Genomic DNA, 112681 nt, shown 5'->3' with positions numbered 1-112681 from the left:
GCAGACCGCCGCGCGCGAGGCACAGGATCTGGTCGAACTTCCAGCCCGATGCATGCACCTGGAGCGCAAGCAGCTCGATCAGACGATGGTATTCGTCCCAGCCTACCCACAGGTTCTTGTCGTCGTTGCGCGGATCGGTCATCAAGTCTGCCGCCGTCATCGTGATTTGCTGCGTCATGCTGAGAATTACACCTTGAACGGATGGCGAAGCAGGATCGTCTCGTCGCGATCCGGCCCCGTCGAAACCATGTCCACCGGCACGCCGGCCACTTCCTGGACACGGCTCAGGTATGCCTGAGCATTCGCCGGCAGCGCGTCCCACGTCTTGATGCCGACGGTGCTTTCCTTCCAGCCGGCGAACGTTTCGTACACGGGCTCGCAGCGCGCGACGTCGGCCGCACCGCGCGGCAGGATGTCCACGTCCTTGCCGTCGATCTTGTAGCCGACGCACAGCTTGACTTCATCGAGGCCGTCGAGCACATCGAGCTTCGTCATGCACAGGCCCGACACGCCGTTGATCTGGATCGAGCGGCGCAGTGCCGCTGCGTCGAGCCAGCCGGTGCGGCGCGGACGGCCGGTGACCGAGCCGAATTCCTTGCCGACGTTCGCCAGCGTAACGCCGATCTGGTCTTGGCGTTGCGGATTGTCCGCGTCGTACAACTCGCTCGGGAACGGGCCCGAGCCGACACGCGTGCAGTACGCCTTCGTGATGCCGAGGATGTAGTTCAGCTTCTGCGGACCGACGCCGGCGCCGGCCGATGCCGCACCCGCGACGCAGTTGCTCGACGTGACGAACGGATAGGTGCCGTGGTCGATGTCAAGCAGCGTGCCTTGCGCGCCTTCGAACAGCAGGTTCTGACCGGCGTTGTTCGCGTCGTACAGGCGGCGCGACACGTCGGCCACCATCGGCTTCAGGCGATCGGCATAGCCGAGCATCGTGTCGAGCGTGGCCTGGAAATCGACGGCCGCGCCACCCAGATACTGGGTCAGCACGAAGTTGTGGAAATCGAGATTTTCGCGCAGGCGGTCGGCGAAGGTCTTCGCGTCGAACAGGTCCTGCACGCGCAGCGCGCGGCGGCCGACCTTGTCTTCGTACGCGGGGCCGATGCCGCGACCGGTCGTACCGATCTTGCCGGCGCCCTTGCGTGCTTCGCGCGCCTGGTCGATTGCGATGTGGTACGGCAGGATCAGCGTAGTGGCTTCGGAGATGAACAGGCGATCACGCACGTTCACGCCGGCCTCTTCCAGCTCGCCGATTTCCTTGAACAGTGCCTCGGGGGACAGGACGACGCCGTTACCGATGTAGCAGGCGACGCCTTCACGCATGATGCCCGACGGAATGAGGCGCAAGATGGTTTTCTTGCCGCCGATGATGAGGGTGTGGCCGGCGTTGTGACCGCCCTGGAAACGCACGACGCCCTGAGCGTGGTCCGTCAGCCAGTCGACGATCTTGCCCTTGCCTTCATCACCCCATTGCGTTCCCACGACGACGACATTGCGCCCGGGAGTCACGTTCACTGCGCTGGCAGACATGTTGATTCGTTAGCTGGTTAAAAACGTATTCTACCTATGTTCGCGGGCGATTCCGAATTTTTCCGTTTCGCTTCAACGATATGCACGTCGAACGACGGCCCGCGAACCTCTGTTTAACGGGGTTCGACCACCCATGCGCCGTTACGCTCGACAAGCGAACGGTCGCAGGCGAACTCGTCGAGCACGTGGTCATGCCCCGGCAACGCCTGGATCACGACCTCGCCCGCATCGCGCAGCGCCGCAACGGCCGCGCTCAGCGCGTCGTCCTGCGCCCACGGCGCGAGAATCGCGGTACCGCGCGCCTCGATCGGCGAAATCCGCGCAAGCTCGCGCAGGTCGAGCGAGAAGCCCGTCGCAGGGCGGGCGCGACCGTATGCCTGGCCCACGTGGTCGTAACGGCCGCCGCGCGCGATCGCGTTCGGCACGCCGTCGATGTACGCCGTGAACATCGCGCCGCTGTGGTACGCGTAGCCACGCAGGTCGGCGAGATCGATCGCCACCTCGACACCCTTCGCCTGCGCCGCGAGCTGCGCGAGATCGTCGAGCGCGCGCGTGATCTCGGGCAGCACCGGCAGGCGTGCACGTGCCTCGTCGAGCACGCTCGCGTCGCCGTACAGATGCGGCAGCGTCCGCAGCGCCGCGCGCGTATCGGCGCCGAGATCGTCGGTGAGTTCGTTAAGCAGCGGCACGTCCTTGCCCGACAGCGCGTCGTACAGCGCCTCGCCGCGCTCGGCGGCCTGCGCGTCGCGTGCGAGCAGCGCCGCGAGCACGCCCGCGTGGCACAGATCCAGACGGATCCGCGACAGCCCCGCGAGGTGCAGCGCGTCGAGCATCAGCTGCTGGATCTCGAGATCGGCTTCCAGTCCGGCATGTCCGTAGATTTCGGCGCCGATCTGGATCTGCTCGCGCGTCGCATGCAGGCCGCGCGGACGCGTATGCATCACGTGGCCCGCATAACAGAGACGCGTCACGCCCTGGCGGTTCAGCAGGTGCGCGTCGATACGCGCAACCTGCGGCGTGATGTCCGCGCGCAGGCCGAGCGTGCGGCCCGACAGCTGATCGACCAGCTTGAAGGTGCGCAGGCGCAGGTCGGCGCCGCCGCTCGTCAGCAGCGACTCGAGATATTCGAGCAGCGGCGGCATCACCATTTCGTAGCCGTACGAACGGAAGCGATCGAGCAGCCTGCGGCGCAGCTCCTCGATCTTGCGCGCTTCCGACGGCAGTACGTCGGCGATATTCTCGGGAAGTAACCAGGTCGACATCGTTACGGTCCTACGACAGGAAACAGGGCGCGACACGCGCGCCGCGAGATGAATCGGAAATCGGAAATCGGGCGGAACGAACGGCGGGTGCGCCGTCCGGATCAGGTGGCGAGCAGCAGCAGGACGAGCCCGAGCGCCATCACGATGAGCCCGCCGATCCGGATATGATGCGGCGGCCGCTCCGCTATTCTACGAAACGTGTCGCGCCAGGCGACGGGAAACACGAAGGGGAACGCCCCCTCGATGATCAGCATCAGTGCTACCGCGAGCAACAACGAGCCAGCCAAATCCATGCGAGCGACGGCGCCGCTCGACGCGGCGCCCCAAGGTCAGTGTTTGCGGGGAGCGGGTGCCGCCGGTGCGGCACCGCCCGTCGGGCTGCGCATGAAACGGAAAAACTCGCTGTCGGGGTCGACGACGATGATGTCGTTGCGCTTGAAGGTATTCCGGTAAGCCTGCAGGCTCGCGTAGAACTGGTAGAACTGCGGATCGCGGCCGAACGCATCGGCGGCGATCGACGCGGCCTTCGCGTCGCCCTCGCCCTTGATCGTCTGCGCGGACTTGTACGCATTTGCGAGCACCGCCTGCTGTTCGCGTTCCGCGTCGGCCTTGATCTGCTCGACATCGGCGGCGCCATCCGCGCGCACCCGTGCGGCCTGGTCGCGCAGCGCGGCAATCATCCGCTGATAGACGGCATCCGTCTGCGCAGCCGGCAAGTCGACGCGCGTCAACTGCACGTCGACCACGTCGACGCCGAAGCCCGACGCCTTCGCGCGCACCGCCTCGCGCGCCGCATTGGCGATGTCGCGCTGGCCGCCGAGCGCGTCGTCGAGCGCGCGCTTGCCGAACGCGTCGCCGAGTGCGCTCTTCAGCGCGCCGGCCAGACGCTCGGTGGCGGCCGCCGGATCGCCGCCCGTCGCCGTGAAATACTTCATCGGATCGCTGATCCGGTACTTGACCGCATACGCGACGAGCAGGTCGTGCTTGTCTTCGGTCGCCAGTTGCAGCGGATCCGACGACTCGAGCGATTGCAGGCGCGTGTCGATCAGCGTCGCCGTTTGCAGCGGCGGCGGCAGCTTGAAATGGATGCCGGGGCCCGCGAGTTCGGGTTGCGCGCCGTCGCGGCCCGACAGCACGGCAGTGTGGCGCGGGTCGACGGTCAGAACGGTCGACGACGCCGCGAAGGCGGCGATCACGATTGCGACGACGAGCGCAATGATTCGGTTCATGTTCTGCGCTCTCCGTTACTTCGTATCGTCTTCACGCGAGCGGCTGCGGAACGCTTCGCGCGACCGCAGCACGTCGCTGCCCGGTGCGGGCGCCGCTGCGCCCGAAGCCGCGCTCGCGGGTGCGCTCGACGCAGCGGCGGCCGGGGCCGACGCTGCGACGGGCGCGGATGCACCGGCAGGCGTCGCGGCATTCGCGGCATCTTGTCGCCCCTGCTCGACAAGCTTGTCGAGCGGCAGATACACGACGCTGTTGCCACCCTTGTTGCCGACGAACACTTTCGTCGCGTTCGAATAGATTTCCTGCATCGTCTCGAGGTACATCCGCTCGCGGATCACCGCGGGCGCCTTCGAATACTGTGCATAGACCTGCTTGAACCGGTCGGCGTCGCCCTCTGCCTCCGTGACCACGCGATCGGCATACGCCTTCGCTTCGTCGGCGAGTTTCGCGGCATTGCCCTGCGCCTTCGGCAGCAGGTCGTTCGCATAGGCCTGCGCAGCACGCTTCGCGGCCTCGCGATCTTCGCGCGCCTTCGCGACTTCGGCGTACGCGGCCTGCGTCTGCTCGGGCGCCGCGACGCTCTGCATCGTGACGGCCGTGATCTCAAGGCCCGACTGGTAGCGATCGAGATCGCGCTGGATCGCGGCGGACAATTGCTCGCGCAGTGCATCGCGATCCTGGTTCAGCATGTCGGCCGCGCTGCGCGTGCCGACGATCGCGCGCACCGCGGCCTGGGCGGCCTGCGACACACTGCGCTCCGGATCGACGCTGCGGAACAGGTAGTCGGTTGCCGAACGAATCCGATACTGGACGATGAAACGCACGTCGACGATGTCGGCGTCGCGCGTCAGCATCGCCGCTTCCTTCACGTTCGCGAGACGCACGACGTTGTTGCGGCCGATCTCGATCGAACGGACCTGCGACGTGTCGACGATCTCGTGCGACGCGAACGGATACGGTGCGCGCCAGTGCACGCCCTGGCCAACCGTGCCGGACAGCTTGCCGAACTGCAGCACGACGCCCGTCTGGCCGTCCTGCACGACAAACAGCCCGCTGCCCGCGTAGACTGCGACCAGCACGCCGATCACGATGCCGACGCCGACGCGCGCGGCCCGGCCATTGTCGGGCCGGAAGCCGTTGCCGCCCTTGCCGCCGAACAGGCCGCTCAGACGCCGGTTGAAGTTGCGCCACATCTCGTCGAGATCGGGCGGACCGTCACCGTCGCCACCGGGCGGACGCTTCGATTCATTCGCACGCGGACGGGATCCGTCGTTGCCCTTGCCGTCGCCGCGCCCCCAGCGGGGATCGTTGATCGACAGCAAGGCGCGCATCCGCCGCCAGGTACTCCGCTCGTTGTATTCGTTCACCAGAGTTTGTTCACCAGATTAGACGCCGGCGAACCGGCCGGGACCGGTTAGCGCCCGTGTTCGGAAATCGTGTGGTCTTCGTGTGGTTCAGCGGGTGCGCCGTCGAGCGCGCCGTTGGGTAACGTCGCGCCGGAAAGGTGTTCCGCGGAGGCGATCTCGGCGATGGCGGCACGCAACGCATCAAGACCCTGACCGGTGCGTGCGCTCAAAAAGACGCGCGAAATATTACCATACTCGTCCCGCTCGACCGCGTCGCCGCGGGCCGCCAGTTCGGGCACGGCGTCGATCTTGTTGAACACCAGCACCTGTCGGATCGTGTCCGCACCGATCTCGTGCAGCACGCCGTTCACCTGCTCGATCTGTTCGAGCCGCACCGCGCTCGACGCGTCGACGACGTGCAGCAGCAGATCCGCATGAATCGTTTCCTCGAGGGTCGCGCGAAACGCGGCAACCAACTGGTGAGGCAATTCGCGAATGAACCCGACCGTATCGGATACGACAATTTGACCCGCCTCGTCGCCGAGATACACGCGCCGCGACGTCGTATCGAGCGTGGCGAACAGCTGGTCGGCCGCGTAGGCTTGCGCTTTCGTCAGCGCATTGAACAGCGTCGACTTGCCCGCGTTCGTATAGCCGACGAGCGACACCGACATCGTGCCGCTGCGCGCGCGCTGACGACGCTGCGTGCTGTGCTGTCGGCGCAGCCGGTCGAGCCGCGACTTCAGCATCTTGATGCGCTCGCCGATCAACCGGCGGTCGGTTTCGAGCTGGGTTTCCCCGGGGCCGCGCAGGCCAATACCGCCCTTTTGCCGCTCCAGGTGGGTCCACGCGCGAATCAGGCGGGTCGACAGGTATTGCAGCTGCGCGAGTTCGACCTGCAGCTTGCCTTCATGACTGCGGGCACGCTGCGCGAAGATATCGAGGATGAGGCTCGTGCGATCGACCACCCGCCTGTTAAGCGCCTGCTCCAGATTGCGTTGCTGGGCCGGTGCCAGTGCGTGGTTGAAGATGACGATTTCGACGTTGTGCGCGTCGCAGGCAAGCCGCAATTCTTCGGCTTTGCCGCTGCCGATGAACATCTTGGCATCGGGACTGGCGCGACGACCCGTGAGGGTGACGGCGGGACGGGCCCCCGCACTGGAGGCGAGAAGACTGAGTTCTTCGAGGCTGGCTTCGAAATCGGTCTTGCCGAAGTCGATGCCGACGAGCGCTGCGTTGATCAAATTATCGGGTGTCAAGATAAGGCGGCTGGCATCGGTCGCTCGCGGCGACCGGACGCCGGCCGCTGCGATGGGTTAGGACGAGGCTTCCGCGTCCGGGTGGAAATTCACCGGGCGCGCCGGCACGACCGTCGAGATGGCGTGCTTGTAGACCATCTGGGTCACCGTATTACGGAGCAACACGACGTACTGGTCGAACGATTCAATGTTCCCTTGCAGCTTGATGCCGTTGACGAGATAGATCGAAACGGGAACGTGCTCTTTGCGCAGTGCGTTCAAAAACGGGTCTTGTAACAATTGCCCTTTGTTGCTCATGGCGTACTCCATCTTTTTTTGCAGGTTGATCTGGATTGGCGACGAAGAAAAAGAGATCCGGCGCCAATCGCTACACTATAGCCGATTTTGCATGCCCCGCCCGGGCGTAGGCCATGCGGCCTATCCCTTGCAGGACATGCTTCAGCCCTTGTCCGCGTACGGGTTGTTCGACGAACGGAACTCTATGCGCAATGGAGTCCCGGTCAGTGAGAAAGTTTCGCGGAATCGGTTTTCGAGGTAACGCTTGTAGGTTTCCGTCACGGCGTCGAGCGCGTTGCCGTGGATGACGATCAGCGGCGGATTCTGGCCGCCCTGGTGCGCGTAGCGCAGCTTCGGACGCACCGGACCGCGACGTCGCGGCTGCTGGAACTCGACCGCCTCGATCAGCGCGCGCGTGAGCTTCGGCGTCGGCAGTTTCGCCATCGCCGCCGCGTACGCGTCGTCGACCGAGCGCATCAGCGCGCCGATGCCGGTCTTCTTCGTGGCCGAAATGTAGTGCGATTTCGCGAAGTCGAGGAATTTCAGCTTGCGGGTCAAATCCGCTTTCGCGCGATCGCGTGCGTGATCGTCGAGACCGTCCCACTTGTTGACGCCGATCACCAGCGCGCGGCCCTGTTCGACGACGAAGCCGGCGATGTGCGCGTCCTGGTCGGAAATGTCCTGCTGCGCATCCAGCAGAAGAATGACGACGTTCGCGTCCGAGATCGATTGCAGCGTCTTCACGACCGAGAATTTCTCGATCGCCTCGAACACCTTGCCGCGGCGTCGCAGGCCCGCTGTGTCGATCAACGTATATTTCTTGCCGTTGCGTTCGAAGTCGACGTAGATCGAATCGCGCGTCGTGCCCGGCATGTCGAACGCGATCACGCGGTCCTCGCCGATCAGCGCGTTCACGAGCGTCGACTTGCCGACGTTCGGCCGGCCGACGATCGCGATCTTGATGCCGCGCGACGGATCGTCCTCGTCCGCTTCCTCGGGCTGGCCCGCGTATGCGACTTCCAGCGCCTCGTTGATCATGTCGGTCACGCCGTCGCCGTGCGCGGCCGAGATCGCGCGCGGATCGCCGAGCCCGAGCTCGTAGAAGTCCGTCGCGACCGCCGTGTACTTCATCCCCTCGGCCTTGTTGACGACCAGGAAGATCGGCCGGCCGGTCTTGCGCAGGTAGTCGGCGATCGACTTGTCCTGCGGCGCGAGGCCGTTACGGCCGTCGACGATGAACACGACGACGTCGGCTTCCTCGACGGCCTGCCGCGTCTGACGTGCCATCTCGTGCAGGATGCCGTCCTTCGCGACGGGCTCGAAGCCGCCGGTATCGACGACCAGATACGGCCGTGCGCCGACCCGCCCTTCGCCATAATGGCGATCGCGCGTCAGGCCCGGCAAGTCGGCGACCAGCGCATCGCGCGAACGCGTGAGCCGGTTGAACAGCGTGGATTTCCCCACATTGGGGCGCCCAACGAGGGCAATGACCGGTTTCATCTGTGTTTTCTACGGTGATGCGCAGCAGCGGGAGGCCCGCTGCTGCGGGCGGCTGCGCTGAATGAAAATATCACGAATTCGCGCCGCGCCGGATGCGCGCGCCGGGCGCGCGTTGCGCGCCGTCGTCTTTCGTTTCGAACTGCCTTTCAAATACCGAGCGGCCGGGGACACCGGCCGCCTTCATGTCGCGCGACCGCGGCGCGCGGGACGAGCCCGCCGCGCCGCGTTCGCGCCTGTTACGTGCGCGTCAGCGCGGACGGAACCCGTACAGGCCGCCGTCCTTCGTCTGCACGACGAGCGTATTGCCCGCCAGGACCGGCGCCGCGGTAATCGCGCTGCCGTCGGTCTTCATTCGGGCGATGAAACTGCCGTCCTCGCGCGACAGGAAGTGCACGAAGCCCTGGTAGTCGCCCACCACGACCGCATGACCAAGCAGGTAGGGCACGCCGACGTCGCGGCTCTTCAGCTTGTCGTTACGCCAGAGCTGATTGCCGCTCGCCGCGTCGTAAGCCGTCACGACCGACCAGTCGTCGCCGCCGGCGACGACCGAATCATCCTGCGCGAGACCGCTGCGGCTCGAGAACGCCTTTTCCCACAGCGGACGGCCCGAGTTCGCGTCGAAGCAGCCGAGCTGGCCCTGGAACGTGACCGCGCACGCTTCGGCACCCACGAGCGTCGGCGGACCGCTGACGTCGTTGATGCGCTCCACTTCGGTCACACCCTTCGGGAACGACACGGGCGTCTGCCAGAACGGCTCGCCCGTCTGCAGGTTAATCGCGACGAGACCGCCGCCGGGGAAGCCCGCCAGCACGGCCGCATCGCCCGCGAACGTCATGCCGGCCGACACGCGCAGGTTCAGCGGCACCGCGCGGTTGCGGTAGTTCCACTTCTGTTCGCCCGTCTGCGCGTTGAACGCGATCACTTGGCCGTCGATCGTGCGCACGATCACGAGACCGTTGCCGACCAGCGGCGGCGAGAAGATCTCGCCCTGCACGCTCGTCTTCCACAGCTGCTTGCCGTCGGGGCCCAGCACGAACACGCCGCCCTTCAACGCACCAACCGCGGTCAGGTTGCCATCACTGCCGACCCCGGCCGACAGGTCCGAACCGACCTTCGCGCGCCACAGCGTCTGGCCCGTCTTCGCGTCGATCTTCTCGACCGAACCGTTCTCGCCCGCCGCGTAGACGGCGTCGCCAACGGCCACCGGCGAGAACAGATAGCGCCCGCCCTTGCCGACGCTCGCCTTCCAGACCTGTTGCACGTCCATGACGGGCTTGAACTCGGTGAGCGGCGTCGGCACGCGGCGCGCGTCCTTCGACGACGAGCAGGCCGCCAATGCCAGGACAGCCGCCGCGCAGGCTACGGGCACAGCGTAACGTTTCAGCAAATTCATCGGTTAGCGAAGCAGAGTTAAGAGGTTGAGGGGGCCGGGATCAGCCGCCGAGCGCATCTAGCTTGAACTGCACGAGCTGACGCGCGGACTGGTCGTCCTGCGACAGGCCGGCGAGCGCGAGCTTGTACGCGGCGCGCGCATCGTCGGTCTTGCCTTGCGCCGCAAGCAGATCGCCACGGCGATCGGCCACGAGGCCCTTGAATGCATCGACCGGTGTGCCGGACAGCAGCGCGAGGCCCGCATCGTACGCCTTCTCGTCGAGCAGCAGCGATGCGAGACGCAGTTTCGCGATCTGCTTGTACTCGTCGTCCTTGGCGTGATCGACGGCCCATTGCAGCTGCGCCTTCGCGCCTGCGGCGTCGCCGGCCGCGTACAACGTCTTCGCCGCCGACAGTGCGGTCATCTGCGCATACGGCGTGCTGCCGAACTTGCTTTCCATGTCGGCGGCCGCGCGGGCCATCGTCGCCTTGTCATTCGCGGCGGCGGCCTTCTGCACCTGCTCGTACAACCCGGAAGCCTCGGCGGCCTGACGGCGCTGCCAGTAATTCCAGCCGTTGAAACCGGCCGCGACGACCAGCGCCGCGAGCACGATCCACGTGGTGAGGTTGCCCCAGCGGGCCCACCACGCCTTGAGACTTTCAATCGATTCTTGTTCGTCGTGATAACTCATCGGCGAGCGATTCCTTCCTTTTCAGGCTTTTCTTGTCGAGCGAATGCCAGCGCGATCAGTCGTCGCCGTCTTCGGCGGATGCAACCATCGCATTGATTAGGAATTCGGTCAAGCTTTCGACCGGTACGGTCTGCTGAACGTTCTTTTCCCCGTCCTCGCCCGCACCGCGCAACGCTTTCACGCCGACCGTGCCGTTCGCGACCTCTTCTTCGCCGAAGATCACCGCGAACGCGGCACCGCTCGCATCGGCCCGCTTCATCTGCGACTTGAAGCTTGCCGGGCCGCCATCGGCGCTGCAGTGGAAAATCACGTCGAGGCCCGTATCGCGCAGACGCTCGGCCGCGATGAACGCCTGTTCGCGCGCCGTCTCGCCCTGGTGCACCATGTACACGTCGACACCCTCCTGCTCGGGCGCGAGATCCTCTTCCTTCAGCAGCTCGAGAATGCGCTCGATGCCCATCGCCCAGCCGCACGCGGCGGTCGGCTTGCCGCCGAGCTGCTCGATCAGCGGATCGTAGCGGCCGCCGGCCGCGACCGTGCCCTGCGCACCGAGCTTGTCGGTCACCCACTCGAACACGGTCAGATTGTAGTAGTCGAGGCCGCGCACGAGACGCGGGTTGATCTTGAACGGGATGTTGTTCGCGAGCAGCAGGCGCTGCAGCCCTTCGAAGTGGGCACGCGACTCGTCGCCCAGGAAGTCGATCAGCTTCGGCGCGTTCTGCGCGATTTCCTGCAGCGCGGGGTTCTTCGTGTCGAGCACGCGCAACGGGTTCGTATACAGGCGACGCTTCGCGTCCTCGTCCAGGACATCGGCGAACTGCTCGAGATACTTGATCAGTTCGACGCGGTGCGCGGCACGCTCTTCGGCGAGGCCGAGCGAATTGATCTCGAGCTTGATGCCGGTCAGGCCGAGGTCGTCCCACAGGCGCTGGCACATCATGATGATCTCGGCATCTGCATCCGGGCCAGCGAAGCCGAGCGCCTCGACGCCGACCTGGTGGAACTGGCGGTAGCGGCCGCGCTGCGGACGCTCGTGACGGAACATCGGGCCGATGTACCACAGGCGCTTCGGGCCGTCATACAGCATGTTGTGCTCGATCGACGCGCGCACGACGGCCGCGGTGTTTTCCGGGCGCATCGTCAGGTTCTCGCCGTTCAGCGCGTCGGTGAAGCTGTACATCTCCTTCTCGACGATGTCCGTGACTTCGCCGATGCCGCGCGTGAAGAGCTGCGTATGTTCGACGATCGGCGTGCGGATGTTCTGATAGCCGTACGCGCGCAGCAGCGATTTCACGGTAGCTTCGAAGAACTCCCAGAGGCCGGCATCCTGCGGGAGGATGTCGTTCATGCCCTTGACGCCGGTGAGCTTCTCGATCTTGCGTTTCTGTTCAGTCATCGTTCGTGTGTGTGGACGAATTTAGTTCAGGGCCTCGGTGCGGCCGTAATTGCGTGCGACATAGTCGCTGACGATCTGCTGGAATTCCTCGGCGATCCGCTCACCGCGCAGCGTCTTGACCTTCTCGCCGTCGATGAAGACGGGCGCGGCCGGGTTTTCGCCCGAACCCGGCAGGCTGATGCCGATGTTCGCGTGCTTCGACTCGCCCGGGCCGTTGACGATGCAGCCCATCACCGCGACGTTCATCTTCTCGACACCCGGATATTCCTTGCGCCAGACCGGCATCTGCTCGCGCAGATAGGTCTGGATCTGCATCGCGAGTTCCTGGAACAGCGTGCTCGTCGTGCGGCCGCAGCCCGGGCACGCGATCACCATCGGCGCGAACGAGCGCAGGCCCATCGTCTGCAGGATTTCCTGGCCGACGATCACTTCGCCCGTGCGCGACGCGCCCGGCTCCGGCGTCAGCGAAATGCGGATCGTGTCGCCGATCCCTTCCTGCAGCAGCACGCCGAGCGCGGCCGTCGAAGCGACGATGCCCTTCGAGCCCATGCCGGCTTCGGTCAGACCGAGGTGCAGCGCGAAGCCGCAGCGGCGGCCGAGCTCACGGTACACGGCGATCAGGTCCTGCACGCCGCTGACCTTGCACGACAGCACGATGCGGTCGCGGCCGAGACCCAGCTCGACCGCGCGCTCGGCCGAGCCGATCGCCGACTGGATCAGCGCTTCGTACATCACGCTCTGCGCATCCCATGGCTGCGAACGCGCACCGTTCTCGTCCATCATGCGCGCGAGCAGATCCTGGTCGAGGCTGCCCCAGTTCACGCCGATCCGCACCGGCTTGTCGTACTTCGCCGCGGCTTCGATCATCTGCGCGAACTGCGTGTCGCGCTTCGCGCCCTGACCGACGTTACCCGGGTTGATCCGGTACTTCGACAGCGACTCCGCGCAGCCCGGATAGTCGCGCAGCAGCAGGTGGCCGTTGTAGTGGAAATCCCCGACGAGCGGGACGGTCACACCCATCCGGTCGAGCTGTTCGCGAATCGCCGGCACGGCGGCCGCGGCCTCCGGCGTATTGACCGTGATGCGCACCAGTTCGGAGCCCGCGTTCGCAAGCTCCTTGATCTGGATCGCCGTGCCGATTGCGTCGGCCGTGTCGGTATTCGTCATCGACTGCACGCGCACCGGCGCATCGCCGCCGATCGTCACGAGCTGCCCGCCCCAACGAACATCCACCGCATGCGACACGCGACGCGGCTGATGCCCGCCGAACACCGGCTCGGTTGAACAAATCTGACTGCTGCGTGGGGATTGAGCTTCGGATTGCATCGATAGATCCATTTACGCGGAATGCGCCGCGAGGCGGCGCATGAATTGAAAAAGCGCCGTGCCCTTGCGGCCTGTCCAGGACAGACCTGCGTCACGGCGCTTGACGTCAGGGCAGCGTGAACCGCGCCACGTTACCCCGCGCTGCCGAATATTTCGCCGGATCGACAGGTTTTCCGTCGAACGCGACCGTATCAAGACCTGCCTTGTTGCCGATCGTCACCTTGAACGGCCCGTCGCCGGCAACCTGCTTCGTCTCGCCGGCCCGCACCAGCGCCGAGAACAGCTCCTTGCCGCTCTTGTCACGCACGCTGAACCAGCAATCCTGCTTGACCTTCAGTTCGACCATCGACTGGCCTGCCGCCACCACGACGCTCGCGGGCTGCACCGGCACGGCCGCGCTGCTCGCCGCTGCCGTCGCGACGATCGGTTGCGACGCAGGCACGACGGCCGTCGGCGCTGAAGCAACCGGAGCAGCCGACGCAACGACCTGCGGTGCCGCGGTGGATGCTGCAACCTGGGCCGGGACGTCGTTGCCGACTGCCGCCGGCGCGCTCGCCGCCGACGCATGTTCGGTGTCGCCGCCGCCCTTGAAGCGCGCGAGCCAGCTCGACGAATCGCCGCCAGTGTGCCACATGAGCACCGCGATCACCGCGACGACAACGATCGCCGTTCCCCACAGCCACGGATGATGGCGCGAAGAGCCGCCGAGCGGAATCGACACGCGACCACGCGGCAGATCCGTCCCCGACGACGCAGGCATCGACAGATCGACCTCCGGCACGCCCCGCTCGCGGCGCAATGCCTGTGCAAACGGCTCGGGATCGACGCCAAGCATTTTCGCGTAGCTGCGCACGACGCCGAGCGCGAACGTCACGCCGGGCAAATGGCTGATGTCGCCTGCCTCGAGCGCACGCAGCTTCTGCGGGGCGACCTTGAGCCGCGCCGACACGTCATCGACCGTCCAACCCTTGGCTTCCCGGAGCTGCGCCAGCCGGCTGCCGACGGCTGCCAGCGTTTCAAGCCCTGCCTGCGCCGGCTTCGCGGCATTCGTCTCTGCGCCGTTTGTCGGCTGCGGCTCACTCATCCTTGTCCTCGCGTCGATTCTTCTTCACTGGCGGGCGCCGCCGGCCCCCGCAACCGTCCATATCATGCGCGGCGCCGAGGCGCCGCGACCGATCGCTATTCGCGTGTTGTACCGCCAAAAAGGTTCGGGCATCCCCGTCAAACCGCCCGAACTTCGATGATTTTTGCTGCTGCGCCCGTTCGCTCCGCGAGTCGCGTGCGATCCTTCACGGCGCCGGCCAGCTGGCCGCACGCGGCGTCAATGTCGTCGCCGCGCGTCTTGCGCACGGTCGTGACGACACCCGCGTCGATGAGGACCTGTGCGAAACGCTTGATCTGCTCCGGCTTCGAGCGGATGAGGCCCGATTCCGGAAACGGATTGAACGGGATCAGATTGAACTTGCAGGGCACGTCGCGCGTGACGGCCAGCAGTTCGCGCGCATGCGCTTCGGTGTCGTTGACGCCGTCGAGCATGCAGTATTCGAAAGTAATGAAGTCGCGTGGCGCAACTTTCAGATAACGCTGGCACGCGGCCATCAGCTCGCGAAGCGGATGCTTCTTGTTGAGCGGCACCAGCTCGTCGCGCAGCGCGTCGTTCGGCGCGTGCAGCGAAACGGCGAGCGCGACCGGCAGTTCGGCGCCGAGGCGGTCCATCATCGGCACCACGCCGGACGTCGACAACGTGACGCGGCGGCGCGACAGGCCGTAAGCGTTGTCGTCGAGCATCAGCCGCATCGCGGGCACGACCGCGCTGTAGTTCAGCAGCGGCTCGCCCATGCCCATCATCACCACGTTGGTGACGACCCGTTCGGCCTTGCCGTTCGAACCGGGCGCGCGACCAAGCGACGCACGCAATGCAAATTCGGCCATCCGGAGCTGGCCGATGATTTCGGCTGTCGACAGATTGCGGGAGAAACCCTGCTTGCCCGTCGAGCAGAAGCGGCAGTTGACCGCACACCCGGCCTGCGACGACACACACAGCGTGCCGCGCGTCTCTTCCGGGATGAAAACGGTTTCGACCGCATTGCCGTTTCCGACGTCGATCAGCCACTTGCGCGTGCCGTCGGTGGAAACGTGATCGCTGACGATATCGGGCATCACAATCGACGCGCGGCCCTTGAGCTTTTCTCTCAGGGACTTCGCGAGGTCGGTCATGCCGTCGAAATCGCCGGCGTTGTACTGATGGATCCAGCGCTGCAACTGCTTGGCGCGGAACGGCTTCTCGCCGAGGCTGCCGCAGTACGCGACAAGACCCTCGGCATCGAAGTCGAGAAGATTGACGGAAGTTTCGCTCGTCATGATGTGCTGCCTTGCCGCGTGCGCTGAATCCTGCCTACTTATTGCCAGCCAGGGCTTAGCGCGAGTAGACGTTCATTTCCGGGAAGAAGAACGCGATTTCGACCGCAGCCGTTTCGGCAGCGTCCGAGCCGTGCACGGCGTTCGCGTCGATGCTGTCGGCGAAGTCGGCGCGGATCGTGCCCTTTTCCGCCTTCTTCGGATCCGTCGCGCCCATCAGGTCGCGGTTCTTCAGGATCGCGCCTTCACCTTCCAGAACCTGGATCATCACCGGGCCCGAGATCATGAAATCGACGAGATCCTTGAAGAACGGACGTGCTGCGTGAACTGCGTAGAACTTCTCTGCGTCCGCACGCGACAGGTGTGCCATGCGCGATGCGACGATCTTCAGGCCGGCGCCTTCGAAACGGCTGTAGATCTGGCCGATCACGTTCTTTGCCACCGCATCCGGCTTGATGATCGACAGGGTGCGCTCGATTGCCATAAAAACTCCAAGAAATTAAGAAGTTACAGGTTCAAATGAATCCGCTATTGTAGCACGATCCCGTGTATCATTGCGATTGAACCCTTACACGAGTGAAAGGTTCAGAATCCATATGTTTTTGCGCCGCCCGGCCATTGAAACCTCGCGGCGCGGAACGTATCTTAGCCATAGCTGCTCCGGTTTGCTGCGCCGCACACCGCGTGCGCCGAACCGGCCCGGGACGCCCACGCGTTCAATGTTAGGAGAAACCATGAACGACTATCCGTACAATTTCGGCCGCGGCGGCTCCGTCAGCACCGCGGAGGTTCGCAATCGCGTGCTGCGGAACACATACTGGCTGCTCGCGCTGTCGATGGTGCCGACGGTGCTGGGCGCATGGGTCGGCGTCGCGACGGGCTTCTCGCTGTTCGCGGCCACGAGCCCGATGATGAGCCTGCTCGCGTTCTTCGCGATCGCGTTCGGCTTCATGTTCGCGATCGAGCGGACGAAAAACAGCGCGGCCGGCGTGTTCGTGCTGCTCGGCTTCACGTTCTTCATGGGCCTGATGCTGTCGCGCCTGCTGAGCTTCATCCTCGGCTTCTCGAACGGCCCGTCGCTGATCATGCTCGCGTTCGGCGGCACCGGCATCATCTTCGCCGCGATGGCGACGATCGCCACGGTCAGCAAGCGTGACTTCTCGGGGCTCGGCAAGTGGCTGTTCATGGGCGTGATCGTGATCCTGCTTGCCTCGGTCGCGAACATCTTCCTGCAACTGCCGGCGCTGATGCTCACCGTGTCCGTGCTCGCGATCGCGATCTTCTCGGCCTACATGCTGTTCGACGTCCAGCGCGTCGTGAACGGTGGCGAGACGAACTACATCTCGGCTACGCTTGCGATCTACCTCGATCTGTACAACGTGTTCACGAACCTGCTCGCGCTGCTGGGCATCTTCGGCGGCAACCGCAACTGACGGTCGCTGTACACCATAAAAAAACCGGCCCTCGAGGCCGGTTTTTTACGTCCGCCGCCCGCCCGCTCAATCGCGCTCGAACAACGCGATCGATTCGACGTGCGACGTATTCGGGAACATGTTCACGACCCCGGCACCCTTCAGCCGATAGCCGGCCTCGTGCACGAGCAGGCCCGCGTCGCGCGCGAGCGTCGACGGGTTGCACGACACGTAGACGATGCGCTTCGGCAGCGGGCCTTCGCCGCTCTGCGCGATTTCGGCCAGCGCCTTCGACACCGCGAGAGCGCCTTCGCGCGGCGGATCGATCAGGAACTTGTCGAACGCGCCGAGCGCACGGAGGTCGTCGCCCGTGACCTCGAACAGGTTCCGGCACGCGAACGTCGTGTGGCCGTCGACACCGTTCTCGCGCGCATTCGCCAGCGCACGCGTCGTCAGCGTCTCGCTGCCTTCGATGCCCATCACCTCGCGCGACAGCCGCGCCAGCGGCAGCGTGAAGTTGCCGATCCCGCAGAACAGGTCGAGCACGCGATCGTCGCGCGACGGCGCAAGCAGGCGCAGTGCGCGGCCCACCAGCACGCGGTTGATCTGATGGTTGACCTGCGTGAAGTCGGTCGGCTTGAACGGCATGCGGATACCGAACTCCGGCAGCGTGTAGTCGAGCGGCACGTCGAGCGGATAGAACGGCGTGACCGTGTCCGGGCCCTTCGGCTGAAGCCAGAACTGCACCTTGTGCTCATCCGCGAACGCGCGCAGCAGCGCTTCGTCATCCGCATTGATCGGCTCCAGCACGCGCAGCACCAGCGCCGTGACTTGCGAACCGACCGCGAGCTCGATCTGCGGCATCCGGTCACGGATCGACAGTCCCTCCACCAGCCGACGCAGCGGCACGAGCATCGCCGACACGTGCGGCGGCAACACTTCGCAACTCGTCATGTCGGCGACATAGCTGCTCTTCTTTTCATGGAATCCAACCAGCACGCCGCCCTTCTTCGCGACGTTGCGCACGGTCAGGCGCGCACGGTAGCGGTAGCCCCACGACGGACCGTGGATCGGCGCGAACACCGTCTCGGCGCGCAGCTTCGACAGGTGCCACAGGTTGTCCTCGAGCACGCGCTGCTTGATCGCCACCTGCGCACGCATGTCGAGGTGCTGCATCGAGCAGCCGCCGCAGGTGCCGAAGAATTTGCACTTCGGCTGCGTGCGCAGCACGCTCGGGCGCAGAATATCGACAACGGTCGCCTGCTCGTAGCTCGGCTTGCGACGATAGCTCGAATAGGTCACGCGCTCGCCGGGCAACGCGCCCTCGACGAAGATGACCTTGCCCGGCGAGCCGTCTTCGGTCGTCGTGCGGCCGACACCGCGCGCTTCCATGTCGAGCGATTCGATCTCGAGAACCGGGGCAGGCCCGGGCGCGACGGGCGCATTTTTCGATTTGCGCGCAGAAGTGGGGACGGCTTCGGACACCAGCTTTTCCTGACAAAACGTTGAAGAAGGCGAGATTGTAGACGACGAAAGCCCGCATCGCCTGCTTTCGTGGCGCAAGCGTCGAGATGGATGCGTCTACCGCGCCGCGTCATGCAGGAACGGTCTGCCGGCGGCCCGCATGCGCCGCGTCTCGCCCCAGGCCACGAGCGGCACAGGTTCTGCGCGCGGAAGACTCAGGAGACTCGACCATGCGACTGATCGACTGGAACGTTCAATGGGGTCGGGACGCGGACGGCGTCGTCGACCTCCCCCGCACCATCGCCGCCGCCCGCGGGCTCGTCGACTTCGACGTGTTCTGTCTGCAGGAAGTGACGCGCGGCTTCGGCGCCCTGCCCGGCCGGCCAGGCCCCGACCAGTTCGCCGAGCTGGCGGCGTTGCTGCCCGGCTATACGATCGTCGACGCGATCGGCGCCGACTTGCCGGCGCTCGAACCCGGCGCGCCGCGCCGCCAGTTCGGCAATGCGATCGCGTCCCGGCTACCCGTCCGGCGCGTGCTGCGCCACCTGCTGCCGTGGCCGGCCGACGCGGGCGCGCCGTCAATGCCGCGTGTCGCGCTGGACGTCGAGCTGGTGACCCGGTCGGGCCCGCTGCGGGTCGTCACGACGCACCTCGAATTCTATTCGGCACGCCAGCGACTCACGCAGGTCGATGCGTTGCGTGATAGGCATCGCGAGGCCTGCGGCCACGCGGACCGGCCCGCGCCGGCAGAAAATGCGACGGGGCCGTTCAGCGCGACCGGCCAGCCGCGCGACGCGATCATCTGCGGCGATTTCAACAGCGCGTTCGACAGCGATGCGTACCGGCGCATGCTGGCGCCGATCGCCGACGCGCCGCCGTTCGTCGATGCGTGGATTGCCCGCCACCCGGGCTGCACGCCGCCACCGACTGCCGGCGTCTATGACACGGCACAATGGTCGGAAGGACCGCTCGCATGTGATTTCGTGTTCGTGACCGATACGCTGCTGCCACGCGTCACGCGCTGCGAGATCAACGGTGACCTGCGCGCGTCGGATCATCAACCGGTCGTGCTCGAACTCGATTGATCGCTGCCGCGGCGCGAGCCGCCCGCATCACACGTCGAAACCGGCTAGGTATTCGGTCCAATGCGACGCGGGCTCCTGTGCCAGCGCGTTCTTCACGAGCAGGATCTCGTCAGCATATTCGCTCGGCGTCAGGCCGCCGCGCATCAGCTGGAACCGGCAATACAGCAGGTAAGTATTGACGACGTCGGTTTCGCAATAGTTGCGGATTTCCTCGATCCGGCCGTCCTGGAACGCGGGCCACACTTGGCTGCCGTCCATCCCGAGCTTGCCCGGAAAACCGCACAGCTTCGCGAGCGCGTCGAGCGGCGCGTTCGCGCGCGCCTGATACATCGCGAGCACGTCCATCAGATCGGTGTGTCGCGAGTGATAGCGCGAGATGTAGTTGTTCCACTTGAAGTCGCGGTCATCCTCGCCCAGATCCCAGTAGCGCGTCGCGGGGATCCCGTGCACGAGCGCACGGTAATGGAGCACCGGCAGATCGAAGCCGCCGCCGTTCCACGACACGAGCTGCGGCGTGTATTTCTCGATCACGCGGTAGAACGACTGGACCAGCGTCGCCTCGTTGTCCTGGGGCGTGCCCAGCGAGCGCACGCGAAAACCGTTGTTGTCGCGGAACACGCAGGAAATCGCCGCGATGCGCTGCAGGTGATGCGGCAGGAAATCGCTGCCGGTCTTCTCGCGACGCGCGGCGAATGCATGTTCGGCCACCGCGGCATCGTCGAGCGTCGCGGGCAGGTCTTCCAGACGGCGAATGCCGTCGACATCGGGAATGGTCTCGATGTCAAAAACGAGAATCGGAGTCATCGGTTACAGAACGGCGTCCTTGCGCACGCCGTTGGAGGCAAAGAACCGCTTGAGGCGCACCAGCGCTTCCTGCTGGATCTGCCGCACGCGCTCGCGCGTGAGCCCCATCTCGTCGGCCAGCTCCTCGAGCGTGGCCGGTTCGATGTGGTTCAGGCCGAAGCGGCGCTCGATCACGTGCCGATGCTTGTCGGACAGCCGCGACAGCCACGCACGCGTCAGCGTCTCGAGTTCGCGGTGCTGCACCTCGGCGTCGGGCGACTGGCTCTGGTCGTCGGGCAGCAGGTCGAGCAGGCTGCTCGCGGGATCGAGATCGAGCGGTGCGTCGAGCGACGCGGTGTGCTCGTTGAGCGCGAGGATGTCGGTGACTTCCTCGGCGGTCTTGCCGGTGAGATAGGCGATGTCGTCGATGCTGGCTTCGCGGCGCTCGGCCGCCTCGCCCGTCGACATCGAATTCTTTTCGAGGTGGCGTTTCGCACGGAGCACCTGGTTCAGTTCGCGGATCACGTGCACGGGCAGGCGCACGGTGCGAGCCTGGTTCATGATCGCACGTTCGATGCTCTGGCGGATCCACCACGTCGCGTAGGTCGAGAAACGAAAGCCGCGCGTCGGGTCGAATTTCTCGATCGCGTGCATCAGGCCGAGGTTGCCTTCCTCGATCAGGTCGAGCAACGGCACGCCGCGGTTCAGGTAACCCTTCGCGATGCTGACGACGAGACGCAGGTTGCGCTCGATCATCACCTGCCGGGCCTCGAATTCGCCAGCCTTCGCAAGACGCGAATAGCGCTGCTCCTCCTCGACGGTCAGGAGCGGCTTCACGCTGATGCGATTCAGGTAATGCTGGATCGTGTCGGCCGTGAGTTCGGCCTGCAGCAATGCGCGGAAATCGTCGACGTCGGGCGCGGCTTCCGCACGGCCTTCGCGCTCGTCGTCGCCGTCCGCTTCGGCGTCGCGCGCCTCGAGATCACGTTCGTTTTCCGCGACGTCGTCTTCGTCGTCCGTCGAAGCGCCAGCTCGCTCCGCCGATGCTTGCGTGGCACGACTGATCTTCTCAGACTCGGCTTGCGGCTCGTGGCGCTTCAATTTCGGCATGGTCGTCTCGGTTATTGAGGCGGCAAATACTTCAGCGGATCGACAGGTTTACCCTGCCGGCGAACCTCGAAATGCAGCATCACGCGGTCGGCATCGCTGTTACCCATCTCGGCGATCTTTTGCCCCTTCGTCACCGCGTCCCCCTCTTTTACCATCAAAGCGCGATTGTGTGCATACGCTGTGAGGTAAGTTGCATCGTGCTTGATGATAATGAGGTTGCCGTAACCACGCAGGCCGTTGCCCGAGTAGACGACGCGGCCGTCGGCCGCGGCCTTCACGGCCTCGCCAGACGTGCCGCCGATATTGACGCCCTTGTTCTTCGCGTCGTCGAAACCGTTCAGCACCGGGCCGCGCACGGGCCATGCAAACGTCACGGGGCCGCTGGGCGCTGCGGCCGTATCGCTCGATGCGGCGGCAGCCGGCGGCGTGCTCGCGGACGACGAGCCCGCGGCCGGCGTCGCGGGACCGCTGCTGAGCGGTGCGGTCGCGACGGCAGCGCCGGCGATCGGCGCGGCAGCCGGCGAGCCGGCAACCGCGGCACCGCCCGGCGGCGCGACGCGCAGCAATTGGTCGACTTCGATCTGGTTCGGGTTCGCCAGGTTGTTCCACGTGGCGATGTCGCGATAATTCTGCCCGTTTTCGAGTGCGATCCGGTACAGCGTATCGCCCGGTTTCACACGGTAGAAGCCGGGCGGCGGCGGGCCGAGCGGCACCGCCGGCTGCGCGGCGGCGGCCGTGCCGAGCGTTCCGGAGCGGTCGACGACGGGCGCGTTGTCGAGCCGCGTCGCACAGGCGGCCAGTAGCGTGGAGAACGCAGCCACACAGATCGCGCGCTGGGCGAACGTGAGCGGTTCCCTGGTTCGGTTGTTTTGCATCGCGCGCAACATACTCATCGGTTTCAAATCACTCCGGATTTTAAAGGGACAAAGAAAACGCGATCAAGCCGCGACTCCCGCCATTGCGCGTGCGCGACGCGCTCGACGAGCGTGAGCACCTGGGGCTGCCCGCTCTGCGCGCCGACCGGCGCGACGAGCCGCCCGCCGATCGCGAGTTGCTCGAGCAGCGCCTGCGGCACGTCGAGCCCCGCCGCCGCGATCACGATCGCGTCGAACGGGCCCGCAGCCGGCAGGCCGACACGCCCGTCGCCGTAATGCAGACGGATGTTCGGCACGCGCAGCGGCCGCAGGTTCAGCTTCGCGCGCTCGTAGAGCGGCTTGATGCGTTCAATCGAATACACGTCGCGCGCCACGTGACTCAGCACCGCGGCCTGGTAGCCGCAACCGGTGCCGATCTCGAGGACGCGCTCGAGCGTGCGGCCGGCCATCGCGAGCTCGATCATGCGCGCGACGACCGACGGCTTTGAAATCGTTTGCTGGTGGCCGATCGGCAGCGCGGCATCCTCATAGGCCTGCGTCGCGAGCCCCGGATCCACGAACATGTGGCGCGGCACCGCGGCCATCGCATCCAGCACGCGCGCATCGGTCACGCCGTTCGCGCGCAGGCGTTCGACCATGCGCTCGCGCACACGTTCCGACGTCAGCGCGAACGCACCGGCCGGCGCGACGCTCGGCGCAGCCGGCTTGGGCATCGCGGGCTTCGGCACGGTCGGTTTCGGCGCGGTCGCCGGCTTCGCGGCGGTCGTGCCGTGCACCGGGCGGGCGACGCCCGTCTTCACCGCCACCGGCTTCAGCACCGCGGCGGACTTGTCGACGGCCTTCGGCACCGCGCCCGCCGCATGGCGTTCGCCGGCCCGACCTTCCGATTTGCGTGGCGCTCGCTTGAGATCTTCGAGCGCGAGCGGAAACCGCTTCGCGCGCTCGCCGCTCATGAAGCCCGCCCTCCTGCGCGCACCCACTCGCGCGTCGCAGGCAGCATTTGCGTATGCGTGAGATCGAGCTGCAGCGGCGTGATCGATACGAAACCGTTTGCGACGGCGTGGAAATCGGTGCCTTCGCTCGCGTCCAGCGCCGCACCCGCGGCACCGATCCAGTAGACCGGCTCGCCGCGCGGGTCGGTCTGGCGAATCACCGGCTGCGACGGGTGACGCTTGCCGAGGCGCGTGACCTGCCAGCCTTTCAGTTCGTCGTACGGCAGATTCGGAATATTGACGTTCAGCAGCGGCTGACCGGGCAGCGGATGCGCGAGATAGTGTTCGACGATTTCCGCGGCGACGCGCGCCGCGTCCGTCAGATGCGCCCAGCCCTTCTCGGCCAGCGAAAACGCGATGGCCGGCACGCCGAACATGATGCCTTCGGTGGCGGCCGCAACTGTCCCTGAATAGAGCGTGTCTTCGCCCATGTTCTGGCCGTTGTTGATCCCGGACACGACGAGGTCGGGCCTCGCGTCGGCCATCCCCGTCAACGCGACGTGCACCGAATCGGTCGGCGTGCCGTTTACGTAGAAGAAACCCGTATTCGTCGCGCGCTGCACCGACAGCGGCCGCGACAGCGTGAGGGAATTCGATGCGCCGCTGCAGTTCTGCTCGGGCGCGATCACCGTGAGGTCGGCCAGCGGCTGCAGCGCGTCGCTGAGCGCGGCGAGACCGGGGGCGAGATAGCCGTCGTCGTTGCTGAGTAGGATTCGCATCCGGCGATTGTAACCGAGGAAAGATGGCGCGAGAGCGACAGTCAGGCGGCTGCGGACGGGCCTGCGTGCACGGTGCGTGCGCGGTGCGGCGGCGCATTGCGCGGCGGCGTTCCGCAGGCGCGAGACAACGTTATGCCGCCGCGCGTTTTCCGCCCCGAAGGGTGCCCGTCGGGAGAGGCTGCCCTCGCGGAGGCCCGACGCGAATCGCCCGGCCTTGGGGCACTCAGATCGCGCCGGCCTCGCGCAGCGCGGCGATCGCCTGTGCGTCGTAGCCGAGCCCGCGCAGCACCTCGTCCGTATGCTCGCCGAGTTCGGGCCCGAGCCAGCGCGTTTCGCCCGGCGTGTCGGACAGCTTCGGCGTGATGTTCGGCAGCGGAATGTCGGTGCCGTCGGCCAGCTTGAAACGCTGGATCATCTGCCGCGCGACGAACTGCGGATCGGTGAACATGTCGGCGGCGCTGTAGATACGCCCGGCCGGCACGTCGGCCGCGTTGAGCACGACGAGCGCCTCGTCGATCGTGCGCGGCGCGAGCCACGCGGCGATCGCATCGTCGATCTCCTGCGTGCGCGGCACGCGTCCGTCGTTCCGTGCAAGCGCCGGATCGTCGGCGAGATCGTCGCGTTCGATCGCCTTCATCAGTCGCTTGAAGATCGGGTCGCTGTTGCCGCCGATCACGATGCTGCCGTCGCGGCACGCGTAGGTGTTCGACGGCACGATGCCCGGCAGCGACGCACCGGTGCGCTCGCGCACCATCCCGTAAACGCCGTACTCGGGCACCACGCTTTCCATCATGTTGAACACCGCTTCATACAGCGCAACGTCGACCACCTGCCCTGCGCCGCCGTTCACCTTGCGGTGATGAAGTGCCATCAGCGCGCCGATCACGCCGTGCAGCGCGGCGATCGAATCGCCGATCGAGATGCCGATGCGCGGCGGCGGCAGGTCCGGATAGCCGGTGATGTGGCGCAACCCGCCCATCGATTCGGCGATCGCGCCAAAACCGGGCCGGTCGCGGTACGGGCCCGTCTGCCCGTAGCCGGACAGGCGCACCATCACGAGACCGGGGTTGTCGGTCGACAGCACGTCGTAGCCGAGCCCGAGCTTTTCGAGCAGGCCCGGGCGGAAGTTTTCGATCACGATGTCGGCCTCGCGCGCGAGCTGCCGCGCGATCGTCTTGCCGGCATCGGATTTCAGGTTGAGGGTGACCGATTTCTTGTTGCGTGCCTGGACCGACCACCACAACGACGTGCCGCCCTGCTCCGGATGCAGCTTGCGCCACTTGCGCAGCGGGTCGCCGCCGTTCGGATCCTCGATCTTGATCACTTCCGCGCCGAATTCAGCAAAGAGGCGCGACGCGAACGGCCCCGCGATCAGCGTCCCGAATTCGAGCACTTTGACGCCCGCGAGGGGGCCCTGGCTGGTGCTCATGTGTCTCCCTGACATGAGGAACGGCGCCGCCGGCCAGCGGCGCCCGGCTTACATCGTGCGGCGGTCGAGCATCGCGCGGGCGATCGTGCCCGCGTCGACGTATTCGAGCTCGCCGCCCACCGGCACGCCGCGCGCGAGGCGCGTGACCGCGAGCCCGCGCGCCTTCAGCGTCTGGCCGAGGTAGTGCGCGGTGGCTTCGCCCTCGTTCGTGAAGTTGGTCGCGAGCACGACTTCCTTGACGATCCCGTCGGACGCGCGCCGCACGAGGCGGTCGAAATGGATTTCCTTCGGGCCGATCCCGTCGAGCGGGCTCAGCCGCCCCATCAGCACGAAATACAGCCCGCGATACGTCATCGTCTGCTCGAGCATGATCTGATCGGCCGGCGTCTCGACGACACACAGCAGCGTCGGATCACGCTCCTCGTCGCTGCACACCTCGCAGATCTGCGCTTCCGTGAACGTATTGCACTTCTCGCAGTGCTGCAGGTGCTCGGTCGCGAACAGCAGCGACCGGCCGAGCCGCTCCGCGCCCTCCCGATCGTGCTGCATCAGGTGGTACGCCATGCGCTGCGCGGATTTCGGCCCGACGCCGGGCAATACGCGCAACGCTTCGACGAGCGCGGACAGGGCGGACGGCTGTTTCATACGGCGGCTGAAAGCTGAACGGACGCTGCGCTCAGAACGGCAGCTTGAAGCCCGGGGGCAGCGGCAGGCCCGACGTCATGCCGCTCATCTTTTCCTGCGACGTCGCCTCGGCCTTGCGCACGGCATCGTTGAACGCGGCCGCGACCAGATCCTCGAGCATGTCCTTGTCGTCCGCGAGCAGGCTCGGGTCGATCGCCACGCGACGCACTTCGTTGCGGCAGGTCATCGTCACCTTGACGAGGCCGGCACCCGACTGCCCTTCGACTTCGATCTGCGCAAGCTGCTCCTGCATCTTCTTCATGTTTTCCTGCATTTGCTGCGCTTGCTTCATCAGTCCGGCGAGGTTGCCTTTCAACATGGGAATACTCCTTCTTGATCGTGTGAAAACCGGCACGCGGCGCGTGCCGGTCAATGTGTGCGGGCGTGATTGTGCCTGTCGCGGTGCGATTCGTTCAATGCAGCGTCGGGGGCGTGCCGTCCGGCGCCGAATCGGCGAGCGGCCGCACCGAGCCTTCGACGATACGCGCGCCGAAGTCACGCACGAGCTGCTGGACGAACGGATCGCCATGGATGTCCTGCTCGGCCTCGCGCTGGCGTGCCGCACGCGCAGCCGCATCCAGCGCCGCCGCGGTGCGCCGTGCGGGCCCGACCTCGACCGCGACCTCGACAGGCTTGCCGAGCGCGTCGGCCAGGGCGGCCTTCAGCTTCGCCACCTGGGCGGCGTCCGCATACTGCGGCACCGGCACGGACAGTTTCAACGTCGTCGCGTCGACGGCCATCAGCTCGCTGTTGAACGCGAGCTGATACGCGACGCCCTTCAGCGGCAGCCGTGCGGCCAGCGCCGGCCATTCGCCGTCGAAGCCGACCGGATCGAGCGCGATCGCGGGTGGCAGCGGGCGCGTGTCGACCGGCGCGGACGGACGGGCCTCCGCCGGCTTCGGCGCAATGCGCACGTCGTCGGGGCCGCTGTCGAACACCGGCACGAAGCCGTCGTCCGCCGCACCGCCGAACATCTCGTCGGCGCTGAGCGGCACGTATTCGTCCGGCGGAATGTCTTCCCACGGCGGCGGGGCCTGACGCGTGTCGGCCGGCTGCGGCGCGCGTGCCGCCGCGCGCGGCGTAGGCACCTGCACGGCAGGTCGCGATGCCGCCGATTTCTCCGGGGCCGGTTGGGCCGGCGCCGGTTTCGACGCGCCGCCCGTCCGCGAGCGTTCGGACGACACGCGCATGCCGGCATTGCGCAGCACGTCGAGTGCGGCAGCCGCCCCCCCGCGGGCCGACGGGCGCGCGGCGGACTCGGCCGGCACTGCACGCGGCGCCTGTTCGGCAGCCGGCGCCGGTTCGTCGTTGCGCTTGGCGGCAGCAGGCAATTCGGGTTCGTTGCGGACAGCGGGCAACGCATCGCTCGTCGGCGCCGCTTGCGGTGCCGCGCTCGCTTCCGGCTGCGGCGAGACCGGCGCCGCGGCCGCTGTCGGCGTCGAAACAGGCTTCACGGCAGGCGGAGTCACGGCATCGTCAGACCGGGCCGGCGACGGACGCGCAGCAGGCGCGACCGGAGCGGCCGCTTGCGGGCGTGCCGCATCCGCGGCGGCTGCCGGTACCGAAGACGGCTTGGGCGCCGCCGACGCGGCAGCAGCCACACGCGACGCGGGCGCGGATACGGCACGCGGCACGGCCGGCTGACCGCCCGGCGCACTGCCGGCGCCGACGGCCGGCTCGAACGCGAGCATTCGCAGCAACGTCATCGTGAAGCCGGCGTATTCGTCCGGCGCGAGGCCGAGCTCCGCGCGCCCGACCGTCGCGATCTGATAGAACAGTTGAACCTGCTCGGGGCTCAGCGTCTCCGCGAAGCGGCGCAGTTCGGCCGCTTCCGGCCATTCGTCGAGGACCGAGCCCGGCGCGAACTGCGCCCATGCGATCCGATGCAGCAGGCTCGCAAGATCCTGCAGCGCGGTGGAAAAGGACAGGCTGCGCAGCGACATCTCGTCGGCGATCGCGAGAATCTCCGGGCCGTTGCCGGCCGCGAGCGCATCGAGCAGGCGCACCATGTAGGTCTGGTCGAGTGCGCCGAGCATGCCCGACACGGCCGATTCGGTCACTTCGTTCGCCGAATAGGCGATCGCCTGATCGGTCAGCGACAGCGCATCGCGCATGCTGCCCTGCGCGGCACGCGCGAGCAGGCGCAGCGCCTGCTGCTCGAACGAGATGCGCTCTTCGCCGAGGATCCGTTCAAGATGCGACACGATGTGCCCGGCCGGCATCTGCTTCAGGTTGAACTGCAGGCAGCGCGACAGCACGGTGACGGGAATTTTCTGCGGATCGGTCGTCGCGAGGATGAACTTGACGTGCGGCGGCGGCTCCTCGAGCGTCTTCAGCATCGCGTTGAACGCGTGGTTCGTCAGCATGTGCACTTCGTCGATCATGTAGACCTTGAAGCGCGCATCGACGGGCGCGTACACCGCGCGCTCGAGCAGCGCGGCCATTTCGTCGACACCGCGGTTGCTCGCCGCGTCCATTTCGACGTAATCGACGAAGCGGCCTTCGTCGATCTCGCGGCACGCGCGGCACACACCGCACGGCTGCGACGTGACGCCGGTTTCGCAGTTGAGCGCCTTCGCGAAGATCCGCGACAGCGTCGTCTTGCCGACGCCGCGGGTTCCGGTAAACAGATAGGCGTGATGGAGACGCCCGCCGTCGAGCGCGTGCGTGAGCGCCCTGACGACGTGCTCCTGGCCGACGAGCGAAGCGAAATCCTTCGGACGCCACTTGCGTGCGAGAACTTGATAGGTCATCGAGAAATTGTATCAGTAACGCTGCGTTGCGCCGACACGCGAAACGGTGCGGAAAACGGGCAACACGCAGGTAAAACGGAGAATGACGCAGAAATAAAAAACGCCCGGCGAACGGGGCGAGAGGAAAGGTGACGAGCCCGACCCTCGGCACTGGCGGAAAACGATTGTGGCTGCTTCGTTCCCGACCTGACCAGGTTCACCGCCCCACCATGCGAGGAGGCCCGTCACGGCATATTCTATCACCGCTTCCCGCCGAATGCGACCGTTTGTTCGCAACAAAGCGAAAGATCGAGCAAACCGACGCGCGTACGGGCACACCGATCCAGCGCGGGCTCGCGGATATATATATCGTGACGCTTGGTGACTCTTGCATTTTGCGCGCCGGCCTCCATCTTCGGGACACAACGGTCGAACGGCGCGTCGTACCCCTACTCGCGTAGCGGCTACTATCGCTGCCCGCAGCAGATAGCAATTTAGGCTAATATGACGCCCGAACGACCCGCGAGCCGCGCCATGCAGCGCTTACGCCCTTCCCTCGGAGAGCGGAGTGACCTGCCGCAGCGGCCGGTAGCCAATAAGGCCGCCGGAGCGCCGCAACGCGCCGAGCAGGCAGTCCCCGAACCGTAAGAGGTATTGACCCAATGAGCGAACAGATCAAACACATCAGCGACGCATCGTTCGAACAGGACGTCGTCAAATCCGACAAGCCCGTGCTCGTCGACTTCTGGGCCGAATGGTGCGGCCCGTGCAAGATGATCGCCCCGATCCTCGACGAAGTCGCGAAGGATTACGGCGACAAGCTGCAGATCGCGAAGATCAACGTCGACGACAACCAGGCAACGCCCGCGAAGTTCGGCGTGCGCGGCATCCCGACGCTGATCCTGTTCAAGAACGGCGCGGCCGCCGCGCAGAAGGTCGGCGCGCTGTCGAAGTCGCAGCTCACCGCATTCCTGGACAGCCACCTGTAATACCGGCCGTTCCGCGGACGTGTTGTCAACCGACAACACGTCCGCCGTCAAGCCGCCGATCGGCCGCTCAGGCGCGAATCGGCGTATGCTAGAATTAAAAAACGTCTACAAGACGCATTAAGTCTCAGAGCGCTTCCGCTCGCCCTCCTCCCTTATTCCTTTTCGTCGCTTCTCCTCCCTGGCGGGTTCTCCGTATGCATTTATCCGAGCTCAAGTCTCTGCACGTGTCCGAACTGATCGAAATGGCCAATGGCCTGGAGATCGAAAACGCGAACCGCCTGCGCAAGCAGGAGCTGATGTTCGCCATTCTCAAAAAGCGCGCCAAGACGGGAGAGACGATCTTCGGCGACGGCACGCTCGAAGTGCTGCCGGACGGTTTCGGCTTCCTGCGCTCGCCGGAAATGTCGTACCTCGCGAGCACCGACGACATCTATATCAGCCCGTCGCAGATCCGCCGCTTCAACCTGCACACCGGCGACACCATCGAAGGTGAAGTCCGCACGCCGAAGGACGGCGAGCGCTACTTCGCGCTGGTGAAGGTCGACAAAGTCAACGGGCAGCCGCCCGAGGCCTCGAAACACAAGATCATGTTCGAGAACCTCACGCCGCTGCACCCGAACAAGCCGCTGTCGCTCGAACGCGAAATGCGCGGCGAAGAGAACGTCACGGGCCGTATCATCGACATGATCGCGCCGATCGGCAAGGGCCAGCGCGGCCTGCTCGTCGCGTCGCCGAAGTCGGGCAAGACCGTGATGCTCCAGCACATCGCACACGCGATCAAGCAGAACCATCCGGACGTCATCCTGTTCGTGCTGCTGATCGACGAGCGCCCCGAAGAAGTGACCGAAATGCAGCGCTCCGTCGCCGGCGAAGTGATCGCCTCGACGTTCGACGAACCGGCCACGCGTCACGTGCAGGTCGCCGAAATGGTGATCGAGAAGGCCAAGCGCCTCGTCGAAATGAAGCACGACGTCGTGATCCTGCTCGACTCGATCACGCGTCTCGCACGCGCATACAACACCGTGATCCCGGCGTCGGGCAAGGTGCTGACGGGCGGTGTCGACGCGAACGCGCTGCAGCGCCCGAAGCGCTTCTTCGGTGCGGCGCGCAACATCGAGGAAGGCGGCTCGCTGACGATCATCGGCACCGCGCTGATCGAAACCGGCAGCCGCATGGACGACGTGATCTACGAAGAATTCAAGGGCACCGGCAACATGGAAGTGCACCTCGAGCGTCGTCTCGCGGAAAAGCGCGTCTATCCGTCGATCAACCTGAACAAGTCGGGCACGCGCCGCGAAGAAATGCTGATCAAACCCGAGATCCTTCAAAAGATCTGGGTGCTGCGCAAGTTCATCCACGACATGGACGAAGTCGAGGCGATGGAATTCCTGCTCGACAAGATCCGCCAGACGAAGAGCAACTCCGAGTTCTTCGACCTGATGCGCCGCGGCGGCTGATCGCCCCCGCCCCGCAACGAACGGCCGCCCGCGCGTTTCGCCCGGCGGCCGTTTTTTCATGCCAACATGAACGTGAACGTACAGGTTGATCTATAATCGCGCCATTGCCCCGACCCAGGCCCCGTCATCCCGATGCCGAACGACACTTCCCCCTCGCTGCTGACCGTGAGCGACGCCGCGTCGCGGCTCGGTGTCACACCGCGCACACTGAAGTATTACGAAGAGCGCGGGCTCGTCACGCCGTCACGCAGCGGCGGCCGCTATCGCCTTTACGACGAAGCCGATCTCGAACGCTTCGCCCGCATCCTGCGGCTGCGCGCGCTCGGCTTTTCGCTACACGGCATCACCGAGATGCTCAAGCGCCCACTGGAAGAAACGGGCGACGGCCGGCGCCGTTATTCGGACGCGTCGTTGCGCGACATCCGCTCGGGGCTCGCCGGGCAAATCGACACGCTCGATCGGCGGATCGCGGCCGTCCAGCGCGAGTTGAAGGAAGCCGTCGCGCTGCGCAAGGAACTGCAGCACGACATCGACTACATCGAACGGCGCCTCGCCGGCGAAAACCCCGACACGCTGATCGCGCAGCGGCAAGCCGAAGCCGGCACGCGGCGCGCGCGCAAGGACCGGGAATGAACGTCGCGCCAGGTCGCCCGCCACTGTGGAGCCGCGCGAACCTGCGCGCGGACCTGTTCCCGTGGGCGCTCGCGCTCGTCACTGGCATCGACTACTTCGACAACGCAGCCTTCTCGTTCTTCGCGAGCTACATCGCGGGCGGCATCAACGCGTCGCCCGACGAACTCGTGTGGTCGTCGAGCGCGTATGCGGTCACGGCCGTGCTCGGCATCCTGCAGCAGCAATGGTGGGTCGACCGGCTCGGACATCGCCGCTACGTCGCCGGCTGCATGCTGATGTTCTCGGTCGGCGCGATCGCGGCCGCGCTTGCCGACACGTCGCTCGAGCTCGCGTTCGCGCGCGGCTTCCAGGGCTACTTCATCGGCCCGATGATGGGTGCATGCCGGATCCTGATCCAGATCAGCTTCAAGCCGCAGGAGCGGCCGCCCGCCACGCGCGCGTTCCTGATCATGATCCTGCTCGGCAGCGCGCTTGCACCGATCGTCGGCGGCCTGCTCGTCGCGCATTCTACGTGGCGCGCGCTGTTCGCGTGCACCGCGCCCGCGGGCATCGCGTTCGCGATTCTCGCGCTCCTCACGCTGCCCGATTCGGGCAGGACGCCCGACGACGAACGCGGCTCCGGGCATTTCTGGCCGTACGTCGTGTTCGCGCTCGCGCAAGGCGCGCTGCAGATCGTGCTGCAGCAGGTGCACTACCAGCTCTACAGCGGCTCGCCGATGCTGATCCTGCTGACGATCGCGGGCCTCGGCGCGCTCGCGTGGTTCGCGTATCACCAGTGGAACCATCCGACGCCGCTCGTGCGACTGCATGCGTTTCGCGAGCGCACGTTCCAGGTCGGGCTGCTGCTGTACATGTTCTATTACTACGAGTCGACGGGCTTCAGCTACCTGACCTCCCGCCTGCTCGAAGGCGGGCTCGGCTATCCGGTCGAGAACGCCGGGCGCCTGGTCGGCACGATGTCGCTGATCTCGGCCACCGCGCTGTTCGCCTACCTGCGCCATGCGAAGCGCGTCACGCACAAGAAATGGTTCGTCGTGCCGGGGTTCGCGATCGCGATCGTCGCCGCGCTGTGGATGACGCGAATGACGCCCCAGGTCGGCGAGGCCGCGCTGATCGTCCCGTTGCTGCTGCGCGGGCTGTTGCTGCTGTTCATCGTGCTGCCGGTCGCGAACCTGACGTTCCGCATCTTCGCGATCGACGAATACACGCATGGCTACCGGCTGAAGAACATCGTGCGGCAACTGACGATCTCGTTCGCGACGTCGTCGGTGATCATCGTCGAGCAGCACCGGCTGGCGGTACATCAGACGCGGCTCGTGGAGCGCGCGAACGTGTTCGATCCGCTGTTCCAGCAAACGGTCGACGCTCTCACGCACAGCTATGCGGCCGCCGGCCATGCACTGAACGAGGCGCACGCCCTCGCGATCGCATCGATCGCCCGGATGGTCGCGCAACAGGCGTCGTTTCTCGCGTCGCTCGACGGTTTCTATTTCCTCGCGGGCGTCGCGCTCGTTGGCGGCCTCTTCGCGGCATGGCAAAAAGAGATCGATTGAGTTAAAAGACAGGCTTTGGATTCTCCCGCGCTGCCTCCATGCTCTCGAAACTGACCCGCTGGTTCGACGACCGCCGCCGCGACCGCGCGCTGCGCAGCCATCCGATTCCCGATGCGCTGTGGCAGGACACTGTCGCACGCCTGCCGTTCCTCGACGCGCTGTCGCCCGGCGACCTGGGCCGGCTGCGCGAGCTGACGAGCCTGTTCATCGCGAAGAAATCGTTCTCGACCGCGCATGGACTCGAGCTGACCGACGAGATGATCGTCGCGATCGCCGCGCAGGCGTGCCTGCCCGTGCTGAACCTCGATCTGTCGCTGTACGACGGCTGGGTCGGCGTCGTCGTGTATCCGGGCGAATTCGTCATCCGCAAGACCGTGCAGGACGAGGACGGTGTCGTCCATGAAGTCGAGCAGGATGCGAGCGGCGAAGCGTGGGAAGGCGGCCCGGTGATCCTGTCGTGGGAAGACGCGCAGATGACGGACGGCCGCGACGCGTACAACGTCGTGATCCACGAGTTCGCGCACAAGATCGACATGGTCAACGGAGAAGCCGACGGCTATCCGCCCCTTTTTCGCCGCTGGCACGCGCCGCACCTCGACGCGCAGGCGTGGGCCGACGTGTTCGAGCATGCCTACGACCAGTTCTGCGCGCGCGTCGATGCGGTGCCGGATCGCGCGTGGGCGCGCTTCGAGCGCGACTCGCTGATCGATCCCTATGCGGCCGATCACCCGTCGGAGTTCTTCGCGGTGTGCAGCGAGGCGCTGTTCGTGCGACCGCGCGCGTTCGAGTCCGAATTTCCGGAACTCTACCGGCTGCTCGCCCGCTACTATCGGCAGGATCCGGCCCGGACGGGCGCCCTCGACGCGCGGTGAAAATTATTCGTCAACCGTCTGATTTTCTGGCATAATCGCCGTTTTTCGACCTTAGGCAAGTGGCTCGCGCCGGGCTTGACGTCGGCTGAATCGCGCAAATGCGTGCGGTCCGGCACGGCAAGCGGCGGGTTGGCTACCGCTCTCACCAAGGAACATCATGAAACCTGGCATTCACCCGGACTACCGCGAAGTCGTCTTCCAAGACATGTCGAACGGCTTCAAGTTCATCACGCGCTCGACGATCCAGACGCGTGAAACCATCGAACACGAAGGCAAGACCTACCCGCTCGCCAAGATCGAAGTGTCGTCGGAATCGCACTCGTTCTACACGGGTCAGCAAAAGATCATGGACACGGCAGGCCGTGTCGAGAAGTTCAAGAACAAGTTCGGCGCACGCGCCAGCGGCAAGGTCGCGAAGTAAGCTTCGCACCGATCCGGTGGTTGCAACGCACCGGTACCGCACGAAAGGGCAGCCCAGGCTGCCCTTTTTTGTCTCCGCTCGCCGGGAAAACACCGCACGCAGGCCGGTGCCGGGGCAATCGTCCGACGCGCAACGGCCGGCGCGTCTACAATGCCGGATGCTCGAATCCGGCGCCGTCGGCGGGCGCATGACCGCGCCGGCCGCCCGCCCATAACAAATCGCTCATCTGCATGAAGCCAGTCGTTCGTCTCACCGCCTCCGCCACGCGCGCGCTGCCGCGCTGGCTGCTGCTCACGCTCTGCCTCGTCTACGCGGCGTTCGGCCTGTTCGGCCGCGACCCGTGGAAGAACGAGGACGCGGCGGGTTTCGGCGTGATGTGGACGATGGCCACCGGCGGCTGGCACGACTGGCTGCTGCCGAATCTCGTCGGCAAGTTCATCACGACCGACGGGCCGCTCGGCTACTGGCTCGGCGCGCTGTCGATCCGCGCGCTGGCGCCGTGGGTCGACGCGAGCAACGCGTCGCGCGTCGACACGGGCGTGCTGTTCTGCGTCGCGTGCGCGTTCGTCTGGTACGCCGCCTACCTGCTCGGCCGGCGCGCCGAGGTCCAGCCGTTCAAGTACGCATTCGGCGGCGAGCCGGAGCCGCGCGACTACGGCCGCACGCTCGCCGACGGCGCGCTGCTGGTCCTCGTCGCGTGCTTCGGACTCGCGGAGCGCGGCCACGAAACGACGCCGCAGCTCGCGCAGTTCGCGTGGATCGCGATGTTCGTGTACGGCATCGTGCGCGGCATCGACAAGCCGATGCAGGGTGCGCTGTGGTGGGGCATCGCGATCGGCCTCGTCGCACTGTCCGGCAACCCGGTGCTCGTCGTCGCGCTGCTCGCCGGCACCGCCGCGCTGTGGCTCGTCACGCCGGAAATGCGTAACCTGCGCCTGCCGCTGATCGGCCTGCCGCTCGCGGCTGCGATCTTCGCGCTATGGCCGCTCGCTGCGTTCCACGCGGCACCCGACGACGCCGCGTGGTTCTTCAACCAGTGGATCCATGGCAGCCTGATGCGCTTCTCGGGCCCGCCGACCGCGGTGCTCGCCTACGCGGCGAAGAACCTGCCGCTGTTCACGTGGCCCGCGTGGCCGCTCGCGATCTGGGCCTGGTGGAGCTGGGCCGGCATGCGTCGCCGCGCGCATATCGCGATTCCGCTGTCGGTCGTGGTGCCGCTCGTCGCGCTCGTGATCCTGCAGAGCCAGCAGTCGAACCGCATGTACATGCTGCTGCTGCCGCCGCTCGCGGTGCTCGCCACCTTCGCGCTGCCGACGCTCAAGCGCGGCGCGATCAACGCATTCGACTGGTTCGCGGTGCTGAGCTTCACGATTCTCGGCACCTTCGTGTGGCTCGTATGGCTCGCTTCGCTCACCGGCTTCCCGCACCCGCTCGCGCGCAACCTCGCGCGCCTCGTGCCGGGCTACGAACCGCACTTCAAGATCCTGTCGTTCATCTGCGCGGTGATCGTCACCGTGTGCTGGTGCCTGCTGGCGCGCTGGCGCATCTCGCGCCAGCCGAAGGTGCTGTGGCGCAGCGTCGTGCTGTCGGGCGCGGGCACCACGCTGATGTGGGTGCTGCTGATGACGCTGTGGCTGCCGATCGTCAACTACGGCCGGACCTACAGCGACGTCGCGCAGCAGATCGCGTCGCATCTGCCGAAAGACTATGAATGCATCTCGCCCGTGCGGCTCGGCGATGCGCAGATCGCGACCTTCGCATACTTCGGCGACATGCACTTCGAGTTCTCGGGCGACTGCGACGTGATCCTGCGCCAGGATCGCGCGGACTTCGGCGAGCCGAGCGCGATGTCGCAATACGTGTGGCGTCTCGTGTGGGAAGGCCGCCGCGTCGCCGACCGCGACGAACGCTTCCGCCTGTACGAGCGCATCGAGCGACCGACCGCGCCTGTCAAGCGCCGCGGCGCGCGCCACCGGACGGTCGATTGACGATGTTCGCCGACATCCGCCGGATCGTCGGTCTCGCATGGCCGGTGCTCGTCGGCCAGCTCGCGATCATCGCGTTCGGCGTGATCGACACGGCAATGGTCGGCCGCTATTCGGCCATCGACCTGGCCGCACTCGGGCTCGGTTCGTCGATCTACGTGTCGGTCTACATCGGGATGACGGGCATCCTGTCCGCGCTGCAGCCGATCACCGGGCAACTGTACGGTGCGCGGCGCTACGCGGAAATCGGCGAGGAAGTCCGCCAGGCGCTGTGGCTCGCGCTGATGCTCGCGGTGCCGGGCTTCCTGCTGCTGCATTTTCCCGAACCACTGCTGCACATCGCCCACGCGCCGCCCGCGCTGCACGACCGCACGGTCGATTACCTGCGGATCCTGTCGTACGGCCTGCCGGCGAGCCTCGTGTTCCGGATCTACAACGCGCTGACCAACGCAGCCGGCAAGCCGCGCCTCGCGATGATCCTGCAGGTCGGCGCGCTGCTGCTCAAGTTTCCGCTCAACGTGTGGTTCATCTTCGGCGGCCTCGGCGTGCCGGCCCTCGGCGGCCCCGGCTGCGGGCTCGCCAGCACGCTGATCAACTGGGCGCTCGCGCTGATCGGCTTCACGCTGCTCGCGAAGCTCGACGTGTTCTCGCCGCTTTCGATCTTCTCGCGCTTTTGCTGGCCCGTCTGGGCACGCCAGAAGGCGATCCTGAAGCTCGGCGTGCCGATGGGCCTGTCGTACCTGATCGAGGTCACGTCGTACACGTGCATGGCGCTCTTCATCGCGCAATTCGGCACGACGACGCTCGCCGGCCACCAGATCGCCGGCAACATCGGCGCGGTGCTGTACATGACGCCGCTGTCGATCGGCGTCGCGGCGTCGACGCTGGTGGCGCGCGCACTCGGCGCCGGCCGCCCCGACGAGGCGCGCCTGCTCGGCCGGCACAGCGTGATGCTCGCGTGCGGAATCGCGGCCGCGTACGGCGTGCTCGTGTTCACGCTGCGTCCGCTGATTGTCGGCGGCTACACACCGAACCCGGCCGTGGCCGCCGCCGCGCTGCCGCTGGTCGCGATCGTCACCTGCTACCACTTCTTCGACGCGCTGCAGATCACGTCCGCCTTCGTGCTGCGCGCGTACAAGGTCGCGGTCGTGCCGACCGTGATCTATGCGGTCGCGCTGTGGGGCGTCGGGCTCGGCGGCGGCTACGTGCTCGGCTTCGACGTCGGCGGCATCGCACCGGCCTGGCTGACCGGCGCGCGCGGCTTCTGGTTCGCGAACACGATCAGCCTGATGCTCGCGAGCGCAGGCCTCGCGCTCTACCTGCGCCACGTCAGCCGCGCGCAACCGGCCGTCAGCGCATACAGCGCATGACGCACGGCGCGCGGCCTACGCGTCCTCCAGCACGTCGGCCGCGTGGTACGAGGACCGCACGAGCGGGCCTGCGACGACTTCCCTGAAACCGAGCGCCAACCCCTCGTCGCGCCACGCGGCGAACGCATCGGGGCTCACGTAGCGGCGCACCGGCAGATGATGCGCGGACGGCGCGAGATACTGGCCGAGCGTCAGCACGTCGACCTCGTGCGCGCGCAGGTCGCGCAGTGTGTCCCGCACCTCGTCGTCGCGCTCGCCGAGCCCGAGCATCAAGCCCGATTTCGTCACGAGCGTCGGCCGTGCGGCCTTCGCCTGCGCGAGCAGGTCGAGCGAACCGCGATAATCGGCGCCCGGCCGCGCCGCCCGATACAGCGACGGCACCGTTTCGATGTTGTGATTGAACACGTCCGGCCACGCCGACGACAACGCATCGAGCGCCCGCGCGACGCGGCCACGGAAGTCGGGCGTCAGCACCTCGACGCCGATGCCCGGCACGCTCGCGCGCACCGCCTCGATGCAGGCCGAAAAATGCGCGGCGCCGCCGTCGCGCAAGTCGTCGCGATCGACCGACGTGATCACGACGTAGCGCAGCCCGAGCGCCGCGACCGCGTCGGCGAGCCGCGCGGGCTCGTCGGGATCCAGCGGCTCGGGGCGGCCGTGCGCGACGTCGCAGAACGGGCAGCGCCGCGTGCACAGCCCGCCCATGATCATGAACGTCGCGGTGCGCTGCGCGAAGCATTCGCCGATGTTCGGGCACATCGCCTCTTCGCAGACGGAATGCAGCCGGTGATCGCGCAGCACGGCCGCCATGTCGGCGACCGCCCCGCTCATCATCGGCCGCGCCCGCAGCCACGGCGGCTTCGGCAGCGCCGCGCCGGCCGCGGGTTCGACGCGCACCGGGATGCGCGCGAGCTTGTCGCGGCTCCTCGCGCCCGGCTGGCCGAGCGCGGTGAGGCTGGGTCGTTCGAGCGCGGCGGCCATCGTCAGTCTCCGAGAAACGCGACGATCAGGCGGTTCACGTCGGCAGCCGCCTCCATCTGCACCATGTGACCGCTGCCGGCGATCACCTCGGCCCGCACGCCGTCCGGCAAGCCCTGCGCATGCTGCGCCGGAATCACCTGGTCGCGCTCGCCCCAGATCACGAGCGTGCGCGGCGCGAGCGCCCCGACGCGGTCGCGGAACACGCGCCGCTGGGACGCGCCGTCGAACGCGGCGTTCGCAATCTTCTCCAGCGCGGCCTGCACGCCTTCGAGCCGCTTGTACTTGACGAGATCCTCGACCAGTTGCCGCGTGACGAGCGCGTTGTCGGCGAACAACGCACCGAGGTGCGGCTTCAGCGTATTGCGGCTGTTGCCGGCGACGAAGCCGTCGATGTAGCCGCGGTTGATATCGACGCCGAGCCCGGCGCTCGCGATCAGCGTCAGCGAGGCAACGCGTTGCGGCGCGCGCTCCGCCGCCGCCATCGCGACCGCGCCGCCCATCGAATGCCCGATCAGGTGCGCACGCTCGATGTGCTGCGCATCGAGCAGCGCGAGCACCGCGTCGGCCAGTTCGTCGAGACTGCCGGTGTCGACCGCCTTGCCCGACTCGCCGTGCCCGGGCAGGTCGAGCGCCCATACGGGCCGATGCGCGGCGAGCTCCGCGTGGTTGAACAGCCAGTTGTTCAGGTCGCCGCCGAAGCCGTGGATCAGCACCGCTGGCGTGCCCGAACCGTCGCCGAGCTTCAGGAACCGGACCGTGCGTCCACCGATCTGCGCCTTCTCGGGTTGCGGGCCGGCCGCGTCGTCGGCGGCCGCGGTCGGCACGAAGTCGCGCTGGAATTCGGCGATCGCCGCGTCGATGTCGGCATCGCTTGCCTCGGCTGCAGCCACCACGCCGAGCAGCGCACCGACCGGCAGCGTCTCGCCTTCCTGCGCGACCTGACGGCGCAGCGTGCCGTCGAACGCGCATTCGACACCCGACGAGATCTTGTCGGTCTCGACGTCGAGCACTTCGTCGCCCTTCGTCACGCGTTCGCCGATCGCCTTCAGCCAGCCGTTGACCTGCCCCTGCTCCATCGACAGCCCCCACTTGGGCATCGTGATCATGTGAATCGACATCGTGTCAGCTCCTCGTCTTGAGTACCGCCTGCGCGATCGCGTCGGCGGACGGGATGTAAAGGTCTTCCAGCACGCCGGCGAACGGCGCGGGCGTGTGCGGTGCGGTCACGAGCTCGATCGGTGCCTTGAGCGATCGGAACGCGCGCCGTGCGACGAGCGCGGCGATGTCGGTCGCGATCGAGCAGCGCGGGTTCGCTTCATCGACCACCACCACGCGCCCGGTGCGCTCCGCGCTTTCGAGGATCGTTTCCTCGTCGAGCGGCGACGTCGTGCGCAGGTCGATCACGTCGACCTGGATGCCGTCCTTCGCGAGCTTCGCGGCCGCGTCGGTCGCGAGATGCACCATGCGTCCGTATGTGACGATCGTCGCGTCGTCGCCGTCGCGCACGACGTTCGCCTCGCCGAACGGAATCGCATAGGATTCCTCAGGCACATCGCCTTCGCGGGTGTAAAGCAGCTTGTGTTCGAGGAAGATCACGGGATCGTTGTCGCGGATCGACTGGATCAGCAGCCCCTTCGCGTCGTAAGGCGTCGACGGGCACACGACCTTCAGCCCCGGAATGTGCGTAAACAGCGACGTGAGCATCTGCGAATGCTGCGCGGCCGCGCGCAGGCCGGCGCCGTACATCGCCCGGATCACGACCGGCGTCACGGCCTTGCCGCCGAACATGTAGCGGAATTTCGCGGCCTGGTTGAAGATCTGGTCGAAGCACACGCCCATGAAATCGATGAACATCAGCTCCGCGACGGGCCGCATCCCGCACGCGGCCGCGCCGACCGCCGCGCCGATGTAGCCGCCTTCCGAGAGCGGCGTATCGAGCACGCGGCCCGGAAACTTGTGGAACAGCCCCTTCGTCACGCCGAGCACGCCGCCCCATGCGTCGTCCTCGCCCGGCGCGCCCGCGCCGCCCGCGTTGTCCTCGCCCATCACGATCACGCTGTCGTCGCGCGCCATTTCCTGCGCGAGCGCCTCGTTGATCGCCTGCGAATAAGTGATCTTCCTTGCCATGTCCGTCTCCTGGAATATTGGGTTCGCCGTGCCGGCTTCGGGCCGGCGGCCGCTGTGTCACATCGCGCTCACGGGTACGACACGTACACGTCGGTCAGCAGGTCGGCCGCGTCGGGCAGCGGCGCGGCCTTCGCCTGCGCGACCGCGTCGTCGATCAGCGCCTTCACCTGCGCATCGACCGCGCGCAGCTCGTCGGTCGTCAGCGCCTCGGCACGCACGACGCGCGCTTCGAAATGCTTCAGGCAGTCCTTCTCGTCGCGCAGCTTCTGCACTTCGCCCGGCGCGCGATAGGTCTGCGCATCGCCTTCGAAGTGACCGAAATAGCGCGTGAACTTCACTTCGACGAGCGTCGGGCCGCCACCGCTGCGTGCGCGCGCGACGGCTTCGCCGAGCGCCTCGTGCACCGCGAAGAAATCGAAACCGTCGACGATCACGCCCGGCATCCCGAAGCCGTTCGCGCGATCGGCGATGTTGTCGGTCGCGACCGACCAGCTCGACGACGTCGCTTCCGCATAACCGTTGTTTTCGGCCACGAAGATCGCCGGCAGCCGCCACACCGACGCGAGGTTCATCGATTCGAAGATCACGCCCTGGTTCGACGCGCCGTCGCCGAAGAAGCACACGCCGACGCCGCCCGTCTTCTTGTGTTTGGCCGCAAGCGCCGCGCCGCACACGAGCGGGCCGCCCGCACCGACGATCCCGTTCGCGCCGAGCATCCCCATCGACAGGTCAGCGATGTGCATCGAGCCGCCCTTGCCGTGGCAGACGCCCGTCTTCTTGCCGTAGATCTCGGCCATCATCCCGTGCACGTCGACGCCTTTCGCGATGCAGTGGCCGTGCCCGCGGTGCGTGGTGGCGACATAGTCTTCAAGTCCGAGATGCAGCATCGTGCCGACCGCGGAGGCCTCCTCGCCCGCGTACAGGTGAACGAAGCCGGGGATTTCGCCGGTCGCGAACTCAACGTGCAGGCGTTCCTCGAATTCGCGGATCGTGCGCATCAGCCGGTAGGCGTCCAGCAGCGTGTCCCTGCTGAGCTGTGTCGAAACGGTCATGTGTGTCTCCTGGGTAGGTCTGACTGCGAATGCCGCCGCGGCAACGCCCCGGCGACGGATTGCACGACGGCCCGGCCGTCGGTGAAACGTGAAGCCATCGTCAGTCGCGCCACGCGCCGGCATCGCGCAACAACTGCCGTGACGACGCGTAACGCAGCGTGCGGCCGACATCGACCGTCAACGGTCCGCGCCAGTCGAGCGCGATCTCGTAGCGGTCGCCGCGCGCGACCTCGATCTCGCGCTCGCCATCGAACGCGAGCGTGCCGTGCTCGAACGGGATCGTCTGCCACGCACCCGGCTCGAGCCGCTCGCAACTGCGCATCACGACGCGATCGACGCGCCCGGGTGCGATCGGCGCGACGAGCGGCGTGCCGTCGGTCTTGCCGTCGACCGCGAAACGCATCGCGAGCCCGTGCGGCGCGCCGCGCTCGAGTGGCGCCCACGCGCCGCCGAGCGCGGACAGGCCGATGCCGTCCGGCTCCGCGAAAGTCAGATAGAGCGTGTCGATGTCGTCGGGCCCCGAGATCGCGCGCGCGCCGATGAAGCGCTGGCGGGCCGCGCACACGTCGACGAGCGCGATCTCCTCGCGCCCCGCGTTCGCGCCCGCCGCGCAGCGCACGACGAGCCGCTTGTTGCGCGCGAACGCGACCTCGGCCGGCACGGCGCCGGTCGCGGCGAGTCCTGCCGCGACGCCCGCGACGGTCGCCTCGCGATGTTCGGGAAACGCGTTGTTGGTGCCGGTGGACAGCGCGACGAGCGGTGTCGCGCCGCAATGCGCGGCGACCGCGCGATGGGTGCCGTCGCCGCCGAGCACGACGATCAGCGCGACTTCCATCCGGTGCATGTATGCGGCGCCGGCGTGCGTGTCGGCGACGGTATCGGAGATCGGCAGATCGACGAATTCGACGTCCGGCCAGCGCTCGCGCGGCGCGACCGCGCGATGCGTGTCGAGCGCACGCATCAGCAACGTCGCGATGCCCGTCTTGTCGCGCAAGGTCAGCACGCGCTCGACGCCCATCGCGCCGAGGCCGGCGAGCAGGCGCACGACCATGTTGGCCTTTTCCGCCGTCGGGAACACGGATGCATGCGTCGTCAGGCGGCGAATGTCGCGCCCCGATGCGGGGTTCGCGATCACGCCGACGGTCACGGGCGTCGTCACGGGCTTGTCTCCATCCAGTGGACCGGCGCTCGCGCCGGCCCTGCATGTGTCGTCCGCCGTCATCGAGGGCAGCGGATCGTCGTCGCCGACGCGACCGCGCCGAGCTTGCCCGTGACATCTGCAAGCGGCGTGCCACCGTGCGTGAAACAACCGCGGAACCCGCTTGCAGACTGGCGCGGCGGCTATGCGGGCCATCGCCATTTGCGGCCGCGACGGCCCGACGCCCCGCGAAAACGTGCGTGCGTCTCACGCGGTCGATCTCCCGGTGCGCCGGTTTCAGCAACGTCATCCGGGTTGCGTTCTGCCCGGCAAGCCACGCGCATCGCGGCGCGGCGCGCAACGCCATGCTCCGGGCCGCCGTCGCACGTGGCACGCCCGCGCGTCTCAACCGCGCGAGACCGGCTGAGATACCGTTGAGACGAACGTCTCACGCCGCGCGCGTGCTGCGATGCAATGTGATCCGCGCAGACGGATGTGCTACAAGAACATCGAATTCCCCGCCGTACGGAACCGGAGCCGACCATGCCCTATGCCGTCCCCCAGGCCCAGCACGCCGACCGTGTGCTCGGCGCGCTCGCCGGACGCCTGCCCGCGCCGGCCGATTCCGCGCGTCTCGTGTCGTCGTGGCAGCGCTCGCTCGAGCGCTACGCGCTCGACCCCGCGTCGTCGATCGGCCCGCGCGTGCTGACCGCGGCCGAGCTGCGCGAGGTCCGCGACAAGGAGGAAGCCTTCCTGCGCGCATCGGGCCAGTGCCTGACGCGCCTGCACGACATGATTCGCGTCGCCGATTACTGCGTGATGCTGACCGACGCGCACGGCGTGACGATCGACTACCGGATCGACCGCGAACGCCGCAACGACTTCCGTCATGCGGGGCTGCACATCGGCTCGTGCTGGTCGGAAAGCGAGGAAGGCACCTGCGGGGTCGCGAGCGTGCTGACCGATCTCGCGCCGATCACCGTGCACAAGACCGACCACTTCCGCGCGGCGTTCACCACGCTCACCTGCAGCGCGGCCCCGATCTTCGCGCCGGGCGGCGAACTGATCGGCGTGCTCGACGCGTCGGCCGTCCAGTCGCCCGACGGCCGCGACAGCCAGCGTCTCGTGTACCAGCTCGTGCGGCAGAGCGCGGCGCTGATCGAGGACGGCTATTTCGTGCACAGCACCGCGCAGCACTGGATATTGTTCGGGCATCCGAATCGTCACTATGTCGAGGCGCAGCCCGAATGGCTGATCGCGTTCGACGAATGCGGCAACATCGTCGCCGCGAATCGGCAGGCGCGCGACGCGCTGCCGGCGCTGCGCGAACCGCGCCATATCGACGAGATCTTCGATGCGACCGAAATGCCGCTGCGCGACGCCGCGCGGCTCGACGCGATCGTCGCGCTGCGGCTGCGCGCGACCGGCGCTCCGCTCTATGCGCGGCTGCGCGCGCCGCTCCGGCGCACCGGCCGCGAAACCGGCACGGCGTCGCGCCGCCCCGGCACCGCGCAGCGCCACGTCGGCGCGCTGACGCCGTTCCTGCACAGCAGCGACGCGCGCGTCGCTCAACAGGCCGAACTCGCGCTGCGTGTCGCGAGCAAGCGGCTGCCGATTCTCGTGCTGGGCGAAACCGGTGCAGGAAAAGAAGTATTCGCCCGCGCGATCCACGATGCCGGTGCGCGACGCGCACGGCCGTTCGTCGCGGTCAACTGCGGCGCGCTGCCCGAGGCGCTGATCGAAAGCGAGCTGTTCGGCTATGCGGCCGGCGCGTTCACCGGTGCGCGCAAGCACGGCGCGCGCGGCAAGATCGCGCTCGCGGACGGCGGCACGCTATTCCTCGACGAAATCGGCGACATGCCGCTCACGCTGCAGACCCGCCTGCTGCGCGTGCTCGCCGACGGCGAGGTCGTGCCGCTCGGCAGCGATACGCCGGTGCGCGTCGATCTCGACGTGATCTGCGCGACGCACCGCGATCTCGCGCGCATGGTGGCCGACGGCACGTTCCGCGAGGATCTGTATTACCGGCTGAGCGGCGCGACGTTCGAACTGCCGCCGCTGCGCGAGCGCGCGGACGTGCGCGACGTGATCGCCGCGGTATTCGCCGAGGAAGCGCAGGCGACCGGCCACGTGCTCACGCTCGACGCGTCGCTCGCCGAGCAACTCGCCTCGTACCCGTGGCCCGGCAACGTGCGGCAGCTGCGCAACGTGCTGCGCTATGCGTGCGCGGTATGCGACGCCGCACGCGTGACGCGGCGCGACCTGCCGGCCGATCTCGCCGCGCAGCTCGGCGCCGGTCCGGCCGGCGCGCTGCCGGACGACGAACGCGGCCGCATCGTCGCGGCGCTCACCGCGCATCGCTGGCGGCCGGACGCGGCCGCGCAGGCGCTCGGCATCTCGCGCGCGACGCTCTACCGGCGGATCGCGAAACACCGGATCGTCGCGCCGCACCGCCTCTGATGCACCGGCACGCGTCGCATCACGCGGCGTGCACGACCGCTTCGGCCGTGCCGCCGTCCCGGCCAGCCGCTTCATCGCGCCGCGTGAACACCTCGTGCGCCGCGAACAACGCGTTGAGCGCAGCAGGAAACCCCGCGTAGACGGCCATCTGAATGAACACCTCGACGATCTCGTCGCGCGTGCAGCCGACGTTCAACGCGGCCTCGATATGCACCTTCAACTGCGGCTGCGCGTTGCCGAGCGCGGCCAGCGCCGCGATCGTCGCGATTTCGCGCGACTTCAGGTCGAGCTGCGGCCGGCTGTAGACGTCGCCGAACGGAAATTCGATCACCATCCGGCCGAAATCCGGCGCGATCGACGCAAGCGAGGCGATCACGCGCTCGCCCGCTTCACCGTCGATTTCCTTCAGCTTGTCCCAGCCCCGCGCATAGCGATCGTCAACGCGTTGTTCCATGGTGTCCGTCCTGTTCCGAGTGTGAATGAGTAGGATTCGCCCGTCGTTCCGTCTCGCATTCCTGTGCCTCGTAGTACGCGATCTTCTCGCCGATCGCATCAAGGCTCGCCTGCAGTTCCGCGATATGCGCGCGCACCGCGTCGCGATGCTCGGCCAGCAAGCGCCGCCGTGCACCGAACGTCGACTCGCCTTGCGCACGCAGCGCCGCGAACTGCTGCATCTGCGCGATCGGCATGCCGGTCGCCTTCAGGCGCATCACGAAGGCAAGCCAGTCAAGGTCGGCCGGCGCATAGAGCCGATGCCCGGCCGCCGTGCGCGAAATCGCACGCAGCAGGCCGGCCTGCTCGTAATACCGCAGCGTATGCGTCGACACGCCGGTCAGTTCGGCGACTTGCCCGATCGTCAGCGGACCGGCGGCGGAAGGTCTGGATACGGTTTTCGACATGGCAGGATCAAGGTTAGGAGTTAGAGTTCACTCTAAGTCAAGCGTTATCGATCAGCCAAGTACAACGATCTGAAATCACCGCCGCTGACACCGTAAAGAATGGTCAAAACCACCGCACGGCGCGGCTTTCTGTCTTTACAGCGACGCAAGCCTTCAGCAAGATTCGGTCAGCCTGTCTCAAAAAGGGCACGCATTTGTCCTATGCTTAACGGCGACGCCCGGCGAAGCCTCGCCCCGCCGTCCGTTGCAACAGCCATTCATCCGTCAGAACCAGGGAGCCTTTGCCATGCTGAAAAAGCTGCTGATGCTGTTCGTCGCGCTATCGCTGTCGCTTGCCGCCGGTCTCGCCGCGGCCGTCGAAGTCAACACGGCCGACCAGGCCGCGCTCGAATCGGTGAAGGGCCTCGGGCCCGTGAAGTCGAAGGCGATCATCGACGAACGCACCAAGAACGGCCCGTTCAAGGACGCAGACGATCTCGCGAACCGCGTGAAGGGTCTCGGCACGAAGTCGGTCGGGCATCTCGAGGAAAACGGCCTGACGATCGGCGGCTCGTCGACGCCGCCGAAGGGCGTGAAGCTGTCGAAGCCGGCCGCGACGACGTCCGCAACCCCGTCGGCCACGACGTCGGCAGGCACGGCGCCGACGACCGCAGCGCCGGCGCCGGCGCCGACCCCGGCCGCCAGCGCGCCGGAAGCGGCGTCGAAGCCGGCCAAGAGCAAGCGTGCGTCGAAGAAGGAAAAGGCGGCCGCGGCCGCGGCGGCATCCGCCGACGCGGGAGCGAGCGCGCCGGCCGCAGCGTCGTCGACCAAGGCGACGAAGGGTTCGAAGAAGAAGAGCAAGAAGGACAAGGCAGCCTCCGCCGCCGCGGCGTCGGGCGCCTGATGTGCGCCGCGCGTGCGATCGCGTGCGCGCGGCATTCGATCAACGGGCGCCGTCGTTGCGGCGCCCTTTTCAGTGAAGGTGAAGAACCATGGGTCTCCTCGACATCGTTGGCGGTCTGATCGGCGGCCAGGCCGGCGGCAACTCGCAAAGCGCGCTCATCACGACCGCACTCGAATTCATCAACAACCAGCCGGGCGGCCTGAACGGCCTGATCGAGAAGTTCAAGGCCGGCGGCGCCGGCGACATCATCGGCTCGTGGGTCGGCAACGGCGAAAACCAGCCGATCTCGGCCGACACGCTGCAGAACGTGCTCGGTTCCGACGTCGTCGGCTCGCTGGCGAGCAAGGTCGGCATCGATCCGTCCCAGGCATCGTCGATCCTCGCGCAGGTGCTGCCGCACGTCGTCAACGGCGCGACGCCGAACGGCGAAGTGCCGGCCGGCGGCCAGGTCGATACGTCGAACGTGCTCGGCACGCTCACGCAGCTCGCCGGCATGTTCGGCGGCAAGCAGGCCTGAGCCCGCACCGCGCCAGCTGACGGCCTCGACGGCGGTTTCGGCCGCCCCATATGCAAACACCCCGCCTGAGCGGGGTGTTTGTTTTTGTGCGCCCGGCGCGAACCGGGCGTGCGGCCGATCACCGGCGATCAGTGCACGACGCGGTCGAACACGAACTTGCCGTCGCTGACGTCGACCGGGATCACGTCCTTCGGACCGAAGCGGCCCGCGAGGATCAGCTTCGCGACCGGGTTCTCGATCTCCTGCTGGATCGCGCGCTTCAGCGGCCGCGCGCCGAACAGCGGATCGTAGCCGACCTTCCCGATCTGTTCGAGCGCCGCCGGCGACACGTCGAGCGCCATGTCGAGCTTCGCGAGCCGGTCGTGCAGGCGCGCGAGCTGGATCTTCGCGATCGATTCGATGTTGCTGCGATCGAGCGCGTGGAACACGACGACATCGTCGATCCGGTTCAGGAACTCGGGGCGGAAGTGCTGCTTCACTTCGAGCCACACGGCGTCCTTGATCTCTTCCTGCGGTGCTCCCGTCATTGCCTGGATCACCTGCGAGCCGAGGTTCGACGTCATCACGATCACCGTGTTCTTGAAGTCGACCGTACGCCCCTGCCCGTCGGTCATGCGGCCGTCGTCGAGCACCTGCAGCAGCACGTTGAACACGTCCGGGTGCGCCTTCTCGATCTCGTCGAGCAGGATCACGCTGTACGGCTTGCGGCGCACGGCTTCCGTCAGGTAGCCGCCTTCCTCGTAGCCGACATAGCCCGGCGGCGCGCCGATCAGCCGCGCGACGCTGTGCTTCTCCATGAACTCGCTCATGTCGATGCGGATCAGATGCTCTTCCGAATCGAACAGGAACGCCGCCAGCGCCTTGCACAGCTCGGTCTTGCCGACACCCGTCGGGCCGAGGAACAGGAACGAGCCGTACGGGCGGTTCGGATCGGCGAGACCGGCGCGCGAACGACGGATCGCATCCGCGACCGCGCCGATCGCCTCGTGCTGGCCGACCACGCGTTCGTGCAGCTTTTCCTCGATGTGCAGCAGCTTCTCGCGTTCGCCCTGCATCATCCGCGACACTGGAATCCCGGTTGCGCGCGACACGACTTCCGCGATTTCTTCCGCGCCGACCTGCGTGCGCAGCAGACGCGGACGCGTCGGGTTGTGCTGCTCCTGCTCTTCGGCCTGCGTGACCTGCTTCAGTTGCGACTCGAGTTGCGGCAGCTTGCCGTACTGCAGCTCGGCGACCTTCTCCAGCTTGCCTTCACGCTGCAGACGCGTGATGTCGGCCCGCACCTTCTCGATCTCTTCCTTGAGCTGCGCGCTGCCCTGCACCGCGGCCTTCTCGGCGGTCCAGATCTCTTCCAGGTCCGCATATTCGCGGCCGAGACGATCGATCTCTTCCTCGATCAGTTGCAGACGCTTCTGCGACGCCTCGTCCTGCTCCTTCTTCACGGCCTCGCGCTCGATCTTCAGCTGGATCAGACGGCGATCGAGCTTGTCCATCTCTTCGGGCTTCGAATCGATTTCCATCTTGATCTTCGACGCAGCCTCGTCGATCAGGTCGATCGCCTTGTCCGGCAGGAAACGATCGGTGATGTAGCGGTGCGACAGCTCGGCCGCGGCGACGATCGCCGGGTCGGTGATGTCGACGCCGTGGTGCAGTTCGTACTTCTCCTGCAGCCCGCGCAGGATCGCGATCGTCGCCTCGACGCTCGGCTCGTCGACGAGCACCTTCTGGAAGCGGCGCTCGAGCGCGGCGTCCTTCTCGATGTACTTGCGATATTCGTCGAGCGTGGTCGCGCCGATGCAGTGCAGCTCGCCGCGCGACAGCGCCGGCTTCAGCATGTTGCCCGCGTCCATCGCGCCTTCGGCCTTGCCGGCACCGACCATCGTATGGATCTCGTCGATGAACACGATCGTCTGGCCTTCGTCCTTGGCGATGTCGTTGAGCACGGCCTTCAAGCGCTCCTCGAACTCGCCGCGATACTTCGCGCCGGCGAGCAGCGCGGCCATGTCGAGCGACAGCACGCGCTTGCCCTTCAGCGTCTCGGGCACTTCACCGTTGACGATACGCTGCGCGAGCCCTTCGACGATCGCGGTCTTGCCGACGCCCGGCTCGCCGATCAGCACCGGGTTGTTCTTGGTCCGGCGCTGCAGGATCTGGATCGAACGGCGGATTTCGTCGTCACGGCCGATCACCGGATCGAGCTTGCCGGCGCGGGCGCGCTCGGTCAGGTCGACCGTGTATTTCTTCAGCGCCTCGCGCTGGCTTTCCGCGTCCTGGCTGTGCACCTGCGAGCCGCCGCGCACCGCGGCGATCGCGGCTTCGAGCGCCTTGCGCGTGAGGCCATGCTGACGAGCGAGCTTGCCGGCGTCGCCCTTGTCGTCGGACACGGCGAGCAGGAACATCTCGCTCGCGATGAACGTGTCGTTGAGCTTCTGCGCTTCCTTGTCGGCCTGGTTCAGCAGCCCGGCCAACTCGCGGCCGATCTGGATGTCGCCGCCCGTGCCCGTGACCTGCGGCAGGCGCGAAATCGCTTCGTTCAGCGCGCCTTGCAGCGCCTGCACGTGAACGCCCGCGCGCGACATCAGCGAGCGGGCGGAGCCGTCCTGCTGCGCGACCAGCGCCGCCAGCACGTGAACGGGTTCGATGTATTGATTGTCGCGGCCTGCCGCGAGGCTTTGGGCGTCCGCGAGTGCTTCCTGGAACTTGGTGGTGAGCTTGTCGATTCTCATTTGGCGAGACCTCCAATTTTCGATTAACACCAAGATGTGGATGGTTATACGGGTTTCAAGCGAAATTCGGGTTGATTCAGCGCAAAAATCGCCGGCTGGCGATGCAGCGGCCTGCGGGCCGGCCGCCGCACGGATGGCGGCGATGGCGCCGGCGCGTCAGCCGACCTTCGACGGCGAGGCGGCGGATGCCGGCGCGTCATCCCCGGACGGCTCGGCACGCACCAGCGCGATCGGACGAATGCCCAGCAGCGCCATGAGCGGCGACGCGGGCACGGTCAGTTCGCCGAGCGTGTGACGGTCGAGTTCGGCGAAGAATGCGTCGCGCGCGGCCGCCAGCACGCCCTTCAGGCGGCACTGCGGCTCGATCACGCAGCCGCGCGATTCGTCGCCGTCGGGCGCAAAGCAGCCGACCAGCGCGAAATCGTTCTCGGTCGCACGCACCACCTGGCCGACCGTCAGCTTCAGCGAATCGGGAAACAGCCGCAGCCCGCCGTTGCGGCCGCGGACGGTATCGACCCAGCCGAGCTCGCCGAGCTGCTGCACAACTTTCATCAGATGGTTCTTCGAGATGCCGTAGGCGTCCGAGATCTCCTGGATCGTCGCGAGCCCCTCGCCGCGCACGGCCAGGTAGAGCATGACGCGCAGCGAATAGTCGGTGTAGTCGGTGAGTCTCATGAGCGAATACGGAAAATGATCGATCGCGCCCCGATCAAGCGGGCCAGATCAATCGAAACGCGCGTCGGGACGGTTCTCGAGGTCCGCTTGACGGCGCCGGGTTGCCGGGACGGCCGGCGCGCAATAAGATGCATGGCACCTACGCATTTTTCAGGCATCGGTGGACGCTATTTTGCGTGAAAATTCTGTCGGCGTCCTGCGCGTTGCCCACGCTGCCGTTCCGCCGACACGACGCCGACGCCCTGATTTCCCGGCCCTTTTTGCCATGACCGCTCTGCCCGCCTCGCCCGAAACCACCCCGGCCCGCCCTCGCGACGCCGAACCGACCGAAGACAACATCCGTGACCTCGTGTACGCGTTCTACGACCGCGTGCGCGCCGATCCGCTGCTCGGCCCCGTGTTCGACGCGAAGCTGAACGGCCGCTGGGACGACCATCTGCCGAAGATGGTGAGCTTCTGGTCGAGCCTCGTGCTCGGCACCAAGGGCTATCGCGGCAACGTGCAGCAGGCGCACCAGCCTCTCGACGGGATCGAGCCCGCGCATTTCAGCCGCTGGCTGTCGCTGTTCCTGAAGACCGTCGAGGGGCGCTACACGCCGCCCGCGGCCATCCGCTTCATGGAGCCCGCGCTGCGCATCGCGCAGAGTCTGCAGTTGAGCCGCTTCGGCTGGGATTATCAGATTCCGCCCGAGCAGCAGGCGCTGCTCGACGCGATCGCGCCACGTCGTCGGGACACGGGCGACGATCCGCATGCGCTGCCGTCACGCGCCCGCGGCGAGCCGTTTCCGACGAAGATCATCGGGCGCGGAACCGATCCGGGCGCTTGACACGACGATTCGCAGCGCCGGAGCGCTTGAGTGCCTGCGGCACGTCGCCGCACGACACGAACGCCGCGCTCAACGCGGCGTGTTGCCCGATTCGACGCCCCAGCGCGCGAGCGCCGCATCGTCGGTGCTGCGGGCGTCGACCCAGCGCTCGCCGTCCGGCGTCGTTTCCTTCTTCCAGAACGGCGCCTCGGTCTTCAGGTAGTCCATCACGAACTCGCACGACGCGAACGCATCGCCGCGATGCGATGCGACCGTCGCGACCATCACGATCTGGTCGAGCGGTAGCAGCCGGCCGACGCGATGCACGATCGCGACGTCGATCCCGGGCCAGCGCCGGGCGGCCTCGGCGGCGATCTTCTCGAGCGCCTTCTCGGTCATCCCCGGATAGTGCTCGAGTTCCATCGCGGCGACCGAATCGCCTTCGTTCAGGTCGCGCACGGTGCCGACGAAGCAGGCGACCGCGCCGATCTTCGGGTTGCGCGCGCGCAGCGCCGCCACCTCGGCGTTCAGGTCGAAATCGTTAGTCTGTACTCGTACCGTAGCCATCGTCTGCCTCTGTCGACCAGAGTTAGCGCTTTAGCGCTTTACTCTGGTCCCATGCTTCGCGGTCGACCAGAGTTAGCGCTTCAGCGCTTTACTCTGGTCCCACGCAAAGCTCAACCGCCCGTCACGGGCGGAAAAAATGCGACCTCGCAACCATCGGTGAGCCGCGTATCGGGGTCGGTCATCTCGTGATTGCATGCCATGCGCAACGCGCGCCCTTCGGCGAGCGTCTCGGCCCACGCGCCGCCGCGCAGGCGCAGCCATGCGCGCACGTCGCCAACGGTCGTCACGCCGTCCGGCACGTCAGCCTGTTCGTCGGACACGCCCAGCGCCTCGCGCACGCTTGCAAAGAATTTCAGTTGAATCTTCATGGGTCAGGAAGCCGTCGCGTTACGACAGCAGTTCGGAAAACGGAATGAAACGCACGGTCTCGCCCGCGCTGATCGCGTGCTGCGGCGGATTGTCGATCAGGCCGTCGCCCCAGACCGTCGACGTCAGCACCGCCGAGCTCTGGTTCGGGAACAGGTCGAGGCCGCCGGCCGCGTTGACGCGCGCGCGCAGGAATTCGTTGCGCCGATCGCCCTTGCTTTGCGAGAAGTCCGCGCGCAGCGACAGCGCACGCGGCGCGACGTCGCGCACGCCGGACAGGCGCAGCAGGAACGGCCGCACGAACAGCAGGAACGTGACGAAGCTCGACACGGGATTGCCCGGCAGCCCGATGAAATGCGCGTCGGGACGCGCGTCGCCGCGGCGCACCGCGCCGAACGCGAGCGGCTTGCCCGGCTTCATCGCGATCTGCCACAGCGCGAGCCGCCCCTCGGCCTCGACGGCCGGCTTCACGTGATCCTCGTCGCCGACCGATACGCCGCCGCTCGTCAGGATCACGTCGTGATCGCGCGCGGCCTCGCGCAGCGTGTCGCGGGTCGCGGCGAGCGAGTCGGGCACGATCCCGAAGTCGGTCACATGGCAGCCGAGCCGCTCAAGCAGCCCGCGCAGCGTGAAGCGGTTCGAATTGTAGATCGCGCCGGGTTTCAGCGGCTCGCCCGGCATCGTCAGTTCGTCGCCGGTGAAGAACACCGCGACGCGAATCCGCCGCGCGACCGACAGCTGCGCGCAGCCGACCGACGCGGCCAGCCCGAGCGCCTGCGGCGTGAGCCGCGTCCCGGCCGGCAGGATCACCGAGCCCTGGCGGATGTCCGCGCCCTGCGCGGTGATCCATTCACCGGCCTTCGGCGTGTGGAGGATTTCGACCGCATCGCCGTCGGCCGACGTCTGCTCCTGCATCACGACGGCGTCGGCGCCGGGCGGCACCGTCGCGCCGGTGAAGATCCGCGCGGCCGTGCCCGCCGCGAGCGGCGCGGCCGGGTGGCCGGCCGGGATCCGCTGCGACACCGGCAGGCGCCGCTCGCCGTGCAGCAGGTCAGCGACGCGCACCGCATAGCCGTCCATCGCGCTCGTATGCATCGGCGGCACGTCGAGCGGCGAGCTCACGTCGGCCGCCAGCACACGGCCGAGACCGTCGAGCGTGGCGACGGTTTCGGCGCCGTGCAGCGGCTTCGCGGCTTCGAGCAGCGCGGAGAGCGCTTCGGCGGTCGACAGCATCGGCGCGCGCGGCGCCGCGGGATTCGGGTTCGACATCGATGGAATCGGGGATCGTTGGAATCAATACGTCATTGTAGCGACGCCATCGCGCCCACGCGCGATATGCCGGACATGCGGCAACTGTGATCGGCGCGATCGCGCTGCACTGGCACTTGTTTCGCGCGCCATCCGGCAACGCGCCCGCGCGCGGCCGCCACCAAGCGAAACGGCCGGAACCCCGATCCGTGCGACGAATCGGCATTCCGGCCGTCCTGAGTCGCGGAGCTTGCGACCCCGCGGCCCGGCGCTGCTCCGGGTGCTACGTTATGCGCCCGTATGCGCGGCGATGAAGTCCTTCACCTGCTGCGCATCGGCCTTCACGACCTCGAAACGCTGCGGCAGCGCCTCGAGCCCGTCGAATGCGGCCGGCCGCTCGGCCTCACGATCGAGCGCCTCGCGGATCGTCTCGCCGAACTTGATCGGCTGGGCCGTCTCGAGCACGATCATCGGCACGCCCGCGTCGAGGTGCTCGCGCGCGACCTTCACGCCGTCGGCCGTGTGCGTATCGATCATCGTGTCGTAGCGCGAGAACACGTCGCGGATCGTCGCGATGCGGTCCGTGTGGCTGCTGCGACCCGACACGAAGCCGAACTCGGCGACGCGCGCGAAGTCGCCGCTCGCCGCGAGATCGAAACCGCCCTTCTCCTCGACGTCGCGGAACAGCTGCATCACGCGTGCCGGATCGCGGCCGAGCAGGTCGAACACGAAGCGCTCGAAGTTCGACGCCTTCGAGATGTCCATGCTCGGGCTGCTCGTGTGATACGTGTTTTCCGCGCTGCGCACGCGATATGCGCCGGTGCGGAAGAACTCGTCGAGCACGTCGTTCTCGTTGGTCGCGACCACGAGCTTCGCGATCGGCAGGCCCATCATCCGCGCGATGTGACCCGCACAGACGTTGCCGAAGTTGCCCGAGGGCACCGTGAACGACACGCGCTCGTCGTTGGACGTCGTCGCCGCGAAATAGCCCTTGAAGTAGTACACGACCTGCGCGACGACACGCGCCCAGTTGATCGAGTTGACGGTGCCGATCTTCTGCTGCGCCTTGAACGCGTGATCGTTCGACACGGCCTTCACGATGTCCTGGCAGTCGTCGAACACGCCTTCGACCGCGAGGTTGAAGATGTTCGGATCCTGCAGGCTGAACATCTGGGCGGTCTGGAACGCGCTCATCTTCTTGTGCGGCGACAGCATGAACACGCGCACGCCGGCCTTGCCGCGCATCGCGTATTCGGCCGCGCTGCCCGTGTCGCCCGACGTCGCGCCGAGGATGTTCAGCGCTTCGCCGTGCTTCGCGAGCGTGTACTCGAACAGGTTGCCGAGCAGCTGCATCGCCATGTCCTTGAACGCGAGCGTCGGGCCGTTCGACAGTTCGAGCAGCGAGATCGGCGCGCCGTTCTCGCTGCCGAGCGTCTTCAGCGGCGTGATGTCGGACGCGTTCTCGCCGTGGCGCGTGTTGCTGTACACGGCGGCCGTATACGTGCGGCGCGTGATCGCGCGCAAGTCGTCGGCCGGCACGTCGTCGCAGAACTTCGACAGGATCTCGAACGCGAGATCCGCGTACGGCAGCGTGCGCCAGCGGGCCAGTTCGTCGGCCGACACCTTCGGGTACTCGGCCGGCAGGTACAGCCCGCCGTCCTTCGCGAGACCGCCGAGCAGGATGTCGGAGAACGTGTGGCGCTCGCCGATGCCGGCGCCGCGCGTGGAGATGTAGTTCATGTCGTTCCTGGTCCTCAGTTCAGCGCTTCCATGCGCAGCTTCGTCACCTTCGAGACCACCGTCGCGAGGCCTTCGATCTGCGCGATCGCCGCGTTCACGTGCTTCTCCAGCGTCTCGTGCGTGATCAGGATGATGTCGGTTTCGCCGTTCGCGTCGTCGACCTGCTCCGATTCCTTCTGCAGCAGCGCGTCGATCGAAATGCCCGTCGCGGCGAGGATGCGCGTGATGTCCGCGAGCACGCCCGTCTGGTCGGCCACGCGCAGGCGCAGGTAGTAGCCGCTCGTCACTTCCTCGATCGGCAGGATCGGCGTGTTCGACAGGCTGTCCGGCTGGAACGCGAGATGCGGGACGCGATGCTCGGGGTCGGCCGTGTGCAGGCGCGTGACGTCGACGAGATCCGCGACGACCGCCGACGCGGTCGGTTCCGCGCCCGCGCCCTTGCCGTAATACAGCGTCGTGCCGACCGCGTCGCCGTGCACGACGACCGCGTTCATCGCACCCTCGACGTTCGCGAGCAGGCGCTTCTCGGGAATCAGCGTCGGATGCACGCGCAGCTCGATGCCGTTTTCGGCGCGGCGGGTGATGCCGAGCAGCTTGATCCGGTAGCCGAGCTCTTCCGCGTAGCGGATGTCGGTCGCGTCGAGCTTGCTGATGCCTTCGACGTACGCGCGGTCGAACTGGACCGGCACGCCGAACGCGATCGCGCTCATGATGGTCGCCTTATGCGCGGCGTCGACGCCTTCGATGTCGAAGGTCGGATCGGCTTCCGCGTAACCGAGCTCCTGCGCGGCCTTCAGCGCGGTTGCGAAGTCGAGGCCGCGATCGCGCATTTCCGACAGGATGTAGTTCGTCGTGCCGTTGATGATGCCGGCGATGTACTGGATGCGGTTCGCGGTCAGGCCTTCGCGCAGCGCCTTGATGATCGGAATGCCGCCGGCGACGGCCGCCTCGAACGCGACCATCACGCCCTTTTCGCGCGCGGCCTCGAAGATCTCGGTGCCATGCACCGCGAGCAGCGCCTTGTTCGCCGTCACGACGTGCTTGCCGTTCGCGATCGCGCGCAGCACGAGCTCGCGCGCGATGCCCGTGCCGCCGATCATCTCGGCAATGATCGAAATCGACGGATCGTCGACGACCGCATTGAAATCGTCGGTGATCTGCGCGGCGCCGGCGTTACCGCCGAGCGCGGCCTGCGCCTTGGCCGGGTTGCGCACCGCGATGCGCGCGACCTCGATGCCGCGCCCCGCGCGTCGCTTGATTTCTTCCTGGTTGCGGTGCAGCACCGTGAAGGTGCCGCTGCCGACGGTGCCGAAGCCCAACAGGCCAACTTTGATCGGTTCCATGCTGCGTGTGATCGATGAGTAAGAGTGAATGAATGCCGGGGACCTTGTCCGCTCAGACCGAATGGCGCTTGCGGTAGCCGTCGAGGAAACGCGCGATCCGGTTGATCGAATCGGTCAGGTCGTCGAGGTTCGGCAGGAAGACCACGCGGAAGTGATCCGGCGCCGCCCAGTTGAAGCCCGTCCCCTGCACGAGCAGCACGCGTTCCTCGAGCAACAGGTCGAGGATGAACTGCTGGTCGTTCTGGATCGGATAAAGCTTCGGATCGAGACGCGGGAACATGTACAGCGCGGCCTGCGGCTTCACGCAGGTCACGCCCGGAATCGACGTGAGCATGTCGTACGCCAGCTCGCGCTGCTTGTACAGGCGCCCGCTCGGCACGATCAGCTCCTTGATGCTCTGGTAGCCGCCGAGCGCGGTCTGGATAGCGAACTGCCCGGGCACGTTCGCGCACAGGCGCATCGACGACAGGATCCCGAGCCCTTCCAGATAATCCTTCGCGCGCCGGCGGTTGTCACCGCCGAGGCCCGACACGGCCATCCAGCCCGCGCGATAGCCGCACGAGCGATAGCTCTTCGACAGGCTGTTGAACGTGACGGTGATCACGTCTTCCGACAGCGAGCCCAGCGCCGTGTGCTCGAGCCCGTCGTAGACGATCTTGTCGTAGACCTCGTCGGCGAACACGATCAGCCCGTGCTGGCGCGCGATCTCGAGCAGATCGCGCAGCAATTCGTCGGAATAAAGCGCGCCGGTCGGGTTGTTCGGGTTGATCACGACGATCGCCTTGGTGTTCGGCGTGATCTTGCGGCGGATGTCGTCGAGGTCGGGCATCCACGCGTTCTGCTCGTCGCACACGTAATGCACGGGCGTGCCGCCCGACAGGCTCACGGCGGCCGTCCACAGCGGGTAGTCGGGCGCCGGCAGCAGCACTTCGTCGCCGTCGTTCAGGAGCGCCTGGGTCGCCATCACGATCAGTTCGGACGCGCCGTTGCCGATGTAGATGTCGTCGAGACCGACGCCGACGACACCCTTTTGCTGCGTGTAGTGCATCACGGCCTTGCGGGCCGAGAACACGCCCTTCGAATCCGAATAGCCGGACGACGCCGGCAGGTTGCGGATCATGTCCTGGATGATTTCGTCCGGCGCGTCGAAACCGAACGGCGCGAGGTTGCCGATGTTCAGCTTGATGATGCGGTGGCCTTCTTCCTCGAGGCGCTTCGCGTGCTCGAGCACCGGGCCACGGATGTCGTAGCAGACGTTGAGCAGCTTGTTCGACTTCTGAATCGGTTTCACGACGACACGGTTCCTGGGTTGGCCTTGCGGCCGGGGGACGGGATCAAAACTGGAGAGCGGCCGGTCTGTGCGCGCTGTCTAGACTGGGGAAAATGCGGGCGGTCGGACGCGGCTTGTGGCGACGCACGATGCAAGTGGCGCCCGGGGGCGACCAAAAAGTTATAATTTAGCGGATTTTGGCCGACTTTCGCAATGCACCATGGCCGCTCCGGGCCCGCGCCGTCAGGCGTCCCGCGCGCGGCGGTCGCGAAACCGGCCGCCCGGGCCCGTGCGGCCCTTGCCAGACACTCCCTCCACGGAACCGCGGAATACCGATTTGAAACTGCACCAGGACGCGAGCGGCGCGCTCAACACCGTCACCGGCTACGGCCCCGATTATGTCGACGTCAACCTCCAACGCCACGAAGGAAGCGTCATCGTGCTGCCCGGCGCACCGGTGCGGGACTGGCCCGTGTCGTCGTTCGACGCGCTCGCGCCCGAGCATTTCGCGATGCTGCTCGACCCGGCGCCCGAGCTCGTGATCTTCGGCAGCGGCGCGCGGCTGCGCTTCCCGCACCCGCGCCTCGTGGCCGCGCTCACGGCCAAGCGGATCGGCGTCGAGACGATGGATTTCCAGGCCGCCTGCCGCACCTACAACATCCTGATGGCCGAGGGCCGCAAGGTCGCCGCCGCGCTCTTAATTGAACGTTAATCACTGTTGCGGTAAAACTCGGGCCGGCACACCGGGTCGATCCCCGGATCGTCGTCCGGGTCGATGACCGGCAAGCCGACCGCCCCGGCGCAACCCGCCGGCGGCTCTCACAACAACCAACAGGCTGAAAATCCATGAACGATACGCCGTCGAGGCTACCGCTCAACCGCATCACGCTCGTCCTCCTGCTCGTCGCGCTCGCGATCGTCTGGTTCGCGCCGCTCGGGCTGCGCCACCTGATCCCGAGCGACGAAGGCCGCTACGCGGAAATGGCGCGGGAAATGTTCGTCACCGGCGACTGGATCACGCCGCGCTACAACGGCTACAAGTACTTCGAGAAGCCGCCGCTGCAAACGTGGCTGAACGCGCTGACGTTCGCGTGGTTCGGCATCGGCGAATGGCAGGCGCGCCTCTACACGGGCCTCGCCAGCTTCGCCGGCGTGCTGCTGGTCGGCTTCACGGGCGCGCGCCTGTTCAACCCGCTGTCCGGCTTCCTCGCGGCCGTGGTGCTCGCGTGCTCGCCGTACTGGAACCTGATGGGCCACTTCAACGCGCTCGACATGGGGCTCGCGTTCTGGATGACGCTGTCGCTCTGCTCGCTGCTGCTCGCGCAGCGGCCGGGGCTGCAGGCGGGCGCGGCGCGCGGCTGGATGTGGGCATGCTGGGCCGCGATGGCGTTCGCCGTGCTGTCCAAGGGCCTCGTCGGTCTGATCCTGCCCGGCGCCGTGCTGGTGCTCTATACGCTGATCGCCCGCGACTGGGCGCTGTGGAAGCGGCTGTATCTGGTCAGCGGGCTCGTGATCTTCTTCGCGATCGTCACGCCGTGGTTCGTGCTCGTCCAGCAGCGCAACCCCGAGTTCTTCAACTTCTTCTTCATCGTCCAGCAGTTCCGCCGCTACCTGACCCCGGAACAGAACCGCCCGGGCCCGCTCTACTATTTCGTGCCGGTGCTGCTGGTCGGCTTCCTGCCGTGGCTGTCGGTCGCGTGGCAGAGCCTCCGCCATGCACTGCGCATGCCGCGTCAGCCGAACGGCTTCTCCCCGATGCTCGTGCTGCTGATCTGGAGCGCGTTCATCTTCCTGTTCTTCAGCGCATCGCATTCGAAGCTGATCTCGTACGTGCTGCCGGTCGCGCCCGCGCTCGCGCTGATGATCGGCGCGTACCTGCCGCTGATGAGCGCCGACCGATTCCGCCGTCACCTGCTCGGCTACCTCGTGTTCTTCGTCGTCGCGGCGTTCGGGATCATTTTCCTCGCGTATCAGGGCGACGCCCGCACGCCGAATGCGCTGTACCGCGCGTTCCAGCTGTGGCTGTACGCCGGCCTCGCGGTCGCGGGCGCGCTGACGCTCGCGGCCGCATGGCTGAACCGTCGCGTGGGCGTCGCCGCCGCGATCACCGCGTTCGGCGCCGCGTGGCTGGCGTTCGGCACGATCGGCGGCACCGGTCACGACGAATTCGGGCGCTACAGCTCGGGCGCGCTGCTCGCGCCCGCCGTGCGCGCCGAGCTGGCGAAGCTGCCGCCCGACACGCCGTTCTACTCGATCGAGATGCTCGATCACACGTTCCCGTTCTATATGGGCCACACGACGATCATGGTCCAGCGCCAGGACGAACTCGCATTCGGAATCTCGGTCGAGCCGAACAAGTGGATCCCGACCGTCGACCAATGGATCGAACGCTGGAAGCAGGAAACCCATGCGCTCGCGATCATGCCGCCCGGCCAGTACGACACGCTGGTCAAGCAAGGCGTGCCGATGCGCGTGATCGCGCGCGACAACCGCCGCGTGATCGTCGAGAAACCGCAATCGTAAGGACGCCCGCCGCATGAATCCCGTTTCGTTCGTCTGCATCATCACCGGCGTGATGCTCAACGCCTGTGCGCAACTCCTGCTGAAAGCCGGCGTCAACGCCGTTGGACACTTCGAATTCAGCCGTGCGAACATCATCCCGGTCGGCCTGAAGATCGCGACCCAGCTGCCGATCATCGGCGGCCTCGGCTGCTACGTGCTGAGCGTGGTCGTCTGGATTCTCGGGCTGTCGCGGGTCGACGTGTCGATCGCGTACCCGATGCTGTCGCTCGGCTACGTGGTCAACGCGTTTGCCGCCTGGTACCTGTTCGGCGAGGTGCTGTCGGTCCAGCGGCTCGTCGGCATCGGCATCATCCTGATCGGCGTGCTCGTGCTCGCGCGCAGTTGAGCGCGCCCCGGCCCGGCGGCATTAAGCGTCCGCCTACAAAAAATCACGGTACGAATCCGGCAACCGGTGTTTAATGCCGGTTTCGGGCCGGATCGCCCGACCCCTTTATTACCAGCCATTACAGGCCACAAGCGTTCATGAGCCAGACTACCGCTCCGTTCCTGCCGTTCACCCGCCCCGAGATCGACGAGGAAACCATCCAGGGTGTCGTCGAAGTGCTGCGCTCGGGCTGGATCACCACCGGCCCGCAAAGCCAGAAATTCGAGGCAGCGCTGTCCGAGTACTGCGGCGGCCGTCCGGTCCGCGCGTTCAATTCGGGCACCTGCACGCTCGAGATCGGCCTGCGCATCGCGGGCGTCGGCCCCGGCGACGAGGTGATCACGACGCCGGCGTCGTGGGTGTCGACCAGCAACGTGATTCTCGAAACGGGCGCGACGCCCATATTCGCCGACATCGACCCCGTCACGCGCAACATCGACCTCGACAAGCTCGAGCAGGCGATCACGCCGCGCACGAAGGCGATCATCCCGGTCTACCTGGCCGGCCTGCCGGTCGACATGGACCGCCTGTACGCAATCGCGCGCGCACACAACCTGCGCGTGATCGAGGACGCCGCGCAGGCGCTCGGCTCGACCTGGAAAGGCAAGCGCATCGGCGCAATCGGCGACATCGTGTCGTTCAGCTTCCACGCGAACAAGAACCTGACGACGATCGAAGGCGGCGCGCTCGTGCTGAACAACGAGGACGAGGCGACGCTCGCGCAGAAGTACCGCCTGCAGGGCATCACGCGCACCGGCTTCGACGGGATGGACTGCGACGTGCTCGGCGGCAAGTACAACCTGACCGATGTCGCCGCGCGCGTCGGCCTCGGCCAGCTGCCGCACCTCGAGCGCTTCACCGCGCAGCGCCGCGCTCTTGTGCGCGCGTACTTCGACGCGCTCGACGGCGGCCCGGCCGTGAAGCTGGGGCTCGGCCTGCCCGTCGCCGATTTCGAGAACAGCAACTGGCACATGTTCCAGGTCACGCTGCCGCTCGACCGTCTGTCGATCTCGCGCGCCGATTTCATGGCGCAGATGAAGGAACGCGGGATCGGCACGGGCGTCCACTACCCGGCCATCCATCTTTTCACGCTGTATCGTGCACGCGGCTTCAAGAAGGGCATGTTCCCCCACGCCGAACGATACGGCGCATCGACCGTCACGCTGCCGCTCTTCACCCAGATGACGGAAGACGACGTGCGTCGCGTGGCCGACGCCGTCAACCAGATTTGCGAACAATACGGAAAATAAGCGTACATGAATCACCTTGAAGCACGCGCCGGGCATCCGGGCGCCGCGAACCCGGAGGTATCGGTCATCATCCCCGTGTACAACGAGGAAGAGGGCCTGGCCGCGCTGTTCGCGCGCCTGTACCCGGCACTCGACGCACTCGGCACGTCGTACGAAGTGATCCTGATCAACGACGGCAGCCGCGACCGCTCGGCCGCGATGCTGGCGGACCAGTTCCACGTGCGCCCCGACACGACGCGCGTCGTGCTGCTCAACGGCAACTACGGCCAGCACATGGCGATCCTCGCCGGCTTCGCGCAGTCGCGCGGCGACATCGTCATCACGCTCGACGCCGACCTGCAGAACCCGCCCGAGGAAATCGGCAAGCTGATCGCGAAGATGCGCGAGGGCTACGACTACGTCGGCTCGATCCGCAAGCAGCGTCAGGACAGCCTGTGGCGACGCAAGGCATCGCAGATGATGAACCGGCTGCGCGAGCGCATCACGCGGATCAAGATGACCGACCAGGGCTGCATGCTGCGCGCGTACAGCCGCCGCATCATCGACACGATCAACGTGTGCGGCGAAGTCAACACGTTCATCCCCGCGCTGGCCTATACGTTCGCGCAAAACCCCACCGAAATCGAGGTCGCGCACGAAGAACGCTTCGCGGGCGAGTCGAAATACTCGCTGTACAGCCTGATCCGGCTGAACTTCGACCTCGTGACGGGCTTCTCGGTCGTGCCGCTGCAGTGGCTGTCGTTCATCGGCGTGATCCTGTCGCTCGGCTCCGCCGCGCTGTTCGTGCTGCTGCTCGTGCGCCGTTTCATCGTCGGCGCGGAAGTGCAAGGCGTGTTCACGCTGTTCGCGATCACGTTCTTCCTGCTCGGCGTGATCATCTTCGCGCTCGGCCTGCTCGGCGAATACGTCGGCCGCATCTACCAGCAGGTGCGTGCACGGCCGCGCTACCTGATCCAGGCCGTGCTCGAACAGCATGACGGCATGCCGGCGGTGCCGGCCGGCACGAATCGCACGGGGGTGTCGCAATGAAGCCGCGCGCCGTCGTCTTCGCGTATCACAACGTCGGCGTGCGGTGTCTGCAGGTGTTGCTGGCACGCGGCGTCGACGTCGCGCTCGTCGTCACGCACGAGGACAACCCGAACGAGAACATCTGGTTCGGCAGCGTCGCATCCGTCGCCGCCGAGCACGGGATCCCGGTCGTCACGCCGGCCGACCCCACCGATCCGGCACTGCGCCGCGCGGTAGCCGACGCGCAGCCGGACTTCATCTTCTCGTTCTACTACCGCCACATGCTGCCGGTGGACCTGCTCGCGATCGCGCCGCGCGGCGCGTACAACATGCACGGTTCGCTGCTGCCGAAATACCGGGGTCGGGTACCGACCAACTGGGTCGTGCTGAACGGCGAAACGGAAACCGGCGCGACGCTGCACGAGATGGCCGCGAAGCCCGACGCCGGCGCGATCATCGGCCAGACCGCGGTGCCGATCCTGCCGGACGATACGGCCACGCAGGTGTTCGACAAGGTGACGGTGGCCGCCGAGCAAACGCTCTGGCGCGTGCTGCCCGCGCTGCTCGCGGGCGATGCACCGCATCTGCCGAACGATCTCTCGAACGGCAGCTACTACGGCGGGCGCAAGCCGGAGGACGGCCGCGTCGACTGGTCGAAGCCGGCCGCGCAGGTCTACAACCTGGTTCGCGCGGTCGCGCCCCCGTATCCGGGCGCGTTCACCGACGTCGGCGGCACGCGGTTCGTGATCGCCCGCGCGCGCCTCGCGGCGCCCGGCAGCGCGGTCGCCGCGGCCGCGGCGGATTTGCCGCCCGGCCTGCACGTAAGCGATAATGCGCTATTCGGCGTCTGCGGCGACAGCCGCGCCCTATCCATTCTCGAGCTGTGGCAGCAGTGCGACGGCAGCGAAACCGTCGTGACGCCCGCGGAATTCGCGCAGTTCATTCATTCTTCCCGTCATTCATGAAAGCAAAAAAAGTCCTGATCCTGGGTGTGAACGGCTTCATCGGCCATCACCTGTCGAAGCGCATTCTTGAAACCACCGATTGGGAAGTGTTCGGCATGGACATGCAGACCGATCGGCTGGGCGACCTCGTCAACCACGAGCGGATGCACTTCTTCGAAGGCGACATCACGATCAACAAGGAGTGGGTCGAGTATCACGTGAAGAAGTGCGACGTGATCCTGCCGCTCGTGGCGATCGCGACGCCCGCGACCTACGTCCAGCAGCCGCTGCGCGTGTTCGAGCTCGACTTCGAGGCGAACCTGCCGATCGTGCGTTCGGCCGTCAAGTACGGCAAGCACCTCGTGTTCCCGTCGACCTCCGAGGTCTACGGCATGTGCTCGGACGAGCAGTTCGACCCGGATGCATCGGCACTCACCTACGGCCCGATCAACAAGCCGCGCTGGATCTACGCGTGCTCGAAGCAGCTGATGGACCGCGTGATCTGGGGCTACGGGATGGAAGGCCTGAACTTCACGCTGTTCCGTCCGTTCAACTGGATCGGCCCGGGCCTCGACTCGATCTACACGCCGAAGGAAGGCAGCTCGCGCGTCGTCACGCAGTTCCTCGGCCACATCGTGCGCGGCGAGAACATCAGCCTCGTCGACGGCGGCTCGCAGAAACGCGCGTTCACCGATATCGACGACGGCATCAGCGCGCTGATGAAGATCATCGAGAACAAGAACGGCGTCGCGTCGGGCAAGATCTACAACATCGGGAATCCGAAGAACAACTTCTCGGTTCGCGAGCTCGCGCACAAGATGCTCGAACTGGCCGCCGAATACCCGGAATACGCCGGCTCCGCGAAGCAGGTGCAGCTCGTCGAAACGACGTCGGGCGCCTACTACGGCAACGGCTATCAGGACGTGCAGAACCGCGTGCCGAAGATCGACAACACGATGCAGGAGCTCGCATGGGCGCCGCAATCGACATTCGACGACGCGCTGCGCAAGATCTTCGAAGCGTATCGCGGCCATGTCGCCGACGCGCGCGCGCTGGTCGAGCAGCAGAACTGACGGGACGCTCGCTTGGCTCGTATCGTCCTCAAGATCGACGTCGACACGCTGCGCGGCACGCGCGAAGGCGTGCCGAACCTCGCGCGCATCTTCGACCGCTTCAGTGCGCGCGCGACCTTCCTCTTCAGCCTCGGGCCCGATCACACGGGCTGGGCGCTGCGGCGCGTGTTCCGCCCCGGCTTCCTGAAGAAGGTGTCGCGCACGTCGGTGGTCGAGCATTACGGCGTGAAGCAGCTGATGTACGGCGTGCTGCTGCCGGGCCCCGACATCGGCCGCCGCGCGATCGCGGACATGCGCGCGATCCACGAAGCCGGCTTCGAATGCGGGATCCACACGTGGGATCACGTGTACTGGCAGGACAACGTGCGCGTGCGCGATCGTGACTGGACCGCGCGTGAAATGCAGAAGAGCCACGCGCGCTTCGTCGACGTCTTCGGCGCGCCGCCCGTCACGCACGGCGCGGCCGGCTGGCAGATGAACGACGCGGCGTTCGAGCAGATCGACGCATGGGGGATGCGCTATGCATCCGACGGTCGCGGCCATTCGCCGTACCTGCCCGTGGTCGGCGGCCGCACGCTGTCGCACGTGCAGATGCCGACCACGCTGCCGACGCTCGACGAAGTGCTCGGCATCGACGGCATCGACACGCACAACGTCGCCGCACATATCCTGAAGTTCACGGAGACCAATCCGCACGACCAGGTGTTCACGCTGCATGCGGAACTGGAAGGCCAGAAGCTCGCGCCGGTGTTCGAGCAGCTGCTCGCCGGGTGGCGTGCGCAGGGCCATACGTTTGCGACGATGGGCGATTACCACGCGACGCTGGACCGCGACTCGCTGCCATCGTACCCTGTCACGTGGGGCGAGATTCCCGGCCGCTCCGGCGAACTGATCGTCCAGCCCGACTGAGTTCGCGCGCGCCGGCGCCGCCGGCCCCGCCCTTGCGGCGTGCCGCCGCGACGTCCCGCCGTACCGCGCCGCCCGAGCGGCGCCTTTCCATAACAACAGGAGAAACACGTGTCCGTCGAAGTTGACCGTCAAGTTCCCGATTTCACCGCACCGGCTACGGGCGGCGACATTTCGCTGTCCGACCTGAAGGGCAAGAAGCTCGTCCTGTATTTCTATCCGAAGGACAACACGCCGGGCTGCACGACCGAAGGCCTGCAGTTCCGCGATCTCTATCCGAAGTTCAAGAAGGCCGGCGCCGAAGTCATCGGCGTGTCGCGCGACAGCCTGCGCTCGCATGACAACTTCAAGGCAAAGCTCGAACTGCCGTTCCCGCTGATCTCCGACGCCGACGAAGCGCTGTGCGCGCTGTTCGATGTCATCAAGATGAAGAAAATGTATGGCAAGGAAGTGCGCGGAATCGAGCGTTCGACGTTCCTGATCGACGCCGACGGCGTGCTTCGCCAGGCATGGCGCGGCATCAAGGTGCCCGGTCACGTGGACGACGTGCTAAGTGCTGTACAAGCGCTTTGAGCCGCGTTATATTGGGCCGCAATGAATGCCAGTTCGCCCCATATTTCTCGTAGCTGCACCGGTGCCCGTTGCGATGCTTTCCGGCACCTGACGCGCATTACGACGGTATCAGCCGAGCCGCATGTCCCTGTCGACGGGGCAGCGGCTTTTTTTATGGACTGCGCGCCGGCCCTCGGTCCGGCCCTCACCCCGTCAAGGAGCTGATCGACACTTAGGCGAACCGGCTAGACGATATTCCTGTGCGCCACCGCGCGCAAACTGCATGCGTGTACGTCACGCAGGATGCGATCAGCGGCGCACTTCATGCGACACGATTCCTCCCGAGGGACACCATGCCTTTGCCTACCCCCCCCAGCAAGCTCGGCAGCCTGCTGCCGCCCGACGAATACAAGGCGAAAGCGCGGCCCGCGAAAGCCGCGAAGAAATCCGCCGAAGGGGACGCATCCACAGCCGGTGACTATGGCCCGGCCAGCGTGGCCCAACCGATGACCGAAGCCGCGAACACGGCCGCGCCGCTGCGCGCCGTCGCGTCGTCCGCGCAAGAAGCCGCGAGCACACCCGCGCGCGGCCGCAAGACCAAACAGACCGCGGCGCTGCTGCAGCCGATGCAGGCGCCGGTCGAAGCAGCGCCCGCCGCGCCGGTCGAGGCACGCCACGACAAGCCCGCCGCCGGGAAACCGGCCGCAGCGCCCGCACGCGATGCCGGCGCCGCGACGAAGTCGCGCAGCCGCAAGCCGGCCGAGGCCGAACTGCAAAAGCTGTTCGTGCTCGACACCAACGTGCTGATGCACGACCCGAGCAGCCTCTTCCGCTTCGAGGAACACGACGTCTATCTGCCGATGATGACGCTCGAGGAACTCGACAACCACAAGAAGGGGATGTCGGAAGTCGCGCGCAACGCGCGCCAGGTGAGCCGCACGCTCGACGCGCTGGTCGCCGACGCGGGCCTGATCACGAACGGCATTCCGCTGTCGCGCCTCGGCAGCCGCGAGGCGCTCGGCCGCCTGCACTTCCAGACGACGCTCACCAACATTCCGCCCGTCGAAGGCCTGCCGGAAGGCAAGGCCGACAACCAGATCCTGGGCGTCGTGCGCGCGCTGCAGCGCGACCGGCCGGACCGTCAGGTCGTGCTGGTGTCGAAAGACATCAACATGCGGATCAAGGCGCACGCGCTCGGCCTGCCCGCGGAAGACTACTTCAACGACCAGGTACTCGAGGACAAGGACCTCCTCTATACCGGCGTGCGCGAACTGCCGCAGGACTTCTGGACCCGGCACGCGAAGGGCATGGAGAGCTGGCAGGACACGAAGACGGGCACCACGTATTACCGCGTGACGGGCCCGCTCGTCGCGTCGATGCTCGTCAACGAGTTCGTCTATCTCGAGCCGCAGAACGGCGAACCGACGTTCCATGCGATCGTCCGCGAGCTGAACGGGAAGACGGCGCTGCTGCAGACGCTGCGCGACTACAGCCACCACAAGAACAACGTGTGGGGCATCACCGCGCGCAACCGCGAGCAGAACTTCGCGCTGAACCTGCTGATGAACCCCGAGATCGACTTCGTCACGCTGCTCGGCCAGGCCGGCACCGGCAAGACGCTCGTCGCGCTCGCGGCCGGACTCGCGCAAGTGCTCGACGACAAGCGCTACAACGAGATCATCGTGACGCGCGCGACCGTGCCCGTCGGCGAGGACATCGGTTTCCTGCCCGGCACCGAGGAAGAGAAGATGCAGCCGTGGATGGGCGCATTCGACGACAACCTCGAAGTGCTGCAGAAAACCGACGACGCAGCCGGCGAATGGGGCCGCGCGGCGACGCAGGAGCTGATCCGTTCGCGCCTGAAGGTGAAGAGCATGAACTTCATGCGCGGGCGCACGTTCGTCGACAAGTACCTGATCATCGACGAAGCGCAGAACCTCACGCCGAAACAGATGAAGACGCTCGTCACGCGCGCGGGCCCCGGCACGAAGATCGTGTGCCTCGGCAACATCGCGCAGATCGACACGCCTTACCTGACCGAAGGCAGCTCGGGCCTGACCTACGTCGTCGACCGCTTCAAGGGTTGGGGCCATAGCGGCCACGTCACGCTCGCGCGCGGCGAACGCTCGCGGCTCGCCGACTACGCGTCGGACATCCTCTAACGCGCGACCGGCTGCCCGCCAGCCGTCAACGCCATGCGGCGCTCCGTTTCCGGAGCGCCGTTTTTATTTTTGGGGTCGGAAACGTTGGTCACGCTTCGTTACGCAACAGCCTCACTTACGCGCGAAACTTCAAGTAAATTCTCAGGAATGGTTGCCTAAGCCCCGCCGGAACGTCTACCATCGGGTCTGTCTGTTGTCATACGATTCGCGAGCGTTCCGCGCTCGTCCGCCTTGTCATGCTTCGAATCTGGGTTCCCGTCGCCGTCGTTTCACTGCTCGCGGCCTGCTCCAGCGTGCCGCCGCAGTCGGCCTCGCGCACCTCCGGCATGAAGATCACGACGCCGCGCGCGTTCCCGGCGCCCGCCAATTTCCCGAAATTCGTCGATCACAGCGTCGGTCAGGAAGAGATTTCGATCCAGGCGATGAGCCTCGTCGGCGTGCCATATCGCTGGGGCGGCAACACGCCGACGAGCGGCTTCGACTGCAGCGGGCTCGTGCGCTACGTGATCGGCCGAGCGGCCGACGTGAACCTGCCGCGCACGACCGCCGACATGAGCAGCCGCGGCGTGTCGATCGACCCCGACCAAGTCGCGCCGGGCGACCTGATCTTCTTCAATACGACCGGCCGCCCGCATTCGCACGTCGGCATTTACGTTGGCAAGCTGCGCTTCGTCAACGCGCCGTCGACCGGCGGCACCGTGCGGCTCGACTACCTGACGAACCCGTACTGGGCCAAGCGCTTCGACGGCATTCGCCGCGTCGCGCCGCCGCGCGGCACGCCGACGCCGTTCGATGCACCGACCTACGAGGCACGGCGCGATGCGCCGACGGCCGCACCGGCCCCGGTCGTTGCAGCCGCCTCGCCGCGACAGCCGGCCTACGCTTCGTCACAAGCCGGCGCGGCACCGTCGCCGGCTCCAGTCATCCAGGCAGTGCCGGTCGTATCGACCGCAGCGGTCGCCCCGGCAGCCGCCACGACCGCCGATCCGTACGAACCTCCGCCTCCGCGCGTGCCGGCAGCCCAGCAGCAGGCGGCGTCCGCGAATGGCGAGATGACCGCGATGACGGCGAACGCAGCCCCGACGGAGACCGGCACGCAGATTCCGACGACGGCACTGACGGCCGCCCAGGCGGCCGCGTTCGATGCGGAGCCTCCGCCCGCCGCCGCCGCGACGTCGCCGCGCGGCATCGAGCCCGTGCAGGTGCTGCGTGCGTCGACGCAATCTGCACCGCTCGGCCCGCGCATCGGCACTGCGGACGATCCGATCGCCCGCTTCGCGAACGGCAATTACTGACCGGCCCCATCCCGGCGGCAACCCCGCCATTCCCGGCCCATCTGCGCCTTTCCCGATCTCCAAAGAAAATGCGCCGCAACCTTTCGGTGTGCGGCGCATGTCGCGTCGTCAGTGAGCGTCGGAATCAGAAGATCTGATGCCCGACCCACCATCCGCCCGCGGCGATCAGCGCGGACGCCGGAATCGTCAGCACCCAGGCCCACACGATATTGCCGGCAACGCCCCAGCGCACGGCCGACAGCTTCTGCGTCGCGCCGACGCCGACGATCGCACCGGTGATCGTGTGCGTGGTCGACACCGGAATGCCGAGGAACGACGCGATGAACAGCGTGATCGCCCCGCCGCTTTCGGCACAGAAACCGCCGACCGGCTTGAGCTTCGTGATCTTCTGGCCCATCGTGCGGACGATGCGCCAGCCGCCGAACAGCGTGCCGAGACCCATCGACAGGTAGCACGCGCCGATCACCCACGCGGGCGGCGCGTCGGACGTCGCCGACGCATAGCCCGACGCGATCAGCAGCATCCAGATGATACCGATCGTCTTCTGGGCGTCGTTGCCGCCGTGACCGAGGCTGTACAGACCGGCCGACAGCAGCTGGAGCCGGCGGAAGCGCCGGTCGACCTTGCTGGGTGCGGTACGGAAATACAGCCACGACACGCCGAGCATGAACAGCGAACCGAGGATGAAGCCAAGCAGCGGCGAGATGAAGATGAACGCGACGGTCTTCATCAGGCCGTCGATGTTCAGCGAGCTCCAGCCGGACTTCGCGAGCGCGGAGCCGACGAGGCCGCCGATCAGCGCATGTGACGAGCTCGACGGAATCCCGTAATACCACGTGATCACGTTCCAGCCGATCGCACCGACCAGCGCGCCGAACACGACATAGTGGTCGACGATCTCGGGATCGATCGTGCCTTTACCGACCGTCTGCGCGACTTTCAGGTGGAAGATGAAATACGCGATGACGTTGAACGCGGCCGCGAACACCACGGCCTGCTGGGGTTTCAGCACCCCGGTCGACACGACGGTGGCGATCGAGTTCGCCGCGTCGTGAAAGCCGTTCATGAAATCGAATACGAGCGCGACGAGCACGAGCGTCGCGACCATCCATAGGGCGAGTTGTATCGAATGCATCGTGATCCGCTCAGGCGTTTTCCAGCACGATGCCTTCGATGATGTTCGCGACGTCCTCGCACTTGTCGGTGATCTCCTCGAGCAGTTCGTAGATCGCCTTCAGCTTGATGAGCGTCTTCACGTCGTCTTCCTCGCGGAACAGCTTCGACATTGCCGCGCGCAGCACGCGATCGGCCTCCGACTCCCAGCGGTCGATCTCCTCGCACTGCTTGAGGATCTGCGCCGACTGCTTCATGTCGGACAGCAATCCGACGGCCTGCTGCACGTGCTGCGCCGACTGCGTGACGATGTGCGCGAGCTGGCTCGCCTCGGACGTGACGGATTGCACGTCGTACAGCGATACGGCCGTCGCGACGTCCTCCATCAGGTCGAGGATGTCGTCCATCGTCGTGATCAACTTGTGGATCTCGTCGCGATCGAGCGGCGTGATGAAGGTCTTGTGCAGCAGATCGATCGCTTCATGCGTCAGCTTGTCAGCGGCCTTCTCGGCGGTCTGCACGTTTTGCTTGTGAATCTCGGCGTCGGCGAGATTGTCGATCAGCAGTTCGAGCTCGCGGCCACCGGAAACGATGTGCTTCGCGTGCGCGTTGAAGAGTTCAAAGAACTTGCCCTCGGTGGGCATGAATCGACCGAACATGGGATTCCTGAGAGATTGTCAAACGACTGTCACGAAAACGGGCGATATTGTACCGTTTTCGGTTGCGACGCGACGCGCGCATATGCGCGCGCCGGGATTGGATACAACGCTTGGTGAAATAACGGTTTACATCTGGTGAAGAAGTGTTACTCGCCGTAGAAGTTCTGCGCCCCCGCAAAGTTGTCGAACTTCGTGTATTGGCCCAGGAACGTGAGCCGAACGGGTCCGATCGGGCCGTTACGCTGCTTGCCGATGATGATTTCGGCCGTACCCTTGTCCGGGCTGTCCGGATTGTAGACCTCGTCACGATAGATGAACAGGATCACGTCCGCGTCCTGTTCGATTGCGCCCGATTCACGCAAATCGGACATCACCGGGCGCTTGTTCGGACGCTGTTCCAGCCCGCGGTTCAACTGCGACAGCGCGATCACCGGTACATCCAGCTCCTTGGCCAGACTCTTCAGCGATCGCGAGATTTCCGAGATTTCGGTCGCGCGGTTCTCGCCCTGCGACGAGCCCGACATCAGCTGCAGGTAGTCGACGATGATCAGACCGAGCTTGCCGCACTGGCGGGCCAGACGCCGCGCGCGCGAGCGCAATTCCATCGGGTTCAGGCCGCCCGTCTCGTCGATGAAGAGCTGCGCCTCGCTCATCTTCTGCACCGCGTGCGTCAGCTTCGGCCAGTCTTCGTCCGTCAGCCGGCCGGTACGCATCCGGTGCTGGTCGAGCCGGCCGATCGAACCGAGCATACGCATCACAAGCTGCGTGCCCGGCATTTCCATCGAGAACACCGCGACCGGCAACCCGTACTCGACCGCGACGTATTCGCCGATGTTCATCGAAAATGCGGTCTTACCCATCGACGGCCGCCCTGCGACGATGATCAGTTCGCCGCCGTGCATCCCGGACGTCATCCGGTCGAGGTCGACGAAGCCCGTCGGCGTGCCCGTGACGTCGCTCGGGTTCGCGGTGTGATACAGCGTGTCGATGCGCTCGACGACCTGCGTGAGCAGCGGGCCGATCTCGAGAAAGCCCTGGTTGCCGCGCGCGCCCTCTTCGGCGATCGAGAACACCTTCGATTCGGCCTCGTCGAGCAGCTGGCGAACTTCCTTGCCCTGCGGATTGAACGCGTCGGCCGAGATTTCGTCGGCGACCGACACGAGCCGACGCAGCACCGCGCGGTCGCGCACGATTTCCGCGTAGCGACGGATGTTCGCGGCGCTCGGCGTATTCTGCGCGAGTGCGTTCAGGTACGCGAGGCCGCCGACGTCGTCGGCCTTGCCGGACGTGGTCAGCGCTTCGTACACGGTCACGACGTCGGCCGGGCGCGTCGACGCGATCAACCGGCCGATGTGCTCGTAGATGATCCGATGGTCGTAGCGATAGAAGTCGCCCTGCGACAGGAAGTCGGCAATCCGGTCCCATGCCGCGTTGTCGAGCAACAGGCCGCCGAGCACCGACTGCTCGGCTTCGACCGAATGCGGCGGGACTTTCAGCGATTCGATTTGAGGATCTTGCGGCGCGTTCATGGGTTGGGATTATCGCGAATTGATCGCGGCAGCGCTACCGCTCCGGCGATCGGGCAATAAAAAAGGCAGGCCCCGGTTGCCCGGGCGCCTGCCCTTGTCCGGACGGCGGAAGCCGCCCGGAAAGCTTGCATACGCTTACGCGTGGTCGCCGATCACGTTGACCGTGACGTCGACGACGACGTCCGTGTGCAGCGCGACCTGAACGTTGTGCTCGCCGATCATCTTCAGCGGGCCTTCCGGCATACGAACTTGCAGCTTCTCGACTTCGAAACCTGCCTTCTTCAGCAGTTCCGCGACGTCGCCGTTCGTGACCGAGCCGAACAGACGGCCGTCAACGCCCGACTTCTGCGTGATTTCGAACGACTGGCCGTTCAGCTTCTCGCCGACTGCCTGCGATGCCGCCAGCTTTTCAGCGGCGATCTTTTCGAGTTCAGCGCGGCGAACTTCGAATTCGGCGATCGCTTCCTTCGTTGCACGGCGAGCCTTGCGGTTCGGGATCAGGAAGTTGCGAGCGTAACCGTCCTTGACCTTGACGATATCGCCCAGGTTGCCCAGATTGGCGACTTTTTCCAACAGAATGATTTGCATTCGAATTCTCCTTATTGCGTCGCCTGATTACGCCTTGTGCTGATCGGTGTACGGCAGCAGCGCGAGGAAACGCGCACGCTTGATTGCCGTGTCCAGCTGACGCTGATAGTGCGCCTTCGTACCCGTCAGACGAGCCGGCGTGATCTTGCCGTTTTCGCCGATGAAGTCCTTCAGCGTTTCCGTGTCCTTGTAGTCGATCTGCTCGACGCCGGCAGCCGTGAAACGGCAGAACTTCTTGCGCTTGAAGAGCGGGTTTTGTTGCTGACGACGCTTGTCGAATTTCTTACCAGTCGGGCGGGCCATGATTTCAGTCCTTTCCTATGTCCTGCAATGCAGTGATGTGAAACACCAAGGTTCTCGCGTTGCGGCTCTTCTTTGCCAGAAAGCCCGTGAACAGCGTTTCGACGCCCATCTCACGACTTTCCAGCTTGCCGCTCGCCTCACCGGCCGCCACCGCCTCGATCGTCATTTCGACCTGACGGGGAATGCCTGCTTCGACGACTTCCGTGCGGTGATGCAACGTGGCGCTTGCGATCGGAACACCTGCCGGCGTATATCGCACCGGTGCGCGTTCGACGACGCTCGCCGTCAATTGCAACCTGTTCACGTGAGTGGCGCGCTCCTTGATGGCTTAATGAGTGACGAACTTAAGCCTGCGCTTCGGTCGGCTGAGCTGCAGCCGCCTTCTTGGCTTCTTCGCGCTGAACTTCCTTCATCATCGGCGACGGGCCGGTCTCGGCCTTCTTCATCTTGACGATGAGGTGACGCAGCACGGCGTCGTTGAACTTGAACGCGTGTTCGAGTTCGTCGAGCGTCGTCTGGTCGCACTCGATGTTCATGCAGACGTAGTGAGCCTTCGCGAGTTTCTCGATCATGTAGGCCAGCTGGCGACGGCCCCAGTCTTCGACACGGTGGATCTGGCCGCCGTGCGTCGTGATCGTGGTCTTGTAACGCTCGATCATCGCGGGCACTTGCTCGCTCTGATCGGGGTGCACGATGAATACGATTTCGTAATGACGCATTACACACTCCTTGTGGATTAAAGCCACCCGGGCGTCTGAACCGGTGTGGCAAGTGAGAAGCCGAAGATTCTAACCCGGATACGGGGCGCATGCAACACCGATCGACGATTTCCGACCGGATTCGGCCATGTTTTCAAAGACTTGAACGGCGCCGGCAGCCGAAAAGGCCGTCGCCGCGCCTGTTCATGAACCGGGGACGGAGCATCGCGCACGGGATGACGTGTCCGGCGACGCGGCCTGCCGTCACTCGCTGCGCGCCCCGCCCAGCCGCGCGTCGAGCGCCGCCCTGAACGCGTCCAGCGCCGACGGCTCGGCGTCGGTCAAGGCCCACCAAGTCATCCCGGCCGCATCCCAGCGGTCGAGCGCGTAACCCTGCGACACGGCCGCATACGGCGCAGCCTGCCGCCCGACGCCGGCCGGCCACACGTACACGTCGATCACGTGCTGCCGATACCGGTAGACGAGCACTGCGACGCGGCGCCGCCCGACGTAGTCGAGCCGCCCGCCGGCCAACGGAAAACCGCTCGCCGACAGGTCCTCGACCGGCGGCGCATAGTCGAGTCGGCCGTTGAACCACGGCTTGACCGTATGCCGGTCGGTCGAGATCACGTCGATGTCGCGCGCCGACAGGCCGGCCCGAACGTGACTCGCGACCAGTTCGTCGACCGTCTGGCCGGTTTCGGCGTGGCGCGTGGACACCACCATCCCGGCGGCCGCGGCCAGCGCGATCACCAGCGCCATGCCCCAGCCGAGTCCCGGCAGCGCCGGGACACGCGGCCCCGGCCCGGCAGGCGCCGGGCGAGCCGGCTCGCCGCGCCCGGTCAGCCATGAAAACCAGCGGCGACCGTTCGGTCGAGGCCGCGGCCGCGCCGCCACGTCAGGCCCCGGTGCCGCGTGGGCCTGGCTGCGCTCTCCCGCGCCGCCCGCCGCCGGCAGCCCCGCGAGGATGCTCGCCCGCAGCGCATTCGGCGCGCGATGATAGTCGGCCTGCCGCACGATCCGCCCCAGCGCGACGATTCGTTCGCGTTCGCGGCGGCACGCGTCGCACCCTTCGACATGCCGCTGGATGCGCAATGCATCGGGCGCCGACAGCTCGCGGTCGACGTCCGCGTCCAGCAACGCTCGCGCTTCGTTACAGTCCATCGATCGCCTCCGATGCGGTTCCGCTTGCCGACGCGCGTCCCGGCGCGGGTTTGGACGTCGACGCCGGCGCCGCCGTGTCGCCCAGCAGCGCGGCGAGCCTGCGCCGGCCGCGCGCAAGCCGCGACATCACGGTGCCGACGGGCACGTCGGCGATCGCCGCGATCTCGCGGTAACTCAAATCCTCCATCTCGCGCAGCACCAGCACCTCGCGATATTCGGGCGCCAGCTTCGCGAGCGCCGCATTCACGAGCCGCACGTTCTCGCCGCGCAGCAACTGCGCGAGCGGATCCTCGGTCGCCGGCTGCCAGTCGTCGGGTACCTCCGTGTCGTCGAGCGTATCCGGCAATGCAACCTCGTGCGCGTGGGTACGGCGGCGCCATTCGGTGTACCAGGTGTGGCGCACGATCGTCAGCAGCCACGGCCGCGCGTTGTCGCCGCGGCACGAGTCGACGAAGCGCAGCGCGCGCATGCACGCGTCCTGGACGACGTCGTCCGCGTCGCCCGCATTGCCGCTCAGCCAGCGCGCGAGGTTGTACGCGGCGTCGAGATGCGGCAGCACGAGCGCGCGAAACCGCTCGCCGCGCGCGACCGCGTCGTCCTCCGTCCGTTCGTCGACCGCCTGTCCGGCTTGCCCCACATGGCCTCCCTCGTCCTGGCGGCCGAAGCCGCGCCCGTTCCGCGTCCGGTGCCCGGACAGACCGGCAGCGTGCGCACTCGATGACCTTACCGCCGCTGCGTCGAGTTTATTCCCGCATGCAGCCGACGATGCGCAAAAAAATGCCGGAACCTGCCGCGCCCGTTACGGCGTGGTGCTCCAGTAGCCTGGGCGCGCATACGCTTCGCGCAGGTAGTCGATGAAGTAGCGCACGCGCGCGGGCACGTAGCGTTGCTGCGGATAGACCGCGAGGATGTCGTAGTCCGGCAGCGCATATTCGTCGAGCACCGTCTCGAGTTCGCCCGTCTCGAGCTGCGCGGCGATTTCCCAGGTCGAGCGCCAGCCGAGCCCGAGGCCTTCCGCCACCCAGCGGTGCAGCAGCTCGCCGTCGTTGCAGTCGAGATTGCCGGCCACCCGCATCGTCACGATCTTGCCGTGGCGCTGGAAATACCAGCCGCGGTTCTGGCCCCCCTGCAGGTTGAAGGCGAGACAGTTGTGCCTGAGCAGGTCGTCGAGCGACTTCGGCCGGCCGTGGCGGCGGAAATAGTCGGGCGTGCCACACACGACACGCCGGTTCGACGCGAGCTTTACCGCGACGAAGTTCGGGTCGACCGAGCCGCCGATCCGGATCGACAGGTCGTAGCCTTCGCGCACGAGATCGACGACGCGATCGGTCAGGTTGAACGACAGCTGCATTTCCGGCTTGTCGACGAGGAAACCGGGCGCGTGCGGCGCCACGTGCTTGCGGCCGAACGCGGCCGGCGCGGACACGATCAGGTGCCCGCTGACCGCGCGGCGGCCGGCGGCCAGCTCGTTCTCGGCCTGGTCCCATTCTGACAGCAGCCCGCGGCAGCGCTCGAGGAACGCGGCGCCCTCCTCGCTCACCACCAGCCGCCGCGTCGAGCGGTACATCAGCTTCACGCCGAGGCGCTTCTCCAGCGCGTCGATGCGCCGCCCGAGCACCACCGGCGACACGCCCTCCTCGAGCGCGGCCGCCGCGAGGCTGCCCGCGTCCGCGACTCGCACGAACGTCTCGATCTGCTTGAAACGATCCATCTCCCGTCTCCGTCCCGGCTCCGACACCGGCGGGGAAATCCCGTCCGGCCGTCATTCCATACTTTTAGTTTCGAAATAAGCGACTTCGGCTGATCTTATCAAACCTTTCCTGCGTCCCTAAAGTGTTCCCAACAGACCGATTCGCAAGATCCGCACATTCAAGGAGACATTCATGGCCAAGATGAGAGCCGTCGACGCAGCCGTACTCGTGCTCGAGAAGGAAGGCATCCAGACCGCATTCGGCGTGCCGGGCGCGGCAATCAACCCGTTCTATTCCGCGATGCGCAAGTCGGGCGGCATCAGCCACGTGCTGGCCCGCCACGTCGAGGGTGCGTCGCACATGGCCGAAGGCTTCACGCGCGCCGCGCCGGGCAACATCGGCGTGTGCATCGGCACGTCGGGCCCCGCCGGCACCGACATGATCACCGGCCTCTACTCCGCATCGGCCGACTCGATTCCGATCCTCGCGATCACGGGCCAGGCACCGCGTGCGCGCCTGTACAAGGAAGACTTCCAGGCCGTCGACATCGAGTCGATCGCGAAGCCCGTCACCAAATGGGCCATCACCGTGCGCGAGCCGGCGCTGGTGCCGCGCGTGTTCCAGCAGGCGTTCCATCTGATGCGCTCGGGCCGCCCGGGCCCGGTGCTGGTCGACCTGCCGATCGACGTACAGCTCGCCGAAATCGAATTCGACATCGACACGTACGAACCGCTGCCGGTCTACAAGCCCGCGGCGACCCGCGCGCAGATCGAGAAGGCGCTCGCGATGCTCAACGACGCTGACAAGCCGCTGATCGTGTCGGGCGGCGGCGTGCTCAACGCGGCGGCCGAAGACCTGCTCGTCCAGTTCGCCGAAACGATCGGCGTGCCCGTAATCCCGACGCTGATGTCGTGGGGCGCGATTCCGGACGACCACCCGCTGATGGCTGGCATGGTCGGCCTGCAGACGTCGCACCGCTACGGCAACGCGACGATGCTCGCGTCCGACTTCGTGCTCGGCATCGGCAACCGCTGGGCGAACCGCCACACGGGCAGCGTCGAGGTCTACACGAAGGGCCGCAAGTTCGTGCACGTCGACATCGAGCCGACCCAGATCGGCCGCGTGTTCGGCCCGGATCTCGGCATCGTGTCGGATGCGAAGGCCGCGCTGGAGCTGTTCGTCGCCGTCGCGCAGGAATGGAAGGCCGCCGGCAAGCTGAAGGACCGCAGCGCGTGGGTGTCCGAGTGCCAGGAACGCAAGCGCACGCTGCAGCGCAAGACCCACTTCGACAACGTGCCGGTCAAGCCGCAGCGCGTGTACGAAGAAATGAACAAGGTGTTCGGCCGCGACACGTGCTACGTCAGCACGATCGGCCTGTCGCAGATCGCCGCCGCGCAGTTCCTGCACGTGTTCAAGGCGCGCAACTGGATCAATTGCGGCCAGGCCGGCCCGCTCGGCTGGACGATCCCCGCCGCGCTCGGCGTGCGTGCGGCCGACCCGCGCCGTCCGATCGTCGCGCTGTCGGGCGACTACGACTTCCAGTTCATGATCGAGGAGCTGGCCGCCGGCGCGCAATTCAAGCTGCCGTACGTGCACGTCGTCGTGAACAACTCGTACCTCGGCCTGATTCGCCAGGCGCAGCGTGCGTTCGACATGGACTACTGCGTGCAGCTCGCGTTCGACAACGTCAACGCACCGGAGCTGAACGGCTATGGCGTCGATCACGTGGCGGTCGCCGAAGGCCTCGGCTGCAAGGCGCTGCGCGTGTTCAAGCCGGAGGAGATCGAACCGGCGCTGAAGCAGGCGCAGGCGCTCGCGGAAGAGTTCAGCGTGCCGGTCGTCGTCGAAGTGATCCTCGAGCGCGTGACGAACATCTCGATGGGCACCGAAATCGACGCGATCAACGAGTTCGAGGAACTCGCCGAGAAGGCCGAACACGCGCCGACCGCGATCTCGATGCTCGACTGATCCGCACGACATTTTTTGACTGACCGACCGAAGAGGCTTAGCTCATGCCGAAGTTTGCTGCAAACCTGACCATGCTGTTCAACGAAGTGCCGTTCCTCGACCGCTTCAAGGCGGCCGCGGACGCGGGCTTCGACGCCGTCGAGTTCCTGTTCCCGTACCCGTACGCGAAAGAGGAGCTCGCCGAACGGCTCGAGACGCACCGCCTGCGCCTCGTGCTGCACAACCTGCCCGCCGGCAACTGGGACCAGGGCGAGCGCGGCATCGCGTGCCTGCCCGATCGCGTCGGCGAGTTCCAGGAAGGGGTTGGCCGTGCGATCGAGTACGCGAAGGCGCTGAAGGTGCCGCAGCTGAACTGCCTCGTCGGCATTCCGTCGGCGAGCACGGCGCGCGACAAGACGTTCGTCACGATCGTCGATAACCTGCGCTTCGCCGCCGACGCGCTGAAGCGCGAAGGCATCCGCCTGCTGGTCGAGCCGTGCAACAGCTTCGACATCCCCGGTTTCGCGCTGAACCGCTCGTCCGAAGGGCTCGACGTGATCCGCGCGGTCGGCTCGGACAACCTGTTCCTGCAGTACGACATCTATCACATGCAGCGCATGGAAGGCGAACTGGCCGCGACGATCGAACGCAACCTCGCATTGATCGGCCACGTCCAGCTCGCGGACAACCCGGGCCGCAACGAGCCGGGTACGGGCGAGATCAATTACGCGTTCCTGTTCGCGCTGCTCGACCGGCTCGGCTACGCCGGCTACGTCGGCTGCGAATACAAGCCCCGCACCACCACGACGGAAGGGCTCGGCTGGCTGCAAAGCGTCGCCGGCTGCGCACCGGGCTCGGCGCGTCGCGCCGCCTGAGATCCGCCCTTCCCGCGGCTTTCCCACATACGCCCCAATAGGAGACTTTCACACATGGCAACCATCGGTTTCATCGGCCTCGGCATCATGGGCGCGCACATGGCGCGCAACCTGCTCAAGGGCGATCATCAGCTCGTCGTGAACGGTGCGTTCCCGATTCCCGACGACCTGCGCGCCAGCGCGAAGGTCGTCGCGAACTCGACCGAAGTCGCGCAGAACGCCGACATCATCATCTCGATGGTGCCGGACACGCCCGACGTGCGTAACGTGCTGTTCGCCGACGACGGCGTCGCGAAGGGTCTGACGGCCGGCAAGCTCGTGATCGACATGAGCTCGATCTCGCCGCTCGACACGCAGGAATTCGCGAAGCAGATCAATGCGCTCGGCTGCGACTACCTCGACGCGCCGGTGTCCGGCGGCGAAGTCGGCGCCCGCGAAGCGACGCTGACGATCATGGTCGGCGGCCCGGAGAAAGCCTTCGAGCGCGCGAAGCCGCTGTTCGAGAAGATGGGCAAGAACATCACGCTCGTCGGCGACAACGGCGCGGGCCAGACCTGCAAGGTCGCGAACCAGATCATCGTCGCGCTGAACATCGAAGCGGTCGGCGAAGCGCTGCTGTTCGCCGCCCGCTCGGGCGCCGATCCGGAGCGCGTGCGCCAGGCGCTGATGGGCGGCTTCGCCGCGTCGCGCATCCTCGAAGTGCACGGCGCGCGCATGACGAAGCGCACGTTCGATCCGGGCTTCCGCATCGAGCTGCACCAGAAGGACCTGAACCTCGCGCTCGACGGCGCACGCAAGCTCGGCCTCGCGCTGCCGCACACGGCGAGCGCGCAGCAGCTGTTCAGCGTGTGCGCATCGCACGGCGGCAAGGCGTGGGATCACTCGGCACTCGTGCGTGCGCTCGAGATCATGTCGAACTTCGAGATCGGCCAGACGCCGGCCGCGTAACGCCGACGCAACGACGCGCGTATCGCTGCAACGGCGAACGCGTGACGCACACACGCGATCCGGCTACGGCCGGTCGCATCGATGCGCGCCTGCGCGTGCATCACGATGGGGCGCCCCGCCGCGCATTGCTGAAATGCGTGCATGGCGGGGCGAAAAACGCCGCTCTGGGCTGAGAGCGGCGTGGTGGGGTCCGCAGCGGCACCCGGCGACGCCGGGGAAGCCTTGGTCGGTCAGACGTCGTCGTCGGGTGTCCGCCTGTCGGATTTCGCGTATTACACTTCTTTACGTTCGGGCGTGCGATTTTTCATGCAATCGTCGCGATGAACGCCTACACTTTCGCCACGCCTTTCGAGAAATCCGCCGCGCCTGCGCTCACTCCGGTGATCGCGCCCAGCGCGGTGTTTTTTTCGCCACTTCACGGCGCGTTTTCTTTTCAACCACCTAGGGAGTGCAGCGATGGGTCTTCTTTCGTTTATCAAAGAGGCGGGTGAAAAACTGCTGGGTCACGCCGATGCGCAAGCAGCGGAAGATCCGAATGCCGCGAACCAGACCGCGGCCGATGCGATCAAGAACTACATCAACACGCAAGGTCTCGACACGTCGAACCTGACGGTCGCGTTCGACGGCGCATCGCGCACCGTCACGCTGTCGGGCAGCGTCGCCGACCTCGACACGAAGGCGAAGGTCAAGGTCGCGGCCGGCAACGTGCAAGGCGTCGCGGGTGTCAACGACGACGATCTGCAGCCGGACGATCCGGAAGTTCAGTACCACGACGTGAAGCCGGGCGACACGCTGTCGGCGATCGCCAAGGAAGTGTACGGCGACGCGAACAAGTACCCGGCGATCTTCGAGGCGAACAAGCCGATGCTGTCGAGCCCCGACCGGATCTATCCGGGCCAGAAGCTCGTGATTCCGCCGCAGTCCTGAGCATTCGCGCAGCACTGACGCAAAAAAGGCAGGCCATCGGCCTGCCTTTTTTTCATGCGCGCCGCCCGATCGGCGGCCAGCGGTCACAGCGTGTCGAATGCGCGTTGCAGCGCGTCGCGCCCGATCATGCCGTTCGCGAGCGCGAGCATCAGCAGCACGCGTGCCTTGAACGGGCTCAGCGACCCGGCGCTCACGAAACCGAGCGCGTCGTCGTTCGCGGCGCCGTTGCGCATCACGTGCCCCGAGCCGACGCGCGACGCACGCACCACGGCGACACCCGCTTTCGCCGCATCGGCGAGCGCCGCCTGCAGCGTCGCGTGGATCGACCCGTTGCCGGTGCCCGCGACGACGAGGCCGCGCACGCCGGCCGCGACGAGCGCGTCGACGGCCGTGCGCGTCACGCCCGCATAGCTCGCGACGACTTCGACCGGCGGCCACGTGGCCGCGATCGCCAGGTGGGCATCGCGCGAACGCGTCACGCGGCGCGCGAATTCGACGCGGCCGTCCTGCACCCAGCCGAGCGCGCCCAGTTCCGGCGACTGGAATGCGTCGACCGCGTAAGTGCTCGTCTTCACGACGTCGCGCGCGCCGTGGATCCGGTTGTTGAACGCGACGAGCACGCCCTGCCCGCGCGCGGCCGGGTGAGCGGCGACCGTCACCGCGTTCAGCAGGTTCAGCGGCCCGTCGGACGACAGCGCGGTGGCCGGCCGCATCGCGGCCGTCAGCACGACCGGCTTGTCGCCGGTCACGACCAGATGCAGCGCGTACGCGGTTTCCTCGAGCGTGTCGGTACCGTGGGTGATCACGATGCCGTCGATCGCCGGATCGGCCATCAGCGCGTCGATGCGCGCGGCGAGCGTATTCCACAGCGGCAGCGCGAGATCCTTGCTGTCGATGCTGGCGACCTGCTCGGCATCGATGCGCGCGACCGACGCGAGCGCCGGCACCGCGTCGAGCAGGAAATTGACGCCGAGCGCGCCGGCCTGATAGCCGGCCGTGCTGGCGGCGTCCGGCGCGGCGCCGGCGATCGTGCCTCCGGTGGCGAGTACGGCGATGCGCGGCAGCGCCGGCGCGGACGAAGAAGTTGCGGAGTTCGGAGTATTCATGGCCGCGATTGTAATGGCTCGCGGCGGGCATCCGGTAGGTCACGTGCGCGAGACCGGAGCCGAACGCGTCGCGTCATGGTTTGTCCCGATCGCCGGCGAGCGCACGCCGTCAACGGCCACGCCGCCCGCCGCGTTATAGGAATGCCGTTTTGGTGTTTTCACATTGATTTGCCATAATCGGAGCGCGCGGCGCGATGTGACCCTGTTCCGTTGCGCCGGGCTTCGTGACGGCGTCGATATAAAACGCAATTCACCCCATGGGAGTGTCGAAATGAAAATCCAATCGCTCGTAGCCGCAGTGCTTCTCGGCGGCATGCTGGCTTCCCCCGCTTTCGCGGCGAACAGCCAGCAGGACAAGATGAAGGCCTGTAACACCCAGGCCGCCGGCAAGACGGGCGACGAACGCAAGGCGTTCATGAAGGACTGCCTGTCGGCCAAGCCCGCGAAGAAGATGTCGCAGCAGGAAAAGATGAAGGCCTGCAACACCCAGGCCGCCGACAAGAAGGGCGACGACCGCAAGGCGTTCATGAAGAGTTGCCTGAGCAGCCAGCCGGCCGCCTGAGTTCCGGCGCTCCCGCGCGAATGCCGCGCACCGCTTCGGCGGGCGCGGCATTTTTCTTTTCGTTGCATGCGCATCGACGCGCACGATGACGCCGGATGCGTCGCCGTGCCGTCCGGCCGACGGCATCGCCGCCGTCGCCATATGCTCCACCGCCCTCCCGCCGCACTCTCCCGCGAGCCGTACGAATGCCGCCACATGGTGCGGCAATTCGCCGCGATTTCTTCTATGATGGCTGCAACGCGGCCCACCCAAGTACAAGAAGCGCCATCGGGCCGCCCTCGAGACGGACGCGCACGCCGCGTCAAACGGAGGCATGGATGGCATGGAGACAACACCGCTGGTTCCGCCGCTGGCTGATCGTGATCGTGTTCTGGGCCGTGCCCGTCGCGATCGTCGCCGTGCGCGAGATCCGCGAGGAAATGGCGTACAACAAGGCCGACCTGCAGCTCGCGCTGACCACCTGGCAGCTCACCGATGCACAGCAGGCGGCAGGCGCCGCCGCGAAGTGCCACGGCGATCCTGACGCGGCGCGCGCCGCCGGCTGCCCGGCCGACGTGCTGGCCGCCAACGCGGCACGTCAGCAGGCTGCCCGGGACGAATACGTGGTGCGCCGCAATACGCTCGCCGGTTATCTGTGGCACGCATTCGTCGGCTACTGGGTCGTGCCGGCCGCGTTCCTGTTCGCGTGCGGGGTCGTGATCGCGCTGATCCGCCGCGCGCTGCGGCGCCCGCCGATCAAGCCGCCCGCCCCGCCGGCACCGCCCGTCACGCCGCACTGACGCGCAGCAACGCCCCCTTCCCTTTTCCTGCCGTCCCCGGCCGGCCGCGCGACGTATCGCCGTACGCGCGCCGGTCCGTTCGTTGGCGCGCCGCGACACCCCAAAACGATTTGACGCCTTTTCATGCACGAATGAAAAGGGGTTGTAATCCACTGTGATATAACTGCCGACGTGATCCGCTCCTTGAGCGAGACTCACTCCGAACATCACCCGATGGAGAAGAACGATGCAAAAACGGAACCTTGTGCTGAAAGCCGCCGCTGCGCTCATCGTCGGCAGCCTTGCGCTCACCGGTTGCACCACCACCCCCGACAAGCCCGACAATGCCGCGACCAACGCGTCGAAGCGTCAGGCGATCGACTCGAGCGTCGATGCAACGCTGTCGCGCATGTATTCCACGGTCAAGGGTTCGCGCGAACTCGTCGCGAAGTCGCGCGGCGTGCTCGTGTTCCCGGACGTGATCCAGGCAGGCTTCATCGTCGGCGGCCAGACGGGCAACGGCGCGCTGCGCGTCGGCGGCAGCACGGTCGGCTACTACAACACGTCGTCGCTGTCGGTCGGCCTGCAGGCCGGCGCGCAGTCGAAGGCGATCGTGTTCCTGTTCATGACGCAGGAAGCGCTCGACGAATTCCGCGGCTCGGATGGCTGGGCAGCCGGTGCCGGTGCATCGGTCGCGCTCGTGAAGATGGGCGCGAACGGCGCGGTCGACACGACCACGGCCACCGCGCCGGTCCAGGTCATCGTGCTGACCAATGCCGGCCTGATGGGCGATGTGTCGATCAACGGCACGAAGGTCTCGAAGCTGAAGATCTGACGCCGAGGCGTCCTCGCCCGTGCGCACCGCGCGCGGGCGATGTGCAAACGGCGATGTCCTTGCGGGCATCGCCGTTTTTTTATCCGCGCGCGTGACGCGTCAGGTCGTCGAATCGATCACCTTGAAGCGCGAGCGCTTCTGCGCGCGAATCAGCGACTGGTACACGTCGACATACTGCTGCGCCATCCGCCGCGACGTGAAACGCTCCTCGAAGCGCTGCCGCACGCGTGCGCGCGGCAGCAGGTGCAGCCGGTTCACGGCGGCCACCGCGCTGATCTCGTCTTCGACGATGAAGCCCGACACGCCTTCGTCCAGCACCTCCGGCACCGCGCCGCGATTGAACGCGATCACCGGCGTGCCGCACGACATCGCCTCGATCATCACCAGCCCGAACGGCTCCGGCCAGTCGATCGGAAACAGCAGCGCATGCGCGCCCGACAGGAATTCGGCCTTCTGATGGTCGGCGATCTCGCCGATGTATTCGACGTGCGGGAGGGCGAACAGCGGCTTGATCTCGCGTTCGAAGTATTCCTGGTCCGCCGCGTCGATCTTCGCTGCGATCCGGATCGGCAGCCCGCACTGGCGTGCGATGCGGATCGCCGTGTCGACCCGCTTCTCCGGCGAGATCCGGCCGAGGAACGCGAGATAGCGCGGCTCGACGGGCTGCGGCAGGTACAGTGCGTCGGGCAGCCCGTGGTACACGGTCGTCAGCCATTTCGCCTGCGGCAGCGGCTGGCGCTGCGAATTCGAGATCGAGATCACCGGCGCGGTGTTGAACGTGTCGAACACCGGTTGCTGCTCCGGCAGGTCGAGCCGGCCGTGCAGCGTCGTCACGTACGGCGTGTCCTGCCGGTTGAAAACCGAAAACGAGTAGTAGTCCATGTGGAAATGGAGCACGTCGAAATCCTTCGCGCGGCGAGCGACCGTCTCCATCAGCAGCATGTGCGGAGCGACGCGATCGCGGATCGACGAGTCGAGCCGCAACGCGCGCGGCCACACCGGTTCGAGCTTGGCGCGGGTCGTCGAATCGCCGCTGGCGAACAGCGTCACGTCATGGCCGAGGTCGACGAGCGCCTCGGTGATGTAGGACACGACGCGTTCCGTGCCGCCGTACAGCTTCGGCGGCACGGATTCGGTCAGCGGGGCGATCTGGGCAATTCTCATGGTCCACGTCTCCTGTGTCCTCGGTCGGCCGGCACGGGGGGCAGATGCACACCGCGCTGCGTGCGGCATGCGGCCGGCATCGCGCCGGCCGAATATCCCATTATTATTCGCGATCCCGATGCCCGGAAGCATCGGGCTTTCATTTTATGGGCGTTGTTACAGACAGGATACATTCGCCCGCAGGCCGCCCATACCGCTTCGGGGTGGCCGGACCGGCGCGACGGGCATCCGGCGGCGGGCGACCGACGGCCTGTCGCCGGCGGGCCGCGCACACCGCCCCGCCCGTCAGCGCGACGGCCACTTCCACGGCGGCAGGTCGCGCGTATCCGCGTCGACGAGCACGGTCGCGCCGAGCTGCTTGTCGAGCACCAGCGACTCGCAGCCGGCCTCGCGTTCGAGCGTCGCGATGAGCCGCGCCGCGTGCGACACGACCAGCACCTGCGAACGTTGCGCGGCCTGCGCGATCAGGCGGCCGAGCGCCGGCAGCAGATCGGGGTGCAGGCTCGTCTCCGGTTCATTCAGCACCATCAGCGCGGGCGGCCGCGGCGTCAGCAGCGCGGCCGCGAGCAGCAGATAGCGCAGCGTGCCGTCCGACAGCTCGGCGGCCGACAATGGCCGAAGCAGCCCCGGCTGGCGCATCAGCACGTCGAAGCGGCCGCGGCCGCCCGGGTTGTCGATGTCGATCGAGGCGCCGGGAAACGCGTCGTCGATCGCCGCATCGAGCGCGGCGGCATCCCCGATTTCGCGAATCGTCTGCAGCGCGGCGGCCAGGTCCGCGCCGTCGTCCGCGAGCACCGGCGTGTGGGTGCCGATGTGCGACTGCCGGGCCGGCGCCTGCGCATCCGTGCGGAAATGGTCGTAGAAGCGCCACGACCGGATCCGCTCGCGCACCGCGATCATCTCCGGCGCGCCGACCGGATCGGCGAACTCGGTCATCATGCTGTCGAAGCTCGCGACCGGCTGCGGCACCGTGTGCCAGTCGCCCGACCCGGTGCGCGCGCGAATCTGCGCGCCCTGCCGGTCGACCAGCAGTGTCGACGGGCGCAGCAGCGCGCCGCCCCAGATGCATTCGCGCTTCACGACGGGATCGAGCGAGAACTGCGAACGACTCGGGACCGGCAGGCCGAGATCGATCGCATAACCGAAATCGTCGCCCGCGAAACCGAGCTTGAGGCTCACGGGCCCATTGCGCACCGTACCGGTCACTGGCATTTCGCCGCTCAGCATGGCGCGCGAAAAGCGCTCGGGGCCGGCCCACAGCGTCGACGGCAATCCGCCTTCGCGCGCGAGCGACGGAATCACGCGCCCCTGCGCCGTATCGGCGAGCAGCCGCAGCGCGCGGTACACGCTCGACTTGCCGCTACCGTTCGGCCCCGTGACGACGGTGAGCGCCGCGAGCGGCACGATCAGCTCGCGCAGCGAGCGGTAGTTGGCGATGGCGAGCGTGTTCAGCGCGGTCATGGAAAGGAAATGGCGGCGGGTATCGGCACGCGTTCAGCGGCCTTCGGTGGCCTTCGGATCGGCCGCGGTGTTGGCCGCCGTGCTGGCGGCGGGCGGCCGCGCGTGCGGCCGTTCGGGGTTCGGCTCGTCCAGCGCCGCATCGTGCGGATACAGCTCCATCCGGCTGCGCGGCAGGCATTGCGGAAAACGCGCCTGCAGGTAGGCGATCAAGCCCTCGCGCACGCGACAGCGCAGATCCCAGCACGCCGACGAGTCGGCCGCGCTGACGAGCGCGCGCAACTGCATCGTGCGCTCGGTCGCGTCGGTCACCTGCAGCACCTGCACGCGGCCGTCCCACTCGGGCGCCGCATGGACGAGCCGCGCGAGTTCCTCGCGCAGCGGTGCGAGCGGCGTGCGGTAGTCGACCGACAGGTACACCGTGCCGATGATCTCCGAGCTGCTGCGCGTCCAGTTCGTGAACGGGTTTTCGATGATCCACTGCAGCGGAACGACGAGCCGGCGCTGGTCCCACAACCGCACCGACACGAACGAGCCCGTGATTTCCTCGATGCGGCCCCACTCGCCCTGGATCACGACGACGTCGTCGAGCCGGATCGGCTGCGTGAGCGCGATCTGCAGCCCGGCGATCAGGTTGCCGAGCACCGGCCGCGCGGCGATGCCGGCAACCAGCCCCGCGACGCCGGCCGACGCCAGCAGGCTCGCCCCGACCTGGCGCACGTTCGGGAACGTCATCAGCGCGGCGCCGGTGCCGATGATCACAATCAGCACCATGACGGTTCGCACGAGCACCTTGGCCTGCGTGTGGACGCGTCGTGCGTGGAGATTGTCGGCCGCGTCCATCGGATGGGCCTGGATGATCGCGTCGCCGACGCCGGCCGCGAGCCGCACCAGCAGCCAGGTCAGCGACACGATGGAGCCGACCGCGGCCGCGGTGCGCATCCCGCCCACGAACGACATGCCTTCGTCCGCCTGGATCCACAGGAACTCGAGCGCGAGCAGCGCGAGCGTGACGAGCGACGGTTTGTCGATGTAGCGCAGGATCACGCTCATCAACGGATACGGTTGCGCGATGCGCTTGACGATGCGTGCGCCGACACGGTGCACGATCACGACGACAAGCACGACGATGACCGACACGCCCAGCGTGCCGAGCCACGCATGCAATGGCGCATCGGCGATGCGCTGCAATTCCTCGATTGAAATCATCGGCGCCCGGGATGCTTCGGTTATGAGGCGCGGCGGCCTCGTCCTGGATGCGTCGGCGACGTCCGGGCAACGCGCGCGCCCGGCCGCGGCGTCAGATCAGCTGCCGCCCCTGCACGGGAACGCCTTGCCGAGACCGAGCGACACCGCGGTGCTCGCGTTGTAGTCGGCCAGCTTTGGGTTCTCCGCGATGTACTTGCGCACCGCATCGGTCATCTGCTGCGCCCGGATGTCGGGCGGCAGGCAGAAATACTGCCCGACGCGCGGCCCCGTGGTGCCGCCGATCGCGTCGATCGTGTTGTAGACGCCATCGGCGGCGCCTTCGATGTAGGCCGCGCACGACGCCCGCGACTTGACGTCCGTCTTCGCGCACAGCCGGTCGAGATCCGCGCCCGTGAAAGCCGCCGCCGACAACGGCACGGCGAACGCCGCGGCACAAAACATAGCCCGCAACATGGTGTTCCTTATGTCAATGCGGCCCGGGGGCCGCTTGCTGCGCTGACCGGCGCGGCGGCCGGACGCACGCGGACGGCCGGATTCCGGCCGTCCGGGCGCTGCGCCACCGCGCCGAAACCGTCATTTTGCACTCTTTTGGGCATCTGCCGGCGCCGACGCACCGACGCGCACCGTCCGCTTGCTCAGGATGTCGATCGCGTCCGGCGCCTTGTAGTGCTTCGCGAACTCGAGCGCGGTGATGCCGAGCTGGTTCTTCACCTGCGGATCGGCACCCTGGTCGAGCAGCAGATTGACCGTCGTCGCGTGGTTCCCGCGCGCGGCCATCATCAGCGGCGTCGTGCCGTTCGGCGATGCGGTGTCGATATACGCGTCGTGGTCGAGCAGGATCTTGACGACCTCGTCCTGGCCGTTGGTCGCCGCGTAGTGCAGCGGCGCCCAGCCCTTCTTGCTGACTTCCGCGCCCTTGTCGATCAGCAGCTTGACGAGCCCGACGTCGCCGTTCAGCGATGCGAGCATCAGCGCGTTCTCGCCGGCCTTGTCTTCCTTCTCCAGGTCGACGTTCGGCGTCGTGGCGATCGCGGCGGCAACCTTGTCGGACTTCTCGCGCGCGGCGATCACGAGGATCGGGTCGCCGTTCGGCGCGAGCGTGTTCGGATCGAGCTTGCCGCTCTTGAGCTGCTTGCCGATGTCGGCGATGTCGTCGAACTTGACCGCCTTGACGATCGCGTCGAGCGACTCGGCATGCGCGCCGGCGGCGGCGAAGAGGCCGCTCGCGACGAGCGCGGCGGCGACGAGTGCGCGCTTGGGCAGATATGTGGTCGGCTTCGTCATTGTTGTGGGCTCCTTCCCTGGGTTGTCGGCTGGCCGCGCGTCGTTAGCGGGCGATCTTGAACAGCCGGAAAAAGTTCTGTGTCGTCGCATCGGCGAGCGCCTCGACGGCAATCCCGCGCTCGGATGCGATAAAGCGTCCGACATGGCTGACGTACGCAGGTTCATTCGGCTTGCCGCGATACGGCACCGGCGCGAGGTACGGGGAGTCGGTTTCGATCAGCAGCCGGTCGAGCGGCACGCGCCGCGCGACGTCCTGCACGTCGGTCGCATTCTTGAACGTGACGATCCCCGACAGCGAGATATGGAAGTTCTGCGCGAGCGCCTGCTCGGCAACGGGCCACGGCTCGGTGAAGCAGTGCATCACGCCGCCCGGCACGTCCGCGCGCTCCTCGGCCATGATCCGCAGCGTGTCTTCCGACGACGAGCGCGTATGGACGATCAGCGGCTTCATCGTCGCGGTCGCCGCGCGGATGTGCGTGCGAAAGCGTTCGCGCTGCCACTCCATGTCGGCGATCGAGCGGCCCTCGAGGCGATAGTAGTCGAGGCCCGTCTCGCCGATCGCGACAACCTTCGGGTGCGCGGCCAGCTCGATCAGTTCCGCGAGCGTCGGCTCCCGCGCGTCCTCGTGATCCGGGTGCACGCCGACCGAAGCGTACACGTTGTCGTGCGCCTGCGCGATGGCGAGCACGTCGGGCAGCGTCTCGAAGTCGACCGACACGCACAGCGCGTGCGTGACGTCGTGCTCGCGCATGTTCTCCAGCACGGCAGGCAGGCGGTCGGCGAGACCCTTGAAATTGATGTGGCAGTGAGAGTCGACGAACATCGTGGTTCCTGAATACGGTTGGCGGGCGCTCATGCGCTCGCCGGCAATCGTTTCCTCACATGAAGGAAACAATATGCGCTCACGCGAACATTTCCCGATAACCGAAAAACAGTTCCTCGAATACGAGCCGGGCATTGAGCGGATGGTTTTCGACCGTCCGCTGGCGCGTCACGGCCTTCATGAAGCGCGCGAACGCATTCGCGTCGACGCCTTCCGCGCACCGCGCGAGCGCGGCCGCCTGCATCGGGAAGTAGCGCGGCGCGCCGGCCATCCGCTGCGCGAGCAGATCGTACAGCCAGCGCTGCAGCCAGCCGAGCACCAGCGGCACCGGCAGCTTCTGCAGCGTCTCGCCGCACGCGAACGGATCGCACGCGGCGCCGGCCGCGAGCTGGCCGAGCGTGAAATCGCGCAGCGGGCGGTTCTCGTCGCTCGCGAGCGCCAGCGCGGCAAGCGGCGCGCCGCCGGCCTCGGCAAGCAGCGCGCGCGCATCGCCGATACCCTGCGCCGCCAGCCACGCCGCGGCCGCGTCGGGCGCCGGCACGGTCATCGGCCACTGCCGGCAGCGGCTGATGATGGTCGGCAGCAGCCGGTCGATGCGCGCCGACACCAGCAGGAACACGACGCCGGACGGCGGCTCCTCCAGCGTCTTCAGCAGCGCGTTCGACGCGGCGACATTCAGCGCCTCGGCCGGGTACAGCACGACGACGCGCGCGCCGCCGCGGTGCGAACCGACCCCGCAGAAGTCGAGCAACGCACGCACCTGCTCGATCTTGATTTCCTTGCTCGGCGTGCGCGTCTTCTTGCCGCCTTCGTCCGCGTCGGCCGGCTTCGCGTCGTCCGTGGCGCCCGGCGCCTCGCCCGCGAGCGCCTCGGGCAGCACGATCCGGTAGTCCGGATGGTTGCCCTGCGCGAACCACGTGCAGGCCGCGCAGGTGCCGCACGGCTCGCCGTTCGGCTGCGGCGCCTCGCACAGGAAGCCCTGCGCGAGATGCTGTGCGAACTGCAGCTTGCCGATCCCGGCCTGGCCATGCAGCAGCAGCGCATGCGGCCACTGCGCACGCAGTTGCTGCAGGCGGTTCCAGTCGTCGGTCTGCCACGGATAGATCATGTGGTGCGTTCCTTCGTGTTACAGCGCGGCGAGCACGCGTTCGAGCTGCTGGCGGATTTCGGGAATCGTCTGCGTCGCGTCGACGATCGCGAAGCGATGCGGCGCTTCTTCCGCGCGCCGCAGGTATTCGCCGCGGGTGCGCGCGAAGAATGCGTCCGACTCGCTTTCGAACTTGTCGGGCATGCGCGCGGCTCCGCGGCGCTCGCTCGCCACTTGCGGCGCGACGTCGAACAGCACGGTCAGGTCGGGCTGGAAACCGCCCTGCACCCAGCGCTCGAGCGTCTCGAGCTTGTCGCGCGGCAGCCCGCGGCCGCCGCCCTGGTACGCGAACGTGGCGTCGGTGAAGCGATCGGACACGACCCAGTCGCCGCGCGCGAGCGCGGGCTCGATCACGAGCGCGAGGTGCTCGCGGCGCGCGGCGAACATCAGCAGCGCTTCGGTCTCGAGATCCATCGGCTGGTTCAGCAGGATTTCGCGCAGCTTCTCGCCCAGTTGCGTGCCGCCCGGCTCGCGGGTCACGACGACCTGCCGGCCGCTCGCGGCCAGCTTGGCCTGGAGACGTTCGCAGAACCATTGCAGGTGGGTGGTCTTCCCCGCCCCGTCGATGCCTTCGAACGTGATGAATTTACCGCTCGCCATTATTGACCTCGTATGTACTTGTCCACGGCCTTGTTGTGGTCGCCGAGCGTGTCCGAGAACACGCTCGTGCCGTCGCCCTTCGCGACGAAATAGAGCGCGCTCGTCTGGGCCGGATTGATCGCCGCCTGCAGCGCGGCGACGCCCGGCAGGGCGATCGGCGTCGGGGGCAGCCCGCGGCGCGTGTAGGTATTGTAGGGAGTGTCGGCCTGCAGGTCGCGCTTGCGCAGGCGGCCGTCGTACGCATCCCCCAGGCCATAGATCACCGACGGATCGGTCTGCAGCGGCATCCCGATGCGCAGCCGGTTCGCGAACACCGCCGCGACGAACGCGCGATCGGCCGCGTGGCCCGTTTCCTTTTCGACGATCGACGCGATCGTCAGCGCTTCGTAAGGCGTCTTGTACGGCAGTCCGGGCACGCGCGCGGCCCACGCTTCGTCAAGACGCGTCTGCATCAGGTGGTACGCACGCCGGTAGATGTTCAGATCGCTCGTGCCCTTGTCGAACAGGTAGGTGTCGGGGAAGAACAGCCCCTCGCCGCTGCCGCGCTGGATCGCGTTGTCCGGCGCACCGATCGCGCGCAACAGTTCGGCGTCGCTCATGCCGGCCGTCGCGTGCGCGAGATCGGGATTGCCGTCGAGTTCCGCGCGCATCCGCTTGAAGGTCCAGCCTTCGATCACCGTCGCGACGTATTCGTTCACGTCGCCCCGCGCGATCTTCTGCAGCACGTCGTACGGCGTGATGCCGGTCTTGAATTCGTAGTTGCCGGACTTGAGCCGGCTCGACAGCCCGAGCAGGCGCGTCATCGCGACGAAGCCGAGCGGCTCGACCGGGACGCCGCCGCGCTTGAGCTGCAGCGCGACGCTCTTCACGCTGCTGCGCGGCTTGATCGTGACGTCGAGCGACGCGGCACCCAGCAGCAGCGGCCGGGTCGCCCAGTAATACCCGCCGCCCGCGCCGGCAGCGGCCACAACGACGGCCAGCGCCACGACAGTCGCGGCGCATTTCTTCAGTAGGGACATGGAAACGTGACTCAGGTAAGACCCATATAATACTTGCTCGCCTTCGTCAAAGTCAGGGTTGACTGTTCCCTCATTCCATGAGCACACCGTTCGCTTCACCGGCTGCCCAGCCCGCATCCGTCTCGCTCCCCGTTTTCTCCCGCCCGTCCGCCGCCGATTTCGACGCGCCGGGCGCCTGCATGCCGCTCGCGCAGTTCGGCGTGATCGACGTGGCCGGCGACGACGCCGCGACGTTCCTGCACAGCCAGCTCACCAACGACATCGAGCATCTCGATGCCGCGAGCGCGCGCCTGTCCGGCTATTGCTCGCCGAAGGGCCGCCTGCTCGCGTCGTTCCTCGCGTGGCGCGCCGGTCACGGCGTGCGCCTGCTCGTCTCGAAGGACGTCCAGGCCGCCGTGCAGAAACGGCTGTCGATGTTCGTGCTGCGCGCGAAAGCGAAACTGACGGACGCGAGCGACGCGCTCGCGGTGGTCGGCTTCGCGGGCGACGTGCGCGACGCGCTGTCGGGCATCTTCGACGCGCTGCCGGACGGCGTGCACGTGAAGGTCGACGGCCCGGCCGGGGCGCTGATTCGCGTGCCGGACGCGGCCGGCCGCAAGCGCTACCTGTGGATCGGGCCGCGCGCAGAAGTCGCCGCGCGTCTCGCCGCGCTCGCCGGCACGCTGCCGGTCGTGTCGCCGGCCGTGTGGGACTGGCTCGACGTGCGCGCGGGCGAGCCGCGCATCACGCAGCCGGCCGTCGAACAGTTCGTGCCGCAGATGGTCAACTTCGACGTGATCGGTGCCGTTAACTTCCGCAAGGGGTGCTACCCGGGCCAGGAAATCGTCGCGCGCAGCCAGTACCGCGGCACGATCAAGCGCCGTACCGCGCTCGCGCACGTCGCCGGCGAGACCGACACCGTGCATGCCGGCGTCGAGCTGTTCCACAGCGACGACCCGGGCCAGCCGTGCGGGATGATCGTCAACGCGGCGGCCGCGCCCGCGGGCGGCGTCGACGCGCTCGTCGAGATCAAGCTGGCCGCACTCGACAACGGCACGGTGCACCTCGGTGCGGCCGACGGTCCGGCGCTCGCGTTCGACGCGCTGCCGTACGCATGGCCGACGGAAGCGTGACGCACTGACAACCCGTTCGCACGCCGGCTCGCACATGGGAGCCGGCGCCCGACGTTTCCTGCGAGAGATTCGCCCGATGTGTCTGATCGCCTTCGACTGGCAGCCTGATGCCGCCGCCGGTCCAGTCTTTACCCTGACCGCCAACCGCGACGAATTCTTTCGCCGCACGAGTGCACCGCTTTCGTGGTGGGAGGATGTGCCAGGCGTGCTCGCCGGCCGCGATCTCGAAGCGGGCGGCACGTGGCTCGGCGTGTCGCGCGACGGCCGCTTCGCGGCGCTGACCAATTACCGCGCGCCGTTCGACATTCGCGCAGGCGCGCCGACCCGCGGCAAGCTCGTGTCCGATTTCCTCCGCGGCCCGTCCGTCGCGCCGCTCGACTACCTCGGCGAGCTGGCCGAGCACGCGGCTGTCTACAACGGCTTCAACCTGCTGGTCGGCGACTGGAAGCGGCGCGAACTCGCGTGGCTCTGCAATCGCGCGGCCGAAGGTGAAACCGGGATCGCCGCGCCGGTCGCGATCGGCGCCGGCGTGCATGCGCTGTCGAACGCGCGGCTCGATACGCCCTGGCCGAAAGTCGTGCGCAAGCGCGCCGAACTCGGCACGCTGCTGACCGACAACCCGACTCCGTCGCTCGACGAGCTGATCGAGCTGATGCGCGATCCGCATGTCGCGGACGACGACGCGCTGCCGCATACCGGCATTCCGGTCGAGCGCGAGCGTGCGCTGTCGGCTGCGTTCATCGAGACGCCCGAATACGGCACGCGCGGCACGACCGCGCTGCGCGTGACGATGAAGGAAGGCGTGCGGCTGACGGTCGACATCAAGGAACGCTGCGACGACGACGGCTCGCACCGCACCGTTCGCCCGGGCAGTTTCGAGCGCGCGTTCTCGTTCGACATCGACGCGACGCAACCGCGGTGAGCCTGCCGCCCGCGCGGCACTAGGGCGCGCGCGCCATCTCGACGTGCGGCACGCCGATTTCGACGAACGGTTCGCCGATCGCCGCGAAGCCGTGCCGCACGTAGAACGACACCGCGGCATCCTGCGCGTAGAGCCGCACGACCGGCTCGCCGCGATGCCGCGCCGCGTCCAGCAGCGCATGCAGCACGGCCGATCCCGCGCCCTGCCCGCGCGCGTCGGCCAGCACCGCGACGCGGCCGATCGTGCCGGTGCGCAGCAGCCGTCCCGTCGCGACCGCGCGGCGCGCGCCGGTCGCCTCATCGACACGGTAAGCCACCGCGTGCAGCGACAGCGGATCCTCGTCGTCGAGCTCCCATTCCGGCGGAATCCGCTGCTCGCGCACGAACACCGCATCGCGAATACGCGCGGCATCGCCGCCCAGCACGGCCCAGTCACCCGTTTCCACCCAGCCGTCGGTCATCGCTTCCTCCGCGCGGCGCCGGGCGCCGCCGCCGTCAAACGTCGTCGAATGCGGCCTTGAGCGCCGCCACCGCGTCGGCATGCGCGGCCCGCACCTCCGGCACGTAGCCGCCCATCTTGAAGAACTCGTGGATCATCCCCGGATAGCAGACCAGCGTAACCGCATTGCCGGCCGCGCGCAGCTTGTCCGCGTACGCGGCGCCCTCGTCGCTCAGCGGGTCGTATTCGGCCGTCGCGATCCAGGCCGGGGCCACACCGGCGAACGACGGCGCGAAGCGCGTGCCGTCGAGCGGCGCGAAGCGCCAGTCGTCGCGGTCGGATCGATCCCGCACGTATTGCGTGAAGAACCACTGGATCGTGTCCTGCGTCAGCAGGTAGCCGTTCGCGAGCCGTCCGTGCGATTCGGTGTCCTGGTAGCCCGTCACGCCCGGATAGATCAGCAGCTGCAGCGCAAGGTCGATGCCCGCGTCGCGCGCGAGCACCGCGCAGACGGTCGCGAGCGTGCCGCCCGCGCTGTCCCCGCCGACCGCGAGCCGCGCCGCATCGATGCCGAACGCGGCGGCCTCGCGATGCAGCCAGCGCAATGCGTCGTCGGCGTCGTTCACCGCGGTCGGGAACCGGTGCTCGGGCGCGAGCCGGTAGTCGACCGACAGCACCGCGCACTGCGCGTCGCGCGCGAACATGCGGCACAGCGCGTCGTGCGTATCGACGCTGCCGACCGTGAAACCGCCGCCGTGGTAATAGACGAACGCCGGCAGCGGTTCGGCGAGGCTCGGCTCGACCGGCAGGTACAGCCGCGCGCCGATCGTGCGGCCATCGCGCGTGGGCACGACGCAGGCCTCGACCGAATGCATCGGCGCGGGCGCGACATCGAGGATCGGCGCGCTCTTCTCGTACGCGGCGCGCGCCTGCTGCGGCGTCTGGTGGTGATAGGACGGGCGTTTCGCGCGCTCGACCATGTCGAGTATCTGGGCGATCTTCGGATTCAGCGGCATCGGTGAGGACGGCGCGTGCGGCGCCGTGAACGGACAAGCGTCACATGATGCCACGCGCGGATCAGACGAGCTGCACGAGCTGCTTGCCGAAATTGCGGCCTTTCAAGAGCCCGAGGAACGCGTCCGGCGCCCGCTCGAGTCCGTATGCGATCGTCTCCCAGTAATGCAGCTGCTTCGTCGCGACGAGTTCGCTGAGTTCGGCCAGCGCGGGCGGCCATGCGTCGGGATATTCGAACACGATGAAACCCTGCATCGTCAGCCGCGAGCGCAGGATCAGGCCCGGATTCGCGAGCGGCACGGGCACGCCGTCGTAGCCGGCAATCATCCCGCACACGGCGATCCGGCCGAATGCGTTCATCCGCGCCATCGTCGTGTCGAGCACGGCGCCGCCGACGTTCTCGAAACAGCCGTCGACACCGTCCGGCGTCGCGGCAGCCAGATCGTCGGCCAGCCGGCCGGCCTTATAGTCGACGCACGCGTCGAAGCCGAGCGTGTCGACCACGTAGCGGCACTTGTCGGGGCCGCCCGCGATACCGACCGCACGGCATCCGGCGCGCTTCGCAAGCTGGCCGACGACGCTGCCGACCGCGCCGCTCGCCGCGCTGACGACGATCGTTTCGCCGGCTTTCGGCGCGATGATCCGGTTCAGCCCGACCCACGCCGTCACGCCCGGCATGCCGGTCACGCCGAGCCAGGCGGACAGCGGCACCCGCGACGTGTCCACCTTGCGCAGCCCGTTGCCGTTCGACGTGCCGTATTCCTGCCAGCCGAACTGGCCGACCACGTGCTCGCCGACAGCGAAATCCGGGTGACGCGATTCGATCACCTCGCCCGCCGTGCCGCCGATCATCACCTCGTTCAGCGGCTGCGGCACCGCGTACGACTTCGCGTCGTTCATGCGTCCGCGCATGTACGGATCGAGCGACAGGAAATGGTTGCGGACCCGCAGCTCGCCGTCGGCGAGCGGCACGAGCGGTGTTTCGACGAGCCGGAAGTTGTCGGCGCTCGCGGCGCCTTGCGGGCGTGACACGAGCAGAATCTGGCGATTGATCGTGTTCATGGCTGTCTCCTTGGCTCCGTTCGCAGCGTGACGCGGGCCCGCTGAGAATCCGTGCCGCAAAACAAAACGGCCCTGCCCGTAACCAGGCAGGGCCGCGCGTTCCGGCGCTTACGCGTCGCTCGGGCCGGGGTGGGCATCCGGCGCCGTACGCGTGCGTTGTCGCTTGATGTCGCGGCCGACCGCGAGCCGACGCATGTACTTGAACGTGCCGAGCGCCTTCGCGACGAAGTTGCCGTCGCTGTCGCGCACTTCACCTTCGCAGTACGCCATCGTCGTCGAACGATGCATCACGCGCCCGTATGCGCGCAACTCGCCGCGCCCGGGCTGCATGAAATTCACCTTCATCTCGACCGTGACGACGCCGACGCCGTCGTCGGTCAGGCTACGGGCGGCCATCGCGAGCGCGATGTCCGACAGCGTCATCGTCACGCCGCCGTGCGCGATGCTCCACGTGTTCATGTGCCGCTCGTCGAGCGGCAGCACGATCTCGCTCGCGCCATCCTTCGCGGACACGAGCCGCACGCCGAGCAGATCGACGAACGGGCTTTCGATCGACGGGCCGTCCGTCGGGGATGCCGCGTCGCTCATCGTGCGCTGTCGGACAGGTAGTCGACGCACTGGCGCGATTCGGCCACGGCAACGACGAATTTCTTCACTTCCTGGTGAACCGGGTGCACCTGGTACGCATCGAGCGCGGCCTGGTCCGTGAAATCGGACACGAGCACGACGTCCGACGTGGCTTCGAGGCCCGGCGTCGCGATGCCGACGTCGAGTTGCAGGATGCCCGGCACGAGGTCGCGGCAGCCTTCGAGCTTTTCCTTCAGCTTCAGCGCGTTCTGCGCGCGCGTGCCGCCTTCCGCCGATTCTTTCAGCTTCCACATGACGATATGTCTGATCACTTTGTTCGCTCCAGTTCGTGTTGGTTCGCCAACCTGCCTTTAATCCTTACCAGTCGGGCATCTCGCGCCCTTCCGCAGTTCGCTCACGTTCGCCAGAAATCGCGTCCAGCCGAGAAAAAAGGGGGTATAAAAAGGGGTATCATTTTGACCACTCAAAGACGATACCCCCTTTTTCACCGTGCCACTCACCGACATCAAGATCCGACAAGCGAAAGCAGGCGACAAGCCTACCAAACTTACTGACGCCAATGGACTGTATCTGTTGGTAAATCCGTCCGGCTCCAAGCTCTGGCGATACAAGTACAGAATCGCTGGGAAGGAGAACCTCTTCGCGATCGGCGAATATCCCACCATCAGCCTTCAAGACGCGCGCGCAGCACGCGACAATGCCCGCGAACTCGTCAAGAAGGGATTGCATCCGTCCCACGCGCGGCAGGAGGTGTTGTCCGCGCGTATCAACGAAGGCAAAGCAACTTTCCGCGTCGTCTGCGACGAGTGGCTGGAGAAGAAGCGGAAGACTTGGACTGAGCAGCACTTTGGCGAGGTTCTGCGTATGCTCGAAACCGATGCATACCCATACATCGGAAGCCGCCCCATGCGCTCAATCACGGCTCACGATGTGCTTGCATTAATACGACGGGTCGAAGAACGGGGCTCCCCTTCGGTGGCGATCAAACTCCGCCAGTACGTATCCAACGTGTACCAGTATGCGGTGATCACGCTTCGGGCAGATACAGACCCCGCATCGGTGCTGCGCGGATCGGTCCTGAAGCCGCCGACAGAGAATGCCAGAGCGCTGAGCCGCGAAGAGCTGCAGAGACTCTTTCGGCAGTTGCCGACCTACAAGAGCAGACGAACCGCCATCGCGATTCGACTGCTGATGATGCTGTTCCCGAGAACGATCGAACTTTGTCGCGCGCGATGGGAAGAAATCGACTTGGGGGCTGCGGAATGGCGAGTCCCACCAGAGAAAATTAAATCTCGACGACAACACATCGTGCCGCTTCCCAAGCAAGCCGTGGGTTTGTTGCGCGAGTTGCAGGAGATGTATGGAAATCGCGGGTATATTCTGCCGATTCTGCATAGCAATCGAAAGCGTCCATACATGAGTCGCGCAACGATCAATCAGGCGATCGCCTACATGGTTCCAGACAACCCCGAACCGATAACGGGTCATGACTTTCGAGCAACTGCGTCGACCAACCTCCACGAAATGGGATGGAAGGACGAAGTCGTTGAAATGCAGTTATCGCATAAGGATAAGGACAGGACTCGCTCGACCTACAACCATGCCAAGTACCTACCGGAGCGTCGGGAGATGATGCAAGCGTGGGCGAACTGGCTCGATGACGTCGAGGAAGAGGCGTGCTGACACGGGGGTATCCCAACCGCCTCCATCAGTGACCGATGACGCAACAGTATCTGCACCCTATCCAATAGGGCCCCATACGAAAAGCGACGCCTGGACCTGACCTACGCCGCCGCGACCCTGTTTTCACATCAGGTCAATGGCCGTCGAATACACTTCACAGACGCGCGGGAAAGGTTCGGGACAAAATTTTTCGAGGCTGCTGGGTGCGAATAGGATTCGCGACGCACTCGGCACCTGGAATCGTCTCGACGTCGCCTTCAGCACTAGCACTAGCAAGACGTACGTTTCTAGATACAGGTGGCAGGACGTCCGCATGCCCTGCTCACTGTAAATCGGGCCGTTGCTTGCCCACAGTACCCCGTTGGTCGAATCGCCTCGCGAGTGCGAGAAGTTGCTAAGGCGATGATAAAGATTCCTTGCCCACGCGACCCCATCCTTATTCTCTGCCTCTGGAAAGAGGCCCCCACCGGCAATCGATCTGACGTGCGCCTCAAGCGCAGTGAACTTGGCAGTTGCGGCGAGCTTCGGCAGTGTCTTGCGAAACGCAATTTCTTTGCCGCCCTGCCACGCAAGCCACGTATCCGCTGATCGCGACAAGGTACATTCGCATGCAAGAACCGTTGCCTCCAGCGCATTTCTGAGCGCGGCAATCGCCTGCCTGTAAAAGCCGTGGAGAAGGTTGAATAACGCCGCAGAAAAGTCGTCTGCACAATCCAGCATTGCATCCGTGATGATCGAGCGACGCGGGAAGGACTCCACCCATCCCGCCCAAAGGTCGTGAAGCAACTCGACCCATTCGCCCAAGTGACTTGTCGTTCGGATCGCGACGTCATCGGGTAAGGTCATGATTCCGTCCCACGCCTCCTCCGAGATCAAATCAGAGGGCGGCGAATCGGGCTCGCCATCCGACGAAGCAAAATCGTCGGGTTCCAACACCTTCCGGCGAGCGCGAAAATCGTCGGAATCAAGCGGGCGTACCATAAACCGCTCCAGAGTCGATACGACTCGAATGATAGACCGATCGGACACACGGACGCTGGGCGCGGGTAGCAGTCTGACCACTTCGAGGGAAAAGCATGGACACAGGAAACATTTCGGCCGTCATCTCGGCAACGGCGGGCATCAGTGGCGTACTGCTGGGCAATTCGTTCGTCGCCGTTAAAGAATGGCTAACGAATAGGTCGAGGCGCCAGAAGGACACTGCGTATCTCGCGATCATCGTCGTGTCTCACTTGGACCGTTTTGCCAACAGCTGCTTGCACGTCGCGCTCGATGACGGCACCGAGTATGGCAGACCCGCCGGCCGCAACGAGGAGGAGTACGCGCCAACCACGACGCCACCTGAGTTTCAGCCGCTGGACATTGATGTCGAGTGGAAGGTGTTGCCGAAGGATCTCATGTACGCAATTCTGCGGCTTCCTGACCAAAAGGAGAAAATCCAAAACACGCTCGCCGGCATCGCGGAATTCGACGATGACTATCCAGACCATACCGAGTATTTCTGGACTCGGAGACGCGCCTATGCGGATCTAGGCCTCCAAACGTCAGGCCTAGCCCAGCGACTCCGCCGCCATGCCGGGATGCCGCTCGAATTGCCCAAGCCAGGCGAGTGGTGCCGCGATGAGGACTTGAGTGATGTAGTTAAGAAGATCGACGATAAGCGAGATGCCCACAACCGCCGCATCGCCGAAATGACCGCCGAGCGCGTTCAGGGGACGCGCACCGGAATCGAGTCGGCCTAAACGGCTTTGCAGGCCGTCATTTTTCACATTACATCAATACGTTACACAAATTGACCACACACATTTACCATGCGACGTCCGCGGACGGGGAGTGGTAGCGGTGCCAGCCCTGCCCCGCAACAAAGGCGCCTCGGTCGAAGCGATTCTGAGGCAGGTCAACCGTCATGCAGGCGCGGCTGCACGGCCATCAGAGCACAAACAGTGCGATATCGCCCTCTGATTAGATATCATGCGTGGAATCCGAGGCACAGCCTCATCAAACTAAGCTGAGTTAGCGAGCTGAATGTCAAATCAAAACGAACAACCTCTTGGCGCGGGGATCACGCCGTTTCTCAAGTGGGCCGGGGGTAAGCGCTGGCTGGCACAGACGTGCCTAGACTTATTTCCGCAGACTTACGGGACCTACTTCGAGCCGTTTCTTGGTGGCGGCGCAATGTTCTTCAAGCTCCGCCCTCACAGGGCAGTGCTGGCTGACATGAACAGAGAATTAATCGAAACGTACTCAGCGATAGCCGAAAACTACCAATCTGTTCATCGGCGCATTCGAAAGTATCATGACATGCACTCAGTGGAACAATACTACTCGGTGCGTGCCCTAGCCCCACGAAATCGTAACGATTTGGCAGCACGATTTATTTATCTAAATCGCACTTGCTGGAACGGCCTCTATAGAGTCAATAAAAACGGACAGTTTAACGTGCCAATTGGAACAAAGAGCAACGTACTACTTGACACGGATGATTGGCCTACAGTTTCCGCAGCATTAAAACAAGCAAAATTAATTGCCTCCGATTTTGAGCCAATTATTGATCAAGCAAAAATAAATGACATTGTATTTGCCGACCCACCTTATACGGTAAAACACAACAACAACGGCTTCATCAAATACAACGAGAACATTTTCGCATGGCAAGATCAGGTTCGCCTACGAGATGCACTTCTGCGAGCGAAGAAACGCGGAGCGCATATTTTTTGCACAAATGCAGACCATAGTTCCATTCGAGAAATATACGAAGGCCACTTCACCGTTACAAGCGTTGCACGAGGAAGTGTAATTTCGGGGAAAGCAGACGGCCGAGGGAAGACTTCGGAATTGCTTATTACCGCTTGAACTTGATATCAAATATATGAGCACATCGACCAAAAATAAGCTGGGGAAGCTTCTCGATATTAGAAAGAAAATTCCAATTTTCGGGCACATCTTCGAGTGTCGACCGAAAGATTTCTGGGATTCTGTCGTCGAGTATTCGAATACCCTTCTTTGGTCCACAATGCCATTCTGGCTTGGCGCACTCATACTGTTTTATCAAAAACAGAATGGCGACAAGAGTTTCATCGACACGTTCACCGGCACATTCAGCAACGGGGAACTTTTAGTTTTCACCATTGGCGCCGTTACCCCAATCACATATCTGACGCTGCTAGAAGATCCAAAGGGCTCATTTCCGCATCGCCTTTCACTCGGAACTCTTGCAATGTTCCTCATAGTGATTTGTGCGTCGCTTTTTGCGTTACAGAAAAGTCAAGTCGGTACAAAGGGCAATCTCGTCTACTTTTCGTCACTCGTTTTTGCCGCAATAGCAATTACACTGCGATACGTGTCGATTCTCTACAACAAGACAAAATTGCCGGTAACCACGGAAAACGATCTGGTTGAAAACGGGCAAAAATTCGTCCGCGACTTTATGATGGCTACAGACGTAACGGTAACAGCGCATCCGATAGCTACACCATCAACCGGCCAAGATGATTTCGACCGAAGATTCGGGGATGCCACCGGCGGCAAGCCCGCTAACGGTCGTTGACGCGAGAGGCTTTCCATATGATCACCGAATCGGAAAAAGAACTGGTCCTGCCGTGCCTCCGCCTGAAGCAACCGATGGGCGAATTCTATGTATGCAAAATCTCCGCTAAAGATCTTTGCGATATCACGTATTTCGATATCCGCCAAATGCTTGGCGATCGAGAAATGGACACTTACATCGGAATTCAGCGAAAAATCGAGCCATCACGCGTTGTCGGACTGCAGACATACGTCAACACAATGGACGCATGCTTTCCGACGTCAATCGTTCTTTCGGTAGATGAGCAATGTGCCGTATATAACGATGGTACATCGACACTCACCCTCAAAAACGACCCAAACCCCGAAGACGAGAGTGGCCAAACCCTCTATCGTGGAATTGCAAAAGTAATTGATGGCCAACATCGGATCGAAGGACTGCGAGGACTTATCGATGGTCAATTTGAATTAACGGTAAGCATTTTTGTCGGCCTCGACGTTGAAGATCAAGCGTATATTTTCTCAACCGTCAACCTTGCACAAACAAAAGTAAATAAAAGTCTCGTCTATGATTTGTTTGATTTTTCTAAATTTAGAAGCCCGCAGCGCACCTGCCACAACATCGTAATCGCACTTGATCGACGCGAGGGCGGACCATTCTATCGACGGATTAAACGGCTCGGCAGCGCAACCGCTGGTCGTCATGGCGAAACATTGACACAGGCTACGTTTGTTGAGGCGCTTATGCCTTTCGTTTCGTCACAACCCGCACTTGATCGAGATCGAATCAAACGAAATCTTCCACTCCCACGGGCCGAAGGCACGGAAAACACGAAGCTTATATTCCGCAACCTCTTTGTGGATGAAAAAGATATCGATATCGGTGTAATTTTATTCAATTACTTTACCGCCGTAAGTTTGCGGTGGCCCAATTCGTGGAATTCGACAGAGCGCGGCAATATACTTAACAAAACCAACGGCTTCAAAGCACTTATGAGCTTTCTGAGACGAGTCTACGTTTCACTTCGGCATAAGAGCATTGTTCCGTCAGTGGAAATGTTCTCAGAAATTTTCGACAGAATGGATCTGCAAGATGGAGAATTCACCACCGAGCACTATCCACCGGGTACTAGCGGCGAAAGTGAGCTGCGGAAAACACTCTTAGCTCAATCTAAATTGGATGAGAATTTTTCACCACGTCAGCCAAATCTCATTTAACCAGATCGATGTTCGTTAAATGTGTTTAGCAGCTTGGGGCCCGACAATCACGTGGGCCCCAAGTTACTTTGGCGCAGTAGTCATCTGTTCCGGAGGGAACAACTGCAACATCGCACGCGCAGCTTCAACGTTCTTCGAGTGTAGCCATTCGTCGTAGTCGACCGGACGCAGTATGACCACCGACCGCTTTTCGTCGCCGGGCTTGTGCATACGCCCCATCACGGCATGGCCGTCTGCGTTGACGGTCATCATGGTCATGCCGACCAGCGAGCGACCGTCATCACCTTCGTAGCGCCGCCATATGCCGGCGACACAATACGGTTGCCAATCCGTTAGTCCGATCCGCTGCCAGACGTTCCGCCCCGTTTCGTAGCAAGGCTCGTATATCCATCGGACTGGGATCAGGCAGCGCTGGCCGGCTCGCCACGCCTTGCCGTACAGCCGGGACTCGCCGACCGTTTCCGAACGGGCGTTGACGGTGTCGAGCTTTCTCCGCTTCTTGCCGTTGTCGTCGACGCGATCTGGCTGCATGAACTTCGGCCAGAACCCGAACACGGCCTTGACGATGCCAAGGCCATCTCCGTCCGCCCATGCGATCGGCGCGGCGTAGTCCGGGTACACATCCGGCTCCCAAGGGTCGCGGCGGTACAGATCGCCGACGCCAACTTTCAACTCATTGATGCCCGGATCTTCGTCTGGCGCTTTGTAATTTGTGCACACTGCCCGCCCCCATTTTTGAGACTTGACGGCCCCATCTTACCCCGCGCTAAACTGTACATCCATACAGTGCTTTCCATGCATCATGATTCTTCCCCCATTCGATCCGCCACAGTTTGACGCGATGTCGCAGTGGTGGCGCACGTGCACGTATGCCGACGTCCATCAGCTGATTCTCGAAGTGCTACACCTGCGTCTCACGCTGCGCGAAATGGGCACCCTTACCGGCGATGCGACGCGCATGATCGCGTACCTCGAACGGGCCGACGAGCTGAAGTACGCGGCACCGCTGCGCCGCTTGTCGATCAAGATCGACAAGGAGATCTCGCGGGCAGGCAGGATGGGGAACCCGCGTGCGTCCGTTGCTCCATTTTCCGACGAGTGGCGCGCACGCGAAGCCATGAAATGCCGGCTTCATGACACCCCAGAAGAACCAGATCCCGGCTCCGACAAGGGAACCAAGTTACCTGAGTTTCAACGCCTTACCTGGGAAGAATTGCGCGATGCGTGGAGCGTCGCTGACTTCAAGAAAAGCCGGACGCTGACGCTCGAACAACGCTTCGTGCTGGAAGTCGTGCACGTCCGCCGAGCGTTGCGACTCATGGAGAAAATGGTCTGCGCGGCCGAGCTGGAAATGAAGAAGAGCGGTTATCCCGACTCGTTCGCGCTCGACCAGCTCCGTCGCATGATCGACAGTGCTCGCTTCGATTGACAATAGTTGACTGACTGCGAGATAGCCAACGGCCGGCCTCTCTCCCGGAAATGGTAAATTGATACGAAAACCACACCTACGAGAGAACATATGGCCCGAGCCATGATCTGCGTCGGCGACACGACGACGCACGGCGGCCGCGTGCTGGAGGGCAGCGCGAACGCGACGATTGACGGAAAACCCATTGCCGGCGTCGGGCACAAGGTACTTTGCCCGCAGTGCAAAGGGGTCTTTCCGATCCTGCCCGCCACCGGGCGACGTTACCCGCACCAAATCGCAGGCCGGGAAACGGCCATCGAAGGCATGAAAACCGCGTGCGGCGCAACGCTGATTGCCTCGCAGTCGTCTGCGACGCTCGACGACGTCGGAGCCGGCGAGGCATCGACCGGCAGCGGAGTCGCAGCTGCCGCTTCCGCGTTGGCCCCGTCGCCGACGCTCTGCCTCGAATGCCTGAAGTCGGCAGCCGAGAATGCCGCAACGATGATCGCTCGCGGGTAGAACCATGACCGACAATTCGATCGAAGCGTTCTACTTAATGCGGCAACAACAGTTGACCATGCAGGCGCACTTGTACGCCCTCGTCGACGGCCTCCTGTTCGAGGACGCTGCCGGCGGATCGCCCCCCCAGCGATCGCAGGCAGCCGTAGCGCTATTCGACGGCACACCGGACGCATCGCTGGCCGATGCGGGTCCGTGGCTGCTCGACTATGAGCGTGCGACCGGCAACGTGCGACGCTCGCTATCCGTGATGGCGGGCGGCTCGGCGGGTGTGTCCTGGCTGATCAGCGCATATCCAATTGAATCGCTCGCCGACGAGCTGCGTGGCCGGCTCGACGCGCGCTTGCCTGATGGCCGAACAGCCCTCCTCCGGTTCTACGATGCCCGTGTCATGGCCGACGTGGCATCGCTGATGGAATTCACTCAGCGCATGCAGTTCTTTGTCCCGACATTCGACTGGCTCGTGGAGGTGAACGGAAAATTGAAGGGAGTGCACCCGCATGCTTGAGCTGACTGGCGAACAGGTCGCCGGCCTCGCCGAGATCGACGCGCGCGGATACGTCGAGCGCGTCAGGCTGGATCTCATCAAAGCGGATCCGAAGCTGGCCGGCGACGACACTCTGTCGATGCGCCTCTGGAACGCATATGTCGCAGCTCGGCGGCTCGGCATTCAGTCCGACGTGAACGTCGCAGCGTTCCTCCGGATCGAGGCATACGCCACGAAGTTTTACGAAAAGCCGGCCACACGCGCGTGGCTGACTCGGCCCGGCCGCTCGGCCGACGAACGTTTTCACGATTACCTTCGCGTCATCAAATGGCGCATCGAACATCCACAAGACAACGGGGGATCTCGAGATGGCGGGATTGGTAGTACCGGTGATAGAAGCGGCGGCGGTGGAGCTTGGGCCGCTATTGGCGCGCGCTGGCGTAGCCTTGTTGGGCGGGGCGGCAGTGGCGGGAACGGGGAGTCTGTCGGGTGATACACCGCAGGACAAAAGTGACGCAAAGCCAGACGTCCGCGCGATTCCGCGAACCGGCGAAAGCTGCAAGAAATGCCCACCGGAAGGAGGTCGGCTCCAGCGGATGAATCACGGCGTAAACTGGACGTCGTACCGTTATCAGGCGCGCATCACTGGCTTCGCATTCGATACCGCCGAGTGCCGCTGGAGTGACGAGTGGAAGTGGCAGAACGTCGATTTCGATGGATTCCAACGTGAAGCGTGTCTGCTACAGGAGACGAAGGGGAACTATGATCAGTTCCTGGACGAGGAAGGCGATCCAAAATTCTTCTTCACGGGCTTCACTGACACTCGCAGACAAATTCTCCGGCAGTCCGCCGCCGTGAACGCCAACCCACCGACTCAGTTGATGTGGTATTTCATGACCCCGCGCGCAAGGGAGTATCTGCTGCCTGACTTGCGCCGGGCTCGCGTGCCATCCGTCTACCAACCGTAACGCCATGCAATTCATCGCTCAATACCGTGAAATAGCGAACGTCGAGCATTCCGACTACGCTCACCAGCTGACTCGACTATGGCCCGTCATCGAATCGCTTGCCGCGAAAGATGCACGCTTGGCCGAATGGTTCCTACAGGGGCATTCGGAAGAAGAGGCACGCCTGTATTCGGTTTATGAGGCACCGGGAACGCCCTCGACCGCTGTGCTCGCGGTGCTACGCGAACAGTATCGAGGCGAAGACAGTCTTGCGAAGACCATCGGGATATGGAACGGTCAAAGCGCAAAGAAAGATGGGGCGTCTCTTTCCGTCGGCTTCGACACCGGTTCGATGCCGTGCGATTTTGATCTATCAGTTGGCGAAGAAAGCACGACGTCATCCCGCCTTGGGGATTTCGAGTCGATCGGGCGAATCGTTGCCTCTATAGCCACCGCTTATGCTCCAGCGTACGTAACCGTCGCCCCACGGAAATACGCATCGAAGCAGGTTTTCGATGACAAGCCCGGCGTCGGCTGGATGCTTTACCTGCCGAAGATCATCACGCAACAACAGGTACCGGAGGCACGCGCCCTTATTCCGGTCCCGGCTTCTGGAACGCAGACTGGCACGATCATCGTCAGCGTGATCAATGGCACGTTCTCCGTCGACAATCCCGAGCACGTCGAGATCGCAAATCGCATCGAGATCCGCCTCGTTGATCAGGATCTCCTGCCGACCTACGCGAGTATTTGAGGGAGGTGGGGCTACTGCCCCACCGATCATCTTCCTTTAGAACAGTCCGACAGGCTGCGCCGCGTCATCCCAACTGAAGATGATCAGCTCGTTGCGCTCGACACCCTTCCCGCCACCGACCGTATATTGGATTGGCACGGTCTCGATGTGGAATCCGTCGAACGCACGCCGAATATCCGGATGGTCGTTCAGACTGACGATCGCACGTCCCTTGATCGAACGCAGTTTCGCGGCCATCTTCTCGTACTCAGCAAACGGGAATGCCACGCCATACCCTTCAGTCTCGTAATACGGTGGATCAAGATAGAACAGCGTGTGTGCCCGATCGTATCGCTCGATGCACGCGGCCCAATCAAGCCGCTCGACGAATGTGTTCGCGAGCCGCAGGTGTGCAGCTGACAGTTCCTCCTCGATGCGCAGCAGGTTCAGGCCCGGCGGCGTTGTCGTCGCCGTCCCGAAGGTCTGCCCTTCCAGCTTCGCCCCAAAGCAACTTTTTTGCAGGTAGTAGAACCGGGCCGCCCGCTGGATATCGGTGAGCGTTTCCGGGAGCGTCTGCTTCAACCATTCGAACACCTGTCGGCTCGTCAGGGCCCATTTGAACTGACGCACGAACTCCTCCAGGTGATGCTGCACGACGCGATACAGGTTAATCAGTTCGCCGTTCACGTCGTTGATGACTTCGACCTTGGCCGGTGGGCGCAGGAAATACAGCGCCGCTCCGCCCGCGAATACCTCGACATAGCAGTCGTGCGCAGGGAATCGCGGAATGATGTGGTCTGCCAGACGACGCTTGCCGCCGATCCAAGGAATGATGGGATTTGCCATTGTGAAAGCCGTTTTTAAACTTAGTGTAGAATCCGGCCCGCCTACCGGTAGGTAGCAGGGCCTTGGCCGATTCACTGGCGTAGACAGTGGAAAGGCGACCGGGAGACGTGTTGCTGCACATCCCCCGGTCGCCCTGTTTCTTTCGGGACCGCGCGGCCTCGATTGCCGCGTTACTGCGACAGATTGGTTGATGCGTCGGCGATCAACGCGTCGTAACTACGCTCGCACTGCTGGCCGGCGATGCCTCGCTCGTCAGCGATCTTCGCCAGCTCTCCCGCGCGCTCGTCAGCCCGGCCGAACAGGTCGGCAAGCAGATTGAGGGCGTCGCCGGTTGCCGGGCTTCCGGCCGCAGCGCCGGCACGTCGAGCGTCGGCAACGAGCGCGGCGACCTGCTTGCGCAGCCCATCAGCAACACCATCGGCAACAGCAGCATCAGCGCGTGCCTGATCACGTTCTTTTGCAGCATCGGTTGCAACCTCCTGTTGCGCCGCCAATCGGCGGCCATATTCATCCCGTTCATCGCGGAGATGGTCGATCTGCCGTGCCTGATCGGCGACCGTCGTGGACTGATCCGCATCCCGGTGCCCTTTCGAATAGCCGGCTGTTGATTTCCACCGAGTCTTAACCCACCGATTTCATCTAAATCTGACCCACCCCGAGACAGCGTAGTACATCTATTCCGGTGTGGATAACTCTTCGTTACCTGCTGGTTTTGCCGCTCTTTTTC

Annotated in this window: 114 protein-coding genes, 1 other RNA gene and 2 pseudogenes (1 of these 117 cut by a window edge); 45 read left to right on the top strand and 72 right to left on the bottom strand. The window is 65.7% G+C overall.

All coding sequences use genetic code 11. From position 1 onward, the window contains the following. The 16 genes from HWX22_RS21675 to ndk form a co-directional block, all read right to left on the bottom strand. Positions 1 to 178, bottom strand: the 5' end (the start) of a protein-coding gene (locus tag HWX22_RS21675; protein ID WP_059464415.1) for a phosphoribosyltransferase. Its footprint begins 419 nt before the window's first position; the window shows 178 of its 597 coding nt (coding positions 1-178); the start codon lies at positions 176 to 178; its stop codon lies beyond the left edge, outside the window. 8 nt (positions 179 to 186) lie between these two features. Beyond that, positions 187 to 1533, bottom strand: coding sequence for an adenylosuccinate synthase (locus tag HWX22_RS21670; RefSeq protein ID WP_175911927.1), 1347 nt, complete (start codon positions 1531 to 1533; stop codon positions 187 to 189). A gap of 113 nt (positions 1534 to 1646) precedes the next feature. Next, entirely contained in the window at positions 1647 to 2795 is a 1149-nt protein-coding gene (locus HWX22_RS21665; RefSeq protein WP_059693226.1) for an ATP phosphoribosyltransferase regulatory subunit, read from the bottom strand. Between the two features lie 101 nt (positions 2796 to 2896). Then, positions 2897 to 3088 (bottom strand): DUF2065 domain-containing protein, encoded by a 192-nt coding sequence (locus HWX22_RS21660; RefSeq protein ID WP_009687995.1) that lies wholly within the window; start codon positions 3086 to 3088, stop codon positions 2897 to 2899. A 36-nt stretch (positions 3089 to 3124) separates the two neighbouring features. Beyond that, positions 3125 to 4024, bottom strand: coding sequence for a protease modulator HflC (locus HWX22_RS21655; protein WP_175911925.1), 900 nt, complete (start codon positions 4022 to 4024; stop codon positions 3125 to 3127). 15 nt (positions 4025 to 4039) lie between these two features. Then, positions 4040 to 5389, bottom strand: a complete 1350-nt coding sequence (hflK, locus tag HWX22_RS21650; protein WP_175916366.1) for an FtsH protease activity modulator HflK — start codon at positions 5387 to 5389, stop codon at positions 4040 to 4042. Between the two features lie 47 nt (positions 5390 to 5436). Further along, positions 5437 to 6612 carry a GTPase HflX gene (hflX, locus tag HWX22_RS21645; protein WP_174908897.1) on the bottom strand — a complete coding sequence of 392 codons (1176 nt, stop codon included), beginning with the start codon at positions 6610 to 6612 and terminating at the stop codon, positions 5437 to 5439. A 72-nt stretch (positions 6613 to 6684) separates the two neighbouring features. Then, entirely contained in the window at positions 6685 to 6924 is a 240-nt protein-coding gene (gene hfq, locus HWX22_RS21640) for an RNA chaperone Hfq (protein ID WP_006399927.1), read from the bottom strand. Positions 6925 to 7065: 141 nt separating this feature from the next. Beyond that, positions 7066 to 8403: a ribosome biogenesis GTPase Der gene (der, locus tag HWX22_RS21635; RefSeq protein ID WP_175916365.1), complete on the bottom strand. Its 1338-nt coding sequence runs from the start codon at positions 8401 to 8403 to the stop codon at positions 7066 to 7068. 247 nt (positions 8404 to 8650) lie between these two features. Further along, positions 8651 to 9796 (bottom strand): outer membrane protein assembly factor BamB, encoded by a 1146-nt coding sequence (bamB, locus tag HWX22_RS21630; RefSeq protein ID WP_059817524.1) that lies wholly within the window; start codon positions 9794 to 9796, stop codon positions 8651 to 8653. A 40-nt stretch (positions 9797 to 9836) separates the two neighbouring features. Then, the gene (locus HWX22_RS21625; RefSeq protein WP_059529930.1) at positions 9837 to 10466 is read right to left on the bottom strand and encodes a tetratricopeptide repeat protein; all 630 of its coding nucleotides are present in this window, start codon (positions 10464 to 10466) and stop codon (positions 9837 to 9839) included. Positions 10467 to 10521: 55 nt separating this feature from the next. After that, positions 10522 to 11862, bottom strand: coding sequence for a histidine--tRNA ligase (hisS, locus tag HWX22_RS21620; protein WP_124903553.1), 1341 nt, complete (start codon positions 11860 to 11862; stop codon positions 10522 to 10524). Between the two features lie 21 nt (positions 11863 to 11883). After that, positions 11884 to 13188, bottom strand: coding sequence for a flavodoxin-dependent (E)-4-hydroxy-3-methylbut-2-enyl-diphosphate synthase (ispG, locus tag HWX22_RS21615; RefSeq protein ID WP_027787235.1), 1305 nt, complete (start codon positions 13186 to 13188; stop codon positions 11884 to 11886). Positions 13189 to 13294: 106 nt separating this feature from the next. Beyond that, positions 13295 to 14272 carry a RodZ domain-containing protein gene (locus HWX22_RS21610; RefSeq protein WP_175916364.1) on the bottom strand — a complete coding sequence of 326 codons (978 nt, stop codon included), beginning with the start codon at positions 14270 to 14272 and terminating at the stop codon, positions 13295 to 13297. A 137-nt stretch (positions 14273 to 14409) separates the two neighbouring features. Further along, positions 14410 to 15549, bottom strand: a complete 1140-nt coding sequence (rlmN, locus tag HWX22_RS21605; protein WP_175916363.1) for a 23S rRNA (adenine(2503)-C(2))-methyltransferase RlmN — start codon at positions 15547 to 15549, stop codon at positions 14410 to 14412. A 55-nt stretch (positions 15550 to 15604) separates the two neighbouring features. Then, positions 15605 to 16030 (bottom strand): nucleoside-diphosphate kinase, encoded by a 426-nt coding sequence (gene ndk / locus HWX22_RS21600; RefSeq protein WP_006478674.1) that lies wholly within the window; start codon positions 16028 to 16030, stop codon positions 15605 to 15607. Positions 16031 to 16280: 250 nt separating this feature from the next. Here ndk and HWX22_RS21595 point away from each other — a divergent pair, with 250 nt between their 5' ends. Next, positions 16281 to 16979: a Bax inhibitor-1/YccA family protein gene (locus HWX22_RS21595; protein WP_006761414.1), complete on the top strand. Its 699-nt coding sequence runs from the start codon at positions 16281 to 16283 to the stop codon at positions 16977 to 16979. A 66-nt stretch (positions 16980 to 17045) separates the two neighbouring features. Here the strand turns inward: HWX22_RS21595 and rlmD are convergent, their stop codons facing one another. Continuing rightward, positions 17046 to 18443: a 23S rRNA (uracil(1939)-C(5))-methyltransferase RlmD gene (gene rlmD, locus HWX22_RS21590; protein ID WP_082721843.1), complete on the bottom strand. Its 1398-nt coding sequence runs from the start codon at positions 18441 to 18443 to the stop codon at positions 17046 to 17048. Positions 18444 to 18652: 209 nt separating this feature from the next. Between rlmD and HWX22_RS21585 the strand changes: the two genes are divergently transcribed. Continuing rightward, complete coding sequence (locus HWX22_RS21585; protein WP_175911914.1) at positions 18653 to 19507, top strand: endonuclease/exonuclease/phosphatase family protein; 855 nt, start codon at positions 18653 to 18655, stop codon at positions 19505 to 19507. 27 nt (positions 19508 to 19534) lie between these two features. On the opposite strand, the gene HWX22_RS21580 is transcribed toward HWX22_RS21585, so the two are convergent. From HWX22_RS21580 to ffs, 10 genes are all read right to left on the bottom strand, one after another. Next, positions 19535 to 20311, bottom strand: coding sequence for a 3'-5' exonuclease (locus HWX22_RS21580; RefSeq protein ID WP_175911912.1), 777 nt, complete (start codon positions 20309 to 20311; stop codon positions 19535 to 19537). A 3-nt stretch (positions 20312 to 20314) separates the two neighbouring features. Further along, entirely contained in the window at positions 20315 to 21400 is a 1086-nt protein-coding gene (gene rpoS, locus HWX22_RS21575) for an RNA polymerase sigma factor RpoS (RefSeq protein WP_175916362.1), read from the bottom strand. A gap of 11 nt (positions 21401 to 21411) precedes the next feature. Continuing rightward, complete coding sequence (locus tag HWX22_RS21570) at positions 21412 to 22293, bottom strand: peptidoglycan DD-metalloendopeptidase family protein (RefSeq protein WP_175916361.1); 882 nt, start codon at positions 22291 to 22293, stop codon at positions 21412 to 21414. A 5-nt stretch (positions 22294 to 22298) separates the two neighbouring features. Next, positions 22299 to 23228, bottom strand: coding sequence for a protein-L-isoaspartate(D-aspartate) O-methyltransferase (locus HWX22_RS21565; protein WP_059817537.1), 930 nt, complete (start codon positions 23226 to 23228; stop codon positions 22299 to 22301). Further along, the gene (surE, locus tag HWX22_RS21560) at positions 23225 to 23986 is read right to left on the bottom strand and encodes a 5'/3'-nucleotidase SurE (protein WP_059817539.1); all 762 of its coding nucleotides are present in this window, start codon (positions 23984 to 23986) and stop codon (positions 23225 to 23227) included. Before surE ends, HWX22_RS21565 begins: the two co-directional genes overlap by 4 nt. A 223-nt stretch (positions 23987 to 24209) precedes the next feature. After that, the gene (locus HWX22_RS21555; protein ID WP_175911906.1) at positions 24210 to 25415 is read right to left on the bottom strand and encodes a CaiB/BaiF CoA-transferase family protein; all 1206 of its coding nucleotides are present in this window, start codon (positions 25413 to 25415) and stop codon (positions 24210 to 24212) included. A 48-nt stretch (positions 25416 to 25463) separates the two neighbouring features. Continuing rightward, on the bottom strand, positions 25464 to 26060 hold the full coding sequence (recR, locus tag HWX22_RS21550) for a recombination mediator RecR (RefSeq protein WP_014896897.1): 597 nt from the start codon (positions 26058 to 26060) through the stop codon (positions 25464 to 25466). 31 nt (positions 26061 to 26091) lie between these two features. Continuing rightward, on the bottom strand, positions 26092 to 26418 hold the full coding sequence (locus HWX22_RS21545; protein ID WP_006755698.1) for a YbaB/EbfC family nucleoid-associated protein: 327 nt from the start codon (positions 26416 to 26418) through the stop codon (positions 26092 to 26094). 94 nt (positions 26419 to 26512) lie between these two features. Beyond that, the gene (dnaX, locus tag HWX22_RS21540; protein WP_175916360.1) at positions 26513 to 28852 is read right to left on the bottom strand and encodes a DNA polymerase III subunit gamma/tau; all 2340 of its coding nucleotides are present in this window, start codon (positions 28850 to 28852) and stop codon (positions 26513 to 26515) included. A gap of 127 nt (positions 28853 to 28979) precedes the next feature. Continuing rightward, an RNA gene (ffs, locus tag HWX22_RS21535) (signal recognition particle sRNA small type) lies at positions 28980 to 29078 on the bottom strand. Between the two features lie 415 nt (positions 29079 to 29493). Between ffs and trxA the strand changes: the two genes are divergently transcribed. From trxA to HWX22_RS21495, 8 genes are all read left to right on the top strand, one after another. Further along, positions 29494 to 29820: a thioredoxin TrxA gene (trxA, locus tag HWX22_RS21530; protein WP_006402348.1), complete on the top strand. Its 327-nt coding sequence runs from the start codon at positions 29494 to 29496 to the stop codon at positions 29818 to 29820. Between the two features lie 194 nt (positions 29821 to 30014). Next, positions 30015 to 31277 carry a transcription termination factor Rho gene (rho, locus tag HWX22_RS21525; RefSeq protein WP_006478662.1) on the top strand — a complete coding sequence of 421 codons (1263 nt, stop codon included), beginning with the start codon at positions 30015 to 30017 and terminating at the stop codon, positions 31275 to 31277. A gap of 132 nt (positions 31278 to 31409) precedes the next feature. Beyond that, a complete protein-coding gene (locus HWX22_RS21520; protein ID WP_059693252.1) occupies positions 31410 to 31910 on the top strand; it encodes a MerR family transcriptional regulator in 501 nt (166 codons plus the stop codon). Further along, the gene (locus HWX22_RS21515; protein WP_175916359.1) at positions 31907 to 33463 is read left to right on the top strand and encodes an MFS transporter; all 1557 of its coding nucleotides are present in this window, start codon (positions 31907 to 31909) and stop codon (positions 33461 to 33463) included. The genes HWX22_RS21520 and HWX22_RS21515 overlap by 4 nt, the downstream gene beginning before the upstream one ends. 38 nt (positions 33464 to 33501) lie before the next feature. After that, positions 33502 to 34335: a M90 family metallopeptidase gene (locus HWX22_RS21510; RefSeq protein ID WP_059529890.1), complete on the top strand. Its 834-nt coding sequence runs from the start codon at positions 33502 to 33504 to the stop codon at positions 34333 to 34335. 157 nt (positions 34336 to 34492) lie between these two features. Then, a complete protein-coding gene (locus HWX22_RS21505; RefSeq protein ID WP_040144297.1) occupies positions 34493 to 34756 on the top strand; it encodes a type B 50S ribosomal protein L31 in 264 nt (87 codons plus the stop codon). 230 nt (positions 34757 to 34986) lie between these two features. Beyond that, a complete protein-coding gene (locus HWX22_RS21500; RefSeq protein WP_059693257.1) occupies positions 34987 to 36744 on the top strand; it encodes a hypothetical protein in 1758 nt (585 codons plus the stop codon). Between the two features lie 2 nt (positions 36745 to 36746). Next, positions 36747 to 38111, top strand: a complete 1365-nt coding sequence (locus tag HWX22_RS21495; RefSeq protein ID WP_175916358.1) for an MATE family efflux transporter — start codon at positions 36747 to 36749, stop codon at positions 38109 to 38111. 15 nt (positions 38112 to 38126) lie between these two features. On the opposite strand, the gene lipA is transcribed toward HWX22_RS21495, so the two are convergent. The 5 genes from lipA to HWX22_RS21470 all read right to left on the bottom strand — a co-directional run bounded on the left by lipA (position 38127) and on the right by HWX22_RS21470 (position 43430). After that, complete coding sequence (gene lipA / locus HWX22_RS21490) at positions 38127 to 39092, bottom strand: lipoyl synthase (RefSeq protein WP_175916357.1); 966 nt, start codon at positions 39090 to 39092, stop codon at positions 38127 to 38129. A 2-nt stretch (positions 39093 to 39094) separates the two neighbouring features. After that, a complete protein-coding gene (locus tag HWX22_RS21485; protein ID WP_059817557.1) occupies positions 39095 to 40210 on the bottom strand; it encodes an acetoin dehydrogenase dihydrolipoyllysine-residue acetyltransferase subunit in 1116 nt (371 codons plus the stop codon). 4 nt (positions 40211 to 40214) lie between these two features. Continuing rightward, positions 40215 to 41219 (bottom strand): alpha-ketoacid dehydrogenase subunit beta, encoded by a 1005-nt coding sequence (locus HWX22_RS21480; RefSeq protein WP_059529875.1) that lies wholly within the window; start codon positions 41217 to 41219, stop codon positions 40215 to 40217. Between the two features lie 68 nt (positions 41220 to 41287). Then, a complete protein-coding gene (locus HWX22_RS21475) occupies positions 41288 to 42271 on the bottom strand; it encodes a thiamine pyrophosphate-dependent dehydrogenase E1 component subunit alpha (protein WP_175908926.1) in 984 nt (327 codons plus the stop codon). A gap of 100 nt (positions 42272 to 42371) precedes the next feature. Beyond that, complete coding sequence (locus HWX22_RS21470; protein ID WP_175916356.1) at positions 42372 to 43430, bottom strand: NAD(+)/NADH kinase; 1059 nt, start codon at positions 43428 to 43430, stop codon at positions 42372 to 42374. A 522-nt stretch (positions 43431 to 43952) separates the two neighbouring features. Here HWX22_RS21470 and HWX22_RS21465 point away from each other — a divergent pair. After that, positions 43953 to 45869 (top strand): sigma-54-dependent Fis family transcriptional regulator, encoded by a 1917-nt coding sequence (locus HWX22_RS21465; RefSeq protein WP_175916355.1) that lies wholly within the window; start codon positions 43953 to 43955, stop codon positions 45867 to 45869. 19 nt (positions 45870 to 45888) lie between these two features. On the opposite strand, the gene HWX22_RS21460 is transcribed toward HWX22_RS21465, so the two are convergent. Then, on the bottom strand, positions 45889 to 46323 hold the full coding sequence (locus HWX22_RS21460; protein ID WP_175916354.1) for a carboxymuconolactone decarboxylase family protein: 435 nt from the start codon (positions 46321 to 46323) through the stop codon (positions 45889 to 45891). Next, on the bottom strand, positions 46307 to 46768 hold the full coding sequence (locus HWX22_RS21455) for a MerR family transcriptional regulator (protein WP_175916353.1): 462 nt from the start codon (positions 46766 to 46768) through the stop codon (positions 46307 to 46309). The genes HWX22_RS21460 and HWX22_RS21455 overlap by 17 nt, the downstream gene beginning before the upstream one ends. Positions 46769 to 47054: 286 nt before the next feature. Here HWX22_RS21455 and HWX22_RS21450 point away from each other — a divergent pair, with 286 nt between their 5' ends. Together HWX22_RS21450 and HWX22_RS21445 are read left to right on the top strand one after the other, a co-directional pair. Beyond that, positions 47055 to 47651 carry a helix-hairpin-helix domain-containing protein gene (locus HWX22_RS21450; protein WP_175916352.1) on the top strand — a complete coding sequence of 199 codons (597 nt, stop codon included), beginning with the start codon at positions 47055 to 47057 and terminating at the stop codon, positions 47649 to 47651. 88 nt (positions 47652 to 47739) lie between these two features. Beyond that, positions 47740 to 48168, top strand: coding sequence for a YidB family protein (locus tag HWX22_RS21445; protein ID WP_059529856.1), 429 nt, complete (start codon positions 47740 to 47742; stop codon positions 48166 to 48168). A 128-nt stretch (positions 48169 to 48296) separates the two neighbouring features. On the opposite strand, the gene clpB is transcribed toward HWX22_RS21445, so the two are convergent. Both clpB and HWX22_RS21435 read right to left on the bottom strand, forming a co-directional pair. After that, a complete protein-coding gene (clpB, locus tag HWX22_RS21440; RefSeq protein WP_059817567.1) occupies positions 48297 to 50894 on the bottom strand; it encodes an ATP-dependent chaperone ClpB in 2598 nt (865 codons plus the stop codon). A gap of 156 nt (positions 50895 to 51050) precedes the next feature. After that, positions 51051 to 51569 (bottom strand): Rrf2 family transcriptional regulator, encoded by a 519-nt coding sequence (locus HWX22_RS21435; RefSeq protein WP_059529849.1) that lies wholly within the window; start codon positions 51567 to 51569, stop codon positions 51051 to 51053. Between the two features lie 265 nt (positions 51570 to 51834). Between HWX22_RS21435 and HWX22_RS21430 the strand changes: the two genes are divergently transcribed. Further along, positions 51835 to 52395, top strand: a complete 561-nt coding sequence (locus HWX22_RS21430) for a group III truncated hemoglobin (protein WP_175916351.1) — start codon at positions 51835 to 51837, stop codon at positions 52393 to 52395. 69 nt (positions 52396 to 52464) lie between these two features. Here HWX22_RS21430 and HWX22_RS21425 read toward each other — a convergent pair whose 3' ends face one another. The 6 genes from HWX22_RS21425 to HWX22_RS21400 form a co-directional block, all read right to left on the bottom strand. Continuing rightward, a complete protein-coding gene (locus HWX22_RS21425) occupies positions 52465 to 52941 on the bottom strand; it encodes a molybdenum cofactor biosynthesis protein MoaE (protein ID WP_059693276.1) in 477 nt (158 codons plus the stop codon). A gap of 110 nt (positions 52942 to 53051) precedes the next feature. Beyond that, entirely contained in the window at positions 53052 to 53309 is a 258-nt protein-coding gene (moaD, locus tag HWX22_RS21420) for a molybdopterin converting factor subunit 1 (RefSeq protein WP_006758354.1), read from the bottom strand. A 19-nt stretch (positions 53310 to 53328) separates the two neighbouring features. After that, positions 53329 to 54576, bottom strand: a complete 1248-nt coding sequence (gene glp, locus HWX22_RS21415; RefSeq protein ID WP_175908917.1) for a gephyrin-like molybdotransferase Glp — start codon at positions 54574 to 54576, stop codon at positions 53329 to 53331. Between the two features lie 267 nt (positions 54577 to 54843). Then, positions 54844 to 56295: a threonine synthase gene (gene thrC / locus HWX22_RS21410; RefSeq protein WP_175908916.1), complete on the bottom strand. Its 1452-nt coding sequence runs from the start codon at positions 56293 to 56295 to the stop codon at positions 54844 to 54846. A gap of 14 nt (positions 56296 to 56309) precedes the next feature. Continuing rightward, positions 56310 to 57638 carry a homoserine dehydrogenase gene (locus tag HWX22_RS21405; RefSeq protein WP_059529834.1) on the bottom strand — a complete coding sequence of 443 codons (1329 nt, stop codon included), beginning with the start codon at positions 57636 to 57638 and terminating at the stop codon, positions 56310 to 56312. Between the two features lie 52 nt (positions 57639 to 57690). Beyond that, positions 57691 to 58929, bottom strand: coding sequence for a pyridoxal phosphate-dependent aminotransferase (locus HWX22_RS21400; protein WP_175908914.1), 1239 nt, complete (start codon positions 58927 to 58929; stop codon positions 57691 to 57693). A 316-nt stretch (positions 58930 to 59245) separates the two neighbouring features. Between HWX22_RS21400 and HWX22_RS21395 the strand changes: the two genes are divergently transcribed. The 9 genes from HWX22_RS21395 (at position 59246) to HWX22_RS21355 (ending at position 67609) form a co-directional block, all read left to right on the top strand. After that, complete coding sequence (locus HWX22_RS21395; RefSeq protein ID WP_059817584.1) at positions 59246 to 59620, top strand: Mth938-like domain-containing protein; 375 nt, start codon at positions 59246 to 59248, stop codon at positions 59618 to 59620. A 134-nt stretch (positions 59621 to 59754) separates the two neighbouring features. Then, positions 59755 to 61431 carry a glycosyltransferase family 39 protein gene (locus HWX22_RS21390; protein WP_059693280.1) on the top strand — a complete coding sequence of 559 codons (1677 nt, stop codon included), beginning with the start codon at positions 59755 to 59757 and terminating at the stop codon, positions 61429 to 61431. 13 nt (positions 61432 to 61444) lie between these two features. After that, on the top strand, positions 61445 to 61816 hold the full coding sequence (locus tag HWX22_RS21385; RefSeq protein ID WP_014896865.1) for an EamA family transporter: 372 nt from the start codon (positions 61445 to 61447) through the stop codon (positions 61814 to 61816). 137 nt (positions 61817 to 61953) lie between these two features. Beyond that, entirely contained in the window at positions 61954 to 63105 is a 1152-nt protein-coding gene (locus tag HWX22_RS21380) for a DegT/DnrJ/EryC1/StrS aminotransferase family protein (protein WP_175916350.1), read from the top strand. A 6-nt stretch (positions 63106 to 63111) separates the two neighbouring features. Continuing rightward, complete coding sequence (locus HWX22_RS21375; RefSeq protein ID WP_059529818.1) at positions 63112 to 64134, top strand: glycosyltransferase; 1023 nt, start codon at positions 63112 to 63114, stop codon at positions 64132 to 64134. Beyond that, positions 64131 to 65078 (top strand): formyltransferase, encoded by a 948-nt coding sequence (locus tag HWX22_RS21370; RefSeq protein ID WP_175916349.1) that lies wholly within the window; start codon positions 64131 to 64133, stop codon positions 65076 to 65078. The genes HWX22_RS21375 and HWX22_RS21370 overlap by 4 nt, the downstream gene beginning before the upstream one ends. Beyond that, positions 65075 to 66130: a bifunctional UDP-4-keto-pentose/UDP-xylose synthase gene (locus tag HWX22_RS21365; RefSeq protein ID WP_059529811.1), complete on the top strand. Its 1056-nt coding sequence runs from the start codon at positions 65075 to 65077 to the stop codon at positions 66128 to 66130. Before HWX22_RS21370 ends, HWX22_RS21365 begins: the two co-directional genes overlap by 4 nt. Positions 66131 to 66142: 12 nt before the next feature. After that, positions 66143 to 67039 (top strand): polysaccharide deacetylase family protein, encoded by an 897-nt coding sequence (locus HWX22_RS21360; RefSeq protein WP_059529808.1) that lies wholly within the window; start codon positions 66143 to 66145, stop codon positions 67037 to 67039. 108 nt (positions 67040 to 67147) lie between these two features. Beyond that, positions 67148 to 67609, top strand: a complete 462-nt coding sequence (locus HWX22_RS21355) for a peroxiredoxin (protein ID WP_006756046.1) — start codon at positions 67148 to 67150, stop codon at positions 67607 to 67609. 192 nt (positions 67610 to 67801) lie between these two features. On the opposite strand, the pseudogene HWX22_RS32380 reads toward HWX22_RS21355, so the two are convergent. Continuing rightward, positions 67802 to 68046, bottom strand: a pseudogene (locus tag HWX22_RS32380) (hypothetical protein); the annotation flags it as partial. On the opposite strand from HWX22_RS32380, the gene HWX22_RS21350 reads away from it, so the two are divergent. Continuing rightward, complete coding sequence (locus tag HWX22_RS21350) at positions 67942 to 69750, top strand: PhoH family protein (RefSeq protein WP_175908910.1); 1809 nt, start codon at positions 67942 to 67944, stop codon at positions 69748 to 69750. The pseudogene HWX22_RS32380 and the gene HWX22_RS21350 overlap by 105 nt on opposite strands. A 236-nt stretch (positions 69751 to 69986) precedes the next feature. Next, positions 69987 to 71045: a C40 family peptidase gene (locus HWX22_RS21345; protein WP_175916348.1), complete on the top strand. Its 1059-nt coding sequence runs from the start codon at positions 69987 to 69989 to the stop codon at positions 71043 to 71045. A 124-nt stretch (positions 71046 to 71169) separates the two neighbouring features. Here the strand turns inward: HWX22_RS21345 and HWX22_RS21340 are convergent, their stop codons facing one another. The 10 genes from HWX22_RS21340 to HWX22_RS21295 form a co-directional block, all read right to left on the bottom strand. Then, positions 71170 to 72180, bottom strand: coding sequence for an inorganic phosphate transporter (locus tag HWX22_RS21340; protein WP_059449911.1), 1011 nt, complete (start codon positions 72178 to 72180; stop codon positions 71170 to 71172). A gap of 10 nt (positions 72181 to 72190) precedes the next feature. Beyond that, positions 72191 to 72817, bottom strand: a complete 627-nt coding sequence (locus HWX22_RS21335; protein ID WP_044847234.1) for a DUF47 domain-containing protein — start codon at positions 72815 to 72817, stop codon at positions 72191 to 72193. A 146-nt stretch (positions 72818 to 72963) separates the two neighbouring features. Then, positions 72964 to 74346: a replicative DNA helicase gene (locus tag HWX22_RS21330; RefSeq protein ID WP_044847233.1), complete on the bottom strand. Its 1383-nt coding sequence runs from the start codon at positions 74344 to 74346 to the stop codon at positions 72964 to 72966. A gap of 135 nt (positions 74347 to 74481) precedes the next feature. Further along, on the bottom strand, positions 74482 to 74934 hold the full coding sequence (gene rplI / locus HWX22_RS21325) for a 50S ribosomal protein L9 (protein ID WP_047900882.1): 453 nt from the start codon (positions 74932 to 74934) through the stop codon (positions 74482 to 74484). Positions 74935 to 74961: 27 nt separating this feature from the next. Continuing rightward, positions 74962 to 75237 carry a 30S ribosomal protein S18 gene (gene rpsR / locus HWX22_RS21320; protein WP_004193360.1) on the bottom strand — a complete coding sequence of 92 codons (276 nt, stop codon included), beginning with the start codon at positions 75235 to 75237 and terminating at the stop codon, positions 74962 to 74964. A 4-nt stretch (positions 75238 to 75241) separates the two neighbouring features. Further along, positions 75242 to 75541, bottom strand: coding sequence for a primosomal replication protein N (priB, locus tag HWX22_RS21315; protein ID WP_006486250.1), 300 nt, complete (start codon positions 75539 to 75541; stop codon positions 75242 to 75244). 40 nt (positions 75542 to 75581) lie between these two features. Beyond that, positions 75582 to 75956, bottom strand: coding sequence for a 30S ribosomal protein S6 (gene rpsF, locus HWX22_RS21310; protein WP_006755436.1), 375 nt, complete (start codon positions 75954 to 75956; stop codon positions 75582 to 75584). 243 nt (positions 75957 to 76199) lie between these two features. Further along, positions 76200 to 77099: a zf-HC2 domain-containing protein gene (locus tag HWX22_RS21305; protein ID WP_175916347.1), complete on the bottom strand. Its 900-nt coding sequence runs from the start codon at positions 77097 to 77099 to the stop codon at positions 76200 to 76202. Next, positions 77089 to 77736 carry an RNA polymerase sigma factor gene (locus HWX22_RS21300; RefSeq protein ID WP_059817600.1) on the bottom strand — a complete coding sequence of 216 codons (648 nt, stop codon included), beginning with the start codon at positions 77734 to 77736 and terminating at the stop codon, positions 77089 to 77091. Before HWX22_RS21300 ends, HWX22_RS21305 begins: the two co-directional genes overlap by 11 nt. A 162-nt stretch (positions 77737 to 77898) precedes the next feature. Beyond that, a complete protein-coding gene (locus HWX22_RS21295) occupies positions 77899 to 78810 on the bottom strand; it encodes a LysR family transcriptional regulator (protein WP_059817602.1) in 912 nt (303 codons plus the stop codon). Positions 78811 to 78982: 172 nt separating this feature from the next. Between HWX22_RS21295 and gcl the strand changes: the two genes are divergently transcribed. From gcl to lysM, 4 genes are all read left to right on the top strand, one after another. Beyond that, on the top strand, positions 78983 to 80758 hold the full coding sequence (gene gcl, locus HWX22_RS21290; RefSeq protein WP_175916346.1) for a glyoxylate carboligase: 1776 nt from the start codon (positions 78983 to 78985) through the stop codon (positions 80756 to 80758). A gap of 44 nt (positions 80759 to 80802) precedes the next feature. Beyond that, positions 80803 to 81612, top strand: coding sequence for a hydroxypyruvate isomerase (gene hyi, locus HWX22_RS21285; protein ID WP_175916345.1), 810 nt, complete (start codon positions 80803 to 80805; stop codon positions 81610 to 81612). A gap of 54 nt (positions 81613 to 81666) precedes the next feature. Further along, on the top strand, positions 81667 to 82560 hold the full coding sequence (locus HWX22_RS21280) for a 2-hydroxy-3-oxopropionate reductase (RefSeq protein ID WP_059693297.1): 894 nt from the start codon (positions 81667 to 81669) through the stop codon (positions 82558 to 82560). A 456-nt stretch (positions 82561 to 83016) separates the two neighbouring features. Beyond that, the gene (gene lysM, locus HWX22_RS21275; protein ID WP_021162125.1) at positions 83017 to 83487 is read left to right on the top strand and encodes a peptidoglycan-binding protein LysM; all 471 of its coding nucleotides are present in this window, start codon (positions 83017 to 83019) and stop codon (positions 83485 to 83487) included. Between the two features lie 83 nt (positions 83488 to 83570). Here lysM and HWX22_RS21270 read toward each other — a convergent pair whose 3' ends face one another. Further along, entirely contained in the window at positions 83571 to 84593 is a 1023-nt protein-coding gene (locus HWX22_RS21270; protein WP_175916344.1) for an asparaginase, read from the bottom strand. 271 nt (positions 84594 to 84864) lie between these two features. Between HWX22_RS21270 and HWX22_RS21265 the strand changes: the two genes are divergently transcribed. The 3 genes from HWX22_RS21265 (at position 84865) to HWX22_RS21255 (ending at position 86748) form a co-directional block, all read left to right on the top strand. Further along, positions 84865 to 85155 carry a PsiF family protein gene (locus tag HWX22_RS21265; protein WP_044843641.1) on the top strand — a complete coding sequence of 97 codons (291 nt, stop codon included), beginning with the start codon at positions 84865 to 84867 and terminating at the stop codon, positions 85153 to 85155. A gap of 317 nt (positions 85156 to 85472) precedes the next feature. Then, a complete protein-coding gene (locus HWX22_RS21260) occupies positions 85473 to 85934 on the top strand; it encodes a hypothetical protein (RefSeq protein ID WP_059464355.1) in 462 nt (153 codons plus the stop codon). Between the two features lie 226 nt (positions 85935 to 86160). Further along, on the top strand, positions 86161 to 86748 hold the full coding sequence (locus tag HWX22_RS21255; protein ID WP_059817611.1) for a YSC84-related protein: 588 nt from the start codon (positions 86161 to 86163) through the stop codon (positions 86746 to 86748). A 99-nt stretch (positions 86749 to 86847) separates the two neighbouring features. Here the strand turns inward: HWX22_RS21255 and HWX22_RS21250 are convergent, their stop codons facing one another. From HWX22_RS21250 to mltG, 9 genes are all read right to left on the bottom strand, one after another. Then, positions 86848 to 87912 (bottom strand): glycosyltransferase family 4 protein, encoded by a 1065-nt coding sequence (locus HWX22_RS21250; RefSeq protein WP_175916343.1) that lies wholly within the window; start codon positions 87910 to 87912, stop codon positions 86848 to 86850. Positions 87913 to 88197: 285 nt separating this feature from the next. Continuing rightward, on the bottom strand, positions 88198 to 89373 hold the full coding sequence (locus HWX22_RS21245; protein ID WP_059817612.1) for an AAA family ATPase: 1176 nt from the start codon (positions 89371 to 89373) through the stop codon (positions 88198 to 88200). A 33-nt stretch (positions 89374 to 89406) separates the two neighbouring features. Then, complete coding sequence (locus HWX22_RS21240) at positions 89407 to 90579, bottom strand: mechanosensitive ion channel domain-containing protein (protein WP_059529770.1); 1173 nt, start codon at positions 90577 to 90579, stop codon at positions 89407 to 89409. Positions 90580 to 90675: 96 nt separating this feature from the next. After that, on the bottom strand, positions 90676 to 91032 hold the full coding sequence (locus HWX22_RS21235; protein ID WP_006755340.1) for a Rap1a/Tai family immunity protein: 357 nt from the start codon (positions 91030 to 91032) through the stop codon (positions 90676 to 90678). 120 nt (positions 91033 to 91152) lie between these two features. Next, positions 91153 to 91863, bottom strand: coding sequence for an ankyrin repeat domain-containing protein (locus tag HWX22_RS21230; protein WP_059817616.1), 711 nt, complete (start codon positions 91861 to 91863; stop codon positions 91153 to 91155). Positions 91864 to 91906: 43 nt separating this feature from the next. Further along, positions 91907 to 92686, bottom strand: a complete 780-nt coding sequence (locus HWX22_RS21225; RefSeq protein WP_059529764.1) for a TatD family hydrolase — start codon at positions 92684 to 92686, stop codon at positions 91907 to 91909. A gap of 79 nt (positions 92687 to 92765) precedes the next feature. Beyond that, positions 92766 to 93794 carry a DNA polymerase III subunit delta' gene (locus tag HWX22_RS21220; RefSeq protein ID WP_175916342.1) on the bottom strand — a complete coding sequence of 343 codons (1029 nt, stop codon included), beginning with the start codon at positions 93792 to 93794 and terminating at the stop codon, positions 92766 to 92768. A gap of 18 nt (positions 93795 to 93812) precedes the next feature. Beyond that, the gene (gene tmk / locus HWX22_RS21215; protein ID WP_175916341.1) at positions 93813 to 94433 is read right to left on the bottom strand and encodes a dTMP kinase; all 621 of its coding nucleotides are present in this window, start codon (positions 94431 to 94433) and stop codon (positions 93813 to 93815) included. Further along, positions 94433 to 95452, bottom strand: coding sequence for an endolytic transglycosylase MltG (gene mltG, locus HWX22_RS21210; protein WP_059529755.1), 1020 nt, complete (start codon positions 95450 to 95452; stop codon positions 94433 to 94435). Before mltG ends, tmk begins: the two co-directional genes overlap by 1 nt. A gap of 77 nt (positions 95453 to 95529) precedes the next feature. Between mltG and HWX22_RS21205 the strand changes: the two genes are divergently transcribed. Together HWX22_RS21205 and HWX22_RS21200 are read left to right on the top strand one after the other, a co-directional pair. Next, complete coding sequence (locus tag HWX22_RS21205) at positions 95530 to 96564, top strand: folate-binding protein YgfZ (RefSeq protein ID WP_175916340.1); 1035 nt, start codon at positions 95530 to 95532, stop codon at positions 96562 to 96564. Positions 96565 to 96640: 76 nt separating this feature from the next. Then, on the top strand, positions 96641 to 97486 hold the full coding sequence (locus HWX22_RS21200) for an NRDE family protein (RefSeq protein ID WP_175908901.1): 846 nt from the start codon (positions 96641 to 96643) through the stop codon (positions 97484 to 97486). A 19-nt stretch (positions 97487 to 97505) separates the two neighbouring features. Here HWX22_RS21200 and HWX22_RS21195 read toward each other — a convergent pair whose 3' ends face one another. From HWX22_RS21195 to HWX22_RS21175, 5 genes are all read right to left on the bottom strand, one after another. Beyond that, on the bottom strand, positions 97506 to 97946 hold the full coding sequence (locus HWX22_RS21195) for a GNAT family N-acetyltransferase (RefSeq protein WP_059817626.1): 441 nt from the start codon (positions 97944 to 97946) through the stop codon (positions 97506 to 97508). A 34-nt stretch (positions 97947 to 97980) separates the two neighbouring features. After that, positions 97981 to 98940: an alpha/beta hydrolase gene (locus tag HWX22_RS21190; RefSeq protein WP_175916339.1), complete on the bottom strand. Its 960-nt coding sequence runs from the start codon at positions 98938 to 98940 to the stop codon at positions 97981 to 97983. A gap of 61 nt (positions 98941 to 99001) precedes the next feature. Next, positions 99002 to 100000, bottom strand: a complete 999-nt coding sequence (locus tag HWX22_RS21185) for an NADP-dependent oxidoreductase (protein ID WP_175916338.1) — start codon at positions 99998 to 100000, stop codon at positions 99002 to 99004. 108 nt (positions 100001 to 100108) lie between these two features. Next, complete coding sequence (locus HWX22_RS21180; protein WP_011885047.1) at positions 100109 to 100588, bottom strand: PaaI family thioesterase; 480 nt, start codon at positions 100586 to 100588, stop codon at positions 100109 to 100111. After that, positions 100585 to 100899: a Dabb family protein gene (locus HWX22_RS21175; RefSeq protein ID WP_059529737.1), complete on the bottom strand. Its 315-nt coding sequence runs from the start codon at positions 100897 to 100899 to the stop codon at positions 100585 to 100587. The genes HWX22_RS21180 and HWX22_RS21175 overlap by 4 nt, the downstream gene beginning before the upstream one ends. Positions 100900 to 101077: 178 nt before the next feature. Here HWX22_RS21175 and HWX22_RS21170 point away from each other — a divergent pair, with 178 nt between their 5' ends. Then, a complete protein-coding gene (locus tag HWX22_RS21170; RefSeq protein ID WP_175916337.1) occupies positions 101078 to 102271 on the top strand; it encodes an integrase arm-type DNA-binding domain-containing protein in 1194 nt (397 codons plus the stop codon). Between the two features lie 123 nt (positions 102272 to 102394). Here the strand turns inward: HWX22_RS21170 and HWX22_RS21165 are convergent, their stop codons facing one another. After that, complete coding sequence (locus HWX22_RS21165; RefSeq protein ID WP_175916336.1) at positions 102395 to 103252, bottom strand: hypothetical protein; 858 nt, start codon at positions 103250 to 103252, stop codon at positions 102395 to 102397. Positions 103253 to 103347: 95 nt separating this feature from the next. Here HWX22_RS21165 and HWX22_RS21160 point away from each other — a divergent pair, with 95 nt between their 5' ends. From HWX22_RS21160 to HWX22_RS21145, 4 genes are all read left to right on the top strand, one after another. After that, positions 103348 to 104013: a hypothetical protein gene (locus tag HWX22_RS21160; RefSeq protein ID WP_175916335.1), complete on the top strand. Its 666-nt coding sequence runs from the start codon at positions 103348 to 103350 to the stop codon at positions 104011 to 104013. Positions 104014 to 104296: 283 nt separating this feature from the next. Beyond that, a complete protein-coding gene (locus HWX22_RS21155) occupies positions 104297 to 105124 on the top strand; it encodes a Dam family site-specific DNA-(adenine-N6)-methyltransferase (protein ID WP_175916334.1) in 828 nt (275 codons plus the stop codon). 16 nt (positions 105125 to 105140) lie between these two features. Further along, positions 105141 to 105818 carry a hypothetical protein gene (locus HWX22_RS21150; protein ID WP_175916333.1) on the top strand — a complete coding sequence of 226 codons (678 nt, stop codon included), beginning with the start codon at positions 105141 to 105143 and terminating at the stop codon, positions 105816 to 105818. 17 nt (positions 105819 to 105835) lie between these two features. Further along, on the top strand, positions 105836 to 107014 hold the full coding sequence (locus tag HWX22_RS21145) for a DGQHR domain-containing protein (protein ID WP_175916332.1): 1179 nt from the start codon (positions 105836 to 105838) through the stop codon (positions 107012 to 107014). Positions 107015 to 107077: 63 nt separating this feature from the next. On the opposite strand, the gene HWX22_RS21140 is transcribed toward HWX22_RS21145, so the two are convergent. After that, complete coding sequence (locus HWX22_RS21140; RefSeq protein ID WP_175916331.1) at positions 107078 to 107734, bottom strand: SOS response-associated peptidase family protein; 657 nt, start codon at positions 107732 to 107734, stop codon at positions 107078 to 107080. Positions 107735 to 107816: 82 nt separating this feature from the next. Between HWX22_RS21140 and HWX22_RS21135 the strand changes: the two genes are divergently transcribed. From HWX22_RS21135 to HWX22_RS21110, 6 genes are all read left to right on the top strand, one after another. After that, positions 107817 to 108443: a hypothetical protein gene (locus HWX22_RS21135; RefSeq protein WP_175916330.1), complete on the top strand. Its 627-nt coding sequence runs from the start codon at positions 107817 to 107819 to the stop codon at positions 108441 to 108443. 90 nt (positions 108444 to 108533) lie between these two features. After that, positions 108534 to 108941, top strand: coding sequence for a PAAR domain-containing protein (locus HWX22_RS21130; protein WP_175916329.1), 408 nt, complete (start codon positions 108534 to 108536; stop codon positions 108939 to 108941). A 4-nt stretch (positions 108942 to 108945) separates the two neighbouring features. After that, positions 108946 to 109449 carry a DUF4123 domain-containing protein gene (locus tag HWX22_RS21125; RefSeq protein ID WP_175916328.1) on the top strand — a complete coding sequence of 168 codons (504 nt, stop codon included), beginning with the start codon at positions 108946 to 108948 and terminating at the stop codon, positions 109447 to 109449. Next, on the top strand, positions 109442 to 109921 hold the full coding sequence (locus HWX22_RS21120; protein WP_244135263.1) for a hypothetical protein: 480 nt from the start codon (positions 109442 to 109444) through the stop codon (positions 109919 to 109921). The genes HWX22_RS21125 and HWX22_RS21120 overlap by 8 nt, the downstream gene beginning before the upstream one ends. Next, positions 109806 to 110396, top strand: a complete 591-nt coding sequence (locus tag HWX22_RS21115; RefSeq protein WP_244135264.1) for a restriction endonuclease fold toxin 5 domain-containing protein — start codon at positions 109806 to 109808, stop codon at positions 110394 to 110396. The genes HWX22_RS21120 and HWX22_RS21115 overlap by 116 nt, the downstream gene beginning before the upstream one ends. A gap of 4 nt (positions 110397 to 110400) precedes the next feature. Further along, on the top strand, positions 110401 to 111129 hold the full coding sequence (locus tag HWX22_RS21110; RefSeq protein ID WP_175916326.1) for an immunity 52 family protein: 729 nt from the start codon (positions 110401 to 110403) through the stop codon (positions 111127 to 111129). A 36-nt stretch (positions 111130 to 111165) separates the two neighbouring features. Here HWX22_RS21110 and HWX22_RS21105 read toward each other — a convergent pair whose 3' ends face one another. Then, on the bottom strand, positions 111166 to 111954 hold the full coding sequence (locus HWX22_RS21105) for a DNA adenine methylase (RefSeq protein ID WP_175916325.1): 789 nt from the start codon (positions 111952 to 111954) through the stop codon (positions 111166 to 111168). A 170-nt stretch (positions 111955 to 112124) separates the two neighbouring features. After that, positions 112125 to 112553 (bottom strand): annotated as a pseudogene (locus HWX22_RS21100) (DUF2514 family protein); the annotation flags it as partial. Positions 112554 to 112681: the final 128 nt, after the last annotated feature.

Origin of the sequence: Burkholderia sp. BCC1638, assembly GCF_902833195.1 — a bacterium.
Classification (GTDB): domain Bacteria; phylum Pseudomonadota; class Gammaproteobacteria; order Burkholderiales; family Burkholderiaceae; genus Burkholderia; species Burkholderia diffusa.
Note: the sequence above shows the minus strand (reverse complement) of the source record. Positions and strands in the feature narration are given on the sequence as shown.

Bases quoted from the DNA above. Each gene is read 5' to 3' on its own strand.
- HWX22_RS21110 (WP_175916326.1), top strand. From the start codon at position 110,401: ATGCAATTCATCGCTCAATACCGTGAAATAGCGAACGTCGAGCATTCC.
- bamB (WP_059817524.1), bottom strand. From the start codon at position 9,796: ATGAATTTGCTGAAACGTTACGCTGTGCCCGTAGCCTGCGCGGCGGCT.
- HWX22_RS21185 (WP_175916338.1), bottom strand. From the start codon at position 100,000: ATGAACACGATCAATCGCCAGATTCTGCTCGTGTCACGCCCGCAAGGC.
- HWX22_RS21510 (WP_059529890.1), top strand. From the start codon at position 33,502: ATGCTCTCGAAACTGACCCGCTGGTTCGACGACCGCCGCCGCGACCGC.
- HWX22_RS21295 (WP_059817602.1), bottom strand. From the start codon at position 78,810: ATGGATCGTTTCAAGCAGATCGAGACGTTCGTGCGAGTCGCGGACGCG.
- HWX22_RS21380 (WP_175916350.1), top strand. From the start codon at position 61,954: ATGAGCCAGACTACCGCTCCGTTCCTGCCGTTCACCCGCCCCGAGATC.
- HWX22_RS21190 (WP_175916339.1), bottom strand. From the start codon at position 98,940: ATGCCGCTGAATCCGAAGATCGCCCAGATACTCGACATGGTCGAGCGC.
- HWX22_RS21130 (WP_175916329.1), top strand. From the start codon at position 108,534: ATGGCCCGAGCCATGATCTGCGTCGGCGACACGACGACGCACGGCGGC.
- HWX22_RS21220 (WP_175916342.1), bottom strand. From the start codon at position 93,794: ATGATCTATCCGTGGCAGACCGACGACTGGAACCGCCTGCAGCAACTG.
- clpB (WP_059817567.1), bottom strand. From the start codon at position 50,894: ATGAGAATCGACAAGCTCACCACCAAGTTCCAGGAAGCACTCGCGGAC.
- HWX22_RS21340 (WP_059449911.1), bottom strand. From the start codon at position 72,180: ATGCATTCGATACAACTCGCCCTATGGATGGTCGCGACGCTCGTGCTC.
- HWX22_RS21430 (WP_175916351.1), top strand. From the start codon at position 51,835: ATGACCGCTCTGCCCGCCTCGCCCGAAACCACCCCGGCCCGCCCTCGC.
- ispG (WP_027787235.1), bottom strand. From the start codon at position 13,188: ATGCAATCCGAAGCTCAATCCCCACGCAGCAGTCAGATTTGTTCAACC.
- glp (WP_175908917.1), bottom strand. From the start codon at position 54,576: ATGTCGAACCCGAATCCCGCGGCGCCGCGCGCGCCGATGCTGTCGACC.
- rpsF (WP_006755436.1), bottom strand. From the start codon at position 75,956: ATGCGTCATTACGAAATCGTATTCATCGTGCACCCCGATCAGAGCGAG.
- HWX22_RS21665 (WP_059693226.1), bottom strand. From the start codon at position 2,795: ATGTCGACCTGGTTACTTCCCGAGAATATCGCCGACGTACTGCCGTCG.
- HWX22_RS21390 (WP_059693280.1), top strand. From the start codon at position 59,755: ATGAACGATACGCCGTCGAGGCTACCGCTCAACCGCATCACGCTCGTC.
- recR (WP_014896897.1), bottom strand. From the start codon at position 26,060: ATGAAACAGCCGTCCGCCCTGTCCGCGCTCGTCGAAGCGTTGCGCGTA.
- HWX22_RS21245 (WP_059817612.1), bottom strand. From the start codon at position 89,373: ATGACCGCGCTGAACACGCTCGCCATCGCCAACTACCGCTCGCTGCGC.
- HWX22_RS21235 (WP_006755340.1), bottom strand. From the start codon at position 91,032: ATGTTGCGGGCTATGTTTTGTGCCGCGGCGTTCGCCGTGCCGTTGTCG.
- HWX22_RS21425 (WP_059693276.1), bottom strand. From the start codon at position 52,941: ATGGCTACGGTACGAGTACAGACTAACGATTTCGACCTGAACGCCGAG.
- HWX22_RS21225 (WP_059529764.1), bottom strand. From the start codon at position 92,686: ATGTTCGTCGACTCTCACTGCCACATCAATTTCAAGGGTCTCGCCGAC.
- HWX22_RS21610 (WP_175916364.1), bottom strand. From the start codon at position 14,272: ATGAGTGAGCCGCAGCCGACAAACGGCGCAGAGACGAATGCCGCGAAG.
- HWX22_RS21260 (WP_059464355.1), top strand. From the start codon at position 85,473: ATGGCATGGAGACAACACCGCTGGTTCCGCCGCTGGCTGATCGTGATC.
- HWX22_RS21200 (WP_175908901.1), top strand. From the start codon at position 96,641: ATGTGTCTGATCGCCTTCGACTGGCAGCCTGATGCCGCCGCCGGTCCA.
- ndk (WP_006478674.1), bottom strand. From the start codon at position 16,030: ATGGCAATCGAGCGCACCCTGTCGATCATCAAGCCGGATGCGGTGGCA.
- HWX22_RS21570 (WP_175916361.1), bottom strand. From the start codon at position 22,293: ATGAGTATGTTGCGCGCGATGCAAAACAACCGAACCAGGGAACCGCTC.
- HWX22_RS21305 (WP_175916347.1), bottom strand. From the start codon at position 77,099: ATGGACTGTAACGAAGCGCGAGCGTTGCTGGACGCGGACGTCGACCGC.
- HWX22_RS21450 (WP_175916352.1), top strand. From the start codon at position 47,055: ATGCTGAAAAAGCTGCTGATGCTGTTCGTCGCGCTATCGCTGTCGCTT.
- HWX22_RS21150 (WP_175916333.1), top strand. From the start codon at position 105,141: ATGAGCACATCGACCAAAAATAAGCTGGGGAAGCTTCTCGATATTAGA.
- HWX22_RS21180 (WP_011885047.1), bottom strand. From the start codon at position 100,588: ATGAGCGACGCGGCATCCCCGACGGACGGCCCGTCGATCGAAAGCCCG.
- HWX22_RS21580 (WP_175911912.1), bottom strand. From the start codon at position 20,311: ATGACTCCGATTCTCGTTTTTGACATCGAGACCATTCCCGATGTCGAC.
- HWX22_RS21475 (WP_175908926.1), bottom strand. From the start codon at position 42,271: ATGACCGTTTCGACACAGCTCAGCAGGGACACGCTGCTGGACGCCTAC.
- lysM (WP_021162125.1), top strand. From the start codon at position 83,017: ATGGGTCTTCTTTCGTTTATCAAAGAGGCGGGTGAAAAACTGCTGGGT.
- HWX22_RS21545 (WP_006755698.1), bottom strand. From the start codon at position 26,418: ATGTTGAAAGGCAACCTCGCCGGACTGATGAAGCAAGCGCAGCAAATG.
- HWX22_RS21520 (WP_059693252.1), top strand. From the start codon at position 31,410: ATGCCGAACGACACTTCCCCCTCGCTGCTGACCGTGAGCGACGCCGCG.
- HWX22_RS21585 (WP_175911914.1), top strand. From the start codon at position 18,653: ATGCGACTGATCGACTGGAACGTTCAATGGGGTCGGGACGCGGACGGC.
- trxA (WP_006402348.1), top strand. From the start codon at position 29,494: ATGAGCGAACAGATCAAACACATCAGCGACGCATCGTTCGAACAGGAC.
- HWX22_RS21160 (WP_175916335.1), top strand. From the start codon at position 103,348: ATGGACACAGGAAACATTTCGGCCGTCATCTCGGCAACGGCGGGCATC.
- gcl (WP_175916346.1), top strand. From the start codon at position 78,983: ATGGCCAAGATGAGAGCCGTCGACGCAGCCGTACTCGTGCTCGAGAAG.
- dnaX (WP_175916360.1), bottom strand. From the start codon at position 28,852: ATGACCTATCAAGTTCTCGCACGCAAGTGGCGTCCGAAGGATTTCGCT.
- HWX22_RS21135 (WP_175916330.1), top strand. From the start codon at position 107,817: ATGATTCTTCCCCCATTCGATCCGCCACAGTTTGACGCGATGTCGCAG.
- HWX22_RS21670 (WP_175911927.1), bottom strand. From the start codon at position 1,533: ATGTCTGCCAGCGCAGTGAACGTGACTCCCGGGCGCAATGTCGTCGTC.
- rplI (WP_047900882.1), bottom strand. From the start codon at position 74,934: ATGCAAATCATTCTGTTGGAAAAAGTCGCCAATCTGGGCAACCTGGGC.
- HWX22_RS21485 (WP_059817557.1), bottom strand. From the start codon at position 40,210: ATGTCGATTCACATGATCACGATGCCCAAGTGGGGGCTGTCGATGGAG.
- HWX22_RS21345 (WP_175916348.1), top strand. From the start codon at position 69,987: ATGCTTCGAATCTGGGTTCCCGTCGCCGTCGTTTCACTGCTCGCGGCC.
- HWX22_RS21265 (WP_044843641.1), top strand. From the start codon at position 84,865: ATGAAAATCCAATCGCTCGTAGCCGCAGTGCTTCTCGGCGGCATGCTG.
- thrC (WP_175908916.1), bottom strand. From the start codon at position 56,295: ATGAACTACATCTCCACGCGCGGCGCCGGCATCGGCGAGCGCCACACG.
- HWX22_RS21565 (WP_059817537.1), bottom strand. From the start codon at position 23,228: ATGAGCGGCGAGCGCGCGAAGCGGTTTCCGCTCGCGCTCGAAGATCTC.
- HWX22_RS21455 (WP_175916353.1), bottom strand. From the start codon at position 46,768: ATGTCGAAAACCGTATCCAGACCTTCCGCCGCCGGTCCGCTGACGATC.
- rpsR (WP_004193360.1), bottom strand. From the start codon at position 75,237: ATGGCCCGCCCGACTGGTAAGAAATTCGACAAGCGTCGTCAGCAACAA.
- tmk (WP_175916341.1), bottom strand. From the start codon at position 94,433: ATGGCGAGCGGTAAATTCATCACGTTCGAAGGCATCGACGGGGCGGGG.
- rpoS (WP_175916362.1), bottom strand. From the start codon at position 21,400: ATGCCGAAATTGAAGCGCCACGAGCCGCAAGCCGAGTCTGAGAAGATC.
- HWX22_RS21350 (WP_175908910.1), top strand. From the start codon at position 67,942: ATGCCTTTGCCTACCCCCCCCAGCAAGCTCGGCAGCCTGCTGCCGCCC.
- hyi (WP_175916345.1), top strand. From the start codon at position 80,803: ATGCCGAAGTTTGCTGCAAACCTGACCATGCTGTTCAACGAAGTGCCG.
- HWX22_RS21480 (WP_059529875.1), bottom strand. From the start codon at position 41,219: ATGGCAAGGAAGATCACTTATTCGCAGGCGATCAACGAGGCGCTCGCG.
- HWX22_RS21255 (WP_059817611.1), top strand. From the start codon at position 86,161: ATGCAAAAACGGAACCTTGTGCTGAAAGCCGCCGCTGCGCTCATCGTC.
- HWX22_RS21230 (WP_059817616.1), bottom strand. From the start codon at position 91,863: ATGACGAAGCCGACCACATATCTGCCCAAGCGCGCACTCGTCGCCGCC.
- HWX22_RS21270 (WP_175916344.1), bottom strand. From the start codon at position 84,593: ATGAATACTCCGAACTCCGCAACTTCTTCGTCCGCGCCGGCGCTGCCG.
- HWX22_RS21120 (WP_244135263.1), top strand. From the start codon at position 109,442: ATGCTTGAGCTGACTGGCGAACAGGTCGCCGGCCTCGCCGAGATCGAC.
- HWX22_RS21595 (WP_006761414.1), top strand. From the start codon at position 16,281: ATGAACGACTATCCGTACAATTTCGGCCGCGGCGGCTCCGTCAGCACC.
- HWX22_RS21155 (WP_175916334.1), top strand. From the start codon at position 104,297: ATGTCAAATCAAAACGAACAACCTCTTGGCGCGGGGATCACGCCGTTT.
- HWX22_RS21405 (WP_059529834.1), bottom strand. From the start codon at position 57,638: ATGGAACCGATCAAAGTTGGCCTGTTGGGCTTCGGCACCGTCGGCAGC.
- HWX22_RS21660 (WP_009687995.1), bottom strand. From the start codon at position 3,088: ATGGATTTGGCTGGCTCGTTGTTGCTCGCGGTAGCACTGATGCTGATC.
- mltG (WP_059529755.1), bottom strand. From the start codon at position 95,452: ATGTCCCTACTGAAGAAATGCGCCGCGACTGTCGTGGCGCTGGCCGTC.
- HWX22_RS21500 (WP_059693257.1), top strand. From the start codon at position 34,987: ATGAAGCCAGTCGTTCGTCTCACCGCCTCCGCCACGCGCGCGCTGCCG.
- rho (WP_006478662.1), top strand. From the start codon at position 30,015: ATGCATTTATCCGAGCTCAAGTCTCTGCACGTGTCCGAACTGATCGAA.
- HWX22_RS21240 (WP_059529770.1), bottom strand. From the start codon at position 90,579: ATGATTTCAATCGAGGAATTGCAGCGCATCGCCGATGCGCCATTGCAT.
- HWX22_RS21555 (WP_175911906.1), bottom strand. From the start codon at position 25,415: ATGAGCACCAGCCAGGGCCCCCTCGCGGGCGTCAAAGTGCTCGAATTC.
- HWX22_RS21125 (WP_175916328.1), top strand. From the start codon at position 108,946: ATGACCGACAATTCGATCGAAGCGTTCTACTTAATGCGGCAACAACAG.
- HWX22_RS21335 (WP_044847234.1), bottom strand. From the start codon at position 72,817: ATGTTCGGTCGATTCATGCCCACCGAGGGCAAGTTCTTTGAACTCTTC.
- der (WP_175916365.1), bottom strand. From the start codon at position 8,403: ATGAAACCGGTCATTGCCCTCGTTGGGCGCCCCAATGTGGGGAAATCC.
- HWX22_RS21445 (WP_059529856.1), top strand. From the start codon at position 47,740: ATGGGTCTCCTCGACATCGTTGGCGGTCTGATCGGCGGCCAGGCCGGC.
- rlmN (WP_175916363.1), bottom strand. From the start codon at position 15,549: ATGACGAGCGAAACTTCCGTCAATCTTCTCGACTTCGATGCCGAGGGT.
- HWX22_RS21495 (WP_175916358.1), top strand. From the start codon at position 36,747: ATGTTCGCCGACATCCGCCGGATCGTCGGTCTCGCATGGCCGGTGCTC.
- HWX22_RS21370 (WP_175916349.1), top strand. From the start codon at position 64,131: ATGAAGCCGCGCGCCGTCGTCTTCGCGTATCACAACGTCGGCGTGCGG.
- lipA (WP_175916357.1), bottom strand. From the start codon at position 39,092: ATGGCCGCCGCGCTCGAACGACCCAGCCTCACCGCGCTCGGCCAGCCG.
- HWX22_RS21460 (WP_175916354.1), bottom strand. From the start codon at position 46,323: ATGGAACAACGCGTTGACGATCGCTATGCGCGGGGCTGGGACAAGCTG.
- HWX22_RS21435 (WP_059529849.1), bottom strand. From the start codon at position 51,569: ATGAGACTCACCGACTACACCGACTATTCGCTGCGCGTCATGCTCTAC.
- HWX22_RS21330 (WP_044847233.1), bottom strand. From the start codon at position 74,346: ATGAACGCGCCGCAAGATCCTCAAATCGAATCGCTGAAAGTCCCGCCG.
- HWX22_RS21145 (WP_175916332.1), top strand. From the start codon at position 105,836: ATGATCACCGAATCGGAAAAAGAACTGGTCCTGCCGTGCCTCCGCCTG.
- moaD (WP_006758354.1), bottom strand. From the start codon at position 53,309: ATGAAGATTCAACTGAAATTCTTTGCAAGCGTGCGCGAGGCGCTGGGC.
- hisS (WP_124903553.1), bottom strand. From the start codon at position 11,862: ATGACTGAACAGAAACGCAAGATCGAGAAGCTCACCGGCGTCAAGGGC.
- hfq (WP_006399927.1), bottom strand. From the start codon at position 6,924: ATGAGCAACAAAGGGCAATTGTTACAAGACCCGTTTTTGAACGCACTG.
- surE (WP_059817539.1), bottom strand. From the start codon at position 23,986: ATGCGAATCCTACTCAGCAACGACGACGGCTATCTCGCCCCCGGTCTC.
- HWX22_RS21375 (WP_059529818.1), top strand. From the start codon at position 63,112: ATGAATCACCTTGAAGCACGCGCCGGGCATCCGGGCGCCGCGAACCCG.
- HWX22_RS21505 (WP_040144297.1), top strand. From the start codon at position 34,493: ATGAAACCTGGCATTCACCCGGACTACCGCGAAGTCGTCTTCCAAGAC.
- HWX22_RS21655 (WP_175911925.1), bottom strand. From the start codon at position 4,024: ATGAACCGAATCATTGCGCTCGTCGTCGCAATCGTGATCGCCGCCTTC.
- HWX22_RS21280 (WP_059693297.1), top strand. From the start codon at position 81,667: ATGGCAACCATCGGTTTCATCGGCCTCGGCATCATGGGCGCGCACATG.
- HWX22_RS21365 (WP_059529811.1), top strand. From the start codon at position 65,075: ATGAAAGCAAAAAAAGTCCTGATCCTGGGTGTGAACGGCTTCATCGGC.
- HWX22_RS21205 (WP_175916340.1), top strand. From the start codon at position 95,530: ATGAGCACACCGTTCGCTTCACCGGCTGCCCAGCCCGCATCCGTCTCG.
- HWX22_RS21105 (WP_175916325.1), bottom strand. From the start codon at position 111,954: ATGGCAAATCCCATCATTCCTTGGATCGGCGGCAAGCGTCGTCTGGCA.
- HWX22_RS21250 (WP_175916343.1), bottom strand. From the start codon at position 87,912: ATGAGAATTGCCCAGATCGCCCCGCTGACCGAATCCGTGCCGCCGAAG.
- HWX22_RS21165 (WP_175916336.1), bottom strand. From the start codon at position 103,252: ATGGTACGCCCGCTTGATTCCGACGATTTTCGCGCTCGCCGGAAGGTG.
- HWX22_RS21195 (WP_059817626.1), bottom strand. From the start codon at position 97,946: ATGACCGACGGCTGGGTGGAAACGGGTGACTGGGCCGTGCTGGGCGGC.
- HWX22_RS21465 (WP_175916355.1), top strand. From the start codon at position 43,953: ATGCCCTATGCCGTCCCCCAGGCCCAGCACGCCGACCGTGTGCTCGGC.
- HWX22_RS21625 (WP_059529930.1), bottom strand. From the start codon at position 10,466: ATGAGTTATCACGACGAACAAGAATCGATTGAAAGTCTCAAGGCGTGG.
- HWX22_RS21385 (WP_014896865.1), top strand. From the start codon at position 61,445: ATGAATCCCGTTTCGTTCGTCTGCATCATCACCGGCGTGATGCTCAAC.
- HWX22_RS21515 (WP_175916359.1), top strand. From the start codon at position 31,907: ATGAACGTCGCGCCAGGTCGCCCGCCACTGTGGAGCCGCGCGAACCTG.